A 115,343-nucleotide genomic window follows, 5' to 3' on the forward strand; every position below is an offset into this window, starting at 1 on the left:
TTTTACATAGAGCTTCAAGTTCGTCGGTATTGAGACCTTCGTTATCTATGGTCACCCTCATCAGTTGAGCCCCGGAATATTGAATGGTCCAGTCGGCGGCGTCATAACTGGTGTTGCCTACTACTGCAGTTTTATCGGGAGCCAGCAGTGTGGTAGCTAATAGAAATATGCCCATCTGACTACCTCTGGTGATCAGGATATTTTCTGGGGTTACGGGCATGCCTCGGGTTTCGCTGAGGTATTGGGCTAGTTCAGTTCGTAAAGTTATATCTCCCTTAACATCTGCATATTTCAGTAGATGCTCTCCGTAGTTGCTCCTGGCGATGGATCTGCATTCCTTATATATCCAATCAATAGGAGCAAGCCTGTGATCTGGTGACCCGTCATTTATTTCTATAAACTGTTTGGGTTTTGATTTGAATGATGGAATGTAGTTATAGTTGTTATGATCAATGGTGTCTTGCTTTACTTCATGGGGTGGTGTGGCTTCAAGCTTTCTGGCTTCTAATAAGGGTAGTTTGTTGCTTACAAAGGTGCCTCTTGAGGTATCTGTGAAGAGCCAGCCCTGGGCAATAAGCTCGTCATAAGCCTGAATGATAGTTTTTCTATTTACCTGAAGTTCATCTGCTAAAGCTCGAGATCCTGGCATTTTTAGCCCTTTCGAAAGATTGCCGTTAAAAATGAGCTTCGTTATTTGATTGGCAATTTGCAGATAAACAGGTGTATTTCTGCTTTTATCAATTGAGAGTGCCGACTTCCATGGAAATATCATTGGACCATCTGTTTATTTAAAAATGGAGCCTTAAGGTAATCCAATTTTATTTTATTATTGATACGTACTTTAATAAAATATGTAATGGATTCTTACGAAGTAAATCACCGAAATCAGGTAAAAAGAGTAGCTAAAAGAGGCGCTTATGATAAAGAAACAGTTTATCGCATACTTGATTCATCATTTATGTGCCATGTGAGTTTTGTTGTTGATGGTCAGCCGTTTATAATACCCACATTATATGGCAGAGATGGTAATACTATTTTTCTGCACGGTGCTACTACCAGCAGAATGATCAAAAATTTGCAGAATGGTTTTGATATTTCGCTTGCTGTAACTCATGTGGATGGTATTGTACTGGCTCGTTCTATTTTTCATCATTCAGCTAATTATCGCTCTGTAGTGGTTTTTGGCAAGGCAAAATTGGTGGCAGAGGAAGATAAAATAAGAGCTTTGGAAGTGATCTCTGATCAGGTTATCAATGGTCGCTGGTCTGAGGTGAGGCCTCCAAGTGCTAAGGAATTAAAAGCAACTTCGGTACTCGCTATCGATATTGAGCAGGCATCGGCAAAAATTCGTGAAGGAGGCCCTGGTGATGATCAAGAGGATATGATACTTGATGTATGGGCAGGAGTAATTCCATTTAAATTACAAGCTATGGAACCTATAACAGATGAGCTTTGTAGTAAGGGGGAGTTGCCTACTTCGGTAGTCAACTTTTATAAAAGTTCTTAAATTATATCTGTGCACTAATATTATATAAGTATCATCTTGTATTAAGGCGTGATTTTTTATAGAAAAGCAATCGAAAGTTATGTTATAACTGAGATTACCATTACTTTTAGTCTATAAATCTAAACAATTTTTTAATATTTTGGTTTCAGGAATTTTTTATGATTTTTATGAGTTGTTAATGCTCTCCTGAAATTGATTCGTATCAACCAATCACCCTTTTAAGTAAGAAAACGATTGATCGAGGCTAGTGGGGAAGAAAGGTAAAACAGAACAAGATGAAGATTAAGTTTAATGGCCGGAAAAATCCGGGTTTTTATGCGGAAGTAAGAACTGAAGTTGATAATTATTTCAAGCAAAATAATATTGGGAAACACGCCAATGCCGAAATGGTATTGAAAACGGTTTTCTTCTTATCCGCCCTTGTAGGATTCTATCTTTTAATCGTCTTGGGAGGATTTAATATGTATGTGAATCTTCTGTTAGCCATCGTTCTCGGAATGGTGCAGGCTTTTATCGGATTCAATGTATGTCATGATGCTATACACGGGTCTTACTCTGGTAAGAGAAAGGTAAATGAAATATTAAGTCTGTCATTTAATTTGATAGGTGCTAATGCATATGTGTGGAAGATTACTCATAATCAGGTTCACCATACTTACACTAATATTCCGGGGCATGATGAAGACTTAGATGTGGCTCCAGGTTTAGTACGTCTTTCTCCACAGGAGGAAATGAAACCTATGATGAGGTATCAGCATTTGTATGCTTTCTTTCTTTATGGTTTGGCCTCACTGTCTTGGGTTTTTCGAAAAGATTATGTGAAGTTTTTTGCTAAGCAGATAGGGTATACTGATAATTCCAATCATCCTAAAAAGGAGTACTTTAATTTATTCTTCTATAAAATTCTTTACTACACTGTCTTTATTGTAGTGCCTTTAATAGTGATGGATATTACATGGTGGCAGTTTATCATTGGCTTTTTTATGATGCACTGGGCAGAAGGGTTAGTGCTTGGTCTTGTGTTTCAGCTTGCTCATGTGGTAGAAGGGACAGACTTTCCGGAGCCATGTAGTGAGGGTAAGGTAGATGAAAGCTGGGCTATTCATCAGATGATGACTACGGCGAACTTTTCAAGAAAGAGTGCGGTGGCTAAGTTTTTCTGCGGTGGTCTTAATTTTCAGGTAGAGCACCATTTATTCCCGAACATTTGTCATGTTCATTATCCTGAAATATCAAAAATTGTGGAGCGCGTAGCTCATAGACACGGCGTGCCTTATCATGAGAATAAGACCTTTGGCGGTGCATTGGCCTCTCATTATAGAATGCTGAGAAAATTTGGTAAAGAAGCAGAAATGGTGCTTAAGCCGGTTAGGGCTTAAGCATATTGTTTGAGCATTTCTTCAGTAATATCTACCCCTCCATTTAAGTTAGAATGTAAAGAATTAATGGTGTGGGTAGGCCCCTGCAGGCCCCACCAACCTAAAAATATTGAAAGCAAAGTAAATCCTATGCTGTGCTTGGTGGTGGATTCTCCTGATCTTATAAAATAAATATCGCTGGTTTTTTTGTAGGTAAGTATTAGTATGGAAATACAATACTGAAAGGTGACAAATTTGCCCCCATTCTTTAACTCTTGACTAATCTGATCGGTAGTCAGAGAGTCTATATTTCTGATAATAGGCATCGGTTAGGTGATTAAGTTGGTCCTACTCTTAAGGCTTTTCGGCACGCCCCGTTTAAATGGTTACTGGTCTCCGTTTGTACATTTAATAGGGTTGAACTTGAACAAGGTAGCCCAAATTCGTTATAATAAAAATATGTATTATGTAATTTACACAAGCGGTAGTTTTATTAAGTGAATATTATGTTCGTATTATTACTAATGTATGAATAGGGTCAACTAAATGGCATATGTGACTGTTTGATGGCTTGAAAGCAATGAGAAAAATGTATTTTTGAATACTTTGGACCGCTTTCATACTCTCATGTTGGAAGTGAGATCCGATGTCAGATTTTTACATTAAAGGAAGGGTGAGTAATAGGTTGCCTTTGGAGAGATAATTTAAAATGATAACACGAGCGATAGTAAAGGCATTTCAACATGCTAAGAATAAGGGGTGGGATAAAACATATTGGGCCTTTGATATTCATGATACCATTATAAAACCTAACTGGTCTACAAAGGAGATTCCTACAGATTTTTATCCATTAGCTAAGGAAACTCTGCAGCTGATCACCCAAAGGGATGATGTGGTTTGTATTCTCTATACTTGCTCACACCCGCATGAGCTGGATAACTATGTGAATTTTTTCAAATCTCATGATATTCATTTCGATTATGTAAATGAAAATCCTGAGGTTGAAAGCCAGAAATATGGATATTATGAGCGAAAGCCCTATTTTAATGTGCTTTTTGAAGATAAAGCTGGTTTTGATCCTTTGGAAGATTGGCGGGAAGTGCTTGATCTGATGAAGAGCGAGCAGTTTAGTCTAAAATAATGATTCCTAATTCTATGAAAAAGATCCTATTCCATACTACCGATTATCAATATCTGGCAGAGAAAGTTTTAAACTCGAATCAGTTGGAAGCTGGTGAGGTGGAGGTGAAAAAGTTTTCTGATGGTGAAAGGTATCAAAGAATTCTTACTGATGTAGAGGATAGAAATGTGGTATTAATAGGGGGCACTATAAATGATGAGGCTACTTTAGAAATCTATGATTTGGCTTCTACTATAGTAAGTATGGGTGCCAATTCGCTAAGATTGGTGGTGCCCTATTTCGGATATTCTACCATGGAAAGGCGTGTGAAAATGGGTGAGGTAGTTACTGCTAAAACTCGTGCCAGACTTCTTTCTTGCATTCCTAATAGTTATAAAGGCAATCGCATTTTTCTTTTTGATTTACATACAGAGGGCACTCCTCATTACTTTGAGAATAATATTCGTGCGGTTCATGTGTACTGCAAGCCCATTATTTTAGAAGCTGCGCTGGAGTATGGGGGCTATAATTTTGTGATGGCCAGCACTGATGCGGGCAGAGCTAAATGGGTAGAGTCCCTAGCTAATGACCTGGGGGTGAATGCTGCCTTTGTTTTGAAGCGTCGTTTAGAGGGTGACCATACCGAAATAAGTGCGGTGAATGCTGATGTGGCCGGGAAGAATGTGGTGATCTATGATGATATGATCCGCTCTGGAGGAAGTATTATCAATGCTGCAAAAGTTTACAAAGAGGCCGGGGCTGATAAGATATTTGTAATTACCACTCATGGTCTTTTTATTAATAACGGATTCGAAAAGTTGAAGGCCAGTGGTATAATTGAAAAGGTTATTGCCTGCGATACTCATCCTAATGTAATGAATATTAAAGATGATTTTCTAGAGGTCAGAAGTATCTGTGATCTTGTGAATCAAGTGGTGGCCCACTAAAAACAACAGATCCTTTTATTTTACAGGTCTAAAATAGTTCGTAGGAAGGGGTGCGTCCGTACAAAACTCACCTGGGGCCTCGTTATCATATCTTTTTATCAATCGAAGTAAGTTAAATTCAGGTAGTGGCAAATGCTACTGATTTATTTTTAACCTAAACCAACTTACAAATGAAAATCAGAATATTAAATTCTAATCGATTGATGCTGCCCTATATATTTTTGGCCATAATGATTTATGGCTGTAAATCTGACTCTGTAGAGCCTACAGTGCAAGACTCTGGTGATAATGTGATAGTTGAGGGAGAATTTCCCGAAGACAAACAGTCTGCGAATGCCCGGTTATTTGATAATCACGTGGTGAACTGGGATAATCGTGCTCATGATACCTATAGTTATAATGAGGCTGTGGAGGATTTTGGAAACCTTCGTGGCAACTGGCGTGAGGACCGGTGCTTTAATTCTAATGGCCGTTGCCGCGTGACATTGCTTAAAAATGCACTCTCAGGTGCAGGAGGTAACATTGTAAACATAGATGTGCCGGATGGCGAGGAATATGAAATGGAGTACGATGTTATGTTTCATAGTCAGTTTGACTGGAGTCGTGGAGGTAAGGTAGGCTTTGGTTTTCACATTGGAGATGGTAACACAGGTGGAGATCCGGGCTGGGATGGAAATGGTGGCACCTTACGAATGATGTGGTATAATAACAATGGCTCGGTTTATCTGCAACCTTATGTGTATTACAAGGATCAGTCATGGCAATATGGTGATGATTTTGGTAAGCGCTTTTACATTAATAAAGGAACCTGGTATCATGTTTATATGCATGTGAAAAGTAATACAGGATCTAGTACAAATGGTCTTTGTGAGCTAAAGATTAATGGGCAAACCGTGCTTAGTATGCCTATTCGCTGGACTACCAATGATGCGAAGAGGTTAGTCAGAGAAATTACTTTTCATACCTTCAGAGGTGGGAGTCAGGATTATTGGATGTCTCCCGAAGATGGTTACATTTATTTCGATAATCTGAAATGGTCGAAACTTGACGGAGGTGGGAATGGTGGGAGTTTTCCAAGAGTAGAAGCTGAAAATTACTTCAATATGGATGGTGTAGAAACTGAGTCATGTTCTGAAGGAGGTCAGAATGTAGGGTATATTGATGCTAGTGACTGGATGGCTTATTCTGTGAATGTGCCACAGGCAGGAAATTACACCATTAATTATAGAGTAGCCAGTGCCAATGGAGGTGGTACTTTACAGCTTGAGTCGTATGGCGGTGGCACTGTTTATGGCTCGGTAAATATCCCTAACACAGGTGGTTGGCAAAACTGGACTACTGTTTCGCATACAGTGTATTTGCCTGCTGGTCAGCAAAATTTAGCTATCAAGGCTTTTTCCGGAGGTTGGAATTTGAATTGGTGGGGAAATTAGATAGAAAAGGCTGCCCTAAAAAGTAAAGGGCAGATTAATTAATGTTGTATTGATGCACTCGAAATGTTTCTCTATTTATAATAATGAGCATTTCGAGTGCCTCAATCTTAATTATGTGTTACTTTGAACAGCTTCTTTTATTTATTCAGTTGTCAAAATCTCACTCTTTTCTGAAACGCCATTCTCACTAAAAGCTTCTACCTGGTAATAATAGGTTTGATCTATATTAAGGGCTCTCAGTTCGTAACTATTCTTTTTGTAGATCATCACTGAGTTATTCAGCTTATCTTTTGATATGCCCCAGTAAACTACATAACCCAACGCGCCTTCTGACTCATCCCATTTTAAATCAGCATTTCTTTTGTCTTGCTGTCTGGTGGCTGAGAAATTGACTGGCTGCGCAGGTGCAGGCTCGAATCCCTTTCCAAAAAGCCTGAAATCTGATATGGCCAGGTATTGATGTGGAATGTGCACATTATTATATCTTACATATCTGGCTTTAACAGGTTCTGCTAACTCAATGTAAGCATGGGGCTGATCTCTTTTATTGTTAGAGTAATCCGCCATGGTTTTCCATTCTTTGCCGTCTAAAGAGTAGGTAAGGGTAAATTGCGTTGTTAAAGTATCAGGCCTTCCAAAAATGTTTGAATTGAAATCCTGGAAATTGATTTGAGCTGCATTTATCGTCATTTCCTTTTCTAAATCTACCTGCAAATAGATCGAATCGCTGCTGTTTTCTGCTACCCAGTAGGTTCTGATGTTTTCATCAGTGACCATGGCTGGTGAGTAGTTCGCCTCTTCCTGCTCGAGCATGTAGCCTGTGTCACTTTCATCTACCACTTTTCTTTCCACGTTCTTTAAGGTAGAGTTGCTGGTTGCAGGCTTTTTGTAGGTAAGTAGCATCCAGCCCGTAAATCTATTCTTATTGTCTTCTAGCTCCACATGTGGTAGGTAGTGAGGATAATCTCCATAAGCAGTGTTTACATACATTTGCTCGCCTTCATATCCGGCAGGGAACATGCCTATTCTTCTTTCAAATTTGTAATTCACCGATATAGGCATACTGGCAAAGTGCCAATAATGACCTTGATTGTCCTTTACAGTGCTTCCATGACCTGCGCCAGTTAGGAAGCCTCCTGGCTTGTAAGACACAGGATTGTATGGTGCGTATTCAAATGGGCCGGAAGGGCTGTCGCTAGTATAAACACCATCTGCATAAACATTCCACTGGGTGCCCGGGGCGCTATATTCTAAATAATATTTTCCATTGTGCTTGGTCATCCATGGCCCTTCTAAATATGGGTCTATATCTGATTTGTGGTCTTGCCCGAATCTTTCCCAGCCGTGCTCATCTGGGTGTAATTTGAATAGATCCTTTTCTTCATCAACGGGCACAAAGTGGTTATTGGGATCAAGCTCTACCATTCTTAATGGGTAAAGGTTAGAAGACTCTTCGTATAAGTAAACTCTACCATCATCATCCACAAATAAATCAGGATCTTGAATGCCAATAGGTATTACGCTGTAAGTGGTTTTCCAATCTCCCAGTTCAGGGTTGTCAGTTTTAATTACCGCTCCGTGCCCTGATGGGTCTCCTAATACAATGATTTCATCATTTAAAACGGCTGCAGCAGGTGCGTTGCTGCCATTGAAATACCAGCTTTGTGGTTTTATAAATTTCCAGTTGCTCATATCATCAGATACCCAATAACCATGAGATCTGGTGATGAACATATAATATTTTCCTTTGTAATTGATTACCGCAGGATCGGCGCCAGAGCGATATGAAACGCCTCTGTATGCGTAGTGCGACATATAGCTGTAGTCTATGTCTACAGGGTTGCAGTAAGGGTCGAAAGTCTGGCTTTTTACATTCTCCTCAGTACTCTCTTTTTCTTGCTTGGTTTCTGATGTGCAGGCAGCTATTGTTGCTAATATGCATAGTGCTGCAGACCTTTTTAATAAATTCATCTTCAGTATTTAGCCTTAGTTCTGATGTAAAGCTAAGTACTTTAATGCATACCTGCGAGGGTAATGGGTAAAGCTGGTGCTATACTTTTATTAAAGGTTTTGAAGGAGTTTCTTCATCTGTGTTTCTAAGAGATTTACACGCTCTTCTAATCTTGAAGGTGAGTCCAGGTTAGTGCTAAATATGGCATCGGCTTGCCAAATTTCAATGATATCCTTCTTTTGTAGTTCCACAGGATCAAAAGCAGGATTGTCTGCCTTGAAAAGGAATGTTTTGCCTGACTTAGAAAATCTGCGGGCATAGATGCCTGATTTCGCGACTATAATGTATAAGTTTCCTTTTTCCAGATCTTCAAATTGTGCAGGAAGGCAAAGCAGAATGTCTTTGTGGTGGAGGCCTTGATTCTCTACCGTCATTTCATTTCCGCTGATTTGAAAGGCCCTTGATTTTTTATCTTTAGTAAATGGAAAATGGATTACAGGAAGATTATTTACAAAATCTTTATTGTGATGGTTCACAATATAATCCAGCTGCTTTTCCAGAGTTACTAAAGGGGTTTGCTCCCTTACATCATCTTTATCAGTGGGTGTCTCCAGGTCTTCTTTTGAGAATTCCTTTTTGAATATATCAAACTTGTATAGCTCATTAATAGTGAGCTCTTTGGTGAGAAGTGTATCTATGGAGATCTCAAAATGACGAGCTATTTGTATAAGCGTCTCAATCTTAGGCTCCGTTCGTCCTTCTTCGTACGCGCCAACGCTGGGGCGAGCCAAATTAAAAAGCTGAGCAAAGTCTGATTGGCTCATTTTTTTGACAGCTCGTATCTTCTTTATATTCTTTCCTATGAACGACATAATCTCATTAAGCTAAAATATTTTTCAAAAATCGTATAACCTTTTCAAAAATGCTAACGTATATCTAAATAATTAATTGCTCAAAAAATGAGCATTGCTATTGAAATTAGAAAAAAATTATTATTATTGAACTATGAAACACATTAATGACATTCCGCCCTAATAATTTGTAAGAATTGATATGGCTGGTTTAATTATTTTATATAATTTGAACCGCTTTTGATTTTTTCCGAGTAAAAATGCAACTCTCAATGACTCAACATTTTATTAAAGTAAAAGAACTCCTTACTGAACTTGATTATGAAATTACTTATGCTAGCGAAAACGACTGTGTTTTTGTGGTGAGTGATGAGCGGTCAGGAATCAGTAACATGGTGCTGGGATGCGCGGATCCGATCTTAATCTTGGAGCAATTCATTTTTGAAGTGAAGGATACTTCAGCCAGCACATACGTCCGGCTTTTGCAGAAAAACAGAGACATCATTCATGGCGCCTTTGTTTTAGATGAAAGCGGAAAGAAAGTAATTTTCAGGGACACATTAGAACTTGAAAATCTTGATTCTAACGAACTGGAGGCTGTTTTTAACTCATTAGGTCTCTTGCTTAGCGAATTCTCAAATGAGTTGATTGAATTATCAAAAACTAAAAATTAAAAGTAATGAACATATTTGGTAGATTATTTAAGATAGGGCAGTCAGAAGCCCATGCTGCTGTAGATAAATTAGAAGATCCTATAAAGTTAACCGAACAAGGGATCAGAGATATGAAAGAAGACCTAGATAAGGCTTTGAATGCTCTGGCTCAGGTGAAGGCTATGGCTATCAGATCTAAGAGTGATGTAAGCACTTATAAAAATAAAGCTCAGGATTATGAGCAAAAAGCAATCATGCTATTACAACGAGCAGAGAAGGGAGATATCGAGTCTTCAGAGGCAGATAGATTGGCTTCAGAGGCTTTGGTGCAAAAAGAAGAAAATCTAAAACATGTGTCAAGAGCTATGGGCGAGCAAGAGCAATACGACGATTCTGTTGCTAAATTAGAGAGCAATGTCAAAAGATTGAGAAGTACCATTGCGAAATGGGAAAATGAATTGAAGACCCTGAAGGCTAGAGTTAAAGTGAGTACTGCCACTAAAAACATCAATAAGCAGATGGCCCAAATTGACTCTACAAGTACAGTATCTATGCTGGAAAGAATGCGCGATAAAGTGGCTCAAGAGGAAGCTTTGGCGGAGTCTTATGGTGAAATCGCCAATGAGAGCAAAAGCATTGATGAAGAAATAGATAGGAAACTGGCGGAAACCAGTAGCTCTAGCACCAGTGAAGAATTGGCTAAGCTGAAAGAAAAAATAGGAATTAAAAAAGAAGAATAAAATTGAATTAAAATGGGTGAATTACTTGATGTAGCAGTTAATCCTGCAAACATACTGATCACCGCTTTGGCTGTCTTTATGTTGGTTTATTGGATAACTGTTTTAATTGGATTATTTGATATTGATGTGATTAACATCGATGTAGATCTTGATGCAGACGTAGATGTGGATATCGATCCCGATGTAGATGTGGAAGGAGGTTCAATGATAGGACTGAATTCAATACTGGTCTTTTTCAATCTAGGTAAAATTCCTTTCATGCTATTCCTGTCATTCTGGATTATACCTGCTTGGATAATATGTATCAACGTCAATCACATACTAGGTAATTCCTCATTTTTGCTAGGACTCCTTGTGCTCTTGGGTGCTTTAATAGTAAGCCTGTTTGTCTCAAAATTTCTCACGTATCCGTTCGTGAAGTTATTTGATCAGATGCAGAGTGACCGTCAAAATGATTTTGTAATAGGAAAAATTTGTGAAATCACTATTACTGCTTCTGAAACTAAAACAGGGCAAGCGCAAGTGAAAACAGAAGGAGCTCCGCATATTTTAAGTGTGAGGACTGTAAGCGATGCTGAAATGAAGAAGGGTGAAACCGGACTTGTTTTGGAGTACAACCAGAATTTGAATCTTTATATCATAGAACCTTTTAAATAATCAATTACTAATATGTTATCATCCACTATTCTCATTGGCGTAGGTGTCATAGCATTCTTTGTGCTACTTGGCCTAGGAGCCTTCATGAAAATGTACAAAAAGGCGATTCAGGGAGAAGCGCTTATTAAAACTGGTGCGGGAAAAGTTAAAGTAGATTTTTCCGGTATGTTTATCATCCCAATATTTCACAAGCTTGAAATAATGGATATCACTCTCAAAAGTCTTACCATTTCCAGGTTAGGTAAAGACGGACTTATCTGTAAGGATAACATGAGGGCTGATATAAAGGTGAGCTTCTTCATTCGTGTAAATAAAACCACTGAAGATGTAATTCACGTAGCGCAAAGCATTGGCTGTAAGCGTGCTTCGGACATTGATCAGTTAGAAATGCTTTTTGATGCTAAGTTTTCAGAAGCTTTAAAAACGGTAGGTAAGCACTTCGACTTTGTAGAGCTGTATAACTCCAGGGCTGCTTTTAAGGAAAGAATTTTGGATGAGATAGGTACTGACCTTAATGGATATGTACTTGATGACTGTGCCATTGACTACGTAGAGCAAACCTCAATACTTGACCTTAATGAGCAAAATATATTAGATGCTCAAGGTATTAAGAAGATTATTGAACTCACTGCATCTGAAAAAATCAAGTCAAACCTGATTGAAAGAGAAAAGGAAAAGACTATTAAAAAGCAGGATGTTGAAGCTAGAGAAACTATTCTTGAGTTAGAGAAACAGCAAACTGAGAAAGAAGAGCAGCAGCGCAGAGAGATTGAAAATATTAGATCTAGAGAGGCAGCTGAAATCGAGAAGGTTCGTCAGGAAAATGAAATGAAAGCTGCTCAGGCTCGCATAGCTACTGAAGAAGAAATTGGTGTAGCTGAAGAGAACAAGCTAAGACAGATAGTTGTGGCTCAGAAGAATAAAGAGAAAACTGATGCTGTAGAATCTGAAAGAGTAGAGCAGGCCAGAGCGTTAGAAGCTACTGAAAGAGAAAGAGTAGTAGAGTTAGCTCGTATTGATAAAGAAAAGTCGCTTGAAGTAGAGCGTAGAAATATACAAGAGGTTATCCGTGAGCGTGTTACAGTGGAAAAAGCTACTGTAGTAGAAGAGGAGAAAATAAAAGATACTCGAGCTCAGGCGGAAGCTGATAGAAATAAAATGGTGGCCATCACGGTTGCCGAGCAAAAGGCTGAAGAGGCTTTAGTGCAAGAAATTAAGGCAGCGGAAGCAGCCAGACAAGCAGCGGATTCATTAGCTAAAAAGGCGTTGATTGATGCTGAAGCTGAGAAGGCAGCAGCTAATCATAAAGCTGAAGCTATCAAAACATTAGCAGATGCTGAAGCCGCACAGAAGGCAGCCATAGGTATGTCTGAGGCTCAGGTGATGACAGCCAAGGCCGAAGCCAAAGAGAAAGAGGGTGAGTCTGATGCAGCTGTAATAGAAATGAAGGCAGATGCTGAAGCTAAAGGCATAAGATTGAAGGCTTTCGCCCAATCTGAGGCAGATGAGAAGCTTGGCTTTGTGGCAGCTAAAGTGGCCCGTGAAAAAGGAACTGCTAATGCTGAAGTAACCGAAGTACAAGCAGTGGCTGATGAGAAGAAAGGAATGGCAGAAGCTAAAGTAATGGCTGAGAAATTCAAAGCCGATGCAGAAGGTATCAAACAAAAAGCAGCTGCTATGAAAGCTCTGGATGGTGCAGGAATGGAGCACGAAGAGTTCAAGTTAAGACTAGAGAAAGACAGAGCCATAGAATTAGCTCAAATAGATGTGAGCAAGTATATTGCTGAGGCTCAGGCTCAAGTACTTGGTGAAGCCATGAAATCAGCTAAGATTGATATCATTGGTGGAGAAAGCATGTTCTTCAACCAGATAGCAGGATCTGTAGCTAAAGGAAAATCTTTAGATGCCTTTATCAATGGCAGCGAAGTAGCTACTGATATAAAAGCGGCCTTTTTAAGTACTGATGGAGGTAATTCTTTCAAGGAAAATGTAGGTCAGCTATTGAAGAGCTTTAACCTTACCTCAGAAGATGTGAAAAACATCACCGTATCGGCCTTATTATTCAAAATGATGGGTAGCGCTGAGGATGAAGGTATCAAGAATAGCCTTAGACAAATGATGAGCGTGGCTAAATCAGCCGGTCTTGATAACGAGACTCCCCGCTCACTGGGATTGATTTAAGTATAGTCTCTGAGAAAACACCAATTTCCGTGTTGAGCTTGCGCCATAATATTCCGTTTTTCGGTACTGCGCAAGCCTCGCTCTGGGTGTTTTCTTAGACCACCAAGTACTCCAAATACTCAATACTAGTTTCTCAATACTCAATACTAGATTCTCAATACTAACTACTAACTATGTCTCAGGAACAGACAGAAAATACTAACCCATCTCAAGTGACATTGGAAGGCGGTACCTATGAGGTTTTGAAGAACCGATTGGAGGGGAATACCAAAGAGCTGTCACAGGTTTTGAAAAAGCTTAATGAGGCCAGGAAGCAAGTTTTTGGTTCATTAGAGACTAAGCTGATTGCTACCGAGCGCATTACTACGGAGCATAATTGTATCCCGTGGGATATGGTGCCCATCGGCAACAGCTTTCTGTTCGGCTTTAATGTTCATTTAGGACTCAAAACTCAGGTAGAGCTATCAGACGTTTTTAGTATTCATGAATATAAAGATCATGCTTTTCCTGCCAAAGATATGGCTATGATCGATGATGAGCAGTTTAGAACCGACTTTCAAAAGTTATACAAGTATTATAAAGATACTCAGTTTGTAAAGTTCGCTCTTATCGGCCCACATCTTTATATGATCTTCCGCATAGGAAAAGCTGTAACTGACATCAAGGCCTTTAAATGGCTGGTAGAAGGGGAAAAGCTTACTTATCTGGATAATCGTAGTGAGCATGAGTTTTCTTTCCCTGCACAGCATGCGTTTCAATGGAAAAGAACTACCAGAGATTACCATCGTGAGGGTAAATATCCGCATGTTTCTATAGAAGACAAGGTGTTTGTAGAGACCGTAGGCGGTGATCTTACCATCAAGGTGGAGGATAATACAGATTCTGGTAAGGGAATATATCATGAAGATGTAGAAAATCCTGATCAAACGCTGGATGATGCCGAAATCATGTATGCTATACTTGGAAACCTTATTCTTTTAAAAATAAGGCCTTATCAAGAGAAAGATTATCGCTACATCGTTTTCAATAGCAAGCTGAATGAAGCGCGAAATATCAAAGCCATAGCTGATGCCTGTATTCTGTTGCCAGATGATCAGGGCATTATTTTCTCTAATGGTTATTACCTGCAAAGTGGTGATTATAAGGTGTTTGATAATAACCTGAAGGACATGATTTATGAGAAAACCATACCTTCTCCGAACGGCGAAGATTACCTGTATGTGTTTTACAATCGCCTTCATGGTACTTATTTGCTATTGCCTTACAATATCATACAGCAGAAAGTAGAGAATCCTATTATTTGCCATGGCTATTCTATTTTTGATAATGGTGAAATGTGCTTTTTTAATGCTGATAATGAGCCGAAAAAGCACCATGCAACCAAAATCTGGCAAACACCCTTTACCGGTCCTGATTTTCAGGCTGAAGCCAATAACGACTCTTATTTATTCAAAATTGGTAATAAGGAAATCGTAAGAGCTATGGCCGAGTGTAATGAGCTGATTACGCTGGTAGAGAAAGGTGAGAGCTATTCGAATTTGTATTCAGATCTTCAGAAACAGTCTACTGATATCATTGATACTTACCACTGGCTGGGAAAAGAGGAGGCTTTTAAGGCGCTGGAGCCACTTAAGGCGATCCGCCAGACGGCCTCATCAGCTATTGATGAGTACGAAAAAGTGGTGAGCATCCGAAAAAACACGGCTGATCAGGTCAATGATGTGCTCAGCCGAGTGGATGACATGACGAAAAAGATCAGTCGTGAAACGCAGCCGAATCTTGAGAAATTCGTCAATAACCTAAATGCGCTTAGAGAACTGAGAGGAGAGACTGAATCATTGAAATCTCTTCGCTATGCTGATGAAGCAAGAATTGAGAAATACGAAGGGCTGCTTAAAGAAACCAATCTTAAGTATGCCGACAGTTGCGTACGCTTCTTGCTTCGCGATGATGCTCTGAACGAATACGAAAGTAAGGTTCAGGGACTGGAGAAGGAAATTGAGGAGGTGAATAAGGTGATCGATATCGATGAGCTGGAAAAGAAAATTGACCAGATAGCTCATGATTTGGAGATGCTTATTGATATAGTGAGTAACCTAAAAATTTCTGATGCTACTCAAACCACCCAGATCATAGATAATATATCGGCTTTGTTTTCTATTCTTAATAAAAACAGAGCCGCTTTAAAGAAGAAGCGTAGAGATCTCATGCTGGTGGAAGGTAAGGCTGAGTTCAATGCTCAGATCAAACTGCTGGAGCAGGGAGTGACTAACTATCTCGACCTCTCTGATACGCCTAAAAAATGTGATGAGTACCTGGCCAAGCTCATGGTGCAGCTGGAAGAACTGGAAGGTAAGTTTGCGGAGTTTGATGACTTTGTGGAGAAAATATCTGAGAAAAGAGAAGATATTTATAATGCCTTTGAGTCGAAAAAGGTGGCTTTGGTGGAGTCCAGAAACAAAAGGGCTAATTCACTGCAGCAATCTGCTAACAGGATATTAAGTGCCGCTCAAAGTAGAACCGAAAGAATGGCTACTGCTGCCGAGATTAATGGCTATTTCTCATCAGATATGATGATAGAGAAGCTACGAAACATTGTGGCAGAGCTCAAGGAAATAGGCGATTCTGTAAAGGCTGATGATGTCCAAAGTAAGTTAAAGGCTCTAAAGGAAGATGCTATCCGTCAGCTTAGAGATAAAACTGAGCTTTTTGAGTCTGGAGAAGATATCATCAAGTTTGGTAAGTATAAGTTCTCTGTAAATACCCAGTCACTAGAAGTGACGGTAGTGCCGAGAGACGAAAGCCTGTTTTTTCACCTTACCGGAACTAACCTATATGAGGAGATTAAAAATGAGCAGATCAATGCTAGCCGTCCTGTATGGAACCAGGCGGTAATTTCTGAAAATGATAAACTCTACAGGTCTGAATACCTGGCTTATAAAATATTAAAAGCAGGTGAGAAAAAGGCCAATGGAGAAGAGGTGCATAAAACTTTAGATGAGCTTTATAAGCTTACTCCTGATCAGTTATTAAACTATGTGCAACAGTTTATGGGGCTTCGGTATAATGAGGGCTACATGAAGGGTGTGCATGATCAGGATGCTACGCTTTTGCTAGGCTCTTTGCTTACCTTCTATCAATCTGGTGGTTTGCTTACATATGCTTCCGAAACCAGAGCTATGGCAGAATATTACTGGCAATACGCTGTGGATCAGGAATATAAGCAGTTGCTTGATAATAGAATCAAAGGCCTTGGTATAATCATAGATGTATTTCCAAACCTGCAGGAATATGCTCAGGTTATTGAAGAGATCAGTAAAGACATTGAAGCTAAACTGACTGGCGTTTTTAAAACGGATCAAAGCAGTAAAGCGGCCCAATATCTTTTCTTTGAAATAAAGGATAACAATGACTTTTTAAAGTCAGGCGATGCCATCACTCTTTCAGAAAACTTCCTTCATTATTTGAAAGATAAGAAAGTGACTAAAAAGTTTGAGGATTCGGTGAAGAAGCTAAAGGCTGATGAGGATCAGTATCAGTTGATAAGAAAGTGGGTTCAGGCGTATGCCGAGTCCAACGGAAGTGTGGATGATCTTCAGTTTCTATCAGAAACGGCTCTCATTCTTATGGAAGATAAGGCTCAGCCAAGGGTAGTTAACATTCCTTTGGTGGAAGAAATAGCTGGATTACAGGGAAGTCATGGTGTAGTAGAAGACGGCAAGTATCACATGAACTTTAATCAGTTTTTGCTGAAGCTGGAGACTTTTGAAAATACTACAGTTCCTGCATATAAAGCATTCAATGCTTTGAAGAAGGAACTGGTATCTGATTTTACCGATGAATTACGTCTCGGTGAATTTAAGCCCAGGGTTATGTCTTCTTTTGTTCGTAATAAGCTGATCAATGAGGTGTATCTGCCTTTGATTGGTGCTAACCTGGCCAAGCAGATAGGTGAAGCAGGCGAGAGCAAACGTACTGACCTGATGGGGATGCTATTACTGATATCTCCTCCGGGATATGGTAAAACCACGTTGATGGAATACATCGCTAACCGACTGGGAGTGATTTTCATGAAGATTAACGGACCGGCCATTGGTCATCAGGTTACATCGGTAGATCCGGCAGAGGCTCCTAATGCTGCGGCAAGAGAAGAGCTTCACAAGCTTAACCTTGCCTTTGAAATGGGAGATAATGTGATGATCTATCTCGATGATATTCAGCACTGTAACCCTGAATTTTTACAGAAGTTCATCTCTCTTTGTGACGCTCAGCGTAAGATCGAAGGGGTGTACAAAGGCAAGAGTAAAACCTATGATTTCAGAGGTAAAAAGGTGAGTGTAGTGATGGCCGGAAACCCTTATACCGAAAGTGGTGAGAAGTTCCGTATTCCTGATATGCTTTCTAACAGGGCCGATGTTTATAACCTGGGAGATATCATTGGAGATTCTGATTCGGCCTTCAAACTGAGCTATCTGGAAAACTGTATTACCTCCAATCCTGTGCTTAACAAGCTGGCAGGTAAGAGTTTAAATGACGTGTATTCACTGGTAGGTGCCGCCGAAAAAGATACTTTGGAAGGTGTAGAATTTGAAACTAACCATTCCTCTGAAGAAGTGAGGGAGTATATGAATGTGTTCCAAAAGCTCATGAAAGTACGTGATGTTATTTTGAGGGTAAACCTGGAATATATCCGCTCTGCAGGGCAGGCTGATGAGTATAGAACAGAGCCGGCTTTCAAGCTACAAGGATCATATAGAGATATGAATAAAATTGCGGAGAAAGTATTCTCTGTGATGAATGATGATGAGTTAACCACTTTAGTAAATGGCCATTATAATAATGAAGCCCAAACCTTAACCACAGGTGCGGAGGCCAATTTACTGAAATTTAAAGAGCTGAATGGAGATCTAGACCCGGATAAAAGCGCGCGCTGGGCTGAAATTAAAGAGATTTTCATGAAACAGCAGCGTACCAAAGGCTTCGGCATGGGCAACCAAATGGGACTAATGCTCAGTCAGATCGAAGAAGTAACCAAAGGCCTTGATGGTATCAGGGATGCTTTGACAAAGAAGTGATGTAAGGGCTTAATGCCTTATTGGTGATAATGTCTGCTATGCTGGCATTATCACCTCACTGGCCTCTGTTGGTTTTATCACCAACAGAACTCCAGATCAAGAATGTTGGCGCTATCACCAACAGAACTACATCAGCTCACTAGAATTTTAAATTTTAAACTTTAAAAAAATACTCCATGAAGTATAATGGCACCGCTATGCCTAATAAAATTGGCCAGATTACCTGCTGGCAGCTGGATGACTGGTGACGTTCCAGTCGCTTCGAAGGCTTTAAATAATATGTTGTCTAAACCAAAAATACCATGAAAACTAAACTAACCTATTATTGTATCTTATTGATTGTCTGTGTTTTGTGTTCCTCGTGCGGCTTTAGGGGGGGGTGATCATGCTGCCGGTGTAAAACGTATCAAGGTGCCGTTTGCTGCCGCTTCTATCCATGTTCCTGCTAGTTATAATGTCACCACCATTAATGCCTACCAGGAATTATTAAATAATGTAGAGAGTCCGAATGAATTAGCCAAGGGAGCCAGCCAGGCTTTAGAGCAACTGAAGAGTAGCAATTATAAAACGGCCATGCTGGTAGATAGTACTGATGCCAGAAAAGTGATATTCTTTCAGCAGGGTGACTATATACCGATGACCGCTTCATTGGCAGCCGAATATCTGATTTTACTATCGCAAACAGTGAAGAAAAACTGGGCTTTACAGAACATCAAATGCACCAGAATAAAGGATAAATACATCAGCTGGAAAGATGCCAAGATTGTAAAAATCAAGTACAAACTAGAGGTGGAATCCTATAACATGTACACTACGCATTATCTCATTACGGCTAATAATCGTACCTGGGCGCTGAATATCAACAGTCCGGATGAAGAAGACTTTGAGGATCTATTGACTAGCATTAAACTTTATTAATTATGGGATACATGGGATTCGGCATGCGTAAAGAAGTATATACGCGAAAGCCAAAAAGATCATTTGAAAAAATAAAAGAACTCTATGGTAATGACATTCCTCGTGTTGAAGAAAGTGATGGAAAATATGAATTAAAGGCTGAGGAGATACTGAATAAGAAGCGGTTCAGAACGCTTTATGATACAAAAGCATTTAGGTATTTTTTAGTGATAGCCGTTTAGCAGGACTTTCGCTAACCGCTTATAATCTGTTTATTCATCCTATAATATTAAAATATAAGAAAAAGGTCTTTGAAAAAGAGATTATGGCAGGAAGGGGAAAGTATCAATTTCTGATTGATGCGAGGAAGGATCTGAGTGGCCATGAGTATTTATATATAGGCCCTGAGAATGAGATTAAAATGAACCTGGTTAACAGAGTAACGCCAGATAGTGCCTTTGAATATTCGCAAAAAGTATTCTTAGCACCAAGGAGATATAATGCCAGGAGCTTCGTCATTGAAGGTGAGCGATTGAAAGTAGATAGAAGGGATTCGATTCAAGTTTTAGATGGCCACTGGATGATTCTTTATGAATCAGATTCAATAGATGCCTCTGGTTTAGCTATACTGGAGTATGCTCATGTTGAACCTGAATATGTTGAAAATCTCAGGTCTAAGATGAGAGAATTAAACCTGGCTAAAGTAAGCTATCATGGAGCAGAGGTCTCTTTTCCATTCGCGAAACATCCAGATTTTGGATCTTATGATTTAATTAGCCACCCTGCCGATAAGCGCGGCCTGATAAAAGTAGATTCTGTGACTTATCTGAAAAGAACTCCAGCAGAAAGGTACCGTCGATATTTTTAAAATCAACCCTAAAACCATTAACATGACTAATACAGAAGAAAATATACATCGAACATTTAAACTTGAACAGATACCACAGCATCTAAAAATTCTAATGTTAACTTTTGTAGTTGGTGCTATTTTTCTAGCTTTTGCCTACGCTATGGGTTCATTATCGAGCCACGGGCCATCTACCAATGATAGCTTCATCGACTCTGTTTTAGCCACCTCACAAACCGAAGGTAGAACTATGAAAACGGAGGATCATAAAGTGGCCATGCTTCTCAATACAGAACATTGTATGCTCAACCTTAACAAATACTGGCTTACTATGCATCAATCTGATTCCAGTCGGTCAGATAGGAAGGGCCTCACATCATATTCAGAGGTGAACCAAGGCTATATTCAAAGTTTGCGACAGGAAATGCAGAGATTAAAGCTTCCGTTCTTTTTATTTTAACTTCTGGCGCAAACGGCATATATCGGAATGATTTTAAGAAATTTTCTTATAAAAATTATAAATTAAAGCCATCAAATCAATAGTTGGCTCCTATGATCAAAAATGAAACGTTATGGCAAGAAATAATCGATTTCCAAATTGATGCACCTTTTGGTAACTATTGTTTCTCGGTAAGGCTCGCCAATGAAAATAACTGGACACTAAATTTCACACAACTCGCCATTTTAGAATACAAGAAATTTATGTATTTGGCGGCCACATCTGGAGAAATGGTATCTCCCAGCGAAGTGATAGATGTGGTTTGGCATCAGCATTTAATATTTTCAGATTCTTATGCTCAGCTTTGCAAAATCCTCGGTAAAGACATAAAACATATTCCTTCTACGCACATCAAGGGCCAAAAGGAACAGTTTGATCATGCGAGGAAACGGACCAGGGAATTGTATGAAATGGAATTTGGCCGTCAGCCTAATGCTATTTGGAAATATGATGACATGTTTGAGCCTTTGGGTCTGACATTATCCTCCATGTCTTTATCTACGTTGTCAGTGATTGCCGTAGCCATCATATTAGTTCTAATGTATCCCTTCGCGCTATTATTGAAACCCGTTTACCTGGTTTTGGGTAATCCACAATTTCTGATAGGCTATATTGCTTTACTTGCACTTGCCTTTATGCTTCTGTGGTATCATACCAGAGAAGAGGTGGAGTCGAGGATTAGCGAATGTAAGGATGACAACTTTGTTAATAATCTTTCGCCGCTTGAGTTGGTATACGCTAAGGAGGAACAAACCATGGATGTAGTTCATGTTATCACTGATGTATGCCTAAGGAAGGGGGTACTTGTGGCCGATAGGTATACCATAGATTTAGGAGAATATGCTCCATCAAATGTGATGGAGACCACTGTTTATGAGGAGGTTAAATCTTACGAACCTATGATTTATTCTTCATTAGCTAATTTGCTAGTTCTTCAGCCGAATATCACAGCAGTAGGGAAGGTGATGAACTACTTTAAAGAGTATTTTAACAGAAGTAAGTTCTTTTTACGTGTTTTCAGTGTAAACCTGGCTGTATTAGGATTCTTTTTGCTTTTTGGAATCGGGAGATTGATTATAGGTCTGCAAAATGGTAAACCAGTCTTCTTCTTGTTTTATGTCATCCTGCTCACTATTATTATAGCCATTATATATCTGAAGAGAATACAAAGTATCATCCTAAGAAAGGCGGTAGTTAATCTTTATAAACAACCAGAAAGAAATACACGGGAAAATGACTTATGGGATTATGTGCTTACTGGTATTCCGGCTTGTTCGTTGGTTATTAGAGTTACCGCCAAAAGAATGAAGTCTAGAAAATGGACTCGAAAAGGAGGCGGATATTGGGGTGCTGGATGTGGCACTGGTTGTGGTTCTTGTGGAAGTAGTGGCTGCGGTGGCGGTTGCGGAGGCTGTGGTGGAAGTTAGAAGTATGATGAAATTATTATAGAAGAATAACCCTGATGAATATTCTTCTATAATCTTATATTAAGTATGCATCACCAAACTCACACTTTCAGTTTCTTGTAGTTCGGGCTCTATAGTAATGCAATAGCTGCCTTGTTCCAATATTTCCGGGATTTTTTTATTAGACAGGCTTCTTATCATATCCTCGGGGTTAAATGAGATAAAAACCTCTCTTACCTGACCGTCTGTGAGGGTTTTTAGACTATTGAGCTCGTAAACTATTAAATCTAACAGCGTTAAATCGTCTTCAAGATCATCAAATTTTCTAACCAGATAGGAGCCAAACTCTATTCCATTTTCGGAGGCAAATAGTAGCGATTGTGAGCTCATCCAGAAATCTGCAAATAGACTTTCTAGCTTTTCTAAGCCATACTTTAATAAAATATACCTGCATGTGAGCTTCATGGAGCTAACAATAAGTGAGCTCTTAAATTTCTTAATCAGGCTAATGATGATCTTAGTGCCTTCATCTTTCAATAGCAATTCTTCCAACTGACCGTCGGTATTTACCTGAGCCTGCTTTTCTAAAGCAATTGATCCCAGGGTGGCCTCCCAGTTTTTTACTGAGGGAATGTATTCGACCTGGGCGTTAGATAAAGGTTGTTGAAATCCTGTTCTAAGTTTTTTCCTGGCTCCCCTTTTATCCCATATGGATCGCATTTTTTCCAGCTGAGTTCTAATGGCTTTTTCTGGAACAAAATTTAAATACTCAGGCAGCATTTCAAAAGTTACTGCTTTAAGGTTGGGAAGTTCCTGAACTATGTCATCATATAAGCCCATCAATTCATGATCAGATACATTAGAGTGTGCATCCAGATAGTAGCCATTATACTCAAAGCCTCCAGCGAGATGAATTTGAATGATTCTTTCAGGATCTATTTGTCTGATAAGTTCCCTTATGTTTTGCCTCCCATTTTTTTGGTTGGCCAGCAGGTTATGAATATCTAATAATATATGACTATCAGATTCTTGAGCCACGGCGTTGATAAATGAGCCATCTTCGAGCTCAAAAGGATATGGAGAAAGATAATTTACTCCTGTTTCAAATACAAAAGGCAGATTAAAGTGAGAAGAATATTCTCTTATAGTCTTAGAAGCTACATTAATGCCTTCTATAGTTTGTAGGGGAGGGAGTAGGAAATTGGTATTATGAATTTGATTGTTAATTCGGATATTGTTGAAGCTAAGGTGCTCGCTTAGCCATACCGGATTAAGCCTGCGCATCATCTCCTGAAGGTAAGCGATGTGATTAGTGTCAATAGGCATAGAGCTGCCCACAGGGAAGCCTACACCATGAAATAATTTGTTTTGTGGAAGTGATTCGAGATAGTTTAGTTCTTCTTCATTAAAAACGTAAGAGTCCTCAGAAGCTCTACCCTTAAGCCAGAATGTTTGAGGTTCTATTTCTATAAGGTCAATAAGATCTTCGTTAGACTCTATCACGTTTTTAAATCCAGAGAAATAAATAATCCCAATTCCTAGTTCAGGTATATTCATTTTCTTGGACTTAGTACAATTAGTGACCGATTGGATTTAGTTTTTCATCAAAAGCAAATTGTCTCTCAATGTCAAATCTCAAATCAAATCCTGAATGACAACCAGGGCATCCTAACTGATTAAGCACCGAAGCAGTGATCTTATTCATCTGATCAAGGTTGTTAGCCACTTTTACTGGTACAGAAATCCTGATGGTTTTGTCAATTACAGTAGGTCCGTGTGTAAGACGAACGTCTTTAATAGCATCTTTCATTTTATTATGGTTTAAATTGATTGAAACTATTTAATCGCATAGTTTCTTAGGCGTGATGGTTTGATCAATTCATCTGGTACAAAGCTATAGGAATAGTAAGCCTTAGTAAACAGTAGTTTGCCTGAGAATTAAAGGGTGTTTTTCCCTTTTGTTTTAAGGGATATGTCTGTAAGTGAGTGGGTTGTGCTTTATTTGGGTCGTGGCCTTATTCTTGTTGTAGCTTTGGGAAATCAACAATAACCTAATGAAATTATATTATTTACCTATCGTTCTTTCTTTATTCATTACCCATCATTCCTCAGCTCAAGAGCTTTCTACAATAAGTGGAAGGAAATTTTTATATGATGCTTATTTTATCAACCCAGCAGGAGATACGCTGACTAAAGAAGTCATGGAATGGTATTTTCAGGAGGAGAAATCAAAGCTTCCCCAGCAAAAAAATCTTCATTTTACCTATTATACGGATACTGTAGGTATTAAGAAATTTATTCATCCACAAGAGAAAGTAAGGAAGAGAATCGCCCGTAACATGTTAAAGGCTGAAAAGAAGAAGGCCTGGGCCAATTGGACATGGTTACAAAAAGAGATTAATACAGGGTATACTGAGACAGATACGTCTTTCTGGATTCACCCACCGAGAGGTAATCAATATATTTATTGCGAACTATCGGGTATGCCAGGTATTGAATACAATGAACTGAAGGTTGGAGGTAACTGGAGCAAAACGTTACTTATATTAGGCGGATATGGGGATGGGAACGGAAAGTTAATTTCTGATTATGAGGTGAAAAAGGAGGTAAAATATTCAAAAGGAGGTCCTGATGTTGACCATTGCTGGCTGATAGAAGTAACACATACGCATTCGAAATTAGGCCAGACTTCTTCACAAATAGTCTTTGATTCGAAGAAATATGGATTTTTAGAAATAGTGAATAATTACTATGACGGATCAAAAATTGTATTTCAATTGCGTGAAATGTTATGAATTGGAAAGACCTTGATCAGCAAATAAGAGATTTGGCTTCTAAAGAAGAAGCTACTTTAACTTTCCTGCAAAGTGTACAATTGGAGGGTAAAGTAGATACATATCAATGCCTTTGTTGGTGTTATCACCAACGAAACCACGAACCGTCTCTGCTAATGATACTGCCTCCCTAATCCTTGTTTTCAACGAGGATTTGTAGAGTCTAGCATTTGGAATGCGAGTATTGCTGAAGGTTATATTTCATCGCTAAGGTTTCTTTACTTTTTTGCAATCGACCAAAAAAGTAACAAAAAAGTCTTTCTTGCTGCAAGGTCTTCCGAGAGCAAGAGTATTTCATAGATATGCCCTGCCACTAAGGACTTGAGATAAACCTGCATTTCAAACAACTCTTATCACACGACTGAGCAGCAAGATTTGCATTTATGCATCTGAGGTATTCATTTCATCGCTAAGGTTTCTTTACTTTTTTGCAATCGACCAAAAAGTAACAAACAAGTCTTTCTTGCTGCAAGGTCTTCCGAGGGCTGGAGTATTTCATAGATATGACCTGCCACTAAGGACTTGAGATAAACCTGCATTTCAAACAGCTCTTGCCGCACGACTGAGCAGCAAGATTTACTGCATCAACCGAGTCACCCTTAAGGCCTTTGTTGGTGTTATCACCAACGAATCTACGAACCGTCTCTTCCAATGACACTACCTCCCTACTCCTTGTTTTCAACGAGGATTTGTAGAGTCCAGCATTTGTAATGCGATTATTGCTGAGGTATTCATTTCATCGCCAAGGTTCCTTTACTTTTTTGCAATCGACCAAAAAAGTAACAAAAAAGTCCTTCTTGCTGCAAGGTCTTCCGAGAGCTGGAGTATTTCATAGATATGCCCTGCCACTGAGGACTTGAGATTAACGTGCATTTCAAACAGCTCTTGCCGCACGACTGAGCAGCAAGATTTACTGCATCAACCGAGTCGCCCTGAGCCCCGTCGAAGGGTTGACGATCAGGATTGCATCTCTTTTTCCTGTGGCTGGCAGCTTGAGATTGTCTAATTGAGTTCTTTTTTATTTTAACAACTAAATAATTAGTTTATTAACTATAAATTTAGTTAATTAAAATTATGGAAGTAAAAACGAACAAATCGGCAGATGTAAATAAGAAGCGAGGTCTTTTTTTTAACATTGGATTACTCATTGCATTAGCCGCAGTAACGGCGGCCTTTGAGTGGAAAAGTTATGATCAGGGAGATATGGTAGACATAGGGCAGGTCTCAGATGACTTTGAAGACCTTCTGAATATACCACCTACACAGCAGCCCCCGCCACCACCGCCTCAGATTCAGCAGCCTGAAATCATAGAAGTGCCTGATGAGGAGGAAATTGAAGAGGAAATAGATATTGATCTGGACGTGGAAATTACTGAAGATGAAATTATTGAAGACATCATAGTTGAGGAGGCTCCTGAGGAAGAGGTAGCCGATGAAATATTTATGATTGTAGAGGAGTCGGCCACTCCAAAGGGCGGCTATGCAGAGTTTTATAAGTACATCCGTGATAACCTCTATTACCCTTCAAGAGCCAAACGGATGGGTATAGAAGGAAAGGTTTTTGTGCAGTTCGTAGTAAGCGAAGATGGCACGCTCTCGCAGGTACAAGCCATAAAAGGAATTGATACGGAGTGTGATAAGGAAGCCGTGAAAGTGGTGCGAAATGCCCCTGCCTGGAATCCACCACGCCAGAGAGGGGTAGCTGTAAAGCAGAGGGTGAGCCTGGCTATTACATTTAGGCTACAGTAAATAAAGGGTTAATCATTAGTGAACCGGAAGTTGGGCGACTTTTTCAGAGTGTAAGTCTGCGTTCCGCGTTCACTTTTATGTTTATCAGGAGTTTCAAAAATTTTAGAGTCTATGGCCACATTGTAAGATATATCTTCTACATGTATCACGTAAAACAATTGGTCATACTGAAACTTTTCAATAACATAGGGCTCTTTGAAACCATCTTTTACGCGGTAATCTTTGTAATAATATTCATGATGGTCTCCACCAGTATTATGATACTCTTGTTTTACTACCAGCTTTGTTTCCTTATCAAAGAAGAGGTATATGGTGCGTTGCCATCGAGCATCCTTAAACCCAATTCTGTATAAGCTGTCCTGTGATTCAGCTTCGCTTTCTACAGGCATATTAATAATGCTCAATGCATTGATTCTGGGAAAATCTTTGGCCTTTTCAATGAATTCGTCTGAAAGAACTGTTAACCTTTTGGTATCAGCACTGTAGGTCCATACGCTGTTATTAGTTTCACAATAAACTTTGGTATACAGATCTTCCACCCAATACTTTAAGTAATTATTAGGGGCTGCATAGTAGTTGATGAAATTCCGTTTGGTTACGCTGGTGGCAAATAGACCTTCACTGGAATATTGCAGCATTTCTTCCTTGCATACCCTGGTTTTCAGCTTCTCCCAACTTTCTCTTCCGCCTATGGTTAGTAGGTAGTCATCAATGATTTGTTTAGAGCTTTGAGCAGACAAAGTTAGGCTCAGGCACATGCAAACAGCTAAGGCTGACAAGGTTTTAGAAGACATTATTGCAATATTTTTATTTTCAATATAATCAAATATCCTGTCAAAATTAGATGGATTTTAATAGATTTAAGATCCTTTTAGAATAGAAAATATCAGTTGGCGTATGGATAAGTCTCTTTGGAACAGGATTTTAAGTTTTAATCTGGATGAACCTTTAAGTGAGTATGGTTTCTCAACCAGACTAGCGAAGGAAAATGCATGGACTCAGAACTTTACCGAACTGGTCACAATTATATTGCGGCCTCATCTTTATCGCATTTGTAATGCCATTACAACAATAAGGAACCTATTTAAAACGGCATAATAAGGGCATTACAAATGCCCTGAAGGTTGCGCTCGCAATATAGTTGCGACCGAGCTTAAAGGACCAAAGCCTCGAAAACCACTAACCAGCCATGAAATATACAGCATGTTGTGTACTTTAATTTTCTTTATATTCAAATTTGCGACCGTTAAATCTAACCTCTCTGAATTTCCCTGTTAATTCGATCTTGCCGTCCTCAAGTTCCTTTTTGATGTTTTTCAATTCTTCAATAAATGAATGATCTTCTAGTTCGATAATTTGCCACTTTTCCTCTATGCTTAATTCATCTTTATAGTCAGTTCTAGAAAGAATTGATTTGCCTTGTTCGCCAAAATTGGAAATTATTAAATTTCTTGATAGAAAATTATATCCTTTAGAGTCCAGCCATTCGTAATGAAGTTCACCTAGTCCATCAATTGGGTCTATTCGTTTTTGAATTATGTCATTTATTAAAGCAATGAGGATTTGTTTATGAGCTTTCCCAAAGTCGAGTCTTGGCGTTATAATTTCAGATACGTAATTTCTAATTGACTTATCATTAAAATCTAGGGATATTAGCTCAGTATAAGTTTCTTCTGGTAACTCTTCTTCTAGTGATTCTGATTCATAAATCCATTTTTCAAAATCTTGAATTTCAGTTTTCTCTTCTATGAATTGTAGAAATGATATTGAAGTTGAAGTTTTCAAATTCTCTTTTACTATTTAGGCTTGGCCGCAATTATATTGCGGCCTCATCTTCTTGGCATTTGTAATGCCGCTACAACAATAAAGAACCTATTTACACCGGTATGATAAGGGCATTGCAAATGCCCTGAAGGTTACGATCGCAATATAATTGCGACCGAGCTCAAAATATAATTGCAATCGAGCTCAAAATAAATAATAAGTTGTTAATCATAAAAAAGCCACCACAAACTCCACCCTCATGGACCTTGCAATGGCTTCCTTATCAATTTTATAATGTCAAAAACCACCAATCAAGGTAGCTTTCATTATCCCTAAGCCGGAATCATATCCTGCTTTTCTTCTCGGCTCCAGTGTCTCTTCTTAATAGCATTTTTAAAGGCTTTAAAGAAATCATCGCTGGTTTTGCCGGCGGTTACTATGCCTTGATCTTCTTTCAGATCTTTATCACTATAGTTTACATCTTTAATGTCTGAGGCTTTTAAAATTTCAATGGCTTCACCGGTGGCGGCTATACCTTTGCAGTGCTTAAACATCTGATTTACAAAGTATAGTATTGCTCCCTGCTCTTTTAAAGTCTTCACACTATCACTGCCGCCTGGTAAGAATACCGAATCATATAAAACAGCATCTACAGTAGGCAAGCTCTTGTCTACCTCCATGATAGAGCCATCGGCTGCTTTTACGGCACCTAGCTTCTTAGCTATAATTTCAGCTTTAGCGCCCTGAGTTTTTAAATATTTGGTCAATGTTTCTACTGCGGCACCATCGAATCCATCAGCTACCAGGATGGCCACTTTTCTGGCTTCAATGGTATCTTTTTGTCCTTTTTCCATGCTCAGCGCGTCAGAAGTTTTGGTGTAATCTTCATTCGCAGCGCTGGATTTCGGAGGCTTCACACCAATATTATCGGCTATAGCCACGGCCATATCATGATCTATATGGTTGAAATGATCCACCATTTTCTCATGAATATGCTTGTGCTCTACTTTGCCCAATTCAAAACTTAAAGCATCAATAATGTGCTGTTTTTCCGGCGGTGTCATGCTGTTTACAAACAGACGGGCCTGGGTGTAGTGGTCTTTAAAGCTCTCAGGCCTTTTTCGCACTTTTACGCTGCTCATCGGCTCCGGATAACTTACAAAACCTCCTTTGTCTTCAGGTACTTCAGCCGGTTTTCCTTCAGCCAGAGAGTTGGGCTCATAGTTCACTCTGCCTTTATTAATGGTCTGGCGCATGTACCCATCTCTTTGATAATTATGCGTAGGATTAATCGGTCGGTTAATCGGAATCTCGGCGAAATTTGGACCTCCTAGTCTAATAAGCTGAGTATCAGTGTAAGAGAATAAGCGACCTTGTAATAAAGGATCATTAGTAAAGTCAATACCTGGCACCACATGTCCGGGGTGGAAAGCTGCCTGCTCTGTTTCTGCAAAGAAGTTATCAGGGTTTCTATCCAGCACCATTTTACCTAGCATTCTAATGGGCACCTCTTCTTCTGGCCATAGTTTGGTGGCATCGAGCACATCGAAGCTGAGTTTATCCTCTTCTCCTTCTTTTATGGCCTGCACGCCAAACTCCCACTCAGGAAAATGACCATCTTCTATGGCTTCCCAAAGGTCTTTTCTATGGAAGTCTGGGTCGTTGCCCATAATTTTCACGGCCTCGTCCCAAACCAGGCCATGAACGCCCAATTTTGGTTTTAAATGGAATTTTACGAAATGAGATTCACCTGCTTTGTTAATAAACCTAAAGGAGTGAATTCCAAAGCCTTCCATCATAGCATAGCTCCTGGGTATAGCACGGTCAGACATCACCCACATCATCATGTGCATGGCCTCTGGCGTTAGCGATATAAAGTCATAGAAGTTATCATGGGCAGAGGCCGCCTGTGGTACCTCATTGTGTGGCTCAGGTTTCACCGCATGAATCAGATCAGGGAATTTAATGGCATCCTGAATAAAGAATACAGGAATATTGTTTCCCACCATATCAAAAATACCTTCTTCGGTATAGAATTTAATGGCAAAGCCGCGCACATCTCTGGCAGTATCTGCCGATCCTCTAAAGCCTGCTACGGTTGAGAATCTTACAAAAACAGGCGTTTTCTTTCCTTTTTTGAGGAAGTTAGCCTTGGTAATATCGTCGCAGCCGTCGTAAGCTTCAAAGTAGCCATGAGCGCCGGAGCCTCTGGCATGCACTATTCTTTCGGGTACGCGCTCATGATCAAAATGAGTGATCTTTTCGCGCATGATAAAGTCCTCTAGCAGTGAAGGTCCTCTTTCTCCTGCTGTGGCTGTATTTTGATTATCATTGATACCCACACCTTGGTTTGTGGTGAGTTTTTCGCCACTATCTTTGGTATGGTTTTTCAATTGTTTGCTCTTTTCATCCATAAGTATTGGTTGGTTAGTTCTGTTGAGTTTATTGCTGATAGGGGATTAACATATTAGCTGTGCTAATGTTGTTGATATGTCATTGGTAGACTAATGTTTTTTAATGATACTGATATAAGTAAAAGTTATAGATGAAATTCATCCGCATTTGGAACAGTTATCATGATATGTCGTTTTCAATAGAAACTCACACTTTAAGCTATGCAAAACCATAACCCCGCTGCCCCCATTTTCAATGCTGTAAGACAGGAAAACCTTGAAGAGGTAAAACACCTGATTGATCAGGGAGAAGATATTCAGGTGATTGATAACAAGGGATTTACGCCTCTTATTTTGGCCACTTACCATGGTAATGCAAATATTACCGAGCTTTTAATCAACAGCGGAGCCGATGTGAACCATCAGGATGCATCTGGTAATACCGCTTTAATGGGCGTTTGCTTCAAAGGATTTTTGCCTATTGTGGAGCTTTTACTGGAAAAAGGAGCTGATGTACATCTTAAAAATGGCAATGGAGGCACAGCACTAGCCTTCGCCGCCATGTTTGGTCATGAAGATATAGTGAAGTTACTGGTAGCCCATGGTGCCAGCCTGTATGATCAGGATGTAAGAGGCATGCGACCTATAGATTTGGCAGCGCAGCAAGGCAATGAAAATATGGTGGAATTGATTAAGAATTTAGCTGAAAGCCAGGAAAAGTAATGGTGCCTCAATAATTTAGAGACACCATTTTATATATGCTAATGATGGTGGCCACCTTCGCCTTTATTCATTTCTGATTTAAGGTAAAAGGCTCCTTTAGTAACTATTTTGCTATTGTCTAGTTCCTGCTCATAGCTCTTTATTTCTGTGAATCCGGAAGAAGACGAACCTGGAACAAACTCATTCTTTGTAAACGTAAGTTCCTTTCCCTCTGATTTTGTCTGGCTGAAAAAGTAATATTTTCCGTCGTCTCTGATGATAGCATCATCCGGTAAGGATCTTACCATGGTGGTATCTAGCAAAATATTAGCCTCTACATAAAGGCCAGCAATGAGATCAAACTCTTCATGAAAATGGCCATGCACCCTAATAGTTTTGGTGTCTGTATCCATGTTCTTACCCACTAATGAAACTTCTCCGTCGTATAGCTTATTATTTTCAAAGGCCGGTACTTTAAACAAAATTTTCTGACCTTCCTTCACTTTAGGGATGTCTTTCTGGAAAAGCTTGAGTTCCAGATGCATATGCTCTCTGTTAATTAGCTCCATAATCATTTCTCCAGCCTCTATGTGCTGCCCATTATGTGTTTTCACAGAGGTGACGGTGCCATCAAAAGGGGCTGTGAGATAAATCTTATTTTGAATATGGCCGGCAGCCACTCTCTCAGGGTTAATTCCTAAATATTTCAGTCTTTCGGCTAAGGCAGCTTTTTGCGCTTTGGCATTATTATGATTAGCCTCTGTTTGCTGTAGTTTTTTCTTAGCACCAACCTGCGCCTCGTTAAGGGTTTGCTGCCTGTCTAGTTCCTGCTCCAGCACCTGCAGATTATTCACAGCCTGAACATATTCCTGCTGCAGCATGATATATTCAGGGTTTCTTAATGTAGCCAGTATTTGACCTTTCTTTACCTCAGCGCCCTCTAAAAAATGGATAGATTGCACGAAACCGTCCATTAAAGGAGTGATGCTGGCCAGATTATTTGGAGGCAGTTCAATGGTGCCGTTGGCTTTTACAGATTGTCCCAAAGGTTTATAGTCAAAAGTACCCAATGCTATACCAGCTTGTTTCACCTGCATATCAGAAAGGTGTAATTGACCTGGCGTTTCTTCCTCTTCATGATCTTGCTCATGAGTTTCTGTGGCTGTTTCATTGCTACAGCTCACTATAAATAGGAGGAATATGAATAAGTATTTTATGTTAAATGTCATAATATTTTATTTAGTACCGCTGAGGTAGTTAATTTCAATAATGGATAGGTTGTATTTCAATATGCTAGTAAACCAGTTACTCTTAATAGTGGTAGCTTGAGAAATACTTTGTAAGTATTCTACATAGTCAATATCTCCTTCTCTGAATGATAAGGAGGCCCCTTCCAGCAGCTTTTGGCTTAAGGGTAGACCAGTGTTTTGGTAATAATTCAGTTGCTTTTGCTGTTGTTTAAAGTTGATAACTGCCTGGTTCAATAATGCATTCCAGGATAGCTTTTGGTCTTGAAGCAGCATTTCCTGCCGGTCTGTTTCTAATTTGGCAGCCTGAATTTTTGCCTGCTGAGAACCGAAAAATAGAGGTACGGTCAGGCCTACCTGAAATCCATAGTACCCATTTTGCCCATTTACATTTTGCCATGCATATTGCCCTTTTAATCCTGGCCACCACTGTGATTGCTGCACTTTGAGTTGTTCTTCAGCCAATTGGGTTCTTTCCTGTTGATAAGCCATAAAAGGATTGTTGGCAGCAGTATCTAACAGACTGTTTTCTAACTTAAAAATAGTATCCGCCGGAGACAAAGAAGCTTGTAAGCTATTGCCGAGCAGCTGATTGAGCTTAGTGTAACCTGAGTATTTCTCCGCCTCGGCTCCTGAAAGAGCCAATTCTATCTCCTGTCGGCGACTTTGGGCATTTAACTTCTCTAGTCCTGAAGATTCACCGGTTTCATACCTTATCTGAGCTGCCTTTTCAAAATTTTGATACAGGCTGTCTAGATTTTCATAAAAATGAACCTTTTGGCAGGTATACAACCACTGAGCATAAGCCTGATTTACTTTCTTTAGTAATACTGATCGATCAATTTCATACTGCTTATGCTGTACTTCAGATTGCTGTTTTAGCATTTGAGATCTGGCAGCATAGGCGGTGGGAAAGGCAAATTGCTGCGAAATACCCAGGCTCTCAACGCCGCCTCCGGCCGATGTGGAACGCTCTTCTACACCATAAAATACATTTGCATTCTGTGGATTGAAGGCTGTTTTTATCATTTTTTCACTCTGTTTGTTGGCCAGTTGAGATGCTTTCAACGACAGGTTTTGTTCTAAGGCTAATCGTTGCGCTTCCTCTATGCTTAAGGTCTGGCTCTGAGCCGGGTAGAAAGCAGCTAACACTAAAATAATGCTGGCTAAGGCCGTTTTATTAATCCTTGGTGGGTTTTCAAACCAACTGTACAAAACCGGGAGCACTATCAGTGTGAGTAAGGTAGCGGTTAGCAAACCGCCAATAACCACCGTTGCCAGCGGCCTTTGTACTTCTGCTCCTGCTGAAGAGGATAAAGCCATGGGTAGAAAGCCCAATATATCCGTGACTGCAGTAAGAAAAATAGGCCTCAGTCTGGAGGTAGTGGCTTGCTTGATTCTTTCGCCTATGTTTGTTACACCACTTTCTTTTAGGTCATTTAGGCTACTGATTAGCACCAGGCCATTGAGTACAGCTACTCCAAAAAGCGCAATAAAACCAACCCCTGCGGATATGCTGAAGGGCATCCCTCTTATCCACAATGCGAATATTCCACCTACAGTAGCAAACGGAATGGCAGTGTATATCAACACCGTTTGCTTTACGGATTTCAAATGAAGAAATAGGATGATAAAAATGAGTGCCAGGGCCAAGGGTATCACTATTGCTAACCTGTTCTGAGCCCTCTTTAGATTCTCAAACTCACCACCAAAAGTGGTGTAATATCCTGGCGGAAGCGAAAGCCTTTCCTTGAGCTGATTTTGCATATCATTTACCAGAGATTCCGTATCTCTATTTCTTACGTTTACACCAATTACAATCCTTCTATGTGTGTTGTCTCTGGAGATTTGGGCCGGAGCTTCTTCAAAATTCACTTGGGCTACTTCTCTTAGCGGTACACTCCCATTTCCAGTGGGGATATACAGATCTCTTACAGCGTTAATATCATTTCTTGCCTCACTTTTCAATCTCACCACCAGATCAAACCGTTTCTCACCTTCAAAGATTTTGCCTGATTCAGCTCCGGCGAAGGCCGTGCTCACAGTTTTATTAAGATCAGAAATAGTAAGACCATATTCTGCTAGTCTTTGCCTATTGTACTTGATAACGATTTGTGGGAGGCCAGTCACCTGCTCTACTTTCACATCAGAAGCACCCGGAATTGTGCGGATTAAGGCTGCGGCTTCGTTGCCCTTTTCTTGCAAAATATCCAAGTCTTCGCCATATATTTTCACAGCAATGTCCTGCTTTATACCAGTCATCAGTTCGTTAAAACGCATCTCTATAGGCTGACTAAATTCTATGGCCACTCCTGGAAGAATGCTAAGGGCAGCTTCCATTTTTTCGGCTAGCTCCTCCTTGCTGCTGGCTGAAACCCACTCGTCGGGTTCCTTGAGGCTTACCATTACATCGGCTCCTTCTATCGGCATGGGGTCCGTAGGTACTTCACCGGCTCCTATTTTCGTAACCACGGTTTTTACTTCAGGAAAACTATCGAGTAGTATGGATTCCACTTTACTGGTGTTTTTGGTCGTTTCCGCAAGAGAGGTGCCCGGAGCCATGCGGGTTTCCAGCGCAAAGTCACCTTCATCTAGCAGCGGTATAAACTCGCCTCCCAGGGTGGTGAATATAAAAATTGATACCGCCAAAGCTCCTACTGCTATAGTCACAACCAGCTTTTTCATGCTTAATGCTTTGTTTATAACAGGTTGATATCTGGCTTCCATCCATGATATAAATCGGTCGCCCCAGGTCTTTTTGGTAATCTTTTTACTATAAAGGCCACTTGCCGTTATCATGGGTACATAGGTAAGGCATAGCAGCATAGCACCTATTATTGCGAAGCCGAAAGTGAGTGCCATGGGGCGAAATGTTTTGCCTTCTATTCCGGTAAGGGTAAGGATGGGTATGAAGACTATAAGAATAATAATCTGACCGAAAATAGCAGCATTCATCATTCTGGATGAAGATTTTGAAGCAATATGGTCTAGTCTTAGCTGTTTGTCTTTGCCTGTAAGCGTTTGTAGCTGAGTAGAGTTATTAATCAACATCACCACCATAAATTCCACTATGATAACCGCTCCGTCTACGATGATGCCAAAGTCCAGAGCTCCTAAGCTCATAAGGTTGGCCGATACCCCAAAGGTGTTCATCATGCCTAAGGCAAACAACATGGACAGGGGTATAACGGAGGCTACAATTAGGCCTGAACGCATGGTGCCTAGTAAAAAAACAAGAGCCAAAATAACGATAAGTCCCCCGATGATCAGGTTTTCCGAGACGGTAGAGGTGGTTTTATCCACTAGTTTGGTTCTGTCGAGGAATGGTTTTATGCTTACTCCCTCGGGTAGTGTGCTCTGGATATCGGCTATTCTGTCTTTCACTCTCTCAATAACCGCGGCTGAGTTAGCGCCTTTCAGCATCATTACTATGCCTATTACGGTTTCACCTTTACCATCTTTAGTGGCAGCACCGTACCTGGGAGCATGCCCTTCACCAACCAGAGCCAGGTCTGCGATGGTTACGGGTATACCATCTCTATTGGTGATGAGAATCTGGCTAATGTCATTATAGCTCTTGGCCATGCCTTGACCTCTGATGTAATAGAGGTTTGGCCCTTTTTCAATATAACTGCCACCGGTATTCTCATTATTGGAGCGCAAAGCGGAGTATATATCATTTAAAGTAAGGTTATAGGCATTCAGTTTGCTGGGATCTATGGCTACCTCATATTGCTTTAAGTAGCCACCCCAACTGCTGATTTCTACTACACCTTCGATCATGCTGAGCTGCCTCTTGATAATCCAGTCCTGAATGGTTCGTAGTTCTGTTGGTGAATATTGATCTTTATATTCGGGGTCTACCTCAAGAGAATACTGGTATATTTCGCCCAATCCGGTAGTAATAGGGCCAATTTGTGGAGACCCCAGGTCCTCACCGATATTTTCGCGTGCTTCCGTTATTTTTTCTGCTACCAGCTGTCGGGGTAGGTAAGTGCCCATATTTTCTTCAAAAACAACAGTAACTACTGATAAACCGAATCGTGAAATTGACCGGATCTCTGTCACACCCGGGATGTTAGCCATGGCCAGCTCTACCGGATAAGTAAGAAACTGCTCCACTTCCTGTGCTGCGAGACTTTGAGATGTAGTAATGACCTGCACCTGATTATTAGTAATATCGGGTACGGCATCTATGGGTATTTGTGTTAAGGAATAAGCTCCCCAGCCTATGATTACAAGTGTAAACAACCCTACTAAGATTTTATTCTTAATAGAGAATTGGATGATACTATTGATCATATTATTGAGTTTAAAATCAATGATTTATGGTATCAAAAGCGGCCTTATGCAACTTTCAAAGGCAGCTTGTGATAATGAATAATTAAAATGCGAGCTGGTTAAAGCCCGGCAGATAACATTGATTTTAAACCTGTGGGGGTTGGAAAATGCTGTTTAGATAAGCTGTATTGGCAATAAAATTATAGGTTGGTAATTCTGTCTTTCTAAAGTCACTTTGCCAGCTGAAACCTTGCTCTTGTCTGAAAATGGTAAAGCTACAACAGTGGCTATGATTCAGATGTCCATGAAAAGGGAGGTTGTCATCGTCAGCATGGTGCTGTCTTTCTGATGATTTGAAGCTAAGATAATCTTCAGTGAGATATTCCAGAAAAGAATCTCCTGCGGCAAGTTTGTGTTCCTGATAATGGTCAAATACTTTAGGGAGCTCTCTTAGCTCACACAGATCTGTGTGTGGGGTTAAAGAAACCACCAGAAAGTGCATGGCCCATATGATGTTCACTAACTTCATTCAGGGCAAAAGTACCTATAAATAAGGTGCAACAGGTATACAAGAAGAGTAAATAGTGGTTAGTAACTTGTAAATAGTCGTTAGTAACTAGTATATAGTAAATAGTACAGGAATGAGTAAAGAGTTGGGTTATGGTTGCTCTCTACTCATTTTAGTTATTTCTTTTTACTCTGCCAAGGCTTGTGGTTTTTCGCTCTTGGGCCTTGCAGGTTATGATTACTTCTACCTGCCACTTCCTGATATTGGTTCACTTCTTTTTTCCAGGGCTTTTGATTTTTAGCATCCGGTCCTTGAAGTATTTCTCTTCTGTAAGTGATAAGTTTTTTGGTGGATTTGTTTTTCCACGGCTTGTAGTTCTTGGCCTCAGGCCCCTTGAGGTCATTGCGTTCCTGGGCGGCGCTCTTGTTAAAAAAGGCTGCACCAGAAACGGCCAGAACGGTGATAATTAATCTAATCATAGAGTATCCAATTTTTACTACAAGAATACAGTTTTTGTCTCATTTTAGCCTGAATGGACAGGTTTTACTTTCTCTGGTGAGACAGATATCAGTATATTTTGATGGGTTAAAAATCATCATAATTATACCTTTTTATATCAAAGAGAAAGTTTTGTGAAATGATTTGATGCACAATTCGGGAAGTAAAATGTAATATGTATTATATATTTGGCTATCAAAATAAATTCAACTCATTCCAAACTTTACATCATGAAGAAACTGATTGTGGGGCTAAACTTACTACTGGTCCTGGCAGCCTGTGAAAAACAGGAAACAAAAGAGGCTGAAGCTATTGAGGAGCCTGTGGCTAAGCAGGAGACCGCTGAAGCGCCGAAAGAGAGATCATATGCTCAGGTAGAAATTTATAGAACAGCTAAAGGTACTGACGAGCGCTTTGCTCAGCTAAGCAGCGCACAGTTCGGTGAAGCAGATAAGCCGGTAGAAAACAAAACCTCTATTTACGTAGACCCAACCCACACTTTTCAGCAGTTTATTGGTATTGGCGGAGCTTTAACTGATGCTTCTGCGGAGATATTTGCCAGCTTGCCTCAGGAAAAACAAGATGAGTTGCTTACAGCTTATTTCGATGAAGAAAAAGGCCTTGGTTATACCTTTACCAGAACCAACATCGCCAGCTGCGATTTTTCTAGTGCTAGCTATGATTACATTGAGGAAAATGACAAGGAACTAAAGACTTTCGATATTTCTCATGATAAGGAATACAGAATTCCATTCATAAAAAAGGCCTTGGCAATGGCGGGCGATAGCGTGAAAATGTTTGTGAGCCCATGGAGCCCACCAGCATGGATGAAGGACAATGGTGATCGCTTAAATGGTGGTAAATTGCTGGATGATTACAAGCAGGCATGGGCAAATCATTACATCAAATTTATTGAGGCATATGAGGCAGAAGGTATTCCTATCTGGGGTCTTTCTGTGCAAAATGAGCCTATGGCCAAGCAGATCTGGGAGTCTTGCATCTTTAATGCTGAAGATGAGAGAGATTTTGTGAAAAACTACTTAGGCCCAACACTGGAAAAAGCAGGCATGAGTGATAAAAAGCTGATTGTTTGGGATCATAACCGTGATCTTATCTATCAGAGAGCCATGACCATGTTCAATGACCCTGAGGCTTCTAAATATGTGTGGGGAATAGGTTTTCACTGGTATGAGCCTTGGAAAGGTGGAGGCATGCAGTTCGATAACTTACAGAAAGTGCATGAAACTTTCCCGGATAAGAACTTAGTTTTCACTGAAGGATGCGTGGAGAAATTTGACTACAGCAGAGTCAATGACTGGGCGCTGGGTGAAAGATATGGCTGGTCTATGCTGAATGATTTCAATAACGGAACCGTAGCCTGGACTGACTGGAACATTCTTTTAGATGAAACAGGAGGACCTAATCACGTAGGTAACTTGTGTTTTGCCCCTGTGCACAGAGATAAGTCTAAAAAGGATTTGATTTACACCAATAGCTATTATTACATTGGCCACTTCTCTAAGTTCATAAAGCCAGGAGCCAAGCGTATTATCAGCTCTTCTAACTATGATAGTATCAATACTACTGCTTTCTTAAATCCTGATGGAAAAGTAGTGGTGGTTATTCTTAACAAGAACGAAAAGAAACAAGAGGTTACGGTATGGTTAAATGGAAAAGCCATTAAAACAGAAAGCCTTCCTCACTCTATTATGACACTGGTAGCGAGCTAAAAAGGACTTTAAACATATCATTTAAAGGAAAGCGCAACTGTAATAAGTTGCGTTTTCTTTTTTCCTGCTTTATTTTCGCTGCATAAACAACTGAGCCCCAATTGAATTCTTTAAACACTACCGTATATCCCTCATCGTATGAATGCACCATCACGGTAGATTGCTCTGTTTTCGGATTTCAGGATAACGAACTAAAACTTCTTCTGGTAAAAAGATCCATTGAGCCTTATAAAGACCATTGGCTGCTTCCGGGCGGTATTATGGGGGAGGGGCAAACGGTGGAGGAAGCCGTAAATAGGGTTTTGTTTAATCTTACCGGTATTCATGGTATCCACCAGGAGCAGGTGGGCTGCTATAGCGCGGTGGACAGGCACCCGGTAAAACGAGCGGTCACTGTCAACTTTTATGCTTTGATAAAACCTGAAAACCACCCCGCCATACCAAACGACTATGTGTCTGATGTTCAGTGGTTTTCACTGAATAATTTACCTCAAAAGCTGGGTTTTGATCATGAGATTTTGGCCAAGGATGCCTTAGCCAAGCTGAAAAGAAACCTTCAGGATAACCTGATCTTTGGAGAACTATTACCCGAAAAGTTTACGCTAAAGGAAATGCAAGATCTTTATGAGAGTATTCTGGATGAAAAGCTGGACAGACGCAACTTCCGCAAGAAGATTTTACAAATGAACTTATTGGAAAAAACCAATGAGAAAAAAGCCGGTGTTAAAGGCGGCCCTGATCTCTTTAGAATCAAGTAATTAGTTGAAAGACTGCCTGAAAGTAAGCGGAGACACTTTCATTTTATTCTTAAAGAACTTGTTAAACGACTGCGGATATTCAAACCCCAGTTGATAAGCAATCTGACTTACCGATAAATTGGTAGTAGTCAGAATCTCCTTAGCCTTCTCCATTAATTTATTCTGAATGTGCTGCTGCGTGCTTTGTCCAGTGAGGTTTCTGAGCATATCGCTCAGGTAGTTAGGCGACATGTTCAGTTGATCGGAAATGTATTGTACAGAAGGCAAGCCTTCAGATAAGGCCTGATCGTTATTGAAATACTCATCCAGAATATTTTCTACCTGGCTAAGTATATCAGGATTAGCGCTTTGCCTGGTGATAAACTGCCGATTATAAAACCTGTTACAATAATTGAGCATAAGTTCAATATGAGAAACCAGCACATCCTGGCTAAATTTATCTATGGACGACTTATACTCATTAGCAATGTTTTGCATGAGTGTGCTAAGCATAAGTTCTTCTTTATCAGATAAATGCAAAGCTTCGTGCACCTCATAGGAAAAGAAGCTATAGTTTTTGATGTTTTTGCCCAATGGATATTTACTGATCAAATCAGGGTGAAAAATGAGACACCAGCCTGATAATGACATTTCATCGTCCATACTGGTAGATACCACCTGTCCGGGAGAGAGGAACGACATTGTACCGCTATTAAAGTCATAATAGTTTTGTCCGTATTTCATTTTACCATTAAAATCTTTTTTGATACAGATGGAGTAGAAATTATAGACAAAGTGCCCAACTAGATCAGGACAAGATTCTCTCAATAATTCCAGTGAGGTAACACCTATTAAAGGATGCTCCAGGTCCGGCATTCCAAACATTTTGAAAAGCTCAGGAACGGAATTGATAATCTGCGGAGAGTCAATAGTTTTCTTCATAGTCAAGTATCAATTACATCATTAACGGGAATGGGATCTTAAGGATTTAAAAAGAAGGGTTTAAAATCATTTTACCGCTTTTAAACCCTTCCGTTTATTAGAAATTAGCGGTCTATCTGCTCCATTATTTCCTTGTTATATCTGTCGCCAGTTTCGGTTTCTATAGGAATAATGCTTTCCAGTCTGTCCATTTCAGCTTTTGATAACTCAATGGTAGCGGCTTCAATATTCTGCTCTACATATTTCACTCGCTTGGTGCCAGGAATAGGCACATAACCTTGCGTTGTTACCCATGAAATAGCCAATTGAGAAGCTGTTACCCCTTTTTCTTCCGCCATTTTCTTAATTTCTTCTACCAGTTCAAGATTTTTGTAGAACTGATCCCCTTGAAATTTTGGAATGTATCTTCTAAAATCATCCTCAGCGAAGTCATCAGGACTTTGTATGTTTCCTGAAATAAAACCTCTGCCAAGCGGTGAATAAGGCACAAAACCAATGCCCAGAGATTTTACTGTATCTAAAATTCCATCTGCTTCCACATTGCGCTCAAATAGTGAATACTCCGTCTGCAAAGCAGATAGCGGATGAACAGCATGAGCCTTTTTTATGGTATTTGCCGATACTTCAGACAAACCAATGTATTTCACCTTACCCTCTTTCACCAGTTCGGCCATAGCACCAACCGTTTCTTCAATGGGCGTATTGGGATCCAGGCGGTGTAGATAATATAAGTCAATATAATCCGTCTTCAGGTTTTTAAGCGATCGCTCAGCTGCTGTTTTTACATATTCAGGCCTTCCGTTAATTTGTCCGGTAAGCTCATCTTTTTCATTCAGCTCATACCCAAATTTGGTGGCGATGATATACTCATCTCTATTGCCTTCTATAGCCTTGGCTACCAGCTTTTCATTTTCGGTAGAGCCGTAGAGGTCTGCCGTATCCAGAAAGTTGCCACCCAGCTCAAGAGAGCGATGAATTGTAGCTATCGATTCTTTCTCATCGGCCTTTCCATAAGTATCGAAACCCATAATCTGAGTCATTCCCATACAACCGAGGCCTATTTGCGGCACCACCAGGCCTTGTGAGCCTAGCTTTATCTTTTTTAATTGATCCATATTCAAGTCTTTTTTAGTGATTATTACAATGCAAATATCGCTAGTGGCGGTGCTGACCGAGTGTCCATATCTCGGTTAAGTGTGTCCAAACACAGAATCATTTTCATACTTGTCAGGATATGCTAATACAAAATTTATAAAAATAAATAAGCCCTCTTTTGTAAAGGTTCTATCACTCACTTATAACCTTTCAGCTACTATCTTTTTGTTATTGAACTTTGATAATATTGTTTGTTGTATGGTATTTAAAGGGGCATTTTTTGCCTGTAAATAAATATCATCGAGTATCGCTCTCTATTGCTGACTTTAGATTAATTTGTGGCTGTTTTTGCCATGCAGAATAGTTCCATGTTTGTGTCGGAATAGAAAAAAAATGAAACTCTCTTAGGGGTGCTTTTCATTTTTACTGTCTATTACTTGTAAATGGTATCAGAGCTAAATACCAGAGCGTGCCAGGGTATTGATGTGACTATAGGATAAGATTATTGAAAGAATTTTCTGAAGAACGACTTGTACAAATGCTAAGTAGAGGGAATGAAAAAGCCCTCGAAAGTATTTTTCATACCTATTATCGTCCTCTTACCCTGTTTGCCACCAAGTATGTAAAAGATGTAGAGGAGGCGCGCGAAATCACCCAGGATTTTTTTGTGAGACTTTGGACCAAACAACCCACTTTAAACTCCAGCTCTTTGAAGACCTACCTTTACCGAGGTGTTCGAAATGCCTGCCTTAATTACATCGAAACCAATAAAGTAGCCGCCAAACACTTGCAAGATTATAAGGAGCCGGAGTTTACGCAGGATAATATTTTAAGGAAAATAATGCTTGCAGAGCAGGAGGCTGAGCTGATGAGGGCCATCGATAACCTGCCCCACAGATGCAGAGAGATTTTTCTCATGAGCAGAATGAAAGAGCTCTCCTATAAGTCAATTGCAGAAGAATTGAATATTTCCACTAAAACTGTCGAGACTCAGATAAGCCTGGCATTGAAGAAGTTACGCGAACTGATCATAAGCTTTTCAGGGGTGTTGATATTTTTTTTGGACTCCTTTTAGGGGTGCTCTGAAGTTTCTCTGTCTTAAGGGTGAATGATCCTTATGTTAGTTTTAATGGAAAATATATGAGCAAATTCTACCCAAGTATTTATAAGATACTATTAATATCATGTTTCGCCTTTTTATTCCTGACACCTGAAAAGATTTACGCCCAGGAACCTACTTTTTTTGAAGGTTTTGATAACACCGAGATGGGTGATCTTCCTGAGGGCTGGAGCTTTTACCAAAAAGGAGGTCAGATTCCAACCGCCCATTGGGGAGTTTCTACTTATGGTTTTTTTGGCCCCAAGGTAGCTTTCAGTGGCATAGAAGGAGCTTTGGAAGGAATGATAGATGAAGATTGGCTCATTACACCAGAAATCACTCCTTTAGATGGAGATTTTCTGATTTTTGATGCGGCCCAGACCTATACAGGTATAGATTATGGTACTAAATATCATGTTCTTATCTCCACCGCCACTGCCAACGCTGCTGATTTTACTGATACACTGGCCACTTTTGATGAAACCACTTTTCCCAAATATTTTGAAACGAGGTCCTTTGATTTGGCAGCATACATTAATCAGCCTATTCACATTGCTTTTGTACATGAAACGGCCTCAACAGATCCTAATCAAACGGATGACTGGTATCTGGATAACGTTTATGTGCGCCCTGTACAGCCAGCCACTTTTTACCAAACGCAGGTGTCATGGCAAAATGCCATCCCCGTGCCAATTTCAGAAACGTCATATACTCCTTTCCTTGGTTTTCGTGTTCGCATAAAGGGAGATGAAGGTGTACCTAAACTATCCTCATTAAAGCTTACCACAGAGGGTACCGATGCGGATATTCATATTGCAAAGGCTAGTCTGTATACCACTAAAGATGTAGCATTTATAGCTTATTGGGATGGTCAGGTTGATGCTGAATTGTTTGGAGAGGTTGAAAATCCTGCTGATACTTTTGTTATTCAGGGCGATCAGGACCTGTTGATAGGAGATAATTACTTCTGGCTTACCTACAGTGTGGAGTCAGATGAGACTTTAGAATATCCTTACCCAAGAATAGATGCTTCACTCTATTCAGTAACTATTGATGAAGAGGCTCATTTGGGTGCCAAAGACACGGTGGTAGTTTCACCGTACATCGTTCCTGATGTCATTCCCAATGATAACCGATCTGATGCCACAGAAATAGGTCCGGTTTCTGGTAAATATGGCTCATATAATATGCGAGCCACGGCCGAGCCAGATATAGAAACATTGGCATATTGTGCTGATAATGGTACTTATGATAATAGTAACTCAATTTGGTGGCACTTTGTTGCTCCTGCTGCAGGAAATGTAACGGTAGATCTTTCAGAGTCAGACTTTAATACGTTGCTGGTTTTCATGGATGAGAATTCTGACCAGTATGCCTGCAATAATGATATTGAACCTGGTGTAAATGTCCAGTCCAGAATTGAAGGTTATTATATGGAGGCCGGAGAGGAAGTGTATATCCGTGTCACAGGTACCGGAGATCCGGGAGATCCTAATGGGGAGAGCGGCATTGTAGTGATGGATTTTACCTTTGAAAGCCTGGTGAGTGGTGTGGATGATATTTTAGAAAGTCAGTCGATGTCATTGCCTTACCCTAATCCAACAACAGGCACTACTTCTCTGGATATAAAAGTAAAAAAGAGCGGAGCTGTAAAAGCCGAATTGCTCGACATATTCGGAAGAAAAGTGAAAACCATCTACAAGGGAACTCCTGCGGTAGGAGAAATTGAAACCATACAATTCGATGCATCACCCTATCCCTCAGGCACATACTTGATCCGTCTGGGCAATGATGAAGAGGTTTATGGTACACAACGATTGATTATAAATCATTAAAAGAGTCCCCCTCATGTGGGACAAACGCAACTACTAATTATTACTATGCAAGTGAATGATCAAAATGAGAGATCCTGGTATTTGGCTTCGAAAGCCATAACCAGAGAACTTACTCAGGAGGAAACCATCGAATGGCAGGAGCTACTTAGGTCAGACGCAGAATTTAGCGCTGATTACAATAAGCTGAAGCTGCTATGGGACCAGGCAGGTGGGCTGCCCTATGGTGAGATTGATATAAGAAGAGATTGGGAGAAGGTAAGAGGCAGAGTAAAGGGCAGAAGCTTTAAACCAATGTATAAATATGCCGCTACAATCTCTCTTTTGCTGGTAGCAGCGATGGTTTTATGGAAATACGGCCCCATCAATTTATGGGGTAATACTCAGGTGACTACAACGGTAATTCAGGCTCCCTCAGGCTCACAAAGTTATGTTGTACTTCCTGATAGTTCTGAAGTATGGATAAATGCTGGTAGTAAGCTCATTTTTGATAATCAGTTTGGTATCTCTAACCGAAAGCTCACACTAGTGGGTGAGGCCTTTTTTGATGTAGAGGAAGATGAAGTTCCTTTTACGGTTTTTACTCCTGATTATGACATCAAAGTGTTGGGCACGGCCTTCAATATACGCGCCTATGAAGATGATAAAGATGTGGTGACTACCCTGGTTCGGGGCTCGCTGAAAGTAAATAATATATATACCGCTGAAGGGATGAGGTCTACCACACTGAAGCCAGGTGACAAACTCACTTTATTGAAAGATACTAAAACAGCCAGGCTGGAAAGAGGGATTAATGTAAATCTTGAAACATCATGGAAAGATGGCTGGCTTACTGTAAGCAGTGAGTCATTAGGTGAACTGGCCAAGAAACTGGAAAGGCTGTATGATATCAATATCACCTTCAAAGATGAAGAGCTGAAAAGCTACCGATACACGGGTAAAATAAAGCAGTTGAGTCTGGAGCAGGTACTGAAAGCTCTGGCACTCACTTCACCAGTGAAATTTGATGTAAGCGAAAAAACGGTGACCATAGGTATGGATGAAAGTGAAAAGCAAAAATACCGGTCGCTACAAAATCCGAATAATTAATTAATACTAACCCAAAATCTTAAATATGAAGCACTTATACGATAAGCGATAATACCAGTTAGAAAAAAATGAAGGACCAAAAGATGCGGCAACATCCTTTGATCCTATAGGACTGGTAACAGTCTGTATCCGAACCTAGCGAGTAGGATAAGTATTTCGATTGTTGAATCCCAATCCCATATAATACTATGAAAAAATTAAAATATGACCAAACATATACTTGGTCTGTATTATCTATGATTATGAAAATATGGCTGTTTATATTCATTAGTGCAGGGGTGGCACTGGCAGGAACCGTCAAATCTCAAAACCTTGATATTAACCTTAAAAATGTTACTGTCCGTAAAGCGCTTAACGTGCTTGAAAAAGAAAGCGACTATTCCTTTTTTTATAATGATTCATTTGCTGACCTAGACAAGCGGGTGTCCATTACCGCCAAGAATGAGGAGTTGAATACGGTGCTGACCAAATTGCTTTCAACTACTGCACTTACTTTCAAATTCCTGGACGGGAATCTTATTGTCATATCACCCAAAAACTTTGTAGAGCCCATATCAGTATCAGGTAAAGTGACTTCGGCGGTGGATGGAGAAGTTCTACCTGGGGTAAGTATTACAATAAAAGGCACTTCTAAAGGTACTATCACAGATTTCGATGGTAACTACACGATAAAAGTAGATAATGAAGCATCGCTGATTTTTACCTTCATAGGTTATATGGATCAGGAAGTGGCCATTAACTCGCGCACTGTGATAGACGTGCAGATGGAGGAGGATATTACTACCCTGAATGAGGTAATGGTGATCTCAACTGGTTATCAGGATATTGATAAAAGGCTTTTCACTGGTTCCGTGGTAAAACTGGATGCCGAAGAAATAGAAACAGAAGGCACCATAGATGTAAGCCGAATGCTTCAGGGACGTGCGGCTGGAGTGTCCGTTCAGAATGTGTCAGGAACCTTTGGTACGGCTCCTAAGATAAGAGTACGCGGTGCTACTTCCATTACCGGTGATAATAAACCACTTTGGGTTATAGATGGTGTGGTGTTGGAAGATATCGTGAATATCTCTCCTGACCAGCTTACCACAGGTGATCCTAACACCCTGATCGGGTCATCAGTAGCGGGGATCAACTCTGAAGATATTGAGAGCATTAACATCCTTAAAGATGCCTCTGCCACAGCATTATATGGTGCTCGTGCCAAGGATGGTGTAGTGATCATCACCACTAAAAAGGGTAGAGTAGGTAAGCCTTTGATCACTTATTCAGGAAACTTCTCTTCCTACCTGAAGCCATCGTATGACAATTACAATATCATGAACTCCAGTGATCAGATGTCAGTGTATGCGGAGCTGGAGCGAAAAGGATTTCTTAACCACTCCGATATATCCAGGAGCCCCAATGGCGGCATTTACAAAAAGATGTATGACTTAATCAATGGCTCCTTTGATGAGAACTCAGGCCAGTTTCCTTTGGCTAACACTCCGGAAGCCAGGCGAGCCTTTCTCAGCAGATATGCTACTGCCAATACCGATTGGTTTGATGAGTTATTCAGAAATTCATTTGTTCAGGAGCATTCCCTGGGCATTTCTTCAGGTACAGAGGCCTCAAAGCTCTATTTTTCAACCAGTTACTATAATGATCAGGGTTGGACTATTGCCGACAGGGTGAAGAGGTATACTGCTAATGCCAGAGGTACTTTCAAGCTATCTGATAAAATAAGCCTTGGTTTTATTACCACCGGTTCTATCAGAGATCAGCGTGTGCCTGGTACCATCGATCGCCAAACTGATGCCGTTTCAGGAAGCTATAGCAGAGATTTTGATATTAATCCGTTTAGCTACGCACTCAATACGAGCAGGGCCCTCACCGCTTATGATGAAAATGGTGACCTCGAATATTTCACCAGAAATTATGCGCCTTTTAATATCATCAATGAGCTCAGCAAAAACTATATAGACCTAAACGTGCAGGACTTCAAACTGCAGGGAGAGCTTAAATACAAGCTGTTTGACAACCTGACCTATGACCTGGTAGCTGCCGTAAGATATGTGAAAACTACCACAGAACATCAGGTGCAGGAAGGCTCTAACATGGCAGAAGCCTACAGGGCGGATGGATCCCAAACTATTCGCCAGGGTAATAAATTTCTGTATTACAACCCGGATTATCCTAACCTCGATCCAGTGGTGGTGCTTCCTGAGGGAGGTTTCTATAATCGTACTGATGATCAGATGGTTAGCTACTATGTGAAAAATCAATTGGGATGGAATCATCTATTCGCCAAGAAGCACAATGTGAACCTGGTACTGGGGCAGGAAATCAGACAGGTGGATCGTCAGAATGCTTACAGCAATGGCTATGGTTATCAATATGGCAAAGGTGGAGTTCCTTTTACCGACTATCTTATCCTGAAGCAACAGCTGGAGCAGAATTTCAATTATTTCGGTATGCAGAACTCATTTGAGCGCTATGCCAGTTTCTACTCCGGACTGACCTATTCATATAACAGCAAATATGTTTTCAATAGTACCGTAAGATATGATGGCTCTAACCGCCTGGGTGAATCATCTACCTCGCGCTGGTTGCCAACCTGGAACGTCAGTGGTGCCTGGAATTTGGATTCTGAGGAGTTTATGAAAGGTGTTAGATCCGTTGATTTCCTTACCCTAAAAGTAGGATACGGCCTTACGGCCAACATAGGAAATGCCACCAACTCGTCAGTGGTGTACAGAAGTGGTACCACCCGCAGGCCTTATCTTGACGAAACAGAATCTCAGATAGGCATTGAAAGTCTGGAGAATTCTGATCTTACCTGGGAAAAGCAATACGAGACCAATATTGGGCTTAATGCAGGCTTGTTTAAGCGTTTCACCATCTCCGCTGATTATTATTGGAGAGACCACTTCGATCTGATCAGCCTTATCAAGACTTCAGGAATTGGCGGAGAAGCTTACAAGTATGTAAACTACGCTGACATGAAATCGCACGGGCTTGACCTGTCGCTGGGAGCTACCTTGGTAGATCATAGAGATTGGGGTTGGAATACCAATTTTATTTTCAGTTTCAATAAAAATAAGATCACTAACCTAAAGAATCAGCCCCGTATTTTGGACCTTATTTTCCCTGAAGGAGGTGCGCAACAAGGCTATCCGGTGAGAGGATTGTTTTCTATAGATTTTGAAGGCTTAGATCCTGAAACTGGTGTGCCTTTATTCCTTAATCAGGATGGTGAAATAAGCCCTAATGTATTCATGCAAAGCTATAAAACAGCGAACTTGAAATATGAGGGGCCAGTAGATCCTACAGTTACAGGTGGCTTTTCAAATACTTTCAGATATAATAACCTATCGTTAAATATCTTCCTCACCTATCAGGCAGGTAATAAGATCAGGCTTAATCCGGCTTTCAGTAGTTTTTATTCAGATCTTAATGCTTCACCACGCGAGTTTCATGACCGATGGATGTTGCCAGGTGATGAGCAGTATACCAATGTGCCGTCTATTGCAGATTTGCTAACGCTGAACCAGCTATATGCCACTGGTGAAGTGTATCCATATAACAATTACAACTATTCTTCTGAGAGGGTGGCTGACGGATCTTATATTCGTTTGCGTACGGTTTCTCTTACTTATAATCTTCCAGGTAAGTTTTTAACGAATCTGAATTTGCAAACAGCATCATTCAGTCTTACGGGTACTAACCTTTTCTTATTGTATGCTGATAAGCGATTGTACGGCCAGGATCCGGAATTCTTTGCCTCTGGTGGGGTAGCCATGCCAGTAGCGAAAAAGATCACAGCTTCTATAAAACTTAGTTTCTAAACGATAATAACATTGATATGAATAGATATTCAGCAATCTTATATTTCATTCTGCTTTTTCTGGGGGGTTGTGATGATTTCCTCTCACAGACCCCGGATGGCAGGACCAAGCTTGACACCAGGGAAAAAATAGGTGAGCTATTAGTAACTGCCTACCCTGAAGCTAATTATGCAGCGTTTTGTGAAGCTATGTCAGATAATGTGGAGGATAACCCTTCCGGTGGCCAGGATCAGCGAAACTCTGATGCCTATTTTTGGAGAGATGGGCTGTCTACCGCTCAGGATTCACCAGAATTTTACTGGAACTCTTGCTATGCAGCCATTGCAGCGGCCAACCATGCCCTGAAAGCCATAGAACAGGCAGAAAATCCTGAGGAATATAGTGCAGAATACGGTGAGGCATTGGTAGCCAGAGCTTATTCTCATTTTATGCTGGTGAATTTATTTGCCAAAATGTATAACCCTAACTCTGCCACTTATGATCTCGGCATTCCATATGTGACTGACCCTGAGACGGTTTCATTAAAAACCTATGAGAGGAATACGGTAGCTTATGTTTATGAAATGATCGAGAAAGATCTTTTGGAAGGGTTGCCACTAATAGACGACAAAGCCTATGAAACAGGTGATGCCACCGGTGTGATCAAATATCATTTCTCTAAATCTGCTGCTAACGCCTTTGCTGTTAGGTTCTACCTTTTTACAAAGGATTATGACAAGGTGATAGATTATGCTGAAAGGGTGCTGGGTTCAGGTGAATTTGCAGATTATTTAAGGCCATGGAATACTGATTATAAATCACTTTCAGCACAGGAGCTGGCCAATATTTATACCAGATCATCTGAAAGAACGAACCTTTTATTGAGCGAAACATTGACCGAGTGGCCAAGAAGGTTCAACAGCTTTAGGTTTTCGACCGGAGCCATTAAGTATCAGGAGCTGTTTCCTAATCCAAGTGGCGGAATATTCGCCTTTTCGACCTTTTACACATCTAGCGGCATCTATTTCATCAATAAATTCAAAGAGCATTTTGTGCGTACCGGCAATAATGCCAACACAGGTTATCCATACATGATGCTGCCTTTGTTTACAGTAGAAGAAGTGCTGCTCAGCAGAGCGGAAGCCTATGCTTTCAAAAATGAATTCCATGAGTCGCTGGCAGATTTAAATATCTGGATCTCCAAGCGCATCAATAACTATAATCCGGAGGTGCACCAGCTTACTTTTAACAGGCTCTATGAATTCTATCAGTATAACATAAATCAGCAGAATTTGGTGGCTGCTGCCTTGCATTTCAGACAGGTAGAGTTTTTACATGAAGGCATGCGCTGGTTTGATATACGCAGACATCATATTCCGGTGGTTCACACTACCAGCAATGGTGAAACCTACGAGCTAAAGGCTGATGATGCGCGAAAAACGCTTCAAATTCCGCAAGAGGCCATGACCATAGGAGGTCTTCAACCCAATCCCAGATAACCCACTTAAAGCAGAGATATGAATTTTAAGAAATATATAATTTATGCGGTGGCAATAATACTATCTGCCACCTCCTGTGATGATCCCTATAATGATTCATTAAACGGTGACGCAGAATACGTGAATAATGATCCCAACCAAGAGCCTACTGAGCTGGATAACTGGTTGGCCACAAACTTTACCAGTCCATTCAATATAGAAGTGAAATACCGATGGGATGCTTCGGAACTGAATATTAATAAAACTTTGGTGCCGCCAGAGGCCAGCAAAGTGCAGGGAGTTATGGAGGTAGTGAGAAAAGTATGGATTGACCCATATATCTCACTGGCCGGAGATGCCTTCATTAAAACATACTCGCCTAAACAATTTATGCTGGTAGGCAGCCCGGAATATAACTTTGATGGTACCATAAAACTAGGTACCGCGGAGGGAGGTAGAAAAGTGGTGCTTTATGTGGTAAACAGCTTTGAGCAAACAGATCAGTATTCTGTAAAGCAGCTTATCCATACCATTGAGCATGAGTTTGGCCATATTCTACACCAAACCAATTCGTATCCTTCTGAATTTAAGGAGATTACGCCTGGAGATTACACTGCCAACTGGAATCTGGTGTCATTGCAGGAGGCCCGTGCTCGTGGCTTTATCACCAGTTATTCTATGCTTTCTCCGGATGAAGACTTCGTGGAAATGATCTCAATGATGTTGGTAGAAGGAAAAGAGGCTTATGAGGCTATTTTGGAATGTGAGACCGGGGCCGCAGGTAGAGCTATTTTGAGAAAGAAGGAAGAGCTGGTAGTGAAATACTTTGCAGAAACTTATGGCATAGATTTTTATCAGCTGCAGACAGAAGTACAGTCGGCCATAAATGAGATTGCACCATCTAATGGTGAAGGTGATGGAGATGAGGAGCCAGCGCCACTTCAGGAATTGTGGGGGCAGGGTAAAGAATATACTGCGCTTTATTATGATTTGAGCACTTTGGTGCAGCCTGATGATGTTATAGCCAGATATAATTATGACAACAACCTGCTCCATCAGCAAGGATATGCCCTTGACTATAATTTCAAGCTGTTTTATGCTGAGGATGGTACCTTAACGCTTACGCTATATTATCATACCATCAACACCTCTAACCAAGAGTATTATGAGGCTAATTTTTGGTTTTTCGTGCCAGAAGGACCTGAGGAAAGCACCAGAACTTTATACTATAATGGTGGCGATATGAACAGCGGCTTCCTGGAATATGATGTACAGGCCACGGGCATTTTGAGCTTTTTCGCCAACAGAACCTTTAATCTGAGCTGGGAACAATCGTGTAATGGAGATTACTATCCTACACTTTCCTTCGCTGATTCTCCTGACAATTATATACTAGGAATTCTGGGCAACTAAACTGAAGAAATTATGAAGAAATTATTTTATTATATCAGCATCTGTTTTCTTTCAATAAGCGTGTTTAGTTGTGATAATGACTATGATACTATTTTTGAAGAGACACCAGATCAGCGATTGCAACAGGCTTTGGATGAGTACAATAGCCTGATTATCAATGCTCCACAAGGGTGGAAAGCAGAGCTAACCACTGGAATTAACAGAACCTATTTTTATTATTTTGATTTTAATGAGGATGGCACTGTTACTATGGTTTCTGATTTCAGCCAGACCACAGCCGGAACCCCTGCCAGTAGCTCCTGGGTAATAAAAGCATTGCAAAAGCCTACTTTAAGCTTCAACACTTATTCCTATATCCACCTTCCGGCAGATCCTGAGGGCGATGTGAATGGCGGGGCTAATGGTGAAGGATTGATTTCAGATTTCGAATTCAGCTTTAGTAGTGTCAGTGAAGACAGTGTGATCCTAACAGGTGTGCAGCGTTGTGCTTCTCTGAAGTTGACGCCTGCTACTGAAAATGAAAGGAGCGCTATTCTGGATCAGGAGATTCTAAATGTGCTGGACGGTGTAGTGCAAACAACGGCTGCTCACAAAAGCATGAAAATGGTACTTCCCGATGGTGATGAGGTGCCGGTGGTAATCGATGTAGCGCAAAGGGTTTTCGGAGCGCAATATCAATCGGAAAATGGAGGTGATATATTGTCATTTCAAACAGGATTTAATTTTGAAATTGAAGGTATCAAGTTGAGTCATCCCTTTGAGATTAAAGGTTATACCATCCAATACTTATTCTGGGATGGTGAGCAATCGCAGATCACTGTAGATTTGGATGGTGAAACTCGTGTGGTTGGCTTTGATGAACCGTTTATTTTCGAGGTGAGCACACCGCTTTCTGGTGAGTTGGGTGAAGCTTATGCCGGGGTTTTGATCCCACAGGGTTCAGGCGAGAATCCGCTAAGTGGCCAGTCTGATAGCTTTATTGCATCTTATAATGCCGCCGCCAGTTACATGGCCTCAGGTCCTTATCAGCTTACTTTGAGGGAGATGGAGCTGAATTTTGATGCTTCTGCCAAAACCATGAATCTAAATGTGTATATATCACAAACCAATAACGGTAGTACTTCCATCTTCCTGGCTCAATATGGCTACTCTTATAGTGTTGATGCTGATGGACTTATCAAATTCAGCTTCTTAGGAGCCAACGACAACGGCTGGTTGATTTATGGTGATTTGTACGATATTTTATTTCATATAGAAAGCGACAATTTTAGCACAGAGTATATCGGCGGTGACCTGAATCTTATCGGTGGATTTTTTAGTGAAGAAAGTCCGGAATTTTACTTTTCAGGCTATCTGCTGAGAGACATGTAATTAAATTTAACTCAACGAAAATGTTAAAAAGAGATTATTTTAAAATATTGATATTGCTGTATATCATCCTTCTGGTAGTATCTGCATGCAGCGATGATGATGCTCATACTGATCAAGAGGGTGTGAATCAAATCATAGGTGAATGGAAAGCGGTGGAGGTAAGCAAAGACGGTGATGCTGATGACAGATTTGATGACTTTAAACTGAGTATTTCAGCTGATGCCATGACAACCTCTGGTGATCCTGACTCAATATTTCCGGTAGGGAATTATGAGGTGAAGGACACGGAGAAGTCATTTTATATTAAATGCGACCAGGTGGATATGACAGTACAACCGGACGGTGATAAGTTGTATGTCAGCTTTGTTAAGTCTGCTACAGCTTCCGGCGGTAAGGTAAATGCAGTAGATGGGGAATATTACTTTACTCTTGAAAAAGAAACCAATTAAGGTAATAGTGATATCTTGAATGAAAGGGTGGTAAGTAGCCACCCTTTTTTTATAGGTTTCGTATAATCAGAATATCTGAAGCCTTTCATGAACATTAAATCATTCTTACCCTGCGCTCAGCTACAGCCTTTTATTAAATCATTTTTGATTATAGAAACGCATGCTTCGGAGGCAGTTAATACGGTATTCCCCGATACCTCATTAGTCATGGCACTCAGGTATAAGGGCAAGGTGAGTTATTCTGTGAATAATGATGCTAATGACTTACCTACTATGGTGCTCACCGGACTGAGGCGATCAGCCAGAAAGATGCATTATGAGCTTAACACGGGAAATATCCTCATCATTTTTAAAACAGGTGGTGCCAGGCAGTTCTTTCGAGAACCTTTACATCTGCTTTTTGAAAGCTCAGAACCACTGGATTCCCTTGACGGATGTTCTGGACGTAACCGTCTAGAAGATCAATTATCTGGCGCTGAAAGTCATGCGCATAGAATTCAAATTATTCAGCAATTTCTGCTTTCTCGCTTCAGGAAGCTTGAAAATGATAGCCTTGTAGACGCCGCCGTTCAGAAAATATCGAATACTAAAGGATTAATTCGAGTGACAGAATTGTCTAATGAACTTTGCATTAGTGTCGATGCTTTTGAAAAGCGATTTAGAGAAGCTGTAGGTACTACTCCCAAGCGGTTTTCTAATGTTATCCGGTTGCAGAATGTGGTGAAAAGCCATTCGAAAACCAAAACCCTGTCTGAGCTGGCCCTGGATGCGGGCTACTTTGATCAGCCTCATTTTAATAAAGACTTTAAGATATTCACAGGCCAGACCCCCTCTGAGTTTGCAGCCCGCCCCATTTTTTGGTAATCACTGATTTTTTACAAGACTTTCGTCATGTGCTGATAGAATTTTGTAAAAACAAATATTCAAAACCATGACAGTTAAACTAACAATGCTTTTAGTAATCCTTGTAGGAGGTGTTGCTTATGCTCAAACTGCTAAAAATCAGAATGATATGAATAAAAATGAAATCACCGTCTTCGTTGATCGGTTCTATGTGCCGAAAGAGGCAATAGTGGAGTTTAAAGAAAGAACGAAAATTAACAGAAAATTCATTGAAGCGCTAGATGGCTTTATTGAACATGCTGCCTATGAATCTTATAACGATGATGGTAATCTTACCCTGATTACCATCGCGAAATGGGAGAGCATGGAGGCCATTCAAAAGGCCAAACAAAAAGTGCAACAAAAGTATAAAGAGGAGGGGTTTGACTTAGCACGGATGCTCAAAAGACTAAACATTACCATGGAGCGAGGACTGTTTAAAGAAGAGGAGCTTTAGTTAAGTTTAAAACTTATTAGCCCTTTAATTGGCCGCTCGGCATATTTTAAAGTATAAGAACGCTAATGTCCGTTATAAATCATGGACGTTATAAATTATATTTTAAAATGAAGATGAAGCAAAATTTACTCGTAGTTGCAGCTGTTTTATTAAGTTCCTTTACTTATGCTCAGGAAGCATTAACCCCTGAAAATATTAAGTTAGATGCCTCAAAAATTAAAGATCAATCCTACCAGCAAAAGTGGTTTTTTATTAGAGACACCACAAAAATGGAGATCGGAAGCATAAAGGTAGACATAAATAAGAAAGGAGATGAACTGACGGTAATAACACATGTAGAGCTTAACCAAATGAAAGGTGCGACCTGGGTAGACAGCGCAGTGGCTAAGCTCCCATATATGGCTCCGGTGTATCATTCCAGCTATAATCCTCAAAGGGATATGGTGCTGCATTATGGCGATGATGTCACCGGCTATTATTTAGATAAATCCACCAATACCAAAACAGAAATTAATGATGCCGTTGAAGGAAAATACTTCGATAGTAATTTATACACCAACTTTATCCCCTGGCTGCCGCTAAATGAAGGTTATCAGACAAAATTCACCATTTATGACTACAACCCATCCGCCTCAGGCCTTATGACGGCCGTGGTGTCTGGTGTGGAGAAAGGAGAATATCGTACCGAGAAAGCAGGAAAACGCCCCGTCTGGGTGGTGACAGTCTCCGATAATATTGGAGGCGGTAAAAACGACCAAAAGTTATACATAGATCAGGAAACCCGACAAATATGGCAGCAACAAATATCTGCAGGTGGCCGATTGATGCTATTGAAAACGGTGGAGGATTAAAAGTTCAAAAGTACAACCATCCGATGGCTTGGAGCCATCGGATGGTTAATCAAGGGCACGGAGGATCTATAGCTACTGATCCTAAAATTTCATAGTCAGATTCGTATTGCCATCTGGCTAAAACCGCCTTTGCATATGCTGATCTAATGGCTTTGTGTGTGCCATCAAGCTGTATAATGTCAGTAGTATCTACAACTGGTTTATTTAGATTTAATTCCCTGGCAAATAGTAAAACCTCATCCTTTAAATATTGCACATCCATATTTTTTGATGAATCTATACGTTCAGCAATCTCATACTGGAACCTATGAATCTTTTCCAGCCTATTTCTGATCTCTAAAATCTCAGCGCTCTGAATTTCAAAAGATTCCATGTCACTCTTTAATCTCCCCAGTGCTTTGGCGGATTCCATGAGGATTATTTCTCTTTCTTTTTTAAGTTCTAAGTTAATTGATTTGTAATTACTTGAATTACAATTGAATAGGAGGAGTGTGATGACTAAGCTGGTAATTTTACTCATTGGGAGGTATAGGGCGGTTTATATTTTTTATATATTAACTTTTGTTGGATGGGAAATTTATACTAAAAAATATTAAAGAATAAACTATGGGAGATTATAAAGCATCTAATTTTCTGCCGTTTGGAAAAGATGAATTATTTGATTTATCAAGTGAATATATTTTATATTTAATCAAACGTTGTGGCTTCTTTGAAAAAGAAATATGTTCAGCAGCAGAACGTATCTGTGGTGATTTATCAAAAATTCAATCTATTGAATTTAAAGAATTACTAGCGTTGGTTGAATGTTATCTGGATTATTATTGCAAAGTTGTGAAGGCAATAAAATTATTTTCTGGTGAAAATGTTGGTAAAGTGGAGTCTAAAAGAAAGATATATGATCATTATGACTATAAATTGAATAGACCCTTACATTCAGATGTGCTTCATGGGGTCCGTAATACTCTTCAACATTTTGAAGAAAGACTGCAGGAGTTTGATGAGCAAATTGATCCCTTAGCGGAATTACAATTTTCCGATACTGAGATTAATTGGAGCCTAAGGTTTGGGAAAGGAGGATTTTCTATTAATAGGGCAAATTCTAAAGTAGATATCTCCCCAAAGCTGGAGAACCTAACATTCAAATCATACTTAGTGAGTCATAAGAAAATTGAAGAGACATCAGTTAATTTGGAACATGTCAAAATTGACTTGGAAAATATAGAGCAAATCCTTGAGAAAAATTTAGAAGAGAGGGTTAAAGAATACAATTTAAGAGTTCCTTCTCCGAGAGGAGGAGGCATTGAAGAAATTGGAAGTACTACTGCAAGAATTCGTTGGGATGGAGTTGAGGAATGACTCTATAGACTCATCTGACAAATTAATCCCCCTCAGAGTCACTCACAGAGGACTCTGAGGGGGGTATGATTAAGCTCTCTGGCGCACACATGAAAGGAATAATCGCTGCCCACCAAATGAATCAAACCGTCAAAATCATAAACCAATCCATATGAATGTGAAATTTGAAGCAGGAATTAATATTGCCATAAAAATTCCTAAAAGTAAATACGAAAAAACGGTTGCTTTCTACAGGGATATTCTAAAACTGGAGGTCGAGGAAAAGCCTATTGATAATCCCACTGTTTCGAAAACGCATGAAGTAAAGTTTGGGAACAATATAATCTGGTTGGACTGCGTCGACAATTACACCCATTCAGAAACATGGTTGCAGCTTAAAGTAGGTGACGTGGAAGTCGCAACCCATTATCTGGAATCAAAAGGAGTAGAAACTTGTGACGAACTTGAAGCGCTTCCTGAAAATATGCATTGGATTCAGGATCCGGCAGGAACAGTATTTAACTTGCAACAGAGGGAAAACGATTAACTAAGATTCTCAGAGTCCTCTGCGAGTGACTCTGAGAAGGTTGAAGAGTCACTCGTGGAGGACTCTGATGTACTTATGGTATAAAATAAAAATCCTTTAGATTCATTCGCATAAAAACCACTTATTAAAAATGAAGAAACTTTATTTAATCATTTTAATATTTGTCTTTTCAACTATCATTTATCCACAAGTTCAAAAAAGAATTGAATCGGTTGATAATAAAATAATACTTGCTTGTGCCAATTTTTCTGGCTCAAATATTCTGACTGGGCTAAAAGTATATTTTAGGATAGTTACCGAAAATGATAAGGAAAACAACACTATTACCTTATGCAAATCCGCTAATAATCTTCAGCTTTATAAGCTTGACAAAGATAATGGAGGACACCCAAGTCAAAATTACTTTGTATTTGATACTGATGATAATTCAGTTGAAAGCCTGAGCAAGATTGACGTTTTAATAGATTCTGTAAAAAATGGGCATTTATCCAATGATGAAGCACTTCAGAAATTGCGATATTATCAAATTGATCTCAATCTTTTTAATCAATTATACATTGAAGCTTCTAATGAAAATAAAATGAAAGAATATGCCAAACTTTATACTTCTGGCAATGAAAGCTTCAAAGAACTAAAAAATCAAAATGATATTCTCGAAATACTAAAATTTTGGCCGAAATCCGAACGCCTTGTATTAGACCTAGCTTTAGGTGACTCCACAAATATTATTACAGATTTCTCCTTTATTGATTCTTTATCAAATAATGATTTTTTGAGTTGGGATTTAAAAAGTGGCGTATTGAAATATTCCTTTGGGTTCAAAAAATCTGCTATTGAAACAGTTGAAATAAATGATATGGGGTTGATTGGTAATGAAAGAACTTTTGAATTATAAATACACAAGTGGTAACAAGACTTGTGCGTATGCCCTTCGCGATACCAGTCCCCCTCAGAGTCACTCGTAGAGGACGCTGAGGTGTTTTTATGATTAACCTCACTAAACCAGAATTCTAATCAATGTTTAGTATAAATAAACTCCAGCAACTTAAAATCTCTCAAAATTGGAAAATAAGGAGAAATGTGTTCTTTGATATTGATCCAAGTGACGAATTATCTGAAGATTATAAGTTTTGTAATATTTATTGCCAGGAAGATTTGCTATGGATGTCTTATTTTGATTATAATCTTGTTTTGGGATGGTACGGTGCTGATGATTTAGATGATGAAAATACTGGATTTATGCTGGTATTATATAGAGGAGAAGATTGGAATAACAGTGAATTATTGGAGCTAAAAAGAACAAAATCAAAGAAGGACATAGTTGACAAAATAGAGGAAATATCAGAAGTTGTGATTTCAGGTTTTTTCGATGATAAGAAAGGATATGAAATATCTGAAAATCAGGCCGATTATAGATATATTGGGCAGCACCGTAACTATTCGGTGATGAATAACTTTAATGAACTTTTAAAATAGAAATGGGTGGTAATAGAACCGTCATATAGTATGCTAATGAAAATGCTCTTAATTGCTAATCTGATTATATTTTCTTTATGTGGAAATGTCCTAGCGCAGAAAATAGAAAACTATCGTGATAATTTGCAGAAAGGTTACGATCAATTAGAAATATCCGAGTTTGACAAGGCTAGTCTGGCTTTTACTAATGTTATTGATGCGTTTCATGAGGATGAACAAGCATTTGCTAAAAAATTATACCTTGGAAATGGCTTGACAAATGAGGAAATGGATCAATTTGTCGAAATATCGATTTATTATACTCAGGCGTTGTATCTAAGTGGAGTAATTGATTTAACACTCAATCGTCCTTATGAAGCAATATATAAATTAAGTGCTGTCATGGACTTTGATAGCACCAATGTAGATGCGATGGCAGCACTTTCATATATATATACTCAAATATACCAATACCCACGAGCACTGGAAATTATCACGAATGCATTGAACCTCAAACCTGATAACGTAGATTTTCTTATGGACCGTGCCAGTATACTAGGGAATCTGAAGATGTATGATGTCGCAATTGAGGACATTGATAAAGCAATTAGCATTGATGATTATTGCTCAGATTGTTAGGAAAACAGAGGGTATTACAAGTTAGAGAGCAACAATTATTCAGAAGCTGTTGCTGATCTCGACAAAGCTTTATCACGAGCACCCAATGATGCATATGTGTTAAATAATAAAGGCTTCGCTTTATTTAATCTTGGTAAAACTAAAGAGGCTATTCAATTGATTAATCAATCAATTGAGTTGGATCAAACTAATTATTATGCATTTAAAAATCGAGCAATAATTTATTTTAAACAAGGCAAGAAGAAGAAAGCGTGTGAAGACTTTAGTACCTCCAAAAAACTTGGAATGAACCCCGAATGGTTAAATTTTCCTGCTGAATTAATTAACGAATGCGAATAAGCCTCCGGTGTGCATAGCGAAGGATTGCGATTTACACTCAATTGATTAATTATAAGATGATGATATTTAGTCTTGAATTCAATCCCTCTACGAGTCACTCTCCATCCCCATCAGAATCACTCGTAGAGGACTCTGATGTACTATGATTAAAATAAAAATCCCTTAGATTCATTCGTGAAGAATAAAGAATGTTTTGTCTCATACTGTTAGTTAGCAACAATTGGGATGCCTCCAGTGATACAGACCTATAAGGTTAAGGAATTGGCTGATAAAAAATGAATAACATCACCATTAAGACATTTGTACAATTATTAATTATCGCTTCTATAACGATCTTTTATAGTGCATCCTCTGCAAACATCGCGGATACTCCTTCACCAAGGCATGGCAATTTAACGGGAGATAGTTATTTAAAGAACCTTACGATTCTTCGAGAGGACCTGACAATTAATCTCTCTAAAATTCATGAAGGAGAACCAGTTAAAGTCTGGGCGAGATACGTCATAAATTGCCCGAAGCTATTAAGAAATGTCGATTTGTTTTTTGTGGCGAACAATCTTACAGAAAGTCGCTATCGAGTAGACTTAGACGGTAACTTTCTAAATGGCCACTTAACTGAATTAGATACAATCCCTTCAAATTGGCTACCGCCCGACTCAATTATTTGGTTGGGACGTAGCATCCCCTACAAGTATAGACATCGGGGTTTAATCTCATTTCAATTTGACAGTTTAACGGAAGGCGAGCATATCTTAACTGTTGAATATGATGCTGACGCTTCCGAATGGTTTGAAGAAGGAGACTTGGCTATGGTGCGAACTTTTGTTTACATACTAAAGCCAACTGACAACTGGAAAGATTTTGAAAAGTTTCACCTTGTAATCTTTACGCCTCAAAATTGGGAGCTTTCTTCTAACCTATCTTTAAAGAGCAAAACTTCTAATGCCTGGAGTGGTGACTGGAATCAGCTTCCCGACCAATATTTAACTATAGCAATTAGGAAACCTCCAGACAAGGCTAGGATATTCTCAATACTATTTTTGGCAGGCACATGGTGTGGTTTTATTTTATTCATTATTTACTGGATGCAACGAGTTATAAAGTTTCGAATCCATAATAATAAAGGAAGGATAATTCAGATTTTGAATTCGATTGCTGTTTCACTTCTTGTTACCATATTTTTCTTCTTTATTTACTTTAAAAATCAAGACCTCATGGCATGGTGGCTTGATGACCAACTTAACCCATTAATTACATATGGAACCGGTTACTATATCATGACATTCCCAATAGTTTGGATTGTTGCAGCCATTATTGTTTTCTTCATTGATTATGCACTGACTGCAAGGGTTAAAAGAAGAGTAAAACATTGATTTTGAGCATTTTATCTCCATCGGGGTGATTCGCAGAAGACTCTGATGTACTATGATATAAACTAAAAATGCTTTAGATTCATTCACATAAAAGATATAAGGGAATGTTGTGTCTCTTATATTTTGGGCGCAATTAAAAAATGACTAATACAAAGAAGTACATAATCATCTCTCTCATGACTTTGACAGGTTTATGCATCTTGACAGTCTTAGTCGCTTTGAGAGCGCAGAAGACCATACATGAGAATTACGGACCAGACTACAATCAAAAGAGAATAGAATTAGGTGTGTATCCCATAGACGATTTCCAAAACAAAGAAAACTACTATTGGGAAGACTTCTACCCTGACGATCCTTTCAAACGGTGGGCTGAAATCCTGACCAACACGGAGATTGTAAACTCGACAACTTACATCAATCCTGACATAAATGATAAGCCATTCCACAAGCAAAAGACCGTTTTCTATGGGACACACCTATGTTTTTGGCAAAACTTTCACGGAGGAGAAATAGACCTATTTGTTAAGCCCCTTGATAAAGAAAGACACATTGAGTTGTTTGTGGCGTATTACTCAGACGATTTAGAGCCGAGCAACTACTTTTACGCTGAACTTGATACCGTACATAACGACACACCAGAATTTATTTGTGGTGGTATAGTTGATCATAAACACCACAAAGAGTATGACATACCAAAAGGAAATTTGACTAAACAACAGGCAGACATACTGCTCTCAGAATGGAAAATGAAAATAAAATAATTGTGCCCAACAAAATCTAAGCTTTGGGTCGGCTGACGGTATTCAGCAAGGTCTTTGCTTATCTGCTTCTTTGGTCATGGCGGATAGTTTTAGTCCCCCTCAGAGTCACTCGAAGAGGACTCTGAGGTATGTTTATGATCGGGGAATATGAGTCCAGGACGAAAATGTAAACTAGAGCAGGGTGCATATCAATGAAAGATGCTTGCCTAACTAAAGCTTTCCGTTTTGTTTTTTCTCAGAGTCCTCTGCGAGTGACTCTGAGGAGGTTGAAATGATATAAACTAAAAATGTTTTAGAATCATTCACATAAAAGATAAGGGTTATGTTTCATGCGAATGTTAGCGATAAAGAAATCATGGGTATAGGAAGAATTCGAATTATAGGACTTTTAAATTTACTCGGGGGAATTTTGATATACAACTATTTAATTAATGAAAATATCGTATCAGAAGAATTTCTTCAAACACTCACATTTTTAATTATAGCACTGCTTTTGATATCAATGTGTATTTTGACAGTAAGAGGAAAACGAAGACTTAAACTTCTTCCATTAATTAAGTCCCAACTCGAAGAATTTGAATATACGGTCTTGTCCGAAAGGCCTCTAAGTATAAAAGAAGTATTAGAAAACTTGACATTTTCTCCTGCCATACTGATAAATGGTAGATCCATCCCAGCTGTAATAAATAAGTCTATTTTTCAACGGATTTTCTTAGTCAAATCTAAGAACAGCAATAAATTTGAATTGTTTGTAACCATCTATCAACCCAATGATAAGGATTACAGAATTGAAATCAATTCGAAGAAAAGAGTCTAGTCCCGCTAACATCAACTAAGACGTTATGGCTGTTATGCAGCCCCAGTCTTTTTGCATAAAACTTGCAGTTCTGGAGCTCATATCGAAGCAATATGCGCGACCTAACCATTATGTAATTCAATCCTTTCCTTTCTCAACCTGATCCAAAGAAGGCTGTTATCTCTCTTGGAGTCACTTTTAAAGGTCTATGCGTAGGGGTAAATTACCTCACCTCCAACAACACCGGCACCAACATCCTCGTAGCCACTTTCACTCCCCTCTGCTCTCCGGGTTTAAATCGGTAGTCCAGCGCTTTAAATGCTTTGAGAATCACCTGATTCAGCTCTTCAGATCCACCTTTGGCTATTTCTATTTGCGTCATTTTGCCTTCAGGGCTTACTACAAAACTTACAAATACTCTGGATGGAATGTCTTTTAAGTGTTTAGGCAGAGTGATTGATTTGGCAATGGCTTCATAAAATTTGGAAAAACCTCCTACAGGCTCGGGCATCGATTCTACCATCATTCCGAATATCTCTTCAGGTGGTGCCTCTTCTTCAATTATTTCAAAGAATTCAGGTTCAGGAAGTTCATTTTCCTGAGCGCAGGATGCAGAAAAAATAGAGGCTGTTGTGATCAGTGATAATGAGGCATACTTCATAAAATCTCTGCTGAGCTGGGTGGTTTTAAAAATACCACAAACAGGTTTCCCCGCTTTTTTAAGAGTATTTTCCAGCTCTTCGGATGAGCTATTGGTGAAATCATGTACCCGATGATTGCATTGTTTACAATGTAACTGCTGATCTTTTATGCTCATATTTCCCCTGGTCTGGTCGCAAGGGAAGGCAAGCTGGATGTTTTTAATGTCCGCCATAAGTAGAGAGGTTTACTACATAAGCGTCAATTAGCGGAAAGTCACAAGGTTTGTGTATTATCGATCCGATGGCTGATATCGGACCTAACAAACTAAATCCATCCGATGGCTTGAAGCCATCGGATGGATAATCAAGACCCATAAAAATATTAACTGTGTATTTTATACACAGAAATAAATTGTATATTGCATTAAAATCTAATAACCATGAATCCAATTTTTGATGAGCTGAAAGGCAAGGTAGCGGTGATCACCGGGGGCGGAGGCGTCCTTTGTGGTACATTGGCCAACGCCTTAGCGAAGCAAAACGTAAAAGTAGCTATACTGGATCTTCGGCTGGAAAATGCGGAAGCTGTGGCCAGTGAGATCACCAATGAGGGCGGCACTGCCATAGGAGTAGAGGCCAACGTGCTTAACCTGGAGAGCTTGCAGGCGGCCAGAAAAACCGTGGAAGATAAACTAGGCATTTGTGATATCCTGATCAACGGAGCCGGTGGAAACCACCCCAAAGGCACTACTTCCAATACTCATCTGCTGGCTGATGACCTGAAAAGTGCAGAAGCCATCAAGACCTTTTTTGATCTTGATCCTGATGGTATTCAGTTTGTGTTTAATCTTAATTTTATTGGCACATTGCTGCCCACGCAGGTATTTGCTAAAGAAATGGTCGGCCGTGAGGGGTGTAGCATTATCAATATTTCATCCATGAATGCTTTTAGGCCGTTGACCAAAATTCCCGCCTACAGCGGTGCTAAAGCTGCGGTAAGTAATTTCACACAGTGGCTGGCGGTCCATTTTTCCAAAGTTGGCATTAGGGTTAACGCATTGGCACCTGGTTTTTTCCTTACGGATCAAAACAGAAGCCTGCTGACTGACGCAGATGGTAGTCTTACTTCAAGAGGGAACACAATTATAGAACATACTCCGATGGGGCGCTTTGGAGAGCCGGAAGACCTGAACGGTACGCTGCTATGGTTGTGCAGCAACGCCTCGGCCTTTGTTACGGGGGTAGTAATCCCTATAGATGGTGGATTTAGTGCTTTTAGTGGAGTTTAAGTAAAGAATAATGAGTTTAGAACAAACCTGGAGATGGTACGGGCCGAAGGATCCTGTGCCATTGTCACATATAAAAATGGCTGGAGCCACGGGCGTGGTTACGGCATTGCATCATATTCCTAATGGCGAAGTATGGAGCCTGGAGGAGATACAAAAGAGAAAAGCAGAGGTGGAAGCTGCAGGCCTTTCCTGGTCGGTGGTGGAGAGCATTCCTGTGCATGAAGACATCAAAAAGAGAACGGGAAACTTTGCCATTTATATTGAAAACTATAAGCAATCCATTAAAAATCTAGGGGCCTGTGGTATTGATACGGTCTGCTATAATTTCATGCCCGTGCTGGACTGGACACGTACTGATCTGGCTTATCAAATGGAGGATGGTTCCAATGCTCTTCGCTTTGATGCCGCTGAGTTTGCTGCTTTTGAGTTATACCTGCTCAAGCGCCCCGGAGCGGAGCAAGTGTATCCTGAAAGCCAGCAGAAAAATGCTAAAAAGGTGTTTGATCAGTTCAGTGATGAGGATAAAGAAAGACTGGTGAACAACATCATTGCTGGTCTGCCAGGTGCTGAAGAGGGCTATACGCTTAACCAGTTTCAAAAAGTACTTGATGCCTATAGCGAGATTGGAGATCAGCAGTTGAGAGATCATCTGTATGCTTTTCTGGAAGCTATAATTCCTGCGGCTGAGGAGGCTGGCGTGCTCATGGCTATTCACCCGGATGATCCTCCTTTTCCTATTTTGGGGCTGCCCAGGGTGGTGAGTACCGAATCGGATGCCCTGCAATTGCTCAAGGCAGTGGATAGTCCTAACAATGGCCTTTGTTTTTGTACCGGATCTTATGGTGTGAGGCCGGATAATGACCTTTCTGGTATGGTAGAAAGGCTGGGCAGTCGTATTCATTTTATCCATTTAAGGAGCACACGAAGAGATGAATTTGGCAACTTCCATGAGGCTGACCATCTGGATGGTGATGTAGATATGTATGGTGTGATGAAGGCCCTGGTGAATGAGCAAAACAGACGTGTGGCTGCTGGCCGAAAAGATGCACGCATGCCTATGAGACCTGATCATGGTCATCAGATGCTGGATGATCTGGATAAAAAAACAAATCCTGGTTATTCCGCTATCGGGAGATTAAGAGGTCTGGCAGAGTTAAGAGGTCTGGAATTGGGTATCCGGAAGGCTTTGGGTGATATTTTATAAGGCTGTACGATTGAGCACCCTAATATGAATGAATTTGGCAGGAGATATTGTGAAGGCTTGCGTAGAATGCTGATCAAAAAAAGACTATCATGAAGTATTTCTACATTTTGATTTTGTGCACCTGGACTACCATTGTCCTGGGGCAACAGCCAGCTATTTTAGCCGATAAAAAAGTAGCGAAGGAGAATTACCTGCCAGATTTTTCGTACGCTGGTTATGAAAGTGGCCTTACCACAGATTTTCAGCTGGATAAACCTACTCAGTTGCATATTGAAGATTTTGGAGCGAAACCAAATGATAATTTGGATGATACCAAAGCAATTCAAAAAGCCATGGCCAAAGCGCATGAAGTAGAAGGCCCTGTAGAGGTGATTTTTCCTGCCGGTGAGTTTATTTTAAGTGAGGTGTTATTCATCACCCGAAGCAATATTGTGCTTACTGGTGACGGCAGTGGTGATGATGGAACTGTCATCTACTGTCCTCGGCCGATGAGCTATATGGCTGATCCTGAGCCTTTAAAAGAGCTGAGGGAATATTTAGTGAAGCTCGACAAAAGACAGAAAGAACCACAAAATAACATTGATCTTCCCTTTAGCCAGTATGCCTGGTCTGGAGGTATGATCTGGACGTATGCGCCGGGTGAAAGAATTAAAACCTACCTGCCTGAATATAATCTAAAGGCCACTGTTTTAGCGCATTTGGAGTCAGGCAAAATGGGAGCATTAACGGCTACTGTTGATGATGCTTCTGAACTCAAAAAAGGAGATGTGGTGCAGGTGGAATGGTTCAATAAAGGTGGAGAAAAAGGGGCTTTATTAGACCAGCTTTATAAAAGAGAAGAGGTGAAAATAGGCTCACACCATTGGGAGTATCCTGACGAGCCGCTCGTAAAGCAGCAGCTTAGAATAGTAAATATTAAAGGTAATACCATTGAGTTCAGCGGCCCACTTTTGCTGGACATAAATAAAGAATGGGCACCACAAATTACCGCCTGGAAGCATCTGGAGCATGTGGGGGTGCAACATTTACAATTTAAATTTCCCATGGCACCAAATATTGCGCACCATGTGGAAGAAGGATATAACGCCATTTATCTCACTCGTTTATTTGATGGCTGGGTAAATGATGTGGTGATTAAAAATGCAGATAGTGGCATTCTTACCGAAGAATCGGCCAGTCTCACCATCAGTAATATTACTACCAGTGGCGATAAAATAGCGCATTATTCTGTTTACATTGGAGGAGTACACAATGTTCTGGTAGATCATTTAAAGGTTTACAATGAGGTGAGGCATGCGCTCAGTTTCAATACCCTGGCTACAAAAAATGTTTATACCCATTGTGAGGTTTTTACGGCCCCGGTATTAGACCAGCATGCAGGCGCTAACCACCAAAACCTGTTTGATGATATTGTTATGGACGTGGATTTGGGCAGCAAAAGAAGCTATCCATTATTTAAGGGAGGTGGTGCCGGCTATTGGAAGCCTTCTCACGGAGCTTACAGCACCTTCTGGAATATCAATTTACATTTTAAAAATGGCCATGATAGTCAGGATGCGGTGTTGCTCAATGGCATGGACGATGGTTCTTATGCCAGGCTGGTGGGCATTCATGCTGACCTGCCGGTGAAGATTGAATACGGACCGGATGCTTATATAGAGCTGACTAATAAGCAGCCTGAAATTTTATCTCTATATCAATATCAACTGGAAAAACGAAAGCGCAAATAACAGATCATGTATGAGTAGATTGAGGGGTTTACATATATTGTTAATAGTGTTCTGCTTCGCTGGGCTGAAGTCTTTGGCTCAGGAGCAGGCCATCAGCTTTGAGCATCTTACCACGGCCAATGGCTTATCGCAAAGTTCTGTGATGGCCATTTGCCAGGATAAAAACGGACTGATGTGGTTTGGTACCCGTGATGGTCTGAATAAATACGATGGCAATAAATTCACTGTTTACCGCAACGATCCTCATAATGATAACTCCCTCAGTAGTAATGATATAGTTGATCTCACCGTGGACACTCAGGGCAATATCTGGGTAGCCACTTATGACGGGCTTAACCTCTATGATGCTAAAACAGAGACCTTCAAGCGCTTTCTCTCAGATCCGAATGATACCAATAGCCTTTCCAGAAATACGATTTGGTCAGTGGAAGTGATGAATGAAAAGGAAGTCTGGATTGGGGCCAGCGTGGGGCTCAATATCATGAATACCGAAACTGGCAATATCATCAGACTTTTCAGTGAAAACGATAACTCCGCCAGCCTTTCCGATAGCCACATTATGGAGGTGTTTAAAGATAGTAAAGGCAATGTTTGGGTGGGATCCGCACATGGTTTGAATAAACTGATCAGCCGGAAGGATAATGAATTTAAGTTTAAGCGCTACGGTGGTTTGTTGTCTGATGTGTATATCCAAAACATTATTGAAGACAAGACCGGGAATATTTGTATTGGCACCAAATACAATGGTTTATTTTTATTGAATCCAGAAAACGATTCCATAAAGCACTTCACTACCGATACTGATCCATTGAACATTATTAACAATGACGTTCGTGCTTTGGAAGTTGATAATACCGGCAGGTTGTGGATCGGGACTTACAATGGCGTTAGCGTCTATGATCATGAGAAAAACAGTATTACCCATGCTTATCATGATCCACTTTTGCCTCAAAGTCTTTCGAAGAATACCATAAAGGCCCTTTATAAAAGTAGCAACGGCTCTGTGTGGGTGGGTGCTTACTATGGCGGTATCAATATGTGGGATAAAGGCAATTTTAATTTTAATGTTTTGAAGCAACTGCCTAATGGTGAGGGGCTTAAATACAATGTGGTGAGCTCAATTGTAGAAGATGAAGATCATCTTTATTTCGGTACTGAAGGTGGCGGTGTGAGCATTAAGAATAAGGAGAATGGCACTTTTTCATATATCACTTCCAGTAATTCAGACCTGGCCAGTAATAACATTAAGTCGCTATACATTAACCATGTCTCTGATGAACTTTGGATTGGCGCTTTCAATGCCGGCCTGAGCATTTTTGATATTAAAAAAGGCCACATTACAGGCAACTATGCCGAAGCCAATGGCCTCAGCAATAGCAGCGTCTATGGAGCCATGCCTTATAATGATGACCTGATCTTTGTGAGCACGTTTGGCGGAGGGCTGAATGTGTATAGTAAGCAAACTGCTCAATTGAAATATGTAAACAGTGCCAACAGTGGCCTTACGGATGATCAGATCCGGTGCATGTTCATTGACTCGAAAAAGAACCTCTGGCTCGGTACGCCCAATGGTCTGAATATGGTTACTAGTGAGCAGATTGAGGCTGGGGAGTATCATTTCAAGCACTTCTTTTATAATGAAGAAAGCCGCTCTGGTGAAGATGTGCTCACCATTTTTGAAGATACAAAACAAGGTATCTGGGTTGGTAATAAGGAAACTGGCCTTCATCATATGGAAGGAAAAGGTTTTGCGACAGTAAACCTATTTCACGGGTATGAAAATACCAGCAACACCATCCATGCGATTATAGAAGATTCGAATGGTAATTTTTGGATCAGCTCCAACAATGGCATCATGAGGTTTAATCCTGAAACTGGTGGCCGTAAATTATTTGAAGAGTCTGACGGTCTGGTTTCCAATGAGTTTAATAACAATGCCGCATTAAAAAGCAGTTCAGGTCAGGTTTACTTTGGTGGGCCTGATGGCGTGAGTTATTTCACCCCTGGAGCTATGGAAAGCAATGATTTTACACCTCATGTAGTGCTCACCGGCCTTGAAATTTATAATCAGGACATTATGCCGGGCGATACCACGGGGATTCTCACCAGCAATATGGCCATGACCAAAGAGGTGGAACTGGCTTATAATCAGGCTAATTTCACCATTGATTTTGCACTGCCCAGTTATATTAACCCAGAAAAGAATCTGTTTGCATATCGCATGAAAGGCCTGGAAGATGAATGGACCTACACCACGGCCACCAGCGCAAACTTCATCATCCAGAACTCAGGCAATTATGTTTTTGAAGTAAAAGGTGCCAATAATGACGGCCAATGGAGTGACAGCGTTACCTCACTGCAGGTGGTGATTACGCCTGCTCCATGGAGGTCATGGTGGGCATTTTTGATTTATGGTGTGCTCATCTGCGTGGCGCTTTACCTGCTTTTTAATATTATTCAATCCAGAGCCAGGCTGCAGCATGACCTGGAACTTGAATATCAGGCTAAGGAACAGCAGGAGAAAATGAACCAGATGAAGCTGCAGTTTTTTACCAATATTTCGCATGAGTTTAGAACACCATTAACACTGATATTAGGGCCACTACAGCAGATTCTTCAGGAATATAAAGGTAGCAATCGTGTTTTTAAGCAGCTGGTAGTGATTCAGCAAAATGCTAACCAGCTTTTGAAATTAATTAACCAGCTGATGGATTTCAGGAAGCTGGAAAACAAGCAAACCAATCTGGAGGCCGCCGAAGGAAACATCGTGAAGTTTGCCCGTGAGATCTTTGTATCCTTTAAGCCTTATGCTAAAAATGGCGACTATCAATATGAATTTGAGGCCAGCGATGAAGAAATAAGAGCGTGGTATGATAGAGACAAGCTGGAAAGGGTGTTTTACAATCTCATTTCAAATGCCTTTAAATATACTTCCGAAGGTGGAAATATAAAGGTGTCACTAAAAAAGACCGATGATCATGTAGAGATTTCCGTGGCTGACAGCGGTGCCGGAATTAAAGAAGAGGAGCTGTTGAAAATATTTGATCGGTTCTATCAGGTGCAAAGTGATTCTAAACAACCTTACAAGCAGGGCACTGGTATCGGTTTGGCCCTGGCAAAAGGAATTGTTGATCTGCACAAAGGCGAAGTTCAGGTAAAAAGTAAACCTGGTGAAGGAAGTGAGTTCGTGGTGATTTTGCCTTTGGGAAATAAGCATTTATCTGAGGATCAGATCATTAAAAACTTTAAGGACAGCGAGGACCTTTCTAATTATACTACGCAACTAGAAAAATTATCCAACACGCCTTTGTCCATTGATGAAGAGAGCTTGGTGAAAAAAGAAAACCAGAAAACCATTCTGGTAGTGGAGGACAATGACCGGGTGAGGCAGTTTATCATTGAGTTGCTCAAAGGCGAATATAATATTTTGGAGGCAGGCAATGGTAAAGAAGGCTTGCAGGTAGCTCATACCCATGATCCTGATCTGATCATTAGCGATGTGATGATGCCCGAAATGGATGGTATTGAATTTTGCTCTGAAATTAAAAGCGACCTGAAAACCAGCCACATTCCATTTATTCTGCTCACCGCCAGAACCTCCTTGATCTTTAAATTTGAAGGTCTGGAATCCGGTGCTGATGCTTACATCAACAAGCCTTTTAATGTGAAGGAACTTCAACTGCGAGTTACCAATCTGCTGCGAGTAGTAGATCACCTCAAGAGCAAGTTCAAAAGCGATCAGGGCATAACGCCTTCAGAAATTACCATATCTTCTATAGATGAGGAATTGCTGAAGCAGGCCATCCAAATTGTAAATGATAACATCAGCAACGAGCTGTTTGATATCAGCATGTTTTGCACCGAACTGGGGGTGAGCCGAACCATGTTATTCACCAAAATAAAAGCATGGACCAACCTTACGCCCAATGAATTTATCCTCTCCATGCGCATGAAACGCGCCACCCAGCTGCTGGAACAGAACAAGATCAGCATAGCACAAGTATGCTATCAGGTGGGCTACAAAAACCCCAAGTACTTCAGCAAAACCTTCCAGAAATATCACGGGGTGACACCATCGGAGTATGCGGCTAAGTTTCATGTGAGTGTTTGATCGTACGGTTAGAAAAGATTGGTAAGTTTGAGATATGTTCACAGATTCACAGCTTTTGCTCATATCCATAGTGGGGACAGTAGTATTTTATACTGTCATTTTTATTATTTACAGATCAGCCAAAGGAAAACCCAACGAAAAGAGAATACAAAAACCATTAAAAAGGATTGCGGTACTTTATGGTATATTGATGTTAATACAAATTTTAAGGTTTTTAACTTAATGACATGAATGAACAAAATTCTCATCGTTCAAAAAAACGAAATTACGTTGATCTATATTTTACTAATAATGAGCAAAAAGCCTCCATCGCGCTAGCACTTAGTCAAATTAAACACGGATTGGGTATAGATGCTGCTACTGCTGATAATGAAATTGATCAGTGGTTGGGGAAGTAGATTAATATAACCATCCCTTCTTTGCTCTCTCAATTGCTTGTTTCAATCTTTTACGTTTCCTTATATCAGCGCTTCTTGTTAATGACATTAATAGTGCATCAATTACTTCTTCGCGACTCGGTGTCAATTCAGGCTTATTGATTATCAGATCATTTGGTAATATTTTGCCTACTAATTCTGATAGCTGCGGATTATAATTTATATAGGTGGTGTCACTTTTCCACGGAATTTGATAGAACTTTTGCCCGTAAGTACTAAATATTAATGTGTCAGTAGAATTCTCAAAAGCAAGTGTCATGTTTGAATAATCGCTAGTATTGGTTTTAAGAAGCGTATTCAAAAGTAAATAGTTAAATAATTTCCTGTTTTTAAGAAGTAGAAGTCCATATTCTTTTTGTAAACTATTAAAGTCCGAAACCAAACTAGAGGAAAGCCATTTGTCTGCTAGTTGGTTTTTATAATTATTATGCCATACACTGTCCATTTCAAGATATTCAGTGATGCTTCCTATTCCTTTTGGGTTGTTAATAAAATAGATGAGACTGTCAATATAGCTACTGGCGATGGAGTCAATTACGAGGTCTTGAATTTCAGTGTTTATCTTATAGAAATTAGGTATTCGTCCCTCGTAGAATCCACCTAATGAGTCCGGTCTTTTATATTCTCTAAAAATTTTAAGAGCATGAGTTGAGTCGTTCAAATTACATTTGTAAATACGTCCGTAAATAATGCTGTAATTGATATTTTCCTCATCAACGATCACTAATCTGTCGAAGTTAGATCTTTCTACAACTTGACCGAAAGAAGTCGAACAGATAAACAAAATGATTGGTAGTAATTTATACATAAACCTTGTGTGCAATAATATCTGATTATTATGCTCGAAAATTTTTTAAGCTACATCAATAAATAGCAATCTAACCATTTTCAATCAAACTCATGGTCAATAGCCAGTAGTCCTTCGTGAGATCACATGACTTAACTCCATTATCTTCCCCATAACCCCTCCTAAACCCCAATTTTGTACGATTCCCCCCCCGTTTCCGGACTCTTCATACCTCAGATATAACTAAGATTGTTGCTGATCAACTCATTGTAACATGAAGTTAAAATCAGCATGGCCAGAATTTCTATTAGGGCTATTCATAGTGCTTATGACGCTGGTCATCATATATCTAAGTTAAATCCTTATAACATGAAGAACGCATTACTACTAAAAAGAAAAATCCTAACCATGGTATGGTTAGTCTGTTCCTGCGTGGCTGCTTATGGCCAGGCACGAACTGTGACTGGGGTTGTTACTTCTTCGGAAGATGGCTCTCCACTACCCGGAGTGAACATAGTAATTGAAGGCACCAGCAGAGGAACTACCACAGATGTGGGGGGTAAGTTCTCTGTACAGGCAGCACCGGAAGATTATTTACTCATTTCATTTATTGGGTTTAAACAGGAAAGGGTGCAGGTAGGAAACCAAAGTGCAATCGAAATTAAATTGGAATCCGATCTACTATCTCTTTCTGAAGTGGTTGTGGTAGGTTATGGAGCCGTTAAGAAAAGCGATCTTACCGGCTCCGTATCCTCAGTTAAGGCTAAGGACATCGAAGCTTTTCCTTCACTGTCTGCAGTAGGTACCTTGCAAGGTCGTGCTGCCGGGGTGCAGATACAAGCCAATAACGGTGGGGAGCCTGGGGCTAACTATAACATCCGTATTCGTGGAGGTACTTCTATCAATGCCAGCAGTGATCCTATCATTGTGGTAGATGGATTTGTGGGGGCTGAAATGCCACCGCCACAAGATATTGCCTCTATAGAAGTGCTTAAAGATGCCTCAGCCACAGCCATTTATGGTTCCAGAGGTGCTAATGGAGTTATCCTGGTATCTACCAAGCAGGGTAAAAGTGGCCAGATGAAAATAGATTTCAATACCTCTTATTCATCTCAAAAAGTATTAAATCAGCTAGATCTGCTTACCGGTGATCAGTTTACAGATTACATGCAAGACATCAATCCTGGCTACACCGGCGGAGGTGCCAATACTGACTGGCAGGATGAAATTTACAGAACAGGTTTCATCTCTAATAACCAGCTGTCATTAAGCGGAGGAACTGATAATGTAAGGTATTATTTATCAGGTACTTATTTCGATCAGGATGGTGTAATCATCGGCTCTGATTACAAAAGATATTCATTAAACAGTAACATAGATGTAAAAGCCACTGATCGTTTGTCCATTGGTTTAAATATGTATGGCAGAAGAAGTACTTCCGCAGGTGTAAGCACCCAGGAGGGAAGTGGCGGTGCTGGTAGCGCAGGTATTGTTTCATCGGCCTTTAGGTTTAATCCAGACTTGCCTATTTATAAAGAAGATGGTTCGTTTACCAGATCAATAGTAGGGGATCAGATTGACAACCCTTATGCTTTAGGTACGCAATATGACAGAGAGAATAAAACCGATTATTTCAGGTTTAACACTTATGGAGACCTGAAGATTTTAGACTGGTTAAGCTTCAAAACTACGTTAGGTATCTCCGTGAATAATTATAGAACCGGTGAGTTTTACCCAACCACGCTCATGCGCGGTGAATCTCAGAACGGTACCGCAGATATCAACTCAGGGAAAAATACGTCAGTTTTAACTGAAAACTATTTTACCGTAGATAAAGAGATAGGTTCGGCCCATCATATTACTTGGGTAACGGGTTATTCATTCCAGAAATATACTAATGAAAACTGGCAGGCGGGCTCTAAAGGCTTCATATCTAACTCTGTAGGCTTCTGGTCTTTAGGTCAGGGATCAACGGCTAATATCCCGTCATCGGGTATATCAGAAAGGTTGATCAAATCATACTACACCAGGGCAAACTACTCATTATTAGATAAATACAAGTTCACTTTCACCGCCAGATATGATGGTGCTTCAAACTTCGCAGCTAAAAACAAATGGGCTTTCTTCCCATCAGGTGCCTTTGCCTGGGATATGAAGCAGGAGTCTTTCATGGATAACTTTGAAACTGTTACCTCATGGAAATGGCGTGTGAGTTATGGTGTTACGGGTAATCAGGCTATCGGACCTTACGAATCATTGGCCCGCTTAGGTAGCGTTTATGCCAGTAGAGATGGTGCACAGATCAATGCTTTACATCCTACTAATCTGGCTAACAGTGATTTAACCTGGGAGTCTACCAAGCAATTTGATATAGGTCTGGATGTAGGATTGATCAATGGCCGTGTAAATGCCACAGTAGATTACTACAGAATGGTTACTGATGATCTGCTTTTTGATAGAAAGCTGCCAAGTTACGTGGGTGTGGGCACTCAGCTGCAAAACATAGGTTCAGTGGAGAATAAAGGTTTGGAATTGACCATCAGCTCTAAAAATATAGTGGGATATTTTACCTGGGATACGGATTTTAACATCTCCATGAATAGAAATAAGGTGTTGGAATTGCCTGACAGCATTCAATACTTAAACTCATCGCCAGGCCATTTTATCCTTAACGATGCTACACAAATACTTACTGAAGGTCAGCCCGTTGGCGTGTTCTTCGGATACGAATATGCAGGTGTGTATCAGGCCGATGACGAAGTAGGTTCTTTTGAGTCTGACCCTGTAGGAGGAGAGAAGTTTGTAGATGTGAATGGTGATTCTAAGCTTAACGCTGATGATAGAACCATCATTGGGGACCCTAATCCTAAGTTTATCTGGTCTATCAATAACACCTTTAGTTATAAGAATTTCGATTTAAACATATTCTTCCAGGGCTCACAAGGTAATGACATGCTGAGCTACACCCTAATGGAGCTAGACGTGCTTTCCGGTCAGAATAATGCCACTACGGCAGCCCTGGACCGATGGACTCCTGAAAATACCAATACCGATGTGCCCAAAGCTGGCACCAGAAACAAAAGACCTTCGTCAAGATTTGTGTACGATGGTAGCTATGTAAGGCTGAAAAATATAATGCTGGGTTACACTTTCCCTTCAGCAATGCTGCAAAAGGTGAGCCTTCGCTCGCTTAGACTTTACGTAAGTGCCCAAAACATCTGGACGCTCACAGACTTCCCGGGACTTGATCCTGAGGTGAATTATAGAGGCAGCTCCATTAATAAAGGCATTGATTACGGTAGCTACCCTAATGTAAAATCAGTCACTTTCGGTTTGAATATCGGGCTGTAATTCAAAACATTAAAATTTAGAAAAAATGAAAAAGCAATATATAATTCCATTACTGTGCATATTCTGCTTTTGCTTCAGCATAGCATGCGAAGACCTGGATGAAAAGCCTGTGGGTTCGCTCAACCCGGAAGGATTTTTCAAATCACCTGATGATGTTATGGTGGCCATCAATGGTGGCTACGCCGGTATTACTTCTGAAGAGTTCTGGGGTAGAAAACTACCATTGGCCCTATTACTCAGAGGTGATATGTGTACCATTGGCGACCCTACCACCTCAGCGGCCAGAATAGATGTAGATCAGTTTAATGTAGACCCGGCAAACGGTATGGTGGGTGCTTTCTGGCCAAAAGGCTACGAAGCCATTGCTGCGCTTAATACCGCCATAGCTGGTGCGCGAGAGCTGGATGTTCCTGAGGAGGAAATCAACCCGATTATGGCTGAGGCTATGTTTTTAAGGGCATTTATTTACTATCAGTTTGTGCGTTTGTTTGGCTCACTACCATACGTAGATATGCCTTTTACAGATCCTAATTCGGCCTATACTTATGAAGAATCTTCTGCTGAGGAGGTGTATGTTCATATTATTGAAGACCTTCAGTTTGCCAAGCAGTGGTTGCCAGATGATCAGGGCCTAAGATCAAGACCTTCCAAAGGATCAGCGGCGGGCATGCTGGCATCAGTGTTTCTTACGCTGGAGCGATATGAAGATGCCTACGATGAAGCTAAATATGTAATTGATAACAAAGCTAAGTTTGGCTATGGCCTTACGCCGGAGTTCCAAAACCTGTTTGATGCTACAGTAATCGATAATGATGAGAATGCTCAGGAGATATTATTTGCCGTAGACTTTAATGGTAATGATGAATATCCTGCAGCGGGTAACTACACCAGAGATTACCTGGCTTCTGTAACCGGACCAAGAGGTGACAACAGGTTCCCACAAGGAGAAGGCTGGAGTGTGGCAGTGCCCAGCATGGAAGTTTATAATACCTGGGATGGCAGAGATTACCGTAAGGCGGTAAGTTTCGATACGGTAGCGGTGATGGGTGATACACTCACCAACTATCAATATTGGGATAAAGCTTCGAGGGGAGTAGCCAGGCCACATATTGCTAAATATTTCAGATACTTTGGTAAGGCGGGTTTAAATGGTAGAGATTCTGATAACAACTACATTGTGATGAGATATGCTGAGGTGCTTTTAATAGCTGCTGAAGCATTAAATGAGGTGCAAGGTGTTAGTGATGAGGCTGTTGGCTATGTGAATGAAGTAAGGCAAAGAGCCAGAAGAGAGCTGGACGCAGACCCTGCTAATGACAGAGATTTTCCGGCTGACATCACTGCAGCTATGACAGACGCGCAGTTCAGAGATCTGGTAATAGATGAAAGACGCCTGGAGCTAGCTTTTGAATTTGGCAGATGGTATGACCTGAAGCGTAGGGACATGGGCACGGAGGCATTTGCTGCTGGCGGTCTTGAACCACAACCAAACTTTAATGTGGCCATAGATTATCTATTGCCTAAGCCACAAAGTGATATCAACATCAATCCAAATATTAACCAAAACGACTATTAATGAACCTTAGGTTAAACCTTTTTTTATTAGTTATATCAGGCGCTGTTATCGCCTCTTGCTCATCAGAGAAAAAGCAGGAAACGGATCAAAATGAAGAGCTGAGTTTTGAAGACAAGCTCGATAAAAGGCTGGAATATATGATGGCCTATCCGGTAGACTCTACCGCTTTTCCTCGCAGCATGGATAATGGTAAAATGAAAAAAGTGTCTTCCGGGGACTGGACCAGTGGCTTCTTCCCCGGAAGCCTGCTTTTTGCTTATCAACTCACGGGAGATCACCAGTATCTGGAAAAAGCAGAACAATGGATTCCTTTTATTGAAAAAGAACAATTCAACACTACCACTCATGATATGGGCTTTAAAGTGTACTGCAGCTTTGGCAATCTTTACAAAACAGAACCTAATGAGCATATCAAAGAGGTGATCATTCAAAGTGCCAAAACGCTTGCAGGAAGATTTAATCCTGAAATTGGCTGTATCCGTTCATGGGATTTTGGTAGAGATATGTGGCAGTTTCCGGTCATTATTGATAACATGATGAACCTTGAGCTACTATTTGAAGCTACCAAGCTTACAGGAGACAGCAGTTTTCATATTATCGCTTTAACCCATGCGGAAACTACTTTGAAGAATCATTTCAGGGCTGATAATAGCAGTTTTCATGTGGTAGACTATAATCCTGAAACGGGTCAGGGAATCAAAAAGATGACACACCAGGGCTTAGCCGATTCTAGTTCATGGGCGCGTGGACAGGCCTGGGGGCTTTATGGCTTTACCATGGCTTACCGCTATACTCATAAGCCGGAGTTTTTGGATCAGGCCAATAAAATTGCATCTTACATTATCAATAATCCTCAAATACCGTTGGATAATGTGCCTTATTGGGATTATAATGATCCTAGCATTCCTAACGCACCAAGAGATGCATCTGCGGCCGCCATTACAGCTTCGGCGCTTTTAGAATTATGCACTTTTAGTAATAATGAAAAGCAAAAGGCATATGCCCAAAGCATCATAGAAACCTTGTCATCAGACGAATATTTAATAAATGTAGAGGATGAAATTCCATTTATTCTAGCACACAGCACGGGAAATAAGCCTGCAAATGGTGAGATAGACGTGCCTATAAACTATGCGGATTATTATTATTTGGAATCGCTCATCAGGAGTAAGTAGAACGGAAATAAATAATGAGAAAATATTCATACCAGTTGAAAGGCCTGCTGGCAGGTCTGTTTTTTAGCATACTTTCTATTGCCGGTTTTGCGCAGGGCAGGGTAGTGAAAAATATAAATGATGGTTGGAAATACCTGGAGAAGCCCTACACTAAAGTAGATCAGGCTAAAAATGATGAACGCTGGCAGCAGATTGATCTGCCACATAGCTGGAATAGTGAAGATGCTACTGATCTGGAGCCGGGGTATCGCAGAAGCGCCAGCTGGTATAAAAAGACTTTGAATTTCAGTGAGTTAAGTGATGGTAAACGTTATTTTCTCTATTTCGAGGGCGCTAATGTCACCACAGATGTATACGTTAATGATGTACGTACGGGTGGTCATGTAGGTGGCTATGTCGGCTTTGAAGTAGAGCTTACCAAATACTTAAAATCGGGTGATAACGAGATCATGGTTAGGGTGGACAATGGCTATGATAAAGAGGTGATTCCTTCTCAGAAATCCGATTTTTTCATTTATGGAGGTATTACCAGGGACGTGTGGTTGAAAGAGGTCAGTAATACCTTCATTTCTCAAATTAAAGTGCAGACTCCAAAAGTGAGTGCTAAGTCTGCTCAAACTCAGGTAGATCTTCATCTAAGTGGAAATCTGGCAAAGAAAAGTTCAATACACCTCACGCTGCTTGATTCCAAAGGAAAACAAGTTTATGAGAGTTATAAATTATTGAATAAGAGTGATTTATCGATGGATTTTAAGTTGCCCAATCCCATACTTTGGGATGTGAATACGCCGAATCTATACACTTTGAAGGTAGCCTATCAGGTAGCAGGAAAAACAGTGGATGAAGTTTCTGAAAAGATCGGTTACAGATGGTTTGAGTTTAAGGAGCATGGCCCTTTTTATCTCAATGGAAAGAGACTTCTTTTGCGAGGCACACATCGTCATGAAGAGCACGCGGGCGTTGGTCCGGCTATGTCAAATGCTATGCACAGAAAGGATATGGAAGACATCAAGAATATGGGGGCCAACTTCGTGAGGTTGGGTCATTATTCACAAGACCCGGAAGTGTATAAGGCGTGTGATGAGTTAGGTATTTTAGTCTGGGACGAGCTGCCTTGGTGCCGCGGTGGAGTAGGGAATCAGCAGTGGAAAGACAATACAAGAAGGCTTCTAAAGGAAATGATAAGCCAGAATTACAATCACCCCAGCGTGATCATCTGGTCATTAGGAAATGAGATTTACTGGCTGCCTGATTTTGAAGATATCAATAGTACGGAAGCCATGAATGAGTTTCTTTCCGAGCTCAATGACATCGCTCATAGCATGGATCCCGGAAGAAAAACGGCTATTAGAAAGTATTATGAGGGGTCGCATATAGTAGATGTGTTCAGTCCATCTATCTGGTCGGGATGGTATTCTGGCACCTACAAGAATTATGAGCAGGTCATTAATAAGTCTATTGAAGAATATCCTCACTTTCTGCATATGGAATACGGGGGATCCAGTCATTTGGGAAGGCATACCGAAAACCCCATCAACGGCGATGGTTTGGTAAATCCCGATGAATGGGAAGAGCCTGTTAATCAGATAGAAACATCCAATGTAGCCAAAAATGGCGACTGGAGTGAAAACTACATTGTAGACCTTTTTGACTGGTATTTGCACGTAAGTGAAACCAACCCTAAGCTTACCGGAAATGCACAGTGGGCTTTTAAAGATTTTGGTACGCCGCTAAGGCCGGAAAATGATATTCCGTACATGAACCAAAAGGGAGTGGTGGACAGAGCAGGCCATCCTAAAGATGCTTACTATGTTTTTAAAAGTTACTGGTCAGATGTGCCATTTGCCTACATAGAATCCCACACGTGGACTGAGAGATCAGGGCCGAAAGGTAAAAGCAGAAATGTATGTGTGTTTAGCAATGCCGCTAAGGTAGAGTTATTCTTAAATGGTAAAAGCTTAGGGGTGAAAGAACGTGACATACAGCAGTATCCTGCTTGCGGCCTGAACTGGAACATAGAGTTTGTGGAGGGCGAAAATAAGCTAGAAGCCATAGGATATGCTGGAGATAGCCAGGTGAAGGATAATTTGATGGTCAATTATACTTATGAGCAGTCAGGGTCACCTGAAGAGCTGAAGCTCTCTTATGAGTTATTAGAGAATGGCCACATTATGGTTACAGCTACAGCAATGGATAGCCATGGTAAACGAAGTTTAGATTATCAGGAGAAGGTATATTTTCAATGCCTGGCCGGAGGCACCACTTTTAAAAACATGGGAACACCCACAGGCAGTGAGGCCATAGCTATGGCTAATGGTCAGGCTTCTATTGAGGTGATTCCTGATAGTGCTGAAAGTGAGCTGGTTATGACCGTCCTTAATCAGAACTTCAAAGGCGAGTTTTTACAAATAAAGATGACTGATATTGTGAAAACCACATCAGACTCAAGGTAAAACAAGACCAATAAAGGGTTGTTAAATTCGGATTTATAATATTATATTTATTACAAACGATTCCGAATGATGGAATTGCTGAAGACCCAAAACCCTTTATTGGCTTAAATACAGTTTGTTTTTTGAGGCCTCTGTACATTTACAGCGGCTTTTTCATATTGTTTTAGGCTGATCTTATGCCTCTTTCAGAGCTACTGACGAGGCAATTTTGGTACGCTAATACAAGTGATATGAAGAGCAGAAATACGTATTTAAATTTATTAATGGCCTTAGCACTTTTCGTGGGGTGTCAGCCCAAAGAAAAGCAAGCGGAATCAGCAGAAGTAGAGCAGCCAGAGACAGTTGCAGAAGAAAAATTTCAAGAGGAGCACCGTCCTCAATATCACTTTTCACCACCGGCTCATTGGATGAATGATCCTAATGGCATGGTGTATTATGATGGTGAATACCATCTTTTTTATCAGCATTACCCAGACAGCACTGTTTGGGGACCGATGCACTGGGGGCATGCAGTTTCTCCAGACATGGTGCATTGGGAGCACTTACCGATCGCACTTTATCCTGACAGTCTTGGTTATATATTCAGCGGCAGTGCCGTGGTAGACTGGAAAAATACTACTGGTTTTGGCTCTGACGATAATCCGCCATTGGTGGCTATGTTCACCTATCATAATATGGATGGCGAGCGCTCAGGAAAGATAAAATATCAAACCCAGGGCATTGCCTACAGTACAGATAAGGGACGTAGCTGGACAAAATACAAAGGCAATCCTGTATTGGAAAATCCTGGTATTAAGGACTTTAGAGATCCAAAAGTAAGATGGCAAGAGGACCTCAACGCTTGGATACTGACCCTGGCTGTGAAAGATCATATTGCTTTCTATTCATCGCCAGATTTGAAAGAATGGACGCATTTAAGCGACTTTGGTATAGATAAAGGCGGCCATGGGGGCGTATGGGAGTGCCCGGACTTATTCCCACTGCCTACTCCTGATGGAAAAGGCGATAAATGGGTGCTTTTTGTGAGTATTAACCCCGGAGCTCCACAAGGAGGTTCTGGCACTCAATATTTTATTGGAGAATGGGATGGTAAGACATTTACTGAAGATAAAGGCTCTTATGGGTGGCTAGATTACGGGCCAGACAATTATGCTGGTGTAACCTGGGCTGACGTGCCTCAGGAAGATGGCCGGACTTTATTCCTGGGCTGGATGAGCAACTGGCTATATGCCCAGATAGTGCCAACAGAAAACTGGAGAAGTGCCATGACTGTGCCTCGCAAGATGGAATTATTTAAAAATGGTAATGATTATTTATTGGCCTTTAAGCCAGTGAAAGAGCTGGATGAACTTAGAAATGATTGTATTACAGAAGCTACTATGATGGTAGATACTTCGGCAGTTTTAGATGATCAGGTAAAAGGTAGCACTACTTTTGAGGCTAAACTTACCCTGTCTGAAATTCCTGAAGAAGGGTTTGAACTGATTTTATATAATGATGTAGATCAGCATGTTACATTTGGTTATGACGCCGCAAAAGACGAATATTATCTGGACAGATCAGAATCAGGGAAAAATGATTTTTATGATGAGTTCAGTAGAAAATATACTACAAAAAGAATCGTTGATACTGAATCGATAGACCTGCATATATACGTAGATGTAGCATCTATTGAAATATTTGCAGATGAAGGTAAAACAGTGATGACTGCTATATTTTTCCCAGATAAGCCTATGGACCATATGAAAGTGGAGGCTAATGGGCAAATGAAGGTCAGTGAGCTGGAAGTGTGTAGTTTAAAGTCAATATGGAAGTAAACGTATGAAGATACTGAGTTTTGGAGAGATACTATTTGATATCATAGAAGATGACCCACACCTGGGCGGTGCACCATTAAATTTTGCAGCCCATGTTTCACAATGTGGAATGGAGTCATATATATATTCTAAGGTGGGTAATGATGAACTAGGGAAAGCAGCGATAAAAGAGGTGAAAAAGCTGGGGGTGAATCCTGAGTTTATTCAGCAAGATGAGCAGCATCCTACTGGTACTGTTACTGTTACGCTAAGCAAAGGGCAACCTGAATATGTCATTCACACGCCTGTAGCCTATGATTTTATGCGCTATGAGCAGGAGGTAGGAGAGATTCATTTCGACCTGCTATATTTTGGCTCATTGGCCCAGAGAAATGACTTGAGCAGGATAACCCTAAAAACACTAGCAGAGCATAATTCATTTAGACATATCTTTTATGATGTGAACCTGAGAAAAGGCTGCTATAACCGGGAGATTATTCGTGAGTCCCTCAATTTTAGTTCAATACTAAAGTTAAACGATGGTGAGGTTATGGTGCTGTCAGAGTTGCTTTTTGAAAAGGCGCTAAGCATCAAAGGATTCTGTAATCAGGTGGTGAAGACCTATCCTGTAAAGCTAATTTTGATCACTGCTGGTGAAAAGGGGAGTTATGTATATCAGAATGGAGAGTTGGAATTTGTATCTGGCTTTAAAGCAGAGGTTTCAGATACAGTAGGAGCCGGAGACGCTTTCAGTGCTGGCTTTGTTTTCAAATATTTACAGAGTGATAATGCTATATCTGCTTCAAAAACAGCTAATTACCTTGGGGCTTATGTGGCTTCCAGAAGGGGAGCTATTCCTAAATATGATGAAGGTGTAAGAAAAATGTTAGGGCATCCGGTCTCTTTAGATTAACGCCCTCTTAATAAACAAAAAAGGCTGGTACTTGTGAAAGTACCAGCCTTTTTCTATTCGATTATATCTATGTTATTTAGATTTTTCGTCTTCGTCTTCATCTTCATCTTCAGAAATGTCTTCGTCTTCAGAATCGTCTTCATCCTCTGAAGTTTCATCGTCTTCGTCTTCAGAATCATCCTCTTCTATTTCTTCTTCGTCCTCATCTTCGTCCTCTTCATCATCCTCAAGATCAGTTACTTCATCAGCTAGATCATCTTCTTCGTCTTCGTCATCTTCAAGATCCTCTTCATCATCGCCCTCTAATTCATCTTCTTCAGTGTCAGGATCTAAAGTGATTTCTTCGTCATTGTCATCATCAGCCATTAGCGTATCTCCTTCATCATCAGAGTCGTCTTGGGCTTCAGAGATTACCTCTCCGGTACTTGGATCGATCTCATCATCACCTTCAGTTTGGAAGTTAGGGAAGTTAGAGCTAAAGCCAGCCATGTCATCTACAGGCTTGAGGTTTGAAGGAATATCATCGCCATTATATGGGAATACCTCTACGAAATTAGTAAGCGTAATGCTAGGGATTTCATAGGGTACCAGCATACTGTCAAAGTGCTTTTCAGTACGGTCATAGGCCTCTCTAACATTATCTGCAGATACCAATAAATATGTGTTGATTTTCTTTTCTTTCCCGCCCTGGTCAGCATCTACGGCACTGTAAGACACCTTGCATTTGTACCAGGTTTCTGAATCTTCATAGTTCACCACCTCTACAATGTTAGTCTTACTGATTTGGGTAACAGCAAACTCACCAGGAAGCTCACGACCTACTACATCATGTACACGTGTTTCAGCGTCAGTATAAGATACCGCGTCAAAGAGGTAAGCATCAGTTACTTGCTTTAAAGATCCCTCATCCGTTTCTCTACCATACTTTACTTTACAAGAAAACCAGACTTTCATACTTAATGATATTTTGAAATTTAAAGAAGCCGCAAAGATATGATCCTTCGCAAGGAACCGAGCGAAAAATTGGAATTATATTATTCTGATTTCGATAGATGGGAGAAATAGCATCAAAAAAAGAGGCTGCCTGAAAAGATGAATCTTTCAAAGGCAGCCTCTTATGAAGTTGAGTCAGACGTTTATTCTGATCTTAATACCTTGGCAGGATTGCTATTGGCTCCTTTTAAAATGTGTAAGCTCACTGTTCCTAGAGCTAATAAGGTCAGTATTGCCACAGGAATCACGAACAAATCCCAGCTCAGGCCAATTCTAAAAGCGAAATTGTCCAGCCAGCTGTTGATCCCGTACCAGGTTAGTGGCAAGGCTACAGCACTGGCAATAATCACCAACTTTAGAAACTGCCAGGAGAGTAATGAAACTATGCTATTTACAGATGCTCCCATTACTTTTCTTATGCTTATTTCGCGCAGCTTTTGAGAGGTGTCATAAGAGGCAAGTCCCCACAAGCCCAGGCAGGCAATGGTAATGGCTAATACGGCAAATAGACTGAATATTTTGCCAAACTGTCTTTCGGCTTTGTATTGCTTGTCAAAGAAATCATCTAAGAAGAAATAGTCAAACGGATTGCCAGGAAAGGCCTCTTTGTAAATATCTTCAGCCTGATCAATCACATCATCAATATTATTTCCTGTAAGGTGTAAAGAATACGCACTTGAAGAAATAGTGTCAGCACGTAAAAGCCATGGTTGATGCTCCGTTTTCAGAGAGTTCCAGTTGTAGTTTTTTAATACGCCTAATATAGCGCAAGTGTCACCGCCCATAATCACATTTTGAGTTACGGCTTCTTCTGGGGAGCCTAGATCAAAGGCTTTTAGAGCGGCCTCATTAACAAGCACCGATTCCATATCTGATGTAATCTCAGGATTAAAGCTGCGGCCGGCAAGTACAGTAATGTCATAGGTTTTTACGAAATCAGGATCTACCCAAACTATGCTGACATTTTTACCTTCTGAGCGATCAGTGCCGTCTTTTCTTATGCTAGTGCCCCAGTTATAGCCACCACCGGGAACAGCCCCTGATGTTGCTACTTGCGTAACTCCAGGTACCTTGGTCAGCTGATCTTTTAACGTGGTTAAGCGCGTGCGGAAGTTCTCACCTTCAAATACTTTAGGGCCTTTTACTACCAGCATTTTATCCATAGTGAGTCCTTTGTCCTGGTCTCGCATAAAGGTTATTTGTTGGTATACAGCAAATGTGCCTGCAATGAGGATCATAGAAGCAACAAACTGAAAAACTACCAACGTCTTTCTTAATGAAAAACCTCCTTTGGCCTTTTCTCCGCTTCCCTTGAGCACAGCTATAGTGTTAAACGAAGACAAAACAAAAGCTGGATAAATACCGGAGATCACTGAGCCAAAAAGGAAGAGTCCTCCTAATATCATCCACAAGCGAGGGTCGTTAAAATCAAAGTAAAGGTTTTTGCCTACGATACTGCTCAGTACAGGTAAAAGCAGTACGGCCATCACCATGGCAATGATTACACCCAGTAAGTTCACCACAATAGATTCCAGTAAAAACTGCCCGATAAGCTGCTGTTTATAGGCGCCAATCGCCTTTTTAATGCCTATCTCTCGGGCGCGCTCCATGGCTCTGGCAGTGGATAAATTGATGTAATTCACCCAGGCTATAGCCATGATGAAGATGGAAATGATAATAAAGAAATATATCGTGTTAATGCTCACCGTTTCGCTAGACTCATTAGCTAGCCCGGGCTCCAAATGGATTTTTTCTATGGGTTGATAAATCATTTCTGCCCGGCTATTGTATCGCTCCATTTCTTCTCCTCTGTATTTTTTCACAAAGGCTTCCATCTTATCTTTCATATCATCCGGCTTCACATTAGGAATGAGCTCGGCGTAAGTAATGAAATTATTCCAGCCCCAGCCATCATCGTTTTGGTACTGCTGACCTTGAAGTAGATTGTGTATAGGCACTATAAAATCAAAAGGGAAATGGCTGTTGCCCGGAGGGTTTTCTATAATCGCTGTCACCGTGTAATCATGATCTGCCCAGCCGCCGGATATTGTCATGGTTTTACCAATAGGATCCTCGTCATCATGAAAGTACTTGGTGGCCATTTTCTCTGTAAGTACCATAGAGTTAGGGTCTTCCAGAGATTTCGACAAATTGCCTTTTATCGGCTCATAAGTAAATACGTTGAAGAAGTTAGAATCTACAAATTGAATGTTTTCTTCAAAGAAAGATGAGGCGTCAGCGCTTTCTCTACCGTAGCTGATAACCGCACCTCCGTACATGGGGTGAGTACGGATATAGGATTCAACTTCAGGTATATCTGTTTTCAGTGCCGGCCCTAAAGCATAGCCCGATAAAACGTGATGTGCTCTGAATTCATTGTTTTGGTAAGAGGTGGTAGTTACTCTGTAAATCCGTTCAGACTTTTCATGGAAGCTGTCATAGCTCAGTTCAAAGTCCACATATTTCAATATGACAAGGCACACAGCCATACCGGTGGCTAAGCCAAAAATATTGATAAAGGAATATACCTTTCTCTTCAGCAGGTTGCGCACCGCTACCTTGAGATAACTTTTAAGCATGCTAATGTTGTTAAGTGTCATTAAGTTGTTGACCTATAGAGATAATACTTAATATTTTAGGAAAGGTTACATGAGTCCTTTATGCTTCTAATTCTTAAGAGCAAATATGGATTTTAGAATATTGCTGGAATACAATTTATTGATGTATATTTCTTATTTTGAGGCATGAAGTGTTGTAAGATAATAGCTCTGTTTATAATAGTATTGACGTTCAATAATTTAGCAATTGGACAGTATGAAGATTACGAAAAGCCAAAGCTCAGTGGCAAGTACATTTTCTGTGGGGTCAAGACTTATTATGCGTCGGCAGTCAAAGATTCATTTGAGTTGGGGGATTTTATCCCACATCACAGTAGAGGAGAAGCAAGCTTTGATAGAAACCAGAATATTCTTGGGTTCGTATATCATCCATCTTTCTTCAATGAGAATATTAAAGTAACTATCAAATACGAGTATGATGAAAACAAGATCCTTAAAAAAAGATATTTTACACTTCGTCAGGTGAGATAGAACGAATGTTTGAATATAAAATCGATGCTAAGGGGCATATTATAGAAGAAAAGCGATATCAATATGATATGGGAGATGATGTGATTAGGACTGAGAAGTTTATTTACAATGAGGAAGGTAAAGTGATTGAGGAAATATCGGTACCTAGAGAAGGTGAGGCTTCAACAACAACATTCGAATATGATAAGAATGGCTTTCTCATTTTTGAAAATGATCTTTTCGGGTCTAAATATGTAAATGATGAAAAGGGTAATATCATAGCTGAATATAGTGTAGTGGATGGAGATGAGGAATTAGTCAGCGGCTACAGATATAATGAAAATGGCCTTGTCAAAGAATTTAAGGAATATAGCAATTCAAAATGCATTTCCACCATATGCTACGAGTACGTTTTGGATAATCATAATAATTGGGTTAGAAGGATGGAGTTCTTGATTAATGGCTCCACTGATTACAAAAGAACATTATCCAAGATTACATTTAGAAAAATAAAATACGCAGATTAAAATCTTATTACCTCAACCCACGTAGTTCTAATAAATCAACTTTCTAAACCTCCATGACCGGACCTGACAAGGAGAGCATATTCCCTTTACCGAATTACAATAGACTTTGCTTTCTTAAAAACATTCTCAAAAACCCCAACATCATAGTGGGAGATTACACCTATTACGATGATTTTGAGGACGTTGCCAACTTTGAGAAGAATGTGAAATACCATTTCGACTTTACGGGAGATAAGCTGGTTATTGGTAAATTCTGCATGATAGCTTCAGATGTAAAGTTCATAATGAATGGAGCCAATCATTTGTCTAATGCCATTTCAGCCTATCCATTTGCTATCTATGGCAATGGCTGGGAGCATGCCATGGAAGGAAAGACCTACCCAAATAAAGGTGATGTAACAGTGGGAAATGATGTGTGGATAGGATATAACGCCACCATAATGGCAGGGGTGCAGATTGGAGATGGTGCCATTATCTCGGCCAATGCTACTGTAGTTAAAGATGTAGCGCCTTATTCTATTGTAGGCGGAAATCCTGCCAGAGAGATTAAGAAGCGATTTTCGGACACTAACATTGAAAAGCTCTTAGAAATGGCCTGGTGGAACTGGCCTATAGAAGCCATCACTGAAAATATTCAGGACCTGACAGATAATAATGTTGATGATTTGTATCAAAAATGGAATAATAAACGTATTTGAATAAGTTAATCATTAATTATTTTAATCATATTTATAATTCTGATTCATTCTAAATCGATATGAAGTACCTAACCTTATTCCTCCTACTAATTCCATTTTCTATGAGCGCACAAAACCAAGATCCATGGTCTGTTTATATGACTCCTACTGATGTTCATGACTTATTCGCTAAATACACAGGTGATTTTGAGTTGATTATAGAAATGCAAGGCATGGATAAACCTATTGCGTTGGAATCTTCTCAGCAAATGATTTTAGGAGGTCGGTTTCTTGAGTTAAAACAAAAAGGCAATATGATGGGAATGGATTATGCTTCACTTTATACCATCGGTTATAATACCATTGATAAAACTGTTTCGATGACTACCATTACCAACATGGGCACCGGCACATTGGCACTTCAAGGCAGCTGGGATGCAGACAAAAAGGTGGCCAATCTTCACGGTAAATTGACAAATCCAGTCTCCAAAGAGACCATCAATGTAAGACAAACCATCAATTTCGTAGATGATAACACCATCCTAATAGAAAGCTTTGACCAGGAAGGAGATCAACCAGAAAAGAAGACTGTTGAGTATAAATTTGTAAGGAAGTAAAGTTTTATTTTATCTTGTATAATCAACATTAACTATTAAATTGGATACAGTATGAAAAGATCATTACCTGATATCATAATTTTTGTTGTCATTGTCATTTTTGGAGTTATAATCTCTAGAATTTCTGCGCATAATCATGGCGTGGATATACAATTGCATGATACATATTACGTGCTGAGCACCCTTTCTGCTATTGTTTTGGTTGTAGGAGTTTTAACATTTATCGTTTTCTCTATTAAAGGCGGTATAGAGCGTTTTAAATCCTTAGGATCTAACATGGGCTTATTAGTAGGTTTAGTGTTAGTTTCGATAATTACTTATTATATCATTGAGATTAAGGCAAGCTTGCAAAACCAAGCAGAAATAAGTGATAGTAGCAATTTTCAATTGATGTGGGGAATTCTGTTGTTATGGATACTTGCATTTATTCTTCTTTCATTTAGGACATTAAAGGTTTGGAAAAAGGCATATTGATCAAGTACCACTTGGATCATATTTCTCCTATTTTCTACTCCCTTGTTAGGTAGCGTCATGTCGGATTTCAAGATGTGCCAATTGCCAGATTATTCAAGCACTCGCATTACCCCACAGATACATTATGTCGGCACTGTGCAGCGTACCCCACAAGTACGTCATGCCGGAATTTCGTAGCGTAGCGGAGAAATATCCGGCATCTCACCGATCAAGCACTACACATTTATTAAACTTCAACATCATCAGCCTTTCAAAACAGCACCGATCATTTAAACCCCAAACCCACAATCTCCGTAAGCACCTCTATTGAATTATGCCACGAATTATTATAGTTTTCTTACTTCTTTTGAATACAACCGTTCAGGCTCAGTTTTTTCAAATTGAAGGCACGGTGCGGGACAGTGAATCAAAAGAGCCATTACCATATGTTACCATAGCCCTTTCTGGCAATAAGCTGGGAACAGTTACCAATGAGCAGGGGAGGTTTAAGTTATTACTACCTGACCATTATGAAGGCGCTTCATTAAACATTTCGTATCTGGGATATCATTCTCAGAATATAGTCATCGATCGTGAGAATGCGAGCATATCTGTTGCTCTAGAGGAAAACCCAACAGTGTTGGAAGGGGTTACAGTTACAGGGCTCACCGCTCAGACTATCATCAACAAGGTGATCGAAAAGGCGCCACAAAATTATTATAGCTCCCCATATAATAGCACTGGTTTCTACAGGTTGAATTCGACGAAAGGTAAGGAGTACGTTGCTCTGTCGGAGGCCGTTTTTGAACTATACCAGGCTAAGCCGGTAAGGAAAAGTCAGTTTAAGCTTACTAAAATGCGCGCTATTAAAAATGAAGCTGTTCTGGAAAATATTGAGATAGGCATAAAGCCGGCTGCTGTATTTAAGTTTGATGTACTCAATAACCCTAATGAATGGGATATTCTCAATAGCCGTGGCATCAAGGATCATGTTTTTGAACTTGAAGGTATTGTCAATTATGAGGGAAAAGATGCGTATGTTATCGAATTTGATCAACGAGATAATTTAAAGAAGGCAGCTTATAAAGGAATTATTTATGTGGATGTGAACTCATTTGCAGTGCTGCAACTAGATTTCGGACTTAGCCCAAAAGGATTGTCATTTTATAAATACGGAAGCGCAGCCATGCGTACTTTGATGGATCTAATGGACATACACTTGGAGGTTGAAAAGAGTAATTATAGCATACGGTATAAGCCCGTAGCCGATATCTATTATCTGGGAAGTGTGCAGCAGAAGACCATTTTCATCGTTAGAAGTGGTCGGGAAAATTACAATTTCAAAATGCACAGTGATGCAGATTATATCGTAACCTCATTGAATACTGATTCGGTTGCTGAGTTCTCCAATAAAGAAGTTTTGGGTGATAATGAATGGATTGAGAAACAGGACTCCATGTATGATCCTGACTTTTGGAGAGACTACAATGTGATTTTGCAAGGCGATGATTTTGAGGGTATTGCAAGAGACATTGCCGCTAAAAATGATAGTCATAATCTCCGCGCTCAAATTGAAGAACAGCTGCATCGGTTTCCGAAGGAGAGTAGGATAGATTCCATTTTGTCTTTTTATAATGAGAATGGGCTCTTCAATGGTAATGCTCTCATCGCTTCAGGTGGTAAAGTGATTTTAAAGAAGAGCTATAATAACGAATTCACCAGCAATACAGAGGATACTCAATTCAGAATAGGCTCTACCAGTAAAACATTCACTTCGGCCGTGGTTATGAAATTGGTAGCTAAAGGGAAATTAAAGCTTGATGATCCAGTAAATAAATATTTGCCCTGGTATATCCATGGAGATATTACGGTGGAGCAACTGCTTACTCATCAGTCAGGTATTCCTAATTATTTGAGTAATCCTGAGTATCAGGTAGATATATTCTCAAACCCTTATGAGCTGGAAGATCTGGTCAAAAACTTTTGTAGTGATGAACTGGAGTTTACGCCTGGAACCGCTTTTCATTATTCCAATTCAGGCTATGCTGTTCTGGCACTGGTTGTTCAAGAGATTGAGGGAGAGGTATTTGCGGAGGTTTTGTCTCATGAGATTTTTCAACCTTTGCATATGAATAACAGCTGTGTAGATTGTAACTCCAACCTAAGAGCAAAAGGCTATTTGTATGGTAAGGAGGAAAAGGCATATTACAGCCAAAATGTGATGGGAGCGGGTGGAGTATCTGCCATAACCGATGATTTATTTAAATGGAGTTTGGCCTTTGATAACAGCTCCTTTCTATCAAAAGAAACCATTGACCAGATTTGGCAGCCCAGAGCGGAGTATAAAGACTGGGAGGCCAGCTACGGTTACGGCTGGATGATTGATAAGCATATGTTCAAAGCCTCCAATAAACACAAGATCGTCTACCACCCCGGTACTGATTTTGGTTTTTACAGCATGTTCTTAAAACAGCCTGATCAGGGCATCACCATCATCTTACTAAATAACACCGGTGATTTTCCCAGATTTGAAATGACTGATTTGATTTTAAATGAGTTGAATTGATGCTTCGTCCAGTCCTTCTTCTAACCACATTCCTTTCACAGATACGTCATACCGGAATTCGCCACATATCCCACAGATTTGTCATGCTGGAATTCACGTACCCTCACAGATACGTCATGCCGGAATTGTGTAGCGCAGCGAAGCAATATCCGGCATCTCACCGTGCAAGCACCACTAATGCATTAAGCAACTTCATGCTGCTACAAATATCGCATAGCACCCACAGCCATCTCATCCAACATCGTTCTCTTTACTTTTTTGCAATCGATCAAAAAAGTAACAAAAAAATCTTTCTTGCTGCAAGGTCTTCCGAGACCTAGAGCATTTCATAGTTATGGACTCCCACTAAGGACTTGAGACTGGCCTGTTTTTCAATCTTCTTTCACCTCACGACTGGGCAGCAAGAGAAGCACGATTTTATGGTTTAGCTTGCCGGAGGATGCCGGAATTTCGTAGCGTAGTGGAGAAATATCCGGCATCTCACCGTTTATATTATTGAAATTCTCTTAATTAAATAATTAATTTGCCATTTAAACATGCAAATCATCCACCTAGACCACACCGGCAAAATACCTTCCCGCTACCAATATCTCACAGGGGCACCCTTTTCTTTGCTACACAAAATCAAGCTGAAAGGTGTAGGTTCACCTTTTTTCATTTACCAAAACGGAATTACTGAATTTGATGTATTGGGGGAATCAAATGCTGACATCAATTATGTGAACATCGAACTCTTTTCGTTGGCGTTAGTGGTGAGATTTAAAAAGAAAAACGATTTTCTGGCGGCCATTATCAATCCAGATGATATCACTGAAATTACATTCAACACATTTCGCTTGAAGTATCGTTCTGGAGGTAGAGAGGTTATAAAAAAGGCCGCTAACATAACTATATGTCAAGCTCAGTATGATAACCTGGAATTGTTTTTAAGTGTCAGTAACTATGCAGGAGGATATTCATTTTTTAAAAAGAGATATTTTTCAGGAAAAGTGAAATTTGAATTGGATCCGCGGCCGCCTTTAGTGGAAGATGATATTGAGTCTCTCCTGTTGAAATTATTATTTACTGGCTTAAGGGGCTATTAATTATGGGTAAAAAGGAAGGTTAATGAACTTTAAGGAAAATGCTAACCAACTAAAGGAACTTGGTTATTCAATAACCACAGCAATCTATTCTGAGGATGAGATAAGAAGTATTCTTGCCTGTCTCAAAAGCGCTGAGCATAACAGCTCTTTTATGAAAACTAAAGATCTGTTTGCCATAAGGCAGCTTTTTACAAATGTTTCAGGATTGAAAGAGCTGGTTCTTAATGAAAACCTATGCCAGTTAATTTCTGATGTAGCGGATAACAACTACTTTATCAGCAAGGCTATATACTTTGACAAACCTAGCGACTCAAATTGGTTTGTTGCTTACCATCAGGATTTGAGCATTTCCGTAAATCAAAGAGCTGAATTAGATGGCTACTGTAACTGGACATTTAAAAAAGGTCAGCATGGGGTGCAGCCGCCGCTCCCAGTTTTGGAAGACACCATTACCATCAGAATTCATTTAGATGATACTGATGAAAATAACGGTGCATTGAAAGTGATATCAGGTTCTCATAAAAGAGGTGTGATAAGAATTGAAAATAAAGACTGGAATTCTCTTGATGAGAGATTATGTAATGTGCAAAAAGGAGGTGTTATGCTGATGAAGCCATTAACTCTACATGCTTCAGGAAGAACTACTAACCAGAAGAGAAGAAGAGTTATTCATATCGAGTTGAATAAGCATCATTTAGAAAGCCCGTTGGAGTGGTTGGAGAAATGTGCGATTTAGCTCTCAACGTCTAAAGTTTCTCTTTAGGTACGTCATGCCAGAATTTAGTCACGTTCCCCCACAGATACGTCATGCCGGAATTGTGCAGCGTACCCCACAAGTACGTCATGCCGGAATTGTGCAGCGTAGCGAAGCAATATCCGGCATCCCACCGTTCAAACACTGCGCATTCATTAAACAGCTTCATGCCGCAACAAATACGGCATTACACTCATAGCCACCTTATCCAACATCGTTCTCTTTACTTTTTTGCAATCGATCAAAAAAGTAACAAAAAAATCTTTCTTGCTGCAAGGTCTTCCGAGACCTGGAGCATTTCATAGCTATCGACTACCACTAAGGACTTGAGATTGGCCTATTTTTCTATCTTCTATCACCTCACGACTGGGCAGCAAGAGAAACACAGCTATCTGTTTAGTTTGTCGGAGACCATGACCACATTGAGCAGTGTACTCTGCAAATACCTCATACCTGAATTTCGCCATGTATCCCACAGATACGTCATGCCGGAATTGTGCAGCGTACCCCACAAGTACGTCATGCCGGAATTTCGTAGCGTAGCGGAGAAATATCCGGCATCTCACCGTTCAAATACTGCATACTCATCAAACAACTTCATACCCACTGCAAATTCACCATTTATAATCAACCCCTCTTATTAATTCTATCCATAATCCTCTGCTAAATTCTTCACTTAGCATACATAGGTAATATTTTGATTGAAGCATGATCTTTCTGAGTTTTATTTATAATTATCTTATAAAAATTGTAGATAAAATCTACTTAACCTAAAACCAATTATCATGAAAAACAACTTACAAATTTTAACAAGGGGCATCTTATTGCTCCTTTTTTCAGTGGTGCTCAGTACTGCTGCTCAGGCTTATGTTTATATTGTAGGCCCTTCCACTATATGTACGAATAATACTGCTACGTATACTACTTCATATGACCAGTGCAGTTATCAAATCCAATGGGTAGCCTATAGAAATGGATCAGCTATAGCATCATCATACGGAAGTTACTTTTCTTTTAATCCTGGCAGCTCTACCACTTCCATCACTGTGGTAATGAATGCCTATTCCTATGGTGGTGGTTCGTGCTATAACTCTTATGATTCGCGAAATGTCTCAGTTGTAAATGGACAAACGCCTGGAACGCCATCAGTTATTACGGTATCGCATGTATCTGGATATTTATTCGATTTAAGTACCTCTTCCAGTAATGCTTCGAGCTACCAGTGGAGCGTAAGCAATGCTACCATCCAGGGTAGTAGCACCGGATCTACCATTCGAGTGCTATCTACTTCCGGATGTACTTTCAACTTTCAGGCAAGAGGAAAAAACACTGCCTGTGGTACTACTTATTCATCCTGGAGAACAGGTTCGCATACTATTACCGCAGCAGGAGCTCCAATGTATGTTACAGGTCAAATGTATATTCCCAGAGGCTCTTCAAATTATGAGTATAAAGCAATGTATGCGCCAAGTGATCCTGGAATATATTCGTGGTCTTTGTCTGATCCGGGGGGTGCTCTATCCATTTATTCTACCGGTGGGTCTAATGCATATGTTTCCCACAATGGAGGATCATACCCTGTGCTTCAGGAGGCCTATGTTCAGGCTAAGAGAAGTAACAGATGTGGATCTTCACCTTGGGTTCAAATGCTGGTAAGATATGGTGGTCCTAACAGTTTTATGAGAGTAGGCGAACCTACAATTATAGAAGATGATGCCTTAGGCATATATCCAAATCCTATTAAGCAAGGTGGGATACTTAGTATGAACTTCCAAAAGGATAATGCTCCTAAGCAGATTGTTATTATGGATACCTCCGGAAAGATGGTAATGCAGTTAGAAGTAGAGGACGCTAATCTGGAAATTAATACATCTGAATTTACCAAAGGCATGTATCTGGTAAAATCGATCAGTGGTGATCAAGAGGAAGTTAGTATTACCAAATTTGTAATAGAATAATTGAAATAGATACTCCGCTTCATGCGGGGTATCTTCTTTATCATGTCTCTTTTTAATTATATTATCAATCTACACTTTCAGTTTGTTATGCTGAAAATTTGTAGTGAATGTCCTGTAGCCCACTATTGCATATCATCCCCTGCGAAATAGCATTTCTTTTAATGGCTTCAAAAAATAGACTTAGCATTGAACCTAACCAGTTTTTAGTGTACTTGTAAAAGGTAAATCATTTTTTGTATTGGAAACACAATATTTTTAAGTTTTCAACTTTTATAAGTCAAACTCAACATTAACAACTATATGTCTATTGCCTTAAAAACCAGAGGGATAACGATCCTTCTATTACTTTTTATTGCTTCATTTATTCATGCTCAAAGCATTGAGCCTCCAGTGGCTAAGAAAGAAGAGCACCTTACCATTATCCATGGAGATACCTTAAAAGATAATTACTATTGGCTCCGGAAAAAAGGAGATTATGAGGTGATTAACTACCTCTCTGCAGAAAATGGTTATGCCCAGCGAATGACCAAAAGTGGCGATTGGATCCGAGAGAAATTACTCGAAGAGATGAAGAGCCGAATACAGGAGCGGGAAACGTCGGCCCCGAATAAGATAGATGACTATTACTATTATAATCGCTATGAGAAGGATAAAAATTATAACATTTTATGCAGAAAAAAAGGTAGCATGGATGCCGAGGAGGAAGTGCTATTGGATGTCAATAAGCTGGCTGATGGATTAGGATACATTGCCGTACGGACTCAAATAAGTCCTGATCATCAATGGCTTGCTTACCAAATAGATTATACTGGAGGACATAAGACCAGTGTTTATTTTAAAGATCTTAATACCGGAGAAGTGATTAATGATGAGCTTCATCGGGTAGGCTCTATGGTTTGGTTTAATGATAGTAAAACCATAGCCTATACTAAAAAGGATACTACTAATAGAGATTATGTAGTGCTCACGCACAGGCGGGGAGATGACGTGAAAAATGATAAAGTGCTTTTTGAGGAAAAGGATAAAACACGTGCCTTAGGACTCGCTAAAACTACTTCGAAAAAATACATTTTAATAAGCTCATCAGTTACGCTGTCCTCAGAAATCAGGTTTATGGAAGCTGATAATCCAGGCTCTCGACTAAAGCTTTTTAGGGAGCGAAGAAATGATCAGAAATATTCTATTAATCATTTTCCGGGCGAAGAATATTTCTACGTGACTAAAAACTTCCCAAACAAAAATCGTGATATTGTCCGTACCCCAGAGGAGCAGGTTTCAGAAGAGAATTGGGAGCCCTTCTTCCCGGCCAATGATACTATTCCTTTAAATGGCTTTTCGCTTTCTCCGGATTTTATGGTGGTGAATCAGCTGATTGATGGTCTTCCTTCAATTATGGTGACTAACCGCAAAACACAAGAAAGCTATAGGCTGGAGTTTCCTGATCCTTCATATACCGTTTCCGGAAGGATTGAGCTGGAATACGGCCCTGACATTCTGTTGTACAGCTATTCCTCGCAAAAGCAGCCTTCAGTAATGTATGAATATAATCTGAGAACCCGGGAGAAAACTATTTATAAAGAATCGGAAGTGCCTGGTTATGAGTCTGATAATTATATTACAGCCCGCCTTTTTGCTACTGCTGATGATGGTACTGAAATTCCAATTTCTGTAATGTATAAAAAAGGTTTAGAGCTGAACGGCCAAAATCCAGTGTGGCTAAAGGGCTATGGTTCTTATGGTAGTACAAACTTTCCTAGTTTCAGTTTGGATGAGATCAGCATGTTGGAGCGAGGTTTTGTTATGGCTACAGCTCATATAAGAGGCGGCGGAGAGTATGGTCCTGAGTGGTACGAAGCAGGTAAACTCTATAATAAGAAAAATACCTTTACTGATTTTATTGCTTGTTCTGAATATCTGATTAATGAAGGTTATACCAATAATAAAAAGTTAGTGATATCCGGCACTAGTGCAGGAGGTTTACTGATGGGAGCGGTATTAAATATGCGCCCTGATTTGTATCAGGCTGCCATTGTGAATGTGCCCTTTGTGGATGTAGTTAACACCATGCTGGACGAAACTATTCCTCTAACTACCTTTGAGTACGATGAATGGGGTAATCCAAATGAAAAAGGATACTTCGATTACATGATGTCATACTCTCCTTATGATAACATTAAGGCTCAGGATTATCCTATGATGTTGGTTCAGGGTGGCTATAATGACAAAAATGTAGCATACTGGGAGCCAGCCAAATACGTGGCAAAATTGAGAGCTACCAAAACGGATGATAATAGGCTTTATCTGAAAACAGTAATGAATGCAGGCCATGGCCTAAGCTCAGGTAGGGATGGTTGGTTAAAACAACAGGCCTTTGAGCAGTCGTTTATGCTTAATGCTGTAGGTGTAGATGCTGGCTATGGTACCATAAGGGGTACAGTTACTGATCCTGATGGTGAGCCGATGCCATTCGTAAATGTTTTCCTAAAAGGCTCTACCACAGGTACTACTACTAACACCAATGGTGAGTATGCCCTGGATTTAAGAAGTGGCAATTATCAAATTGTATTTAGTCATGTGGCCTACACGAATACTGTAAAGGACATCAATGTAAAAGGAGATGTAGATCTCGATGTTAAATTGTCCTCAGATGCCATCATGTTAAAAGACATAGTGGTGAGTGATAGCTATGAAGATGCTGGTTATGAGATTATTAAAAAAGCCATGGCCAAAAGAAAAGATTATCTAAAAGCGGTAGATGGTTTCTCTGCTGATGTATATATGAAGTCCTTTGATCGGCTGGATGAGATTCCTGAAAAGCTCCCTGCCTTCCTGCCAAAAGAGGACTTGCCAGATAGTACAGACCTTGGACTCATTTATCTAAGTGAATCCATCTCAGAACTGTATAAAAAGCAGCCTGATGAAGTAAAGGAGGTCATGATTTCCTCTAAAGTAGGTGGTTGGAGTCAGGGCTATAGCTGGAACCAGGCAGGCCAAATTGATTTCAACTATTATCAAAACCTCATAGATATCGGTGATTTGGCTGCCAGAGGAATAGTGAGTCCAATTGCGGCCAATGGTCCGATGTTTTATAGGTACAAATATCTGGGTGAAATAGAAAAGCAAGGAAGTAAAGTAAATAAGATAGAGGTAATACCCAGGCGAAGAAATGACCCTGTGTTTGCTGGTAACATTTACATAGCTGAGGATACCTGGAATGTTGTAGGTGTAGATATGATATTGACTAATAGGCAGATAGAATTTTATGATACGCTGCACATAGAGCAGGATTATGTGAAAATAGAAGAGGACTTATGGATGCCGCTGTTGCTCAAAACTTATTCTAAAATTAAAATCTTCGGTTTTGCAGGCTCTACTAATAATATCATAAGTTATAAAAACTATGAGGTGAATCCGGATTTTCCTAAAAACCTCTTTAATAATGAGATCTTCAAAATAGAAAAGGAGGCCAATAAAAAGGACTCATCTTACTGGGTAGAACATAGACCTGTGGTACTCACAGATGAAGAGATCAAATACTATTATAAAAGTGATAGCACCGAAAAGCTGCATCAGTCCAAAGAGTATCTGGACTCCTTAGATAGAGTGAGGAATAAAGTAAAGTGGGGTGAGCTTCTTACGGGTGTAAGCATACGCAATAGATATAAAAATACATATTATAATTTCTCGGGTTTGCTGGAAATGCTACAGTTCAACACGGTAGAAGGTTTGGTGGCAAATTTCAAATGGAGTAGATACAAAGGGGAATGGTGGACTTTCGATAAGAAAAGCTATTACCTCAGCGGCACGCTCAGATATGGCTTTGCTAATCAGGGCTTTAATGTTACGGGAGCTTTTGCTAAAACGCTGAATAACATGACCATGGAGCGGATTTCCTTCTCCGGAGGTCAAACTGTGGCTCAGATTAATAACTTAGATCCTATTTCACCTATCGTCAACGCTTCATATTCACTTTTTGGTAGAGACAATTACATGAAGCTTTACCAGAAGCAGTTTTTTGAGGCTGGCTATCAGAAGGAGGTGACCAATGGTATTTTACTTACAGGGCAGTTAGGCTATGAAAACCGAAAGCCTATGGTAAATCACTCTGATTATGCCTTTGTTTCGGAAAAGGAAGATAGAATGTATACTTCTAATAATCCATTATCTCCATATTCTGATGAACCACTTTTCTCTGAGCATCAGGCTCTAATGTTTAAGATGCAGGCTCGTTTCAGGATCAAGCAAAAGTATGCTACCCGACCAGATAGGAAGGTGATATATGGTTCTAAATACCCAACACTCACGTTAAACTATAAAAAAGGTATATCAGCTTTAGGTAGCGATGTAGACTTTGATTTTGCCAATATAGTTATAGGCGATAATCTGGACTTAGGACTTTTAGGGGTGTCGTCTTATGATATCACTTTTGGAGGATTCTTCAATAAGTCTGCAGTGCCGTTTTTAGACTACAAGCATTTCCAGGGTAATGAAACTATATTTTTAAATAAGCAAGAGTATTATGGAAGGGATCGTTCGCCGCTAACTGCCTTCCATATCCTTGATTATTACAGCAAAAGTACCACCAGTACTTATTGGGAAGGTCACTACGAGCATCACTTCAATGGCTTTCTGTTAAATAAATTTCCATTGGTAAGAAAACTGAAGTTCCAGGCCTTGGGTGGTGTCAATCTCTTAAAAGCCGGTGATAGGGAGTATACCGAACTTTATTTCGGAGTTGAAAATATATTTAAAGTAATGCGGGTAGATTTTGCCGCCGGTTATGATGATATAGATAAGGTGAAAACCGGAGTAAGGATTTGGATTGGTATTTCTAATCTATAAAAAGTGAAAAAGAGGCTTTATTAAAAGTAGGTATTCTTTATTCTACTTTTAATAAAGCCTCTTTTATTTATCTCAAATAGAAAGAGTAATAACCTTCTCTTCCTTTGTTATTAACGCCTTCTATAATTACCCGGCCTCTTATCTTTTCAAGGATATCAACCAGTTTTTCAGGTTCTTTTATAGCTACTCTGTTAATATCTGTAACAATGAAATCTTCAGATATACCTACTCTTCGTAAAAGGCCATTTTGAATATTAAAAACCTTCACACCATATTCAATACCTAGCAGATCTCGCTCTACTTTCGGTACTGTTTCAAACTGAGCTCCTAAAGATTCAGAGGTGAAAATTTCCCTCTTCAAAATGCTGGTTGTTCCTTCTCTGTTTGTAAGTGTAAGGTTAGCTGTATTTCTTTTTCCATCTCGTTTGTAAGTAAAACTGATTTTGTCTCCAGGAGAATGATAGCTCAACTCTTCCTCAAAGGCACTCCTTGTATTGGTGGTCATTTCATTCACAGCCAATATGATGTCACCTTCTTCAAGGCCTGCTTTGGCTGCTGCTCCGTCTTTCTGAACATAGCTCAGCAATACTCCATTATAAGAGGCATTGTCTTTTATGTCTAGCCTTTTGGCCACGGCCGCATCAAAGTCAGATACTTCTCCGCCAAAGAAGGCTTTTTGTACCTCACCGTATTCTACGAGGTCGCCTACAATTTTCTTTACAATATCAATGGGCACCGCGAAACCATAACCAGCATAAGATCCGGTTTGAGATAAAATGGCGGTGTTAATGCCTACCAGCTCTCCATTTTTATTTACCAGAGCTCCCCCGCTGTTTCCGGGGTTAATGGCGGCATCAGTTTGTATGAAAGATTCAATAGGAAATTTGCCCTGCAAGATATTGATCTCACGACCTTTAGCACTAACTATGCCTGCTGTTACGGTGGAGGTTAAATTGAACGGGTTGCCCACTGCAATCACCCATTCTCCTACCTTCAGGTTCTTAGAGCTACCGATAGGCACAGCTGGTAATGATTTTTCATCTATTTTGAGCACAGCAAGATCCGTGGAAGGGTCGGTTCCGATCAGCTCGGCTGTATATATGTTTTTATTATATACTACCTCAAGCTTATCAGCATCCTGCACCACGTGATTATTGGTTACAATGTACCCGTCTTCAGAAAAGATAACGCCGGATCCACTACTGATTTGGGTTTGCCTGCTCGGCGAATTATCAAAAAACCAATCTAAATAGGTAGTTCTATAAGCTGTTTTTGAAATGTTTTTGATATATACCACACTCTTCGTGCTAGTCTCTGAAGCCATTACAAAATCAGAAGTAATGTCAGGTATGGCTGCCTTTGATGTAGTATAATTAGGGGTGTCTGTGTTGTGAACAAGCTGGAAGCTGTCAGACGCTGAAGCCTGATCTACATCTGCTTTTGGTTTTATAAGTTCAAATGTAAATGCTCCTCCAAGCCCTGCGGTAAAACTTAATAATACAATTTGAAGCGTCTTTCGCATATCTCTGTTTTTTACTGTTTAAGTGAACAAAAATTGTGCTGGTATAAAGAACGTTACATTTTCCGTCAAGTTTTAAATTTAAATGTAAATATTTGTTAATGAGCTTTTCACTTTTAATGAAGGCTAAGAAACAGAGTTAATTATCTTTGCGCTATGGGTATTCGATCTACTTTAAGTAAACCATTCGCCTCTTATGTGGTGAAGCAGCAAAAAAAATGGTCAGCACAGCCTGGTAAATATCAGGAGCAGATTTTTAAAAATATTGTCAAAACAGCTGCTAACACCAAGTTTGGTCAGGATCATGGTTTTTCTGAAATAAGAAACTTTGCTGATTTTCAGGAAAGAGTACCAGTGAGAGATTATGAACTACTGTCTCCTTATGTAAAAGAAGTGGTAGGCGGCAAAAGCGATATCCTTTGGCCTGGAAAACCTGAATATTTTGCTAAAACCTCAGGTACTACGTCAGGCACCAAATATATTCCTATTACTAAAGAGTCGATTCCTAATCATATCAATTCTGCCAGAGATGCATTATTAAGCTATGTGCATGAAACTGGTAAGTCCAGGTTTTTAGATGGAAGCCTTATTTTCTTGTCAGGTAGTCCTATTTTGACTAAAACAGCAGGTATCAACACCGGCCGACTGTCGGGTATAGTAAATCATCATGTGCCTGGGTACCTCAGAACTAATCAGATGCCTAGCTATGAGACTAATTGTATTGAAGACTGGGAAGAAAAGCTTGAGAAGATCATAGACGAGACCATTGATAAGAATATGAGTCTCATCTCTGGGATTCCGCCATGGGTACAAATGTATTTTGATCGAATTCAGAATAGAACAGGTAAGAAAATTAAAGATGTATTCCCTGATTTTGAACTCTTTGTTTATGGAGGGGTGAATTTTGAGCCTTATCGGGCGAAATTATATGAAACCATAGGGAAGAAGGTAGATTCAGTGGAGACCTATCCGGCTTCGGAAGGTTTTATCGCTTATCAGGATACTCAAACTGAAGAAGGCCTGCTTTTATTGGCTAATTCAGGAATATTCTATGAGTTTATACCGGCAGATGAGTTTTTTAATGATAACCCCAGAAGGTTAACCATTGAAGAAGTAGAAGTAGGGGTGAACTATGCAGTGGTGCTCAGTAGTAATGCAGGTTTATGGGGTTATAGCATTGGAGATACCGTGAAGTTTGTTTCAAAGTATCCACATAGATTATTGGTAACAGGCAGAATAAAGCATTTTATCTCCGCTTTTGGTGAGCACGTGATAGGTGAGGAGGTAGAAAAGGCCATGAAGTTTACGCTAGAGAAGTATGAAGACGTAGAAATTGTGGAGTTTACAGTAGCCCCTCAGGTTACGCCTGAAGAAGGTTTACCTTTGCATGAGTGGTATGTTGAGTTCTCAAATCCACCATCAGATTTGAAAGCCTTTGAAAAAGAGCTAAATTCGCAGCTTCAAAAATTAAATAGTTACTATGATGATCTGCTTACGGGTAACATTCTGAGAAACCTGGAAGTGGTGTCACTTCAGAAAGATTCCTTTATTAATTATATGAAGTCTCAAGGTAAGCTAGGTGGCCAAAATAAAGTGCCCAGGTTATCTAATGATAGGAAAATTGCTGATGCATTAATGAGTTACAGAATACAATCTTAGTGATGCGATTATTTTTAACCCTGGTCATAATTTTTTTATCTCTTACGGTCAAAGCTCAGCTGAGGCCTAAGAAAGGGCATATTAAAAACTTTGAAATTGAGCAGGAGCTGTGGTATGAAGGTCAAGTGACGCTCGAAAATGGTAAAGTTCTAACAGGAGAGCTTAACTATAATTTCATAAATGATCTGCTTCGTTTGAGAAACGATGATAAGATACGATCATTTACATCAGAACAGGCTTTATCTTTCCAGTATACTAATGAGGGGGCATTAAGTGTATACTATTCTTTACCCTTTAAAAACGAAATGACTAATAGAGCAAAGTTCGTATTTTATAAGGTGTTGTATCAGGCTAAAGATGTAGCTTTATTGTGCAGGCATGATATGATTGTGAAGCAAGATCAAGATGTCGGTTATGATAATCAGACAATATATCAATATGAATACGAAGATGTAGAAAGAACCATCTATTTGGTGAAATTGAATCAAGAGCCTGAGCCTATGATGAAAGCTAAGATTATTGAAACCTCAAAATTCAGTCAATTTTTTCTTTTACATTATAGGCGCAAAAAGCCTGAAGGTACGGCTACTGATGAGGAAGATTTAAAATATAGCCGACTATATAAAGGTGAGGTCTATGATTTATTCCCGGAACAGAGAGATCAATTAAAGGAATATATTGAAAAGGAGAACCTCAAGCTTAAAACTGAAGAGGGTTGGATTCAACTTTTAAAATATAGAGATACGCTAGCGTAAATTTAGTTTAGAATAAAAACGTTTTGTCAGAAAAGAAAAATATAGCCATACTCGGGTCTACGGGATCTATTGGTACTCAGGCACTGGAAGTGATAGAAGCTAATCCTGAAAGTTTTCAGGTAGAAGTGCTTACTGCTCAGAATAATTACGAGCTACTTATACAGCAAGCTCGGAAATATAAACCAAACGCTGTTGTTATTTCTAATGATGCTCATTACAAAACAGTGTTCGACGCTTTGGATCCTGAGGATATAAAGGTGTATGCAGGGGAGAAAGCACTGGCATCAGTCACTGACATGGATAGCATAGATGTAGTACTCACCGCTTTGGTGGGCTATAGCGGTGTAAAGCCGACTATCAGAGCCATCGAATCAGGTAAAAATATTGCATTAGCCAATAAGGAGACATTGGTAGTGGCAGGTGAGTTAATTACCAAGCTTGCCCAGGAAAAGGCTGTAAATATCTATCCTGTAGATTCAGAACACTCCGCTATTTTTCAATGCCTGGTAGGTGATTTTCATAATCCCATTGAAAAGATCATACTTACAGCTTCTGGAGGTCCATTTAGAGGAAAGAATCCTGAAGAACTCGCCCATGTTACCAAACAACAGGCTTTAAAGCATCCTAATTGGGATATGGGAGCCAAAGTTACTATTGATTCGGCATCATTAATGAACAAGGGGCTGGAGGTAATTGAAGCGAAGTGGCTTTTCAATTTAAAGCCAGAGCAAATTGATGTAGTGGTGCATCCGCAATCTATCATCCATTCTATGGTGCAGTTTGAGGATGGTTCCATCAAAGCTCAAATGGGCTTGCCAGACATGAAATTGCCTATACAATATGCTATAGCTTACCCGGAAAGGCTCAAGTCAAACTTCCCAAGGTTTGATTTTACCCAGTATCCTCAGCTCACGTTCGAGCAGCCGGATACTACCACTTTTAGGAATTTAGCACTTGCTTATGAGGCACTTAAGAAAGGAGGCAATATGCCATGTATCTTAAACGCTGCCAATGAAATAGCGGTGGAGGAATTTTTAAAAGATAATATTGGTTTTCTTCAAATGTCTGACATTGTGGAGAAATGTATGGAGAAAATTTCGTTTATTAGTACTCCTTCTTTAGAGGATTACGTAAACACAGACAAAGAAACAAGAATAAAAGCACTTCAATTAATTAAATAAATGGAAGGATTAATTATGGCGGCTCAGATCATTCTGAGCTTATCAATTTTAGTGGGACTGCATGAAATGGGGCATTTACTTGCTGCCAAGATGTTCGGAATGAGAGTGGAGCAGTTCTCTATAGGTTTTCCCCCTCGGATTTTTAGTTTCAAATACGGAGAAACAGAATATGCGCTTAGCGCCATCCCATTAGGTGGTTTCGTTAAAATTTCAGGTATGATCGATGAGTCTATGGATACTGAGGCTATGAAAGAGCCACCAAAACCATATGAGTTTAGATCAAAGCCAGCCTGGCAGAGGCTTATTGTAATGCTTGGAGGTATCATTGTAAATGTTATCACCGGTATAATCATTTTCGTGTGTCTCACCTTTGTGTATGGTGAAATGTTCATTTCTAATGACATGGTTAATGAAAATGGCGGAATTGTAGCTTTAGATCTTGGTGAGGAGCTGGGTTTGAAAACTGGTGATCAGATTGTAAAGATTAATGGTCAGGAAGTGCATGATTTTTCAGAGATTCTTAACCCTAATACATTCATGGGGTCCGGCGCTTATTATAGCGTTATAAGAGATGGCGAGTCAAAGCGAATAGCCATTCCAGATGATTTTATTGATAAAATGAATTCAAAGGAGGCGCAAAGCAACTTTGTAATGCCTAATATCTATAAAATGCCTCCAGTTGTGGGGCGTGTAGAAGCAGGTAGCCTTGCGGATAGAATAGGGTTGAAGCCTGGGGATAAATTCCTAAATGTTGGTGGTGTAACTATTAACAAATTTGAAGACATTCAGAATGTATTAAAAGGCTATAATAAGGATTCCATCTCCATGGAGGTGGTAAGAGAGGGTGAAACGCTCACCTACAACGAATATTTCGGAAAAGATTCAGTAATAGGTTTTGCTGTAGACGTACCAGTAGAAAAGAAGGATTATTCTTTCGGTCAATCTATAGGTCTTGGTACTAAAAAAGCATTTGGAATAGTTTTCTTGCAGATCAAGGCGTTTGGTAAAATGTTCAGTGGCGATCTTTCTGTTACTAAATCATTGTCAGGTCCTATTGGTATAGCCAAAGCTTACGGTGGTGAGTGGATTTGGGAGCGATTCTGGAGTATGACTGGTCTGCTTTCAATGGTACTTGCGTTTATGAACTTACTACCTATTCCAGCGCTTGACGGAGGGCATGTGATGTTCCTTACTTACGAAATGATATCAGGTCGTAAGCCGTCAGATAAGTTCCTTGAAAATGCCCAAAAGGTGGGTATGGCATTTTTACTTCTTTTAATGGTATTTATTTTCTTCAACGATATTTTCAAAGAATTCCTGAAGCCTTTGATAGGATAGGGTGTTTTTTGAACCACATTTAAGGAAAGCCGTCAGTTTTGACGGCTTTTTTTGTTTTTAAGCCCTCTTCCTTATGAATGTAAGCTCTAAGGATTGCTAAATCATTTTCATCAATGGTTAAATCGTCATTTTGACGCTTTTCAAACGGATGCACTCTGCTCATCCTTACCTGTTCTGATGTAAGTTCTTCCGTGGTAAACTTCCACAACCATCATTTATGTAATTATTTAAATATTTTATTGTTTTTCAGGTCTTGAAAAATGATGAAATCGAATATTTTAACATTTTCAAAATTGCAACGTTTGCAATTTTAAAATTTGCAAATTATTGTATCAATTCGAGGTGATAATATTAAAATAACTCACATTTATCGTTAACGATGGTGTAATATATACCCTATAAGTGCTTATTTAGGTCATGGTTTTTTAATCTGGGGGTAAAATTTATACCTGAATATTTCCTAATTACCAATAATTAGCTTTTCTTCGATGTTGAATTGAGCGCTTACTCTTTAGCAGAATATAATTATTACATCAACCTTTTATTTAATTCATTTATTATGCAATTATTAGATTTGACAGAATTTTCTTCTTCCATGATCGCTGGTGGAGGCGTAATTCTCGATGAAGCTATGGCTCTTCAGCAAGAGGCAATAGCTAATGGCCTGTTTACCGCCAATAACATATGGATGATGCTATCTACGGCATTAGTCTTTATTATGCACCTCGGCTTTGCTGGTGTAGAGGCAGGTTTTGGTCAAGCGAAAAACACTGTAAACATCCTGTTTAAAAACACACTTACACCTATTATAGGAGTTCTTACTTACTTCTTCGTAGGTTTTAACCTTATGTACCCTGGTTTTGCTGAAGGTGATGCTGGTATATTCGGTTTTGCAGGATTTGGTTTATCGTTACCAGAAAATGGTAACACGGTAGACTATGCTAGTGGTGGTTATACTTACTGGACTGATTTCTTATTTCAGGCCATGTTCGCTGCAACTGCTGCTACAATTGTATCTGGTGCTGTAGCTGAGCGTATCAAATTATCAACTTACTTAATCTTTACTTTCATTTTCGTTGGCCTTGTATACCCTATAGTAGGTAGCTGGAAATGGGGTGCTGGATGGTTAGATCAATTAGGATTCTATGACTTTGCAGGTTCTACATTAGTTCACTCTGTAGGTGGCTGGGGAGCTTTAGCAGGTATTATTGTGCTCGGACCAAGAATTGGTAAATATGTAGATGGTAAAGTAATAGACAAGCCAGGTTCTAGTGTGCCTTTGGCAGTAATAGGTGTATTCTTATTATGGTTAGGCTGGTTTGGTTTCAATGGTGGTTCTGTACTATCTGCTGATCCTGCTACAGTATCTTATGTACTAGTTACTACATCTTTAGCTGCTTGTACAGGTGGTTTAGGAGCTATGTTCACTGCGCTTATCACTTTCAAAAGACTTGACCTTGGTATGGTGCTAAACGGTATTCTTGCTGGTTTAGTAGGTATCACTGCCGGTGCTGATGTAATTTCTCCTAACTGGGCCCTTCTTGTAGGCTTTATTGCTGGTATCCTGGTTGTAATTTCTGCAATATCATTAGATAAATTCAAACTAGACGATGTAGTAGGTGCTGTTTCAGTACACCTTACTTGTGGTGTGTGGGGAACATTAGCGGTTGGACTTTTCAGTTCAAATCCAGATCATACCTTAGTAAAACAACTTATCGGAGTAGCAGCTTGTGGTGCTACAGCGTTTATAGCAGCTTTCATCATATTCTATGCATTGAAATTAACAGTGGGAATCAGAGTATCTGCAGAGCACGAAAGACAAGGGATGGACAGTCATGAGCATGGTATCAGAGGATATACCATCGTTTATGATGAATAAAATGCATTAACATCTTATCAACAATATTAGAAGTCACCCTGGAAGAGCTCTCACCCATCTTCCAGGGCCTTATATGACTTCACAGCTAACATAACTATTAACCTTAACACAAATTAAAATGAAAAAGTATTATTTATTACTAATGATAGCTACTTTTTTAGGAACGGTAGAAGTAAACGCTCAGGACGATGAAGTAGAAGAGTCAAAACCGGCTCTTAGTATTTCAGGTTCTGTGGATGCTTATTACAGGCTAAATTTTTCAGCGCGCAATAAAGTGGATGACAACTTTGGGTATGCTGCTCCAGGGACATCTTTCGCTAATTTACCAGGCTTTGCTTTGGGGATGGCCAACATTGTAACCTCTTACGAAGGGGAAAAAGCTGGATTTGTAGCTGATTTAGTATTTGGTCCTAGAGGTGAAGATGCTGTTTTTGGCTCTCCATTATATAATGCAGGCCGCGGGAGCTCTCAAATAGTGAACCAATTATATGCTTACTGGAATGTGAGTGATGCGGTAACCTTAACTTTAGGAAATTTCAATACTTATTTAGGTTATGAAGTAATCTCACCTGCTTCTAATTTTAATTACTCTACTTCTTACATGTTTTCTTACGGTCCCTTCTCTCATACTGGGTTGAAAGCAGATTTTGCATTTTCAGATGATGTTAGTGCTATGCTAGCTATCATGAACCCAACTGATATGACAGAATTGAACGTTACAGGAACTTATACACTTGGAGCTCAGATAGGATTTGGAGGAGCTTACCTTAATTTCCTATATGGAGATCAAGATGGTAAACTTGATGAGGATTTTGATGGACCGGGCGAGAATTCTGCTGGTACTACTTTTCAAGTTGATCTTACAGGTGGATGGGATCTTTCAGATGCTGTTTACTTAGGTGTTAATGCCACTTACAATACTACATCTGCAGGTGAAGCCATAGATGCATTAGGTCAATTGGAAGATGCCGATGGAGATGGATCTGGATTTTATGGTGTGGCTGGCTACTTTCAGGTAGCAGCATCAGAAGCTTTTTCTGTAGGCGCAAGAGTGGAGTACTTTAAAATGTTCAATGGTGGGCTTATTGATGGTTCAGGAGCTGCTCCTATCGGTTATGATGCCGATGGAGATGGAAGTGTAATCGATCTAACACTTTCAGCTAATTATAAAGTAGGTAATCTTACTATCATTCCTGAATTCAGACTTGATTCTACATCAGAGGATTATTTCTACGACAAGGATTATGAAGCTAGCAAAAGCCTAAGTTCTTTCGTTTTAGCAGCTGTTTATTCTTTTTAATTAAAATTATATGACTTTAACTCCGGCGATATTGTTTTCTGTGATACTTCTCATTACCCCTCATAAAGGAGAGGTGGTGGATAGTCTATCTTATCAGGAAGTAATATCGTGTGAGGGGGTGGCTAAACAAACTCTATATGAGAGTTTATCACTGGCCATGTATTCTATTTATGATAGTGCTTCAGTAAATATTGTAAATGAAAACACCATTAATATAAAGGTGGATATTACAGTGGCGAATAGCATTGTGGGCAAAGTAGGAAACCCTGCCGGAGAGCTTGATTTTACCATTGACGTTGACGTAAAAGATGAAAAATTCAGGTATAGAGCATATGATTTTTATTTCACTCCAATGGAGCGTAATCGCTACGGAAGGTTTGAATTAAAGGGAAAAAAAGAAGCTGTGATAGAAGAAGAATTTAAGCAGCGTAAAGCTTTGCTCAAAAAAATAAAAAGCGAAAGTGAGGAGTATTTGTCAGACCTCGCTGCCAGGCTGAAATCTGAAATAATAAAAGAAAAAGACAACGAAACAACTGAATGGTAACTAATAACTAATAAATCAAAACTATGGGAAAATCAAAACTCGAATACGTATGGCTTGATGGGTACAAGCCTACGCAAAGCTTGAGAAGCAAAACTAAAATTGTTTCTGACTTTGATGGAAAACTAGAAAGCTGCCCAATATGGTCATTCGACGGTAGTTCTACCGAGCAGGCTGAAGGAAACTCTTCAGATTGTCTGTTAAAGCCTGTAGCAATATTCCCGGATCCAGACAGAAAAAATGGATACCTGGTAATGACATCTGTACTTAACCCTGATGGTACTCCACACGTAACTAACGGTCGTGCTCTAATCGATGATGATGATAACGACTTCTGGTTCGGATTTGAGCAAGAATATTTCTTGTGGGATCCTTCTACTAACCTTCCATTAGGTTTCCCTACTGGTGGTTATCCTCGTCCTCAAGGGCCTTACTACTGCTCAGTAGGTGCTAAAAATGCATATGGTAGAGAAATTATCGAAGAGCATTTAGATCTTTGCCTTGAAGCAGGTATCAATGTAGAAGGTATTAATGCTGAAGTAGCTACAGGACAGTGGGAATTCCAAATTTTCGCTAAAGGTGCTGAGCAAGCAGGTGATCAAATTTGGATTGCCAGATATTTATTAGAAAGAACAGCTGAAAAATATGGTTTGTCTATCAACTGGCATCCTAAGCCATTAAAAGGCGACTGGAATGGATCTGGTATGCACGCTAACTTCTCTAACAGCGCTCTTAGAACTGCAGGCACTAAAGATGTATATGATACTATCTGTGAAGCATTCGGACCTGTAATTAAAGAGCACATTGCTGTATACGGTGCTGATAACGATCAGAGATTAACTGGAGCTCACGAGACTCAGTCTATCGATAAATTTAGCTATGGAGTATCTGATAGAGGTGCTTCTATAAGAATTCCTATCGCAACCGTAGAAAACGGATGGAAAGGATGGTTGGAAGATAGAAGACCTGCTTCTAACGGTGATCCTTATAAAATTGCGGCCAGAATTATCAAAACTGTAAAATCAGTTTCTGAGCCAGTATCAGCTTAAGCTGAAAAGTCAATTAGCTATAAAAGAAGGAGGGCTTAGTCCTCCTTCTTTTTTTTGAACATAGTTTCAAACGCATTTCTTAGTTCATGAGCGGCTTTTTGCAAGCTCTTCTCCACATCATCAAACTTGTCCTTATTGTTATTTCTGAAGTTATTGATCTCCTCATTAAGCTTATCTCCGCTTCTCTTCAGTTCATTAATTTCGTCAGCATATTCTACCTTAGCTCTTTCTTTGGCTTTGTGAAGATCTTCTATTAGGCCATCTATGCCTTTCCCAATGTCCTGAAACATCTTCTCGGCCCGTCCTTGTTGTTCTGTTTTCATAGTTTTTGAGTTTTAAACATGATTATAATAACAACGTGAAAAACAATTTATAGTTGAATAACCTTTAGATATTACATTAGAAATCAGATGAATTATAGGCTGTTTCCATGATCTTACGAATAAGCTTATAATTGATTACAGAACTAAGCTTTTATGCTTTATATTTGTGACACTAACGATGAAGTTATTTTTTAAATATAGTGTATTAATTGGCCTTTCTTTTTT

Annotated in this window: 91 protein-coding genes and 1 pseudogene (1 of these 92 running past the window's edge); 69 read left to right on the plus strand and 23 right to left on the minus strand. The window is 39.9% G+C overall.

Going from position 1 to position 115,343, the window contains the following annotated elements; genetic code table 11:
* Positions 1–772: the 5' portion of a MocR-like pyridoxine biosynthesis transcription factor PdxR gene (gene pdxR, locus LVD16_RS07835; protein ID WP_233773371.1), read on the minus strand. 683 nt of this gene lie to the left of the window's left edge; 772 of the gene's 1,455 nt are visible here — the first part of the coding sequence; the start codon lies at positions 770–772; the stop codon falls past the left edge of the window.
* 84 nt (positions 773–856) lie between these two features.
* Between pdxR and LVD16_RS07840 the strand changes: the two genes are divergently transcribed.
* The gene (locus LVD16_RS07840; protein ID WP_233773372.1) at positions 857–1,507 is read left to right on the plus strand and encodes a pyridoxamine 5'-phosphate oxidase family protein; all 651 of its coding nucleotides are present in this window, start codon (positions 857–859) and stop codon (positions 1,505–1,507) included.
* Between the two features lie 275 nt (positions 1,508–1,782).
* The gene (locus LVD16_RS07845) at positions 1,783–2,886 is read left to right on the plus strand and encodes a fatty acid desaturase family protein (protein WP_233773373.1); all 1,104 of its coding nucleotides are present in this window, start codon (positions 1,783–1,785) and stop codon (positions 2,884–2,886) included.
* Here the strand turns inward: LVD16_RS07845 and LVD16_RS07850 are convergent.
* Complete coding sequence (locus tag LVD16_RS07850) at positions 2,883–3,191, minus strand: hypothetical protein (RefSeq protein ID WP_233773374.1); 309 nt, start codon at positions 3,189–3,191, stop codon at positions 2,883–2,885. The genes LVD16_RS07845 and LVD16_RS07850 overlap by 4 nt on opposite strands.
* 383 nt (positions 3,192–3,574) lie before the next feature.
* Between LVD16_RS07850 and LVD16_RS07855 the strand changes: the two genes are divergently transcribed.
* From LVD16_RS07855 to LVD16_RS07865, 3 genes are all read left to right on the plus strand, one after another.
* A complete protein-coding gene (locus LVD16_RS07855; RefSeq protein ID WP_233773375.1) occupies positions 3,575–4,006 on the plus strand; it encodes a hypothetical protein in 432 nt (143 codons plus the stop codon).
* Positions 4,007–4,020: 14 nt separating this feature from the next.
* A complete protein-coding gene (locus tag LVD16_RS07860) occupies positions 4,021–4,932 on the plus strand; it encodes a ribose-phosphate diphosphokinase (RefSeq protein ID WP_233773376.1) in 912 nt (303 codons plus the stop codon).
* A gap of 170 nt (positions 4,933–5,102) precedes the next feature.
* Positions 5,103–6,365, plus strand: coding sequence for a carbohydrate-binding protein (locus LVD16_RS07865; protein WP_233773377.1), 1,263 nt, complete (start codon positions 5,103–5,105; stop codon positions 6,363–6,365).
* A 141-nt stretch (positions 6,366–6,506) separates the two neighbouring features.
* On the opposite strand, the gene LVD16_RS07870 is transcribed toward LVD16_RS07865, so the two are convergent.
* Positions 6,507–8,336, minus strand: a complete 1,830-nt coding sequence (locus LVD16_RS07870; protein ID WP_233773378.1) for a family 43 glycosylhydrolase — start codon at positions 8,334–8,336, stop codon at positions 6,507–6,509.
* 90 nt (positions 8,337–8,426) lie between these two features.
* Positions 8,427–9,188 (minus strand): XRE family transcriptional regulator, encoded by a 762-nt coding sequence (locus LVD16_RS07875; RefSeq protein ID WP_255697878.1) that lies wholly within the window; start codon positions 9,186–9,188, stop codon positions 8,427–8,429.
* A gap of 251 nt (positions 9,189–9,439) precedes the next feature.
* Between LVD16_RS07875 and LVD16_RS07880 the strand changes: the two genes are divergently transcribed.
* From LVD16_RS07880 to LVD16_RS07925, 10 genes are all read left to right on the plus strand, one after another.
* On the plus strand, positions 9,440–9,841 hold the full coding sequence (locus LVD16_RS07880; RefSeq protein WP_233773380.1) for a YbjN domain-containing protein: 402 nt from the start codon (positions 9,440–9,442) through the stop codon (positions 9,839–9,841).
* Positions 9,842–9,846: 5 nt separating this feature from the next.
* Positions 9,847–10,560 carry a PspA/IM30 family protein gene (locus LVD16_RS07885; RefSeq protein WP_233773381.1) on the plus strand — a complete coding sequence of 238 codons (714 nt, stop codon included), beginning with the start codon at positions 9,847–9,849 and terminating at the stop codon, positions 10,558–10,560.
* Positions 10,561–10,572: 12 nt separating this feature from the next.
* Positions 10,573–11,217, plus strand: a complete 645-nt coding sequence (locus LVD16_RS07890) for an OB-fold-containig protein (protein WP_233773382.1) — start codon at positions 10,573–10,575, stop codon at positions 11,215–11,217.
* A gap of 12 nt (positions 11,218–11,229) precedes the next feature.
* Complete coding sequence (locus LVD16_RS07895; protein ID WP_233773383.1) at positions 11,230–13,398, plus strand: flotillin family protein; 2,169 nt, start codon at positions 11,230–11,232, stop codon at positions 13,396–13,398.
* A 173-nt stretch (positions 13,399–13,571) separates the two neighbouring features.
* Positions 13,572–18,473, plus strand: a complete 4,902-nt coding sequence (locus LVD16_RS07900) for a DNA repair ATPase (RefSeq protein WP_233773384.1) — start codon at positions 13,572–13,574, stop codon at positions 18,471–18,473.
* Between the two features lie 345 nt (positions 18,474–18,818).
* Positions 18,819–19,391 (plus strand): hypothetical protein, encoded by a 573-nt coding sequence (locus tag LVD16_RS07905; protein ID WP_233773385.1) that lies wholly within the window; start codon positions 18,819–18,821, stop codon positions 19,389–19,391.
* Positions 19,392–19,393: 2 nt separating this feature from the next.
* Positions 19,394–19,612 (plus strand): hypothetical protein, encoded by a 219-nt coding sequence (locus tag LVD16_RS07910; protein ID WP_233773386.1) that lies wholly within the window; start codon positions 19,394–19,396, stop codon positions 19,610–19,612.
* A gap of 83 nt (positions 19,613–19,695) precedes the next feature.
* Positions 19,696–20,238, plus strand: coding sequence for a hypothetical protein (locus tag LVD16_RS07915; RefSeq protein ID WP_233773387.1), 543 nt, complete (start codon positions 19,696–19,698; stop codon positions 20,236–20,238).
* A 22-nt stretch (positions 20,239–20,260) separates the two neighbouring features.
* Positions 20,261–20,677 (plus strand): hypothetical protein, encoded by a 417-nt coding sequence (locus LVD16_RS07920; protein WP_233773388.1) that lies wholly within the window; start codon positions 20,261–20,263, stop codon positions 20,675–20,677.
* Between the two features lie 92 nt (positions 20,678–20,769).
* Entirely contained in the window at positions 20,770–22,143 is a 1,374-nt protein-coding gene (locus LVD16_RS07925; RefSeq protein ID WP_233773389.1) for a hypothetical protein, read from the plus strand.
* Between the two features lie 60 nt (positions 22,144–22,203).
* On the opposite strand, the gene LVD16_RS07930 is transcribed toward LVD16_RS07925, so the two are convergent.
* The gene (locus tag LVD16_RS07930; RefSeq protein WP_233773390.1) at positions 22,204–23,679 is read right to left on the minus strand and encodes an MbnB/TglH/ChrH family RiPP precursor modification enzyme; all 1,476 of its coding nucleotides are present in this window, start codon (positions 23,677–23,679) and stop codon (positions 22,204–22,206) included.
* 19 nt (positions 23,680–23,698) lie between these two features.
* Entirely contained in the window at positions 23,699–23,932 is a 234-nt protein-coding gene (locus LVD16_RS07935) for a hypothetical protein (RefSeq protein WP_233773391.1), read from the minus strand.
* 244 nt (positions 23,933–24,176) lie between these two features.
* Here LVD16_RS07935 and LVD16_RS07940 point away from each other — a divergent pair, with 244 nt between their 5' ends.
* Together LVD16_RS07940 and LVD16_RS07945 are read left to right on the plus strand one after the other, a co-directional pair.
* On the plus strand, positions 24,177–24,917 hold the full coding sequence (locus LVD16_RS07940) for a hypothetical protein (RefSeq protein ID WP_233773392.1): 741 nt from the start codon (positions 24,177–24,179) through the stop codon (positions 24,915–24,917).
* Between the two features lie 1,113 nt (positions 24,918–26,030).
* Positions 26,031–26,705, plus strand: a complete 675-nt coding sequence (locus LVD16_RS07945) for an energy transducer TonB (RefSeq protein WP_233773393.1) — start codon at positions 26,031–26,033, stop codon at positions 26,703–26,705.
* An 8-nt stretch (positions 26,706–26,713) separates the two neighbouring features.
* On the opposite strand, the gene LVD16_RS07950 is transcribed toward LVD16_RS07945, so the two are convergent.
* The 3 genes from LVD16_RS07950 to LVD16_RS07960 all read right to left on the minus strand — a co-directional run bounded on the left by LVD16_RS07950 (position 26,714) and on the right by LVD16_RS07960 (position 30,883).
* The gene (locus LVD16_RS07950) at positions 26,714–27,499 is read right to left on the minus strand and encodes a LolA-like protein (protein WP_233773394.1); all 786 of its coding nucleotides are present in this window, start codon (positions 27,497–27,499) and stop codon (positions 26,714–26,716) included.
* A 421-nt stretch (positions 27,500–27,920) separates the two neighbouring features.
* Positions 27,921–28,490 (minus strand): hypothetical protein, encoded by a 570-nt coding sequence (locus LVD16_RS07955; RefSeq protein ID WP_233773395.1) that lies wholly within the window; start codon positions 28,488–28,490, stop codon positions 27,921–27,923.
* A gap of 311 nt (positions 28,491–28,801) precedes the next feature.
* A complete protein-coding gene (locus tag LVD16_RS07960; protein WP_233773396.1) occupies positions 28,802–30,883 on the minus strand; it encodes a catalase in 2,082 nt (693 codons plus the stop codon).
* Positions 30,884–31,084: 201 nt separating this feature from the next.
* Here LVD16_RS07960 and LVD16_RS07965 point away from each other — a divergent pair, with 201 nt between their 5' ends.
* Positions 31,085–31,585 carry an ankyrin repeat domain-containing protein gene (locus LVD16_RS07965; protein ID WP_233773397.1) on the plus strand — a complete coding sequence of 167 codons (501 nt, stop codon included), beginning with the start codon at positions 31,085–31,087 and terminating at the stop codon, positions 31,583–31,585.
* 38 nt (positions 31,586–31,623) lie between these two features.
* Here LVD16_RS07965 and LVD16_RS07970 read toward each other — a convergent pair whose 3' ends face one another.
* The 4 genes from LVD16_RS07970 to LVD16_RS07985 form a co-directional block, all read right to left on the minus strand.
* The gene (locus LVD16_RS07970) at positions 31,624–32,793 is read right to left on the minus strand and encodes an efflux RND transporter periplasmic adaptor subunit (RefSeq protein ID WP_233773398.1); all 1,170 of its coding nucleotides are present in this window, start codon (positions 32,791–32,793) and stop codon (positions 31,624–31,626) included.
* Between the two features lie 6 nt (positions 32,794–32,799).
* Positions 32,800–37,113 carry a CusA/CzcA family heavy metal efflux RND transporter gene (locus LVD16_RS07975; protein WP_233773399.1) on the minus strand — a complete coding sequence of 1,438 codons (4,314 nt, stop codon included), beginning with the start codon at positions 37,111–37,113 and terminating at the stop codon, positions 32,800–32,802.
* A gap of 124 nt (positions 37,114–37,237) precedes the next feature.
* Positions 37,238–37,621 carry a hypothetical protein gene (locus LVD16_RS07980; RefSeq protein ID WP_233773400.1) on the minus strand — a complete coding sequence of 128 codons (384 nt, stop codon included), beginning with the start codon at positions 37,619–37,621 and terminating at the stop codon, positions 37,238–37,240.
* 155 nt (positions 37,622–37,776) lie between these two features.
* Positions 37,777–38,079 carry a hypothetical protein gene (locus tag LVD16_RS07985; RefSeq protein ID WP_233773401.1) on the minus strand — a complete coding sequence of 101 codons (303 nt, stop codon included), beginning with the start codon at positions 38,077–38,079 and terminating at the stop codon, positions 37,777–37,779.
* A 249-nt stretch (positions 38,080–38,328) separates the two neighbouring features.
* On the opposite strand from LVD16_RS07985, the gene LVD16_RS07990 reads away from it, so the two are divergent.
* Together LVD16_RS07990 and LVD16_RS07995 are read left to right on the plus strand one after the other, a co-directional pair.
* Entirely contained in the window at positions 38,329–39,828 is a 1,500-nt protein-coding gene (locus LVD16_RS07990; RefSeq protein ID WP_233773402.1) for a glycoside hydrolase family 30 protein, read from the plus strand.
* 101 nt (positions 39,829–39,929) lie between these two features.
* The gene (locus LVD16_RS07995) at positions 39,930–40,586 is read left to right on the plus strand and encodes an NUDIX hydrolase (protein WP_233773403.1); all 657 of its coding nucleotides are present in this window, start codon (positions 39,930–39,932) and stop codon (positions 40,584–40,586) included.
* Here LVD16_RS07995 and LVD16_RS08000 read toward each other — a convergent pair whose 3' ends face one another.
* Both LVD16_RS08000 and LVD16_RS08005 read right to left on the minus strand, forming a co-directional pair.
* The gene (locus LVD16_RS08000) at positions 40,587–41,507 is read right to left on the minus strand and encodes a helix-turn-helix domain-containing protein (RefSeq protein WP_233773404.1); all 921 of its coding nucleotides are present in this window, start codon (positions 41,505–41,507) and stop codon (positions 40,587–40,589) included.
* Positions 41,508–41,611: 104 nt separating this feature from the next.
* Positions 41,612–42,622, minus strand: a complete 1,011-nt coding sequence (locus LVD16_RS08005; protein ID WP_233773405.1) for an aldo/keto reductase — start codon at positions 42,620–42,622, stop codon at positions 41,612–41,614.
* 485 nt (positions 42,623–43,107) lie between these two features.
* Between LVD16_RS08005 and LVD16_RS08010 the strand changes: the two genes are divergently transcribed.
* From LVD16_RS08010 to LVD16_RS08060, 11 genes are all read left to right on the plus strand, one after another.
* A complete protein-coding gene (locus LVD16_RS08010) occupies positions 43,108–43,677 on the plus strand; it encodes an RNA polymerase sigma-70 factor (protein WP_233773406.1) in 570 nt (189 codons plus the stop codon).
* 65 nt (positions 43,678–43,742) lie between these two features.
* Entirely contained in the window at positions 43,743–45,536 is a 1,794-nt protein-coding gene (locus LVD16_RS08015; protein ID WP_233773407.1) for a T9SS-dependent choice-of-anchor J family protein, read from the plus strand.
* Between the two features lie 45 nt (positions 45,537–45,581).
* Positions 45,582–46,622 (plus strand): FecR family protein, encoded by a 1,041-nt coding sequence (locus LVD16_RS08020; RefSeq protein ID WP_233773408.1) that lies wholly within the window; start codon positions 45,582–45,584, stop codon positions 46,620–46,622.
* Between the two features lie 188 nt (positions 46,623–46,810).
* Positions 46,811–50,446 (plus strand): SusC/RagA family TonB-linked outer membrane protein, encoded by a 3,636-nt coding sequence (locus LVD16_RS08025; protein ID WP_233773409.1) that lies wholly within the window; start codon positions 46,811–46,813, stop codon positions 50,444–50,446.
* Between the two features lie 17 nt (positions 50,447–50,463).
* Positions 50,464–51,924 (plus strand): RagB/SusD family nutrient uptake outer membrane protein, encoded by a 1,461-nt coding sequence (locus LVD16_RS08030; protein ID WP_233773410.1) that lies wholly within the window; start codon positions 50,464–50,466, stop codon positions 51,922–51,924.
* Positions 51,925–51,942: 18 nt separating this feature from the next.
* Positions 51,943–53,316, plus strand: coding sequence for a zinc-binding metallopeptidase (locus LVD16_RS08035; protein WP_233773411.1), 1,374 nt, complete (start codon positions 51,943–51,945; stop codon positions 53,314–53,316).
* 12 nt (positions 53,317–53,328) lie between these two features.
* Positions 53,329–54,687 carry a DUF4302 domain-containing protein gene (locus LVD16_RS08040; protein ID WP_233773412.1) on the plus strand — a complete coding sequence of 453 codons (1,359 nt, stop codon included), beginning with the start codon at positions 53,329–53,331 and terminating at the stop codon, positions 54,685–54,687.
* A gap of 20 nt (positions 54,688–54,707) precedes the next feature.
* Positions 54,708–55,136: a hypothetical protein gene (locus LVD16_RS08045; RefSeq protein ID WP_233773413.1), complete on the plus strand. Its 429-nt coding sequence runs from the start codon at positions 54,708–54,710 to the stop codon at positions 55,134–55,136.
* Between the two features lie 87 nt (positions 55,137–55,223).
* Positions 55,224–56,000: a helix-turn-helix transcriptional regulator gene (locus tag LVD16_RS08050; protein WP_233773414.1), complete on the plus strand. Its 777-nt coding sequence runs from the start codon at positions 55,224–55,226 to the stop codon at positions 55,998–56,000.
* 67 nt (positions 56,001–56,067) lie between these two features.
* Entirely contained in the window at positions 56,068–56,475 is a 408-nt protein-coding gene (locus LVD16_RS08055; RefSeq protein ID WP_233773415.1) for an antibiotic biosynthesis monooxygenase family protein, read from the plus strand.
* Between the two features lie 113 nt (positions 56,476–56,588).
* Positions 56,589–57,326: a DUF3108 domain-containing protein gene (locus LVD16_RS08060; RefSeq protein ID WP_233773416.1), complete on the plus strand. Its 738-nt coding sequence runs from the start codon at positions 56,589–56,591 to the stop codon at positions 57,324–57,326.
* Positions 57,327–57,375: 49 nt separating this feature from the next.
* On the opposite strand, the gene LVD16_RS08065 is transcribed toward LVD16_RS08060, so the two are convergent.
* Entirely contained in the window at positions 57,376–57,846 is a 471-nt protein-coding gene (locus LVD16_RS08065; protein WP_233773417.1) for a hypothetical protein, read from the minus strand.
* Positions 57,847–57,932: 86 nt separating this feature from the next.
* Here LVD16_RS08065 and LVD16_RS08070 point away from each other — a divergent pair, with 86 nt between their 5' ends.
* The 9 genes and pseudogenes from LVD16_RS08070 (at position 57,933) to LVD16_RS08105 (ending at position 64,592) form a co-directional block, all read left to right on the plus strand.
* A complete protein-coding gene (locus tag LVD16_RS08070) occupies positions 57,933–58,682 on the plus strand; it encodes a hypothetical protein (RefSeq protein WP_233773418.1) in 750 nt (249 codons plus the stop codon).
* Positions 58,683–58,833: 151 nt separating this feature from the next.
* Positions 58,834–59,208 (plus strand): VOC family protein, encoded by a 375-nt coding sequence (locus LVD16_RS08075; RefSeq protein WP_233773419.1) that lies wholly within the window; start codon positions 58,834–58,836, stop codon positions 59,206–59,208.
* A 130-nt stretch (positions 59,209–59,338) separates the two neighbouring features.
* Positions 59,339–60,103 carry a hypothetical protein gene (locus LVD16_RS08080; RefSeq protein ID WP_233773420.1) on the plus strand — a complete coding sequence of 255 codons (765 nt, stop codon included), beginning with the start codon at positions 59,339–59,341 and terminating at the stop codon, positions 60,101–60,103.
* 122 nt (positions 60,104–60,225) lie between these two features.
* Positions 60,226–60,684: a hypothetical protein gene (locus LVD16_RS08085; RefSeq protein ID WP_233773421.1), complete on the plus strand. Its 459-nt coding sequence runs from the start codon at positions 60,226–60,228 to the stop codon at positions 60,682–60,684.
* A gap of 36 nt (positions 60,685–60,720) precedes the next feature.
* Complete coding sequence (locus tag LVD16_RS08090) at positions 60,721–61,302, plus strand: tetratricopeptide repeat protein (protein ID WP_233773422.1); 582 nt, start codon at positions 60,721–60,723, stop codon at positions 61,300–61,302.
* A 15-nt stretch (positions 61,303–61,317) separates the two neighbouring features.
* Positions 61,318–61,641 (plus strand): annotated as a pseudogene (locus LVD16_RS27865) (tetratricopeptide repeat protein); the annotation flags it as partial.
* 275 nt (positions 61,642–61,916) lie between these two features.
* On the plus strand, positions 61,917–63,014 hold the full coding sequence (locus LVD16_RS08095) for a hypothetical protein (RefSeq protein ID WP_233773423.1): 1,098 nt from the start codon (positions 61,917–61,919) through the stop codon (positions 63,012–63,014).
* 140 nt (positions 63,015–63,154) lie between these two features.
* Entirely contained in the window at positions 63,155–63,775 is a 621-nt protein-coding gene (locus LVD16_RS08100; protein ID WP_233773424.1) for a hypothetical protein, read from the plus strand.
* 322 nt (positions 63,776–64,097) lie between these two features.
* Positions 64,098–64,592 (plus strand): hypothetical protein, encoded by a 495-nt coding sequence (locus LVD16_RS08105; RefSeq protein WP_233773425.1) that lies wholly within the window; start codon positions 64,098–64,100, stop codon positions 64,590–64,592.
* Between the two features lie 202 nt (positions 64,593–64,794).
* On the opposite strand, the gene LVD16_RS08110 is transcribed toward LVD16_RS08105, so the two are convergent.
* Positions 64,795–65,445, minus strand: coding sequence for an energy transducer TonB (locus LVD16_RS08110; protein WP_233773426.1), 651 nt, complete (start codon positions 65,443–65,445; stop codon positions 64,795–64,797).
* Positions 65,446–65,652: 207 nt separating this feature from the next.
* Between LVD16_RS08110 and LVD16_RS08115 the strand changes: the two genes are divergently transcribed.
* From LVD16_RS08115 to LVD16_RS08135, 5 genes are all read left to right on the plus strand, one after another.
* Positions 65,653–66,501 carry an SDR family oxidoreductase gene (locus LVD16_RS08115; protein ID WP_233773427.1) on the plus strand — a complete coding sequence of 283 codons (849 nt, stop codon included), beginning with the start codon at positions 65,653–65,655 and terminating at the stop codon, positions 66,499–66,501.
* A 10-nt stretch (positions 66,502–66,511) separates the two neighbouring features.
* Entirely contained in the window at positions 66,512–67,705 is a 1,194-nt protein-coding gene (uxuA, locus tag LVD16_RS08120; protein ID WP_233773428.1) for a mannonate dehydratase, read from the plus strand.
* An 89-nt stretch (positions 67,706–67,794) separates the two neighbouring features.
* The gene (locus tag LVD16_RS08125; RefSeq protein ID WP_233773429.1) at positions 67,795–69,435 is read left to right on the plus strand and encodes a glycosyl hydrolase family 28-related protein; all 1,641 of its coding nucleotides are present in this window, start codon (positions 67,795–67,797) and stop codon (positions 69,433–69,435) included.
* 10 nt (positions 69,436–69,445) lie between these two features.
* Positions 69,446–73,546, plus strand: coding sequence for a two-component regulator propeller domain-containing protein (locus tag LVD16_RS08130; protein WP_233773430.1), 4,101 nt, complete (start codon positions 69,446–69,448; stop codon positions 73,544–73,546).
* A gap of 227 nt (positions 73,547–73,773) precedes the next feature.
* Positions 73,774–73,944 (plus strand): hypothetical protein, encoded by a 171-nt coding sequence (locus LVD16_RS08135; RefSeq protein ID WP_233773431.1) that lies wholly within the window; start codon positions 73,774–73,776, stop codon positions 73,942–73,944.
* 1 nt (position 73,945) lies between these two features.
* Here LVD16_RS08135 and LVD16_RS08140 read toward each other — a convergent pair whose 3' ends face one another.
* Positions 73,946–74,767: a hypothetical protein gene (locus LVD16_RS08140; RefSeq protein ID WP_233773432.1), complete on the minus strand. Its 822-nt coding sequence runs from the start codon at positions 74,765–74,767 to the stop codon at positions 73,946–73,948.
* Positions 74,768–75,139: 372 nt separating this feature from the next.
* Here LVD16_RS08140 and LVD16_RS08145 point away from each other — a divergent pair, with 372 nt between their 5' ends.
* The 6 genes from LVD16_RS08145 (at position 75,140) to LVD16_RS08170 (ending at position 86,034) form a co-directional block, all read left to right on the plus strand.
* Complete coding sequence (locus tag LVD16_RS08145) at positions 75,140–78,121, plus strand: SusC/RagA family TonB-linked outer membrane protein (RefSeq protein WP_233773433.1); 2,982 nt, start codon at positions 75,140–75,142, stop codon at positions 78,119–78,121.
* A gap of 25 nt (positions 78,122–78,146) precedes the next feature.
* A complete protein-coding gene (locus LVD16_RS08150) occupies positions 78,147–79,697 on the plus strand; it encodes a RagB/SusD family nutrient uptake outer membrane protein (RefSeq protein WP_233773434.1) in 1,551 nt (516 codons plus the stop codon).
* A complete protein-coding gene (locus LVD16_RS08155) occupies positions 79,697–80,872 on the plus strand; it encodes a glycoside hydrolase family 88 protein (protein WP_233773435.1) in 1,176 nt (391 codons plus the stop codon). Before LVD16_RS08150 ends, LVD16_RS08155 begins: the two co-directional genes overlap by 1 nt.
* A gap of 14 nt (positions 80,873–80,886) precedes the next feature.
* Positions 80,887–83,325: a glycoside hydrolase family 2 protein gene (locus LVD16_RS08160; RefSeq protein WP_233773436.1), complete on the plus strand. Its 2,439-nt coding sequence runs from the start codon at positions 80,887–80,889 to the stop codon at positions 83,323–83,325.
* A gap of 230 nt (positions 83,326–83,555) precedes the next feature.
* Positions 83,556–85,142 carry a glycoside hydrolase family 32 protein gene (locus tag LVD16_RS08165; RefSeq protein ID WP_233773437.1) on the plus strand — a complete coding sequence of 529 codons (1,587 nt, stop codon included), beginning with the start codon at positions 83,556–83,558 and terminating at the stop codon, positions 85,140–85,142.
* Between the two features lie 4 nt (positions 85,143–85,146).
* Positions 85,147–86,034 (plus strand): carbohydrate kinase family protein, encoded by an 888-nt coding sequence (locus tag LVD16_RS08170; RefSeq protein ID WP_233773438.1) that lies wholly within the window; start codon positions 85,147–85,149, stop codon positions 86,032–86,034.
* Between the two features lie 72 nt (positions 86,035–86,106).
* Here LVD16_RS08170 and LVD16_RS08175 read toward each other — a convergent pair whose 3' ends face one another.
* Both LVD16_RS08175 and LVD16_RS08180 read right to left on the minus strand, forming a co-directional pair.
* Complete coding sequence (locus tag LVD16_RS08175; protein WP_233773439.1) at positions 86,107–86,988, minus strand: DUF4494 domain-containing protein; 882 nt, start codon at positions 86,986–86,988, stop codon at positions 86,107–86,109.
* Between the two features lie 182 nt (positions 86,989–87,170).
* On the minus strand, positions 87,171–89,606 hold the full coding sequence (locus LVD16_RS08180; protein ID WP_233773440.1) for an ABC transporter permease: 2,436 nt from the start codon (positions 89,604–89,606) through the stop codon (positions 87,171–87,173).
* A gap of 165 nt (positions 89,607–89,771) precedes the next feature.
* On the opposite strand from LVD16_RS08180, the gene LVD16_RS08185 reads away from it, so the two are divergent.
* The 10 genes from LVD16_RS08185 to LVD16_RS08230 all read left to right on the plus strand — a co-directional run bounded on the left by LVD16_RS08185 (position 89,772) and on the right by LVD16_RS08230 (position 103,574).
* The gene (locus LVD16_RS08185) at positions 89,772–90,116 is read left to right on the plus strand and encodes a hypothetical protein (protein WP_233773441.1); all 345 of its coding nucleotides are present in this window, start codon (positions 89,772–89,774) and stop codon (positions 90,114–90,116) included.
* 5 nt (positions 90,117–90,121) lie between these two features.
* Entirely contained in the window at positions 90,122–90,622 is a 501-nt protein-coding gene (locus LVD16_RS08190; protein ID WP_233773442.1) for a hypothetical protein, read from the plus strand.
* Between the two features lie 53 nt (positions 90,623–90,675).
* Complete coding sequence (locus tag LVD16_RS08195; RefSeq protein ID WP_233773443.1) at positions 90,676–91,320, plus strand: CatB-related O-acetyltransferase; 645 nt, start codon at positions 90,676–90,678, stop codon at positions 91,318–91,320.
* 101 nt (positions 91,321–91,421) lie between these two features.
* Positions 91,422–91,916: a DUF1579 family protein gene (locus tag LVD16_RS08200; protein WP_233773444.1), complete on the plus strand. Its 495-nt coding sequence runs from the start codon at positions 91,422–91,424 to the stop codon at positions 91,914–91,916.
* Between the two features lie 51 nt (positions 91,917–91,967).
* Positions 91,968–92,390 (plus strand): hypothetical protein, encoded by a 423-nt coding sequence (locus LVD16_RS08205; RefSeq protein WP_233773445.1) that lies wholly within the window; start codon positions 91,968–91,970, stop codon positions 92,388–92,390.
* 313 nt (positions 92,391–92,703) lie between these two features.
* On the plus strand, positions 92,704–94,935 hold the full coding sequence (locus LVD16_RS08210; protein ID WP_233773446.1) for a serine hydrolase: 2,232 nt from the start codon (positions 92,704–92,706) through the stop codon (positions 94,933–94,935).
* A gap of 536 nt (positions 94,936–95,471) precedes the next feature.
* Positions 95,472–96,020: a hypothetical protein gene (locus LVD16_RS08215; protein WP_233773447.1), complete on the plus strand. Its 549-nt coding sequence runs from the start codon at positions 95,472–95,474 to the stop codon at positions 96,018–96,020.
* A gap of 22 nt (positions 96,021–96,042) precedes the next feature.
* The gene (locus tag LVD16_RS08220; protein WP_233773448.1) at positions 96,043–96,756 is read left to right on the plus strand and encodes a phytanoyl-CoA dioxygenase family protein; all 714 of its coding nucleotides are present in this window, start codon (positions 96,043–96,045) and stop codon (positions 96,754–96,756) included.
* Positions 96,757–97,559: 803 nt separating this feature from the next.
* Positions 97,560–98,732, plus strand: coding sequence for a T9SS type A sorting domain-containing protein (locus tag LVD16_RS08225; protein ID WP_233773449.1), 1,173 nt, complete (start codon positions 97,560–97,562; stop codon positions 98,730–98,732).
* Positions 98,733–99,032: 300 nt separating this feature from the next.
* Positions 99,033–103,574, plus strand: a complete 4,542-nt coding sequence (locus LVD16_RS08230; RefSeq protein WP_233773450.1) for a DUF5686 family protein — start codon at positions 99,033–99,035, stop codon at positions 103,572–103,574.
* Between the two features lie 67 nt (positions 103,575–103,641).
* Here the strand turns inward: LVD16_RS08230 and LVD16_RS08235 are convergent, their stop codons facing one another.
* Positions 103,642–105,096, minus strand: a complete 1,455-nt coding sequence (locus tag LVD16_RS08235; RefSeq protein WP_233773451.1) for a S1C family serine protease — start codon at positions 105,094–105,096, stop codon at positions 103,642–103,644.
* A gap of 153 nt (positions 105,097–105,249) precedes the next feature.
* Between LVD16_RS08235 and LVD16_RS08240 the strand changes: the two genes are divergently transcribed.
* From LVD16_RS08240 to rseP, 4 genes are read left to right on the plus strand one after another with little or no spacing between them, the layout of a single operon-like run.
* Positions 105,250–106,752: a GH3 auxin-responsive promoter family protein gene (locus tag LVD16_RS08240; RefSeq protein WP_233773452.1), complete on the plus strand. Its 1,503-nt coding sequence runs from the start codon at positions 105,250–105,252 to the stop codon at positions 106,750–106,752.
* Positions 106,753–106,754: 2 nt separating this feature from the next.
* Positions 106,755–107,507, plus strand: coding sequence for a hypothetical protein (locus LVD16_RS08245; RefSeq protein ID WP_233773453.1), 753 nt, complete (start codon positions 106,755–106,757; stop codon positions 107,505–107,507).
* Positions 107,508–107,530: 23 nt separating this feature from the next.
* Positions 107,531–108,688: a 1-deoxy-D-xylulose-5-phosphate reductoisomerase gene (locus tag LVD16_RS08250; RefSeq protein WP_233773454.1), complete on the plus strand. Its 1,158-nt coding sequence runs from the start codon at positions 107,531–107,533 to the stop codon at positions 108,686–108,688.
* A complete protein-coding gene (rseP, locus tag LVD16_RS08255) occupies positions 108,689–110,026 on the plus strand; it encodes an RIP metalloprotease RseP (protein ID WP_233773455.1) in 1,338 nt (445 codons plus the stop codon).
* A gap of 19 nt (positions 110,027–110,045) precedes the next feature.
* On the opposite strand, the gene LVD16_RS08260 is transcribed toward rseP, so the two are convergent.
* Positions 110,046–110,234 (minus strand): hypothetical protein, encoded by a 189-nt coding sequence (locus tag LVD16_RS08260; protein WP_233773456.1) that lies wholly within the window; start codon positions 110,232–110,234, stop codon positions 110,046–110,048.
* 423 nt (positions 110,235–110,657) lie between these two features.
* Here LVD16_RS08260 and LVD16_RS08265 point away from each other — a divergent pair, with 423 nt between their 5' ends.
* The 4 genes from LVD16_RS08265 (at position 110,658) to LVD16_RS08280 (ending at position 114,795) form a co-directional block, all read left to right on the plus strand.
* Positions 110,658–111,905 carry an ammonium transporter gene (locus LVD16_RS08265; protein ID WP_233774581.1) on the plus strand — a complete coding sequence of 416 codons (1,248 nt, stop codon included), beginning with the start codon at positions 110,658–110,660 and terminating at the stop codon, positions 111,903–111,905.
* 118 nt (positions 111,906–112,023) lie between these two features.
* Complete coding sequence (locus LVD16_RS08270; protein WP_233773457.1) at positions 112,024–113,205, plus strand: porin; 1,182 nt, start codon at positions 112,024–112,026, stop codon at positions 113,203–113,205.
* Between the two features lie 10 nt (positions 113,206–113,215).
* On the plus strand, positions 113,216–113,749 hold the full coding sequence (locus tag LVD16_RS08275; protein WP_233773458.1) for a DUF4468 domain-containing protein: 534 nt from the start codon (positions 113,216–113,218) through the stop codon (positions 113,747–113,749).
* Positions 113,750–113,772: 23 nt separating this feature from the next.
* Entirely contained in the window at positions 113,773–114,795 is a 1,023-nt protein-coding gene (locus LVD16_RS08280) for a glutamine synthetase beta-grasp domain-containing protein (RefSeq protein ID WP_233773459.1), read from the plus strand.
* A gap of 35 nt (positions 114,796–114,830) precedes the next feature.
* Here the strand turns inward: LVD16_RS08280 and LVD16_RS08285 are convergent, their stop codons facing one another.
* On the minus strand, positions 114,831–115,118 hold the full coding sequence (locus LVD16_RS08285) for a sll1863 family stress response protein (protein ID WP_233773460.1): 288 nt from the start codon (positions 115,116–115,118) through the stop codon (positions 114,831–114,833).
* Between the last annotated feature and the right edge of the window lie 225 nt (positions 115,119–115,343).

It is taken from the genome of Fulvivirga ligni, assembly GCF_021389935.1.
GTDB lineage: Bacteria > Bacteroidota > Bacteroidia > Cytophagales > Cyclobacteriaceae > Fulvivirga > Fulvivirga ligni.

Bases quoted from the DNA above. Each gene is read 5' to 3' on its own strand.
- LVD16_RS07840 (WP_233773372.1), top strand. From the start codon at position 857: ATGGATTCTTACGAAGTAAATCACCGAAATCAGGTAAAAAGAGTAGCT.
- LVD16_RS07845 (WP_233773373.1), top strand. From the start codon at position 1,783: ATGAAGATTAAGTTTAATGGCCGGAAAAATCCGGGTTTTTATGCGGAA.
- LVD16_RS07850 (WP_233773374.1), bottom strand. From the start codon at position 3,191: ATGCCTATTATCAGAAATATAGACTCTCTGACTACCGATCAGATTAGT.
- LVD16_RS07855 (WP_233773375.1), top strand. From the start codon at position 3,575: ATGATAACACGAGCGATAGTAAAGGCATTTCAACATGCTAAGAATAAG.
- LVD16_RS07860 (WP_233773376.1), top strand. From the start codon at position 4,021: ATGAAAAAGATCCTATTCCATACTACCGATTATCAATATCTGGCAGAG.
- LVD16_RS07865 (WP_233773377.1), top strand. From the start codon at position 5,103: ATGAAAATCAGAATATTAAATTCTAATCGATTGATGCTGCCCTATATA.
- LVD16_RS07870 (WP_233773378.1), bottom strand. From the start codon at position 8,336: ATGAATTTATTAAAAAGGTCTGCAGCACTATGCATATTAGCAACAATA.
- LVD16_RS07875 (WP_255697878.1), bottom strand. From the start codon at position 9,188: ATGTCGTTCATAGGAAAGAATATAAAGAAGATACGAGCTGTCAAAAAA.
- LVD16_RS07880 (WP_233773380.1), top strand. From the start codon at position 9,440: ATGACTCAACATTTTATTAAAGTAAAAGAACTCCTTACTGAACTTGAT.
- LVD16_RS07885 (WP_233773381.1), top strand. From the start codon at position 9,847: ATGAACATATTTGGTAGATTATTTAAGATAGGGCAGTCAGAAGCCCAT.
- LVD16_RS07890 (WP_233773382.1), top strand. From the start codon at position 10,573: ATGGGTGAATTACTTGATGTAGCAGTTAATCCTGCAAACATACTGATC.
- LVD16_RS07895 (WP_233773383.1), top strand. From the start codon at position 11,230: ATGTTATCATCCACTATTCTCATTGGCGTAGGTGTCATAGCATTCTTT.
- LVD16_RS07900 (WP_233773384.1), top strand. From the start codon at position 13,572: ATGTCTCAGGAACAGACAGAAAATACTAACCCATCTCAAGTGACATTG.
- LVD16_RS07910 (WP_233773386.1), top strand. From the start codon at position 19,394: ATGGGATACATGGGATTCGGCATGCGTAAAGAAGTATATACGCGAAAG.
- LVD16_RS07915 (WP_233773387.1), top strand. From the start codon at position 19,696: ATGGCAGGAAGGGGAAAGTATCAATTTCTGATTGATGCGAGGAAGGAT.
- LVD16_RS07920 (WP_233773388.1), top strand. From the start codon at position 20,261: ATGACTAATACAGAAGAAAATATACATCGAACATTTAAACTTGAACAG.
- LVD16_RS07925 (WP_233773389.1), top strand. From the start codon at position 20,770: ATGATCAAAAATGAAACGTTATGGCAAGAAATAATCGATTTCCAAATT.
- LVD16_RS07930 (WP_233773390.1), bottom strand. From the start codon at position 23,679: ATGAATATACCTGAACTAGGAATTGGGATTATTTATTTCTCTGGATTT.
- LVD16_RS07935 (WP_233773391.1), bottom strand. From the start codon at position 23,932: ATGAAAGATGCTATTAAAGACGTTCGTCTTACACACGGACCTACTGTA.
- LVD16_RS07940 (WP_233773392.1), top strand. From the start codon at position 24,177: ATGAAATTATATTATTTACCTATCGTTCTTTCTTTATTCATTACCCAT.
- LVD16_RS07945 (WP_233773393.1), top strand. From the start codon at position 26,031: ATGGAAGTAAAAACGAACAAATCGGCAGATGTAAATAAGAAGCGAGGT.
- LVD16_RS07950 (WP_233773394.1), bottom strand. From the start codon at position 27,499: ATGTCTTCTAAAACCTTGTCAGCCTTAGCTGTTTGCATGTGCCTGAGC.
- LVD16_RS07960 (WP_233773396.1), bottom strand. From the start codon at position 30,883: ATGGATGAAAAGAGCAAACAATTGAAAAACCATACCAAAGATAGTGGC.
- LVD16_RS07965 (WP_233773397.1), top strand. From the start codon at position 31,085: ATGCAAAACCATAACCCCGCTGCCCCCATTTTCAATGCTGTAAGACAG.
- LVD16_RS07970 (WP_233773398.1), bottom strand. From the start codon at position 32,793: ATGACATTTAACATAAAATACTTATTCATATTCCTCCTATTTATAGTG.
- LVD16_RS07975 (WP_233773399.1), bottom strand. From the start codon at position 37,113: ATGATCAATAGTATCATCCAATTCTCTATTAAGAATAAAATCTTAGTA.
- LVD16_RS07980 (WP_233773400.1), bottom strand. From the start codon at position 37,621: ATGAAGTTAGTGAACATCATATGGGCCATGCACTTTCTGGTGGTTTCT.
- LVD16_RS07985 (WP_233773401.1), bottom strand. From the start codon at position 38,079: ATGATTAGATTAATTATCACCGTTCTGGCCGTTTCTGGTGCAGCCTTT.
- LVD16_RS07990 (WP_233773402.1), top strand. From the start codon at position 38,329: ATGAAGAAACTGATTGTGGGGCTAAACTTACTACTGGTCCTGGCAGCC.
- LVD16_RS08000 (WP_233773404.1), bottom strand. From the start codon at position 41,507: ATGAAGAAAACTATTGACTCTCCGCAGATTATCAATTCCGTTCCTGAG.
- LVD16_RS08005 (WP_233773405.1), bottom strand. From the start codon at position 42,622: ATGGATCAATTAAAAAAGATAAAGCTAGGCTCACAAGGCCTGGTGGTG.
- LVD16_RS08015 (WP_233773407.1), top strand. From the start codon at position 43,743: ATGAGCAAATTCTACCCAAGTATTTATAAGATACTATTAATATCATGT.
- LVD16_RS08020 (WP_233773408.1), top strand. From the start codon at position 45,582: ATGCAAGTGAATGATCAAAATGAGAGATCCTGGTATTTGGCTTCGAAA.
- LVD16_RS08025 (WP_233773409.1), top strand. From the start codon at position 46,811: ATGAAAAAATTAAAATATGACCAAACATATACTTGGTCTGTATTATCT.
- LVD16_RS08030 (WP_233773410.1), top strand. From the start codon at position 50,464: ATGAATAGATATTCAGCAATCTTATATTTCATTCTGCTTTTTCTGGGG.
- LVD16_RS08035 (WP_233773411.1), top strand. From the start codon at position 51,943: ATGAATTTTAAGAAATATATAATTTATGCGGTGGCAATAATACTATCT.
- LVD16_RS08040 (WP_233773412.1), top strand. From the start codon at position 53,329: ATGAAGAAATTATTTTATTATATCAGCATCTGTTTTCTTTCAATAAGC.
- LVD16_RS08045 (WP_233773413.1), top strand. From the start codon at position 54,708: ATGTTAAAAAGAGATTATTTTAAAATATTGATATTGCTGTATATCATC.
- LVD16_RS08050 (WP_233773414.1), top strand. From the start codon at position 55,224: ATGAACATTAAATCATTCTTACCCTGCGCTCAGCTACAGCCTTTTATT.
- LVD16_RS08055 (WP_233773415.1), top strand. From the start codon at position 56,068: ATGACAGTTAAACTAACAATGCTTTTAGTAATCCTTGTAGGAGGTGTT.
- LVD16_RS08060 (WP_233773416.1), top strand. From the start codon at position 56,589: ATGAAGCAAAATTTACTCGTAGTTGCAGCTGTTTTATTAAGTTCCTTT.
- LVD16_RS08065 (WP_233773417.1), bottom strand. From the start codon at position 57,846: ATGAGTAAAATTACCAGCTTAGTCATCACACTCCTCCTATTCAATTGT.
- LVD16_RS08070 (WP_233773418.1), top strand. From the start codon at position 57,933: ATGGGAGATTATAAAGCATCTAATTTTCTGCCGTTTGGAAAAGATGAA.
- LVD16_RS08075 (WP_233773419.1), top strand. From the start codon at position 58,834: ATGAATGTGAAATTTGAAGCAGGAATTAATATTGCCATAAAAATTCCT.
- LVD16_RS08080 (WP_233773420.1), top strand. From the start codon at position 59,339: ATGAAGAAACTTTATTTAATCATTTTAATATTTGTCTTTTCAACTATC.
- LVD16_RS08085 (WP_233773421.1), top strand. From the start codon at position 60,226: ATGTTTAGTATAAATAAACTCCAGCAACTTAAAATCTCTCAAAATTGG.
- LVD16_RS08090 (WP_233773422.1), top strand. From the start codon at position 60,721: ATGAAAATGCTCTTAATTGCTAATCTGATTATATTTTCTTTATGTGGA.
- LVD16_RS08095 (WP_233773423.1), top strand. From the start codon at position 61,917: ATGAATAACATCACCATTAAGACATTTGTACAATTATTAATTATCGCT.
- LVD16_RS08100 (WP_233773424.1), top strand. From the start codon at position 63,155: ATGACTAATACAAAGAAGTACATAATCATCTCTCTCATGACTTTGACA.
- LVD16_RS08105 (WP_233773425.1), top strand. From the start codon at position 64,098: ATGTTTCATGCGAATGTTAGCGATAAAGAAATCATGGGTATAGGAAGA.
- LVD16_RS08110 (WP_233773426.1), bottom strand. From the start codon at position 65,445: ATGGCGGACATTAAAAACATCCAGCTTGCCTTCCCTTGCGACCAGACC.
- LVD16_RS08115 (WP_233773427.1), top strand. From the start codon at position 65,653: ATGAATCCAATTTTTGATGAGCTGAAAGGCAAGGTAGCGGTGATCACC.
- uxuA (WP_233773428.1), top strand. From the start codon at position 66,512: ATGAGTTTAGAACAAACCTGGAGATGGTACGGGCCGAAGGATCCTGTG.
- LVD16_RS08125 (WP_233773429.1), top strand. From the start codon at position 67,795: ATGAAGTATTTCTACATTTTGATTTTGTGCACCTGGACTACCATTGTC.
- LVD16_RS08130 (WP_233773430.1), top strand. From the start codon at position 69,446: ATGAGTAGATTGAGGGGTTTACATATATTGTTAATAGTGTTCTGCTTC.
- LVD16_RS08135 (WP_233773431.1), top strand. From the start codon at position 73,774: ATGAATGAACAAAATTCTCATCGTTCAAAAAAACGAAATTACGTTGAT.
- LVD16_RS08145 (WP_233773433.1), top strand. From the start codon at position 75,140: ATGAAGAACGCATTACTACTAAAAAGAAAAATCCTAACCATGGTATGG.
- LVD16_RS08150 (WP_233773434.1), top strand. From the start codon at position 78,147: ATGAAAAAGCAATATATAATTCCATTACTGTGCATATTCTGCTTTTGC.
- LVD16_RS08155 (WP_233773435.1), top strand. From the start codon at position 79,697: ATGAACCTTAGGTTAAACCTTTTTTTATTAGTTATATCAGGCGCTGTT.
- LVD16_RS08160 (WP_233773436.1), top strand. From the start codon at position 80,887: ATGAGAAAATATTCATACCAGTTGAAAGGCCTGCTGGCAGGTCTGTTT.
- LVD16_RS08165 (WP_233773437.1), top strand. From the start codon at position 83,556: ATGAAGAGCAGAAATACGTATTTAAATTTATTAATGGCCTTAGCACTT.
- LVD16_RS08170 (WP_233773438.1), top strand. From the start codon at position 85,147: ATGAAGATACTGAGTTTTGGAGAGATACTATTTGATATCATAGAAGAT.
- LVD16_RS08175 (WP_233773439.1), bottom strand. From the start codon at position 86,988: ATGAAAGTCTGGTTTTCTTGTAAAGTAAAGTATGGTAGAGAAACGGAT.
- LVD16_RS08180 (WP_233773440.1), bottom strand. From the start codon at position 89,606: ATGCTTAAAAGTTATCTCAAGGTAGCGGTGCGCAACCTGCTGAAGAGA.
- LVD16_RS08185 (WP_233773441.1), top strand. From the start codon at position 89,772: ATGAAGTGTTGTAAGATAATAGCTCTGTTTATAATAGTATTGACGTTC.
- LVD16_RS08190 (WP_233773442.1), top strand. From the start codon at position 90,122: ATGTTTGAATATAAAATCGATGCTAAGGGGCATATTATAGAAGAAAAG.
- LVD16_RS08195 (WP_233773443.1), top strand. From the start codon at position 90,676: ATGACCGGACCTGACAAGGAGAGCATATTCCCTTTACCGAATTACAAT.
- LVD16_RS08200 (WP_233773444.1), top strand. From the start codon at position 91,422: ATGAGCGCACAAAACCAAGATCCATGGTCTGTTTATATGACTCCTACT.
- LVD16_RS08205 (WP_233773445.1), top strand. From the start codon at position 91,968: ATGAAAAGATCATTACCTGATATCATAATTTTTGTTGTCATTGTCATT.
- LVD16_RS08210 (WP_233773446.1), top strand. From the start codon at position 92,704: ATGCCACGAATTATTATAGTTTTCTTACTTCTTTTGAATACAACCGTT.
- LVD16_RS08215 (WP_233773447.1), top strand. From the start codon at position 95,472: ATGCAAATCATCCACCTAGACCACACCGGCAAAATACCTTCCCGCTAC.
- LVD16_RS08220 (WP_233773448.1), top strand. From the start codon at position 96,043: ATGAACTTTAAGGAAAATGCTAACCAACTAAAGGAACTTGGTTATTCA.
- LVD16_RS08225 (WP_233773449.1), top strand. From the start codon at position 97,560: ATGAAAAACAACTTACAAATTTTAACAAGGGGCATCTTATTGCTCCTT.
- LVD16_RS08230 (WP_233773450.1), top strand. From the start codon at position 99,033: ATGTCTATTGCCTTAAAAACCAGAGGGATAACGATCCTTCTATTACTT.
- LVD16_RS08235 (WP_233773451.1), bottom strand. From the start codon at position 105,096: ATGCGAAAGACGCTTCAAATTGTATTATTAAGTTTTACCGCAGGGCTT.
- LVD16_RS08240 (WP_233773452.1), top strand. From the start codon at position 105,250: ATGGGTATTCGATCTACTTTAAGTAAACCATTCGCCTCTTATGTGGTG.
- LVD16_RS08245 (WP_233773453.1), top strand. From the start codon at position 106,755: ATGCGATTATTTTTAACCCTGGTCATAATTTTTTTATCTCTTACGGTC.
- rseP (WP_233773455.1), top strand. From the start codon at position 108,689: ATGGAAGGATTAATTATGGCGGCTCAGATCATTCTGAGCTTATCAATT.
- LVD16_RS08265 (WP_233774581.1), top strand. From the start codon at position 110,658: ATGGCTCTTCAGCAAGAGGCAATAGCTAATGGCCTGTTTACCGCCAAT.
- LVD16_RS08270 (WP_233773457.1), top strand. From the start codon at position 112,024: ATGAAAAAGTATTATTTATTACTAATGATAGCTACTTTTTTAGGAACG.
- LVD16_RS08275 (WP_233773458.1), top strand. From the start codon at position 113,216: ATGACTTTAACTCCGGCGATATTGTTTTCTGTGATACTTCTCATTACC.
- LVD16_RS08280 (WP_233773459.1), top strand. From the start codon at position 113,773: ATGGGAAAATCAAAACTCGAATACGTATGGCTTGATGGGTACAAGCCT.
- LVD16_RS08285 (WP_233773460.1), bottom strand. From the start codon at position 115,118: ATGAAAACAGAACAACAAGGACGGGCCGAGAAGATGTTTCAGGACATT.